Origin of the sequence: Xanthomonas sp. WHRI 10207, from assembly GCF_040202975.1 — a bacterium.
In the GTDB taxonomy this organism is placed as follows: Bacteria; Pseudomonadota; Gammaproteobacteria; order Xanthomonadales; family Xanthomonadaceae; genus Xanthomonas.
This window is the reverse complement of record NZ_JBEGDX010000008.1, coordinates 186,317-287,105: the sequence shown is the minus strand read 5'-3', so window position 1 is coordinate 287,105 and position 100,789 is coordinate 186,317. Positions and strand designations below refer to the sequence as shown.

80 protein-coding genes, 9 tRNA genes, 2 other RNA genes and 1 pseudogene (1 of these 92 only partly in view) are annotated in these 100,789 nt (G+C 63.9%); 35 read left to right on the top strand and 57 right to left on the bottom strand.

Annotation, left to right across the window (positions count from 1 at the left end; genetic code table 11):
* Positions 1-300 precede the first annotated feature (300 nt).
* Positions 301-1,695 carry a hypothetical protein gene (locus ABQU90_RS21590; protein WP_323522764.1) on the bottom strand — a complete coding sequence of 465 codons (1,395 nt, stop codon included), beginning with the start codon at positions 1,693-1,695 and terminating at the stop codon, positions 301-303.
* 524 nt (positions 1,696-2,219) lie between these two features.
* Here ABQU90_RS21590 and ABQU90_RS21585 point away from each other — a divergent pair.
* Positions 2,220-4,046, top strand: a complete 1,827-nt coding sequence (locus tag ABQU90_RS21585) for an HsdR family type I site-specific deoxyribonuclease (RefSeq protein ID WP_323522763.1) — start codon at positions 2,220-2,222, stop codon at positions 4,044-4,046.
* 409 nt (positions 4,047-4,455) lie between these two features.
* Here ABQU90_RS21585 and ABQU90_RS21580 read toward each other — a convergent pair.
* From ABQU90_RS21580 to ABQU90_RS21570, 3 genes and pseudogenes are all read right to left on the bottom strand, one after another.
* Positions 4,456-4,680: pseudogene (locus ABQU90_RS21580) on the bottom strand (TraX family protein); the annotation flags it as partial.
* A gap of 139 nt (positions 4,681-4,819) precedes the next feature.
* Positions 4,820-6,646, bottom strand: a complete 1,827-nt coding sequence (locus tag ABQU90_RS21575; protein ID WP_323522762.1) for a transmembrane repetitive protein — start codon at positions 6,644-6,646, stop codon at positions 4,820-4,822.
* 13 nt (positions 6,647-6,659) lie between these two features.
* On the bottom strand, positions 6,660-7,259 hold the full coding sequence (locus tag ABQU90_RS21570) for an NfuA family Fe-S biogenesis protein (RefSeq protein ID WP_055854241.1): 600 nt from the start codon (positions 7,257-7,259) through the stop codon (positions 6,660-6,662).
* 88 nt (positions 7,260-7,347) lie between these two features.
* Between ABQU90_RS21570 and ABQU90_RS21565 the strand changes: the two genes are divergently transcribed.
* The 4 genes from ABQU90_RS21565 (at position 7,348) to ABQU90_RS21550 (ending at position 11,306) form a co-directional block, all read left to right on the top strand.
* Positions 7,348-7,704, top strand: coding sequence for a 4a-hydroxytetrahydrobiopterin dehydratase (locus tag ABQU90_RS21565; protein ID WP_055854238.1), 357 nt, complete (start codon positions 7,348-7,350; stop codon positions 7,702-7,704).
* The gene (locus ABQU90_RS21560) at positions 7,701-8,123 is read left to right on the top strand and encodes an energy transducer TonB (RefSeq protein WP_323522761.1); all 423 of its coding nucleotides are present in this window, start codon (positions 7,701-7,703) and stop codon (positions 8,121-8,123) included. The genes ABQU90_RS21565 and ABQU90_RS21560 overlap by 4 nt, the downstream gene beginning before the upstream one ends.
* A gap of 240 nt (positions 8,124-8,363) precedes the next feature.
* Positions 8,364-9,182, top strand: a complete 819-nt coding sequence (gene zupT, locus ABQU90_RS21555) for a zinc transporter ZupT (protein WP_055854232.1) — start codon at positions 8,364-8,366, stop codon at positions 9,180-9,182.
* A 315-nt stretch (positions 9,183-9,497) separates the two neighbouring features.
* Positions 9,498-11,306 carry a DUF3300 domain-containing protein gene (locus ABQU90_RS21550; protein ID WP_323522760.1) on the top strand — a complete coding sequence of 603 codons (1,809 nt, stop codon included), beginning with the start codon at positions 9,498-9,500 and terminating at the stop codon, positions 11,304-11,306.
* 160 nt (positions 11,307-11,466) lie between these two features.
* Here the strand turns inward: ABQU90_RS21550 and ABQU90_RS21545 are convergent, their stop codons facing one another.
* A complete protein-coding gene (locus ABQU90_RS21545) occupies positions 11,467-12,453 on the bottom strand; it encodes an RluA family pseudouridine synthase (protein ID WP_323522759.1) in 987 nt (328 codons plus the stop codon).
* Between the two features lie 411 nt (positions 12,454-12,864).
* Between ABQU90_RS21545 and ABQU90_RS21540 the strand changes: the two genes are divergently transcribed.
* Positions 12,865-16,632, top strand: coding sequence for an Rne/Rng family ribonuclease (locus ABQU90_RS21540; protein ID WP_323522771.1), 3,768 nt, complete (start codon positions 12,865-12,867; stop codon positions 16,630-16,632).
* 766 nt (positions 16,633-17,398) lie between these two features.
* Here ABQU90_RS21540 and ABQU90_RS21535 read toward each other — a convergent pair.
* The 3 genes from ABQU90_RS21535 to ABQU90_RS21525 form a co-directional block, all read right to left on the bottom strand.
* The gene (locus ABQU90_RS21535) at positions 17,399-18,046 is read right to left on the bottom strand and encodes a response regulator (RefSeq protein ID WP_055854221.1); all 648 of its coding nucleotides are present in this window, start codon (positions 18,044-18,046) and stop codon (positions 17,399-17,401) included.
* Positions 18,047-18,255: 209 nt separating this feature from the next.
* Positions 18,256-19,017: a sulfurtransferase gene (locus tag ABQU90_RS21530; protein ID WP_323522758.1), complete on the bottom strand. Its 762-nt coding sequence runs from the start codon at positions 19,015-19,017 to the stop codon at positions 18,256-18,258.
* 166 nt (positions 19,018-19,183) lie between these two features.
* Entirely contained in the window at positions 19,184-19,549 is a 366-nt protein-coding gene (locus tag ABQU90_RS21525; protein WP_323522757.1) for a DUF6164 family protein, read from the bottom strand.
* A 59-nt stretch (positions 19,550-19,608) separates the two neighbouring features.
* On the opposite strand from ABQU90_RS21525, the gene ABQU90_RS21520 reads away from it, so the two are divergent.
* Complete coding sequence (locus ABQU90_RS21520) at positions 19,609-20,040, top strand: FKBP-type peptidyl-prolyl cis-trans isomerase (protein ID WP_323522756.1); 432 nt, start codon at positions 19,609-19,611, stop codon at positions 20,038-20,040.
* Positions 20,041-20,051: 11 nt separating this feature from the next.
* Positions 20,052-21,314, top strand: coding sequence for a TIGR03862 family flavoprotein (locus ABQU90_RS21515; protein ID WP_323522755.1), 1,263 nt, complete (start codon positions 20,052-20,054; stop codon positions 21,312-21,314).
* Here the strand turns inward: ABQU90_RS21515 and ABQU90_RS21510 are convergent.
* On the bottom strand, positions 21,298-22,590 hold the full coding sequence (locus ABQU90_RS21510; RefSeq protein WP_323522754.1) for a nucleotide sugar dehydrogenase: 1,293 nt from the start codon (positions 22,588-22,590) through the stop codon (positions 21,298-21,300). The two genes, ABQU90_RS21515 and ABQU90_RS21510, sit on opposite strands and share 17 nt — an antisense overlap.
* 141 nt (positions 22,591-22,731) lie before the next feature.
* On the opposite strand from ABQU90_RS21510, the gene ABQU90_RS21505 reads away from it, so the two are divergent.
* Positions 22,732-22,815 (top strand) — tRNA-Leu (locus tag ABQU90_RS21505).
* A gap of 657 nt (positions 22,816-23,472) precedes the next feature.
* Here ABQU90_RS21505 and ABQU90_RS21500 read toward each other — a convergent pair.
* From ABQU90_RS21500 to kdsB, 8 genes are all read right to left on the bottom strand, one after another.
* A tRNA-Gly gene (locus tag ABQU90_RS21500) sits at positions 23,473-23,548 on the bottom strand.
* A gap of 80 nt (positions 23,549-23,628) precedes the next feature.
* A tRNA-Cys gene (locus ABQU90_RS21495) sits at positions 23,629-23,702 on the bottom strand.
* 68 nt (positions 23,703-23,770) lie between these two features.
* Positions 23,771-23,846: transfer RNA gene (locus tag ABQU90_RS21490), tRNA-Gly, on the bottom strand.
* Between the two features lie 36 nt (positions 23,847-23,882).
* Positions 23,883-24,515: a CDP-diacylglycerol--glycerol-3-phosphate 3-phosphatidyltransferase gene (gene pgsA / locus ABQU90_RS21485; RefSeq protein ID WP_055854204.1), complete on the bottom strand. Its 633-nt coding sequence runs from the start codon at positions 24,513-24,515 to the stop codon at positions 23,883-23,885.
* Entirely contained in the window at positions 24,515-26,371 is a 1,857-nt protein-coding gene (gene uvrC / locus ABQU90_RS21480) for an excinuclease ABC subunit UvrC (protein WP_055854201.1), read from the bottom strand. The genes pgsA and uvrC overlap by 1 nt, the downstream gene beginning before the upstream one ends.
* Entirely contained in the window at positions 26,368-27,786 is a 1,419-nt protein-coding gene (locus ABQU90_RS21475; protein ID WP_323522753.1) for a hypothetical protein, read from the bottom strand. Before ABQU90_RS21475 ends, uvrC begins: the two co-directional genes overlap by 4 nt.
* Positions 27,787-27,809: 23 nt before the next feature.
* Complete coding sequence (locus ABQU90_RS21470; RefSeq protein WP_115513074.1) at positions 27,810-28,274, bottom strand: low molecular weight protein-tyrosine-phosphatase; 465 nt, start codon at positions 28,272-28,274, stop codon at positions 27,810-27,812.
* Positions 28,271-29,050 (bottom strand): 3-deoxy-manno-octulosonate cytidylyltransferase, encoded by a 780-nt coding sequence (gene kdsB, locus ABQU90_RS21465; RefSeq protein WP_323522752.1) that lies wholly within the window; start codon positions 29,048-29,050, stop codon positions 28,271-28,273. The genes ABQU90_RS21470 and kdsB overlap by 4 nt, the downstream gene beginning before the upstream one ends.
* A 264-nt stretch (positions 29,051-29,314) precedes the next feature.
* On the opposite strand from kdsB, the gene ABQU90_RS21460 reads away from it, so the two are divergent.
* Positions 29,315-29,390: non-coding RNA, sX9 sRNA (locus ABQU90_RS21460), on the top strand.
* A 145-nt stretch (positions 29,391-29,535) separates the two neighbouring features.
* Here ABQU90_RS21460 and lpxK read toward each other — a convergent pair.
* Genes lpxK through ABQU90_RS21435 form a run of 5 tightly spaced genes read right to left on the bottom strand, consistent with a single transcriptional unit; the run spans position 29,536 to position 35,900 of the window.
* A complete protein-coding gene (gene lpxK / locus ABQU90_RS21455) occupies positions 29,536-30,573 on the bottom strand; it encodes a tetraacyldisaccharide 4'-kinase (protein WP_055854190.1) in 1,038 nt (345 codons plus the stop codon).
* Positions 30,570-32,339: a lipid A export permease/ATP-binding protein MsbA gene (gene msbA, locus ABQU90_RS21450; RefSeq protein WP_115527847.1), complete on the bottom strand. Its 1,770-nt coding sequence runs from the start codon at positions 32,337-32,339 to the stop codon at positions 30,570-30,572. The genes lpxK and msbA overlap by 4 nt, the downstream gene beginning before the upstream one ends.
* Positions 32,336-32,791 (bottom strand): ExbD/TolR family protein, encoded by a 456-nt coding sequence (locus ABQU90_RS21445; RefSeq protein ID WP_055854186.1) that lies wholly within the window; start codon positions 32,789-32,791, stop codon positions 32,336-32,338. The genes msbA and ABQU90_RS21445 overlap by 4 nt, the downstream gene beginning before the upstream one ends.
* A gap of 3 nt (positions 32,792-32,794) precedes the next feature.
* Positions 32,795-33,424: a MotA/TolQ/ExbB proton channel family protein gene (locus ABQU90_RS21440; protein WP_323522770.1), complete on the bottom strand. Its 630-nt coding sequence runs from the start codon at positions 33,422-33,424 to the stop codon at positions 32,795-32,797.
* Positions 33,312-35,900 (bottom strand): DNA internalization-related competence protein ComEC/Rec2, encoded by a 2,589-nt coding sequence (locus tag ABQU90_RS21435; protein WP_323522751.1) that lies wholly within the window; start codon positions 35,898-35,900, stop codon positions 33,312-33,314. Before ABQU90_RS21435 ends, ABQU90_RS21440 begins: the two co-directional genes overlap by 113 nt.
* A 386-nt stretch (positions 35,901-36,286) precedes the next feature.
* On the opposite strand from ABQU90_RS21435, the gene ABQU90_RS21430 reads away from it, so the two are divergent.
* Both ABQU90_RS21430 and ABQU90_RS21425 read left to right on the top strand, forming a co-directional pair.
* Positions 36,287-37,351, top strand: a complete 1,065-nt coding sequence (locus ABQU90_RS21430) for an SDR family oxidoreductase (protein ID WP_323522750.1) — start codon at positions 36,287-36,289, stop codon at positions 37,349-37,351.
* Between the two features lie 132 nt (positions 37,352-37,483).
* A non-coding RNA gene (locus tag ABQU90_RS21425) (sX9 sRNA) lies at positions 37,484-37,559 on the top strand.
* Between the two features lie 147 nt (positions 37,560-37,706).
* Here ABQU90_RS21425 and lolD read toward each other — a convergent pair.
* The 10 genes from lolD to ABQU90_RS21375 all read right to left on the bottom strand — a co-directional run bounded on the left by lolD (position 37,707) and on the right by ABQU90_RS21375 (position 44,441).
* Positions 37,707-38,441 (bottom strand): lipoprotein-releasing ABC transporter ATP-binding protein LolD, encoded by a 735-nt coding sequence (lolD, locus tag ABQU90_RS21420; protein ID WP_161961624.1) that lies wholly within the window; start codon positions 38,439-38,441, stop codon positions 37,707-37,709.
* Positions 38,434-39,675 (bottom strand): lipoprotein-releasing ABC transporter permease subunit, encoded by a 1,242-nt coding sequence (locus ABQU90_RS21415; protein ID WP_055854177.1) that lies wholly within the window; start codon positions 39,673-39,675, stop codon positions 38,434-38,436. Before ABQU90_RS21415 ends, lolD begins: the two co-directional genes overlap by 8 nt.
* 23 nt (positions 39,676-39,698) lie before the next feature.
* On the bottom strand, positions 39,699-40,151 hold the full coding sequence (locus ABQU90_RS21410) for a hypothetical protein (RefSeq protein WP_311238229.1): 453 nt from the start codon (positions 40,149-40,151) through the stop codon (positions 39,699-39,701).
* Entirely contained in the window at positions 40,102-40,350 is a 249-nt protein-coding gene (locus ABQU90_RS21405; protein ID WP_055854170.1) for an FAD assembly factor SdhE, read from the bottom strand. Before ABQU90_RS21405 ends, ABQU90_RS21410 begins: the two co-directional genes overlap by 50 nt.
* Positions 40,351-40,463: 113 nt before the next feature.
* Positions 40,464-41,246: a succinate dehydrogenase iron-sulfur subunit gene (locus ABQU90_RS21400; RefSeq protein WP_055854167.1), complete on the bottom strand. Its 783-nt coding sequence runs from the start codon at positions 41,244-41,246 to the stop codon at positions 40,464-40,466.
* 16 nt (positions 41,247-41,262) lie between these two features.
* Positions 41,263-41,466 carry a hypothetical protein gene (locus tag ABQU90_RS21395; protein ID WP_311238228.1) on the bottom strand — a complete coding sequence of 68 codons (204 nt, stop codon included), beginning with the start codon at positions 41,464-41,466 and terminating at the stop codon, positions 41,263-41,265.
* A gap of 9 nt (positions 41,467-41,475) precedes the next feature.
* Positions 41,476-43,266 (bottom strand): succinate dehydrogenase flavoprotein subunit, encoded by a 1,791-nt coding sequence (gene sdhA / locus ABQU90_RS21390; RefSeq protein WP_055854164.1) that lies wholly within the window; start codon positions 43,264-43,266, stop codon positions 41,476-41,478.
* Positions 43,267-43,300: 34 nt separating this feature from the next.
* Entirely contained in the window at positions 43,301-43,687 is a 387-nt protein-coding gene (gene sdhD / locus ABQU90_RS21385; RefSeq protein WP_115513083.1) for a succinate dehydrogenase, hydrophobic membrane anchor protein, read from the bottom strand.
* The gene (gene sdhC / locus ABQU90_RS21380) at positions 43,684-44,076 is read right to left on the bottom strand and encodes a succinate dehydrogenase, cytochrome b556 subunit (protein ID WP_323522749.1); all 393 of its coding nucleotides are present in this window, start codon (positions 44,074-44,076) and stop codon (positions 43,684-43,686) included. The genes sdhD and sdhC overlap by 4 nt, the downstream gene beginning before the upstream one ends.
* A gap of 56 nt (positions 44,077-44,132) precedes the next feature.
* Entirely contained in the window at positions 44,133-44,441 is a 309-nt protein-coding gene (locus ABQU90_RS21375; RefSeq protein WP_236699318.1) for a DUF1674 domain-containing protein, read from the bottom strand.
* On the opposite strand from ABQU90_RS21375, the gene ygfZ reads away from it, so the two are divergent.
* Positions 44,343-45,215: a CAF17-like 4Fe-4S cluster assembly/insertion protein YgfZ gene (gene ygfZ, locus ABQU90_RS21370; protein WP_323522748.1), complete on the top strand. Its 873-nt coding sequence runs from the start codon at positions 44,343-44,345 to the stop codon at positions 45,213-45,215. The genes ABQU90_RS21375 and ygfZ overlap by 99 nt on opposite strands.
* On the opposite strand, the gene ABQU90_RS21365 is transcribed toward ygfZ, so the two are convergent.
* The gene (locus ABQU90_RS21365) at positions 45,212-46,300 is read right to left on the bottom strand and encodes an ABC transporter ATP-binding protein (RefSeq protein ID WP_115527856.1); all 1,089 of its coding nucleotides are present in this window, start codon (positions 46,298-46,300) and stop codon (positions 45,212-45,214) included. The two genes, ygfZ and ABQU90_RS21365, sit on opposite strands and share 4 nt — an antisense overlap.
* A 421-nt stretch (positions 46,301-46,721) precedes the next feature.
* Between ABQU90_RS21365 and zwf the strand changes: the two genes are divergently transcribed.
* The 5 genes from zwf to ABQU90_RS21340 all read left to right on the top strand — a co-directional run bounded on the left by zwf (position 46,722) and on the right by ABQU90_RS21340 (position 52,697).
* A complete protein-coding gene (zwf, locus tag ABQU90_RS21360) occupies positions 46,722-48,152 on the top strand; it encodes a glucose-6-phosphate dehydrogenase (protein WP_115513087.1) in 1,431 nt (476 codons plus the stop codon).
* Complete coding sequence (glk, locus tag ABQU90_RS21355; protein WP_055854145.1) at positions 48,149-49,156, top strand: glucokinase; 1,008 nt, start codon at positions 48,149-48,151, stop codon at positions 49,154-49,156. Before zwf ends, glk begins: the two co-directional genes overlap by 4 nt.
* Complete coding sequence (gene pgl / locus ABQU90_RS21350) at positions 49,153-49,872, top strand: 6-phosphogluconolactonase (protein WP_115513088.1); 720 nt, start codon at positions 49,153-49,155, stop codon at positions 49,870-49,872. Before glk ends, pgl begins: the two co-directional genes overlap by 4 nt.
* Before the next feature lie 196 nt (positions 49,873-50,068).
* A complete protein-coding gene (gene edd, locus ABQU90_RS21345) occupies positions 50,069-51,985 on the top strand; it encodes a phosphogluconate dehydratase (RefSeq protein WP_115513089.1) in 1,917 nt (638 codons plus the stop codon).
* A 52-nt stretch (positions 51,986-52,037) separates the two neighbouring features.
* The gene (locus ABQU90_RS21340) at positions 52,038-52,697 is read left to right on the top strand and encodes a bifunctional 4-hydroxy-2-oxoglutarate aldolase/2-dehydro-3-deoxy-phosphogluconate aldolase (RefSeq protein ID WP_039815810.1); all 660 of its coding nucleotides are present in this window, start codon (positions 52,038-52,040) and stop codon (positions 52,695-52,697) included.
* A gap of 1,390 nt (positions 52,698-54,087) precedes the next feature.
* On the opposite strand, the gene ABQU90_RS21335 is transcribed toward ABQU90_RS21340, so the two are convergent.
* The 3 genes from ABQU90_RS21335 to ABQU90_RS21325 are packed head-to-tail and all read right to left on the bottom strand — an operon-like array spanning position 54,088 to position 61,825.
* Positions 54,088-57,174: an efflux RND transporter permease subunit gene (locus ABQU90_RS21335; RefSeq protein WP_323522747.1), complete on the bottom strand. Its 3,087-nt coding sequence runs from the start codon at positions 57,172-57,174 to the stop codon at positions 54,088-54,090.
* On the bottom strand, positions 57,171-60,683 hold the full coding sequence (locus tag ABQU90_RS21330; protein WP_323522746.1) for an efflux RND transporter permease subunit: 3,513 nt from the start codon (positions 60,681-60,683) through the stop codon (positions 57,171-57,173). The genes ABQU90_RS21335 and ABQU90_RS21330 overlap by 4 nt, the downstream gene beginning before the upstream one ends.
* Complete coding sequence (locus ABQU90_RS21325) at positions 60,680-61,825, bottom strand: efflux RND transporter periplasmic adaptor subunit (protein WP_323522745.1); 1,146 nt, start codon at positions 61,823-61,825, stop codon at positions 60,680-60,682. Before ABQU90_RS21325 ends, ABQU90_RS21330 begins: the two co-directional genes overlap by 4 nt.
* 205 nt (positions 61,826-62,030) lie before the next feature.
* Here ABQU90_RS21325 and ABQU90_RS21320 point away from each other — a divergent pair, with 205 nt between their 5' ends.
* The 4 genes from ABQU90_RS21320 (at position 62,031) to ABQU90_RS21305 (ending at position 63,202) form a co-directional block, all read left to right on the top strand.
* Entirely contained in the window at positions 62,031-62,432 is a 402-nt protein-coding gene (locus ABQU90_RS21320) for a c-type cytochrome (RefSeq protein WP_323522744.1), read from the top strand.
* A gap of 8 nt (positions 62,433-62,440) precedes the next feature.
* Positions 62,441-62,902, top strand: coding sequence for a c-type cytochrome (locus tag ABQU90_RS21315; RefSeq protein ID WP_055854122.1), 462 nt, complete (start codon positions 62,441-62,443; stop codon positions 62,900-62,902).
* 101 nt (positions 62,903-63,003) lie between these two features.
* A tRNA-Ala gene (locus ABQU90_RS21310) sits at positions 63,004-63,079 on the top strand.
* A 47-nt stretch (positions 63,080-63,126) separates the two neighbouring features.
* Positions 63,127-63,202: transfer RNA gene (locus ABQU90_RS21305), tRNA-Glu, on the top strand.
* Between the two features lie 262 nt (positions 63,203-63,464).
* Here the strand turns inward: ABQU90_RS21305 and ABQU90_RS21300 are convergent.
* On the bottom strand, positions 63,465-63,650 hold the full coding sequence (locus tag ABQU90_RS21300) for a hypothetical protein (RefSeq protein ID WP_323522743.1): 186 nt from the start codon (positions 63,648-63,650) through the stop codon (positions 63,465-63,467).
* A 248-nt stretch (positions 63,651-63,898) separates the two neighbouring features.
* On the opposite strand from ABQU90_RS21300, the gene ABQU90_RS21295 reads away from it, so the two are divergent.
* Together ABQU90_RS21295 and ABQU90_RS21290 are read left to right on the top strand one after the other, a co-directional pair.
* Positions 63,899-63,974, top strand: a tRNA-Ala gene (locus tag ABQU90_RS21295).
* 47 nt (positions 63,975-64,021) lie between these two features.
* Positions 64,022-64,097 (top strand) — tRNA-Glu (locus tag ABQU90_RS21290).
* A gap of 225 nt (positions 64,098-64,322) precedes the next feature.
* Here the strand turns inward: ABQU90_RS21290 and ABQU90_RS21285 are convergent.
* Together ABQU90_RS21285 and ABQU90_RS21280 are read right to left on the bottom strand one after the other, a co-directional pair.
* Entirely contained in the window at positions 64,323-64,499 is a 177-nt protein-coding gene (locus tag ABQU90_RS21285) for a hypothetical protein (protein ID WP_115553864.1), read from the bottom strand.
* Positions 64,500-64,822: 323 nt separating this feature from the next.
* Positions 64,823-64,909, bottom strand: a tRNA-Leu gene (locus tag ABQU90_RS21280).
* A gap of 139 nt (positions 64,910-65,048) precedes the next feature.
* Between ABQU90_RS21280 and ABQU90_RS21275 the strand changes: the two genes are divergently transcribed.
* Together ABQU90_RS21275 and ABQU90_RS21270 are read left to right on the top strand one after the other, a co-directional pair.
* On the top strand, positions 65,049-65,429 hold the full coding sequence (locus tag ABQU90_RS21275; protein ID WP_055854118.1) for a response regulator: 381 nt from the start codon (positions 65,049-65,051) through the stop codon (positions 65,427-65,429).
* Between the two features lie 98 nt (positions 65,430-65,527).
* Complete coding sequence (locus ABQU90_RS21270) at positions 65,528-69,298, top strand: PAS domain S-box protein (RefSeq protein ID WP_323522742.1); 3,771 nt, start codon at positions 65,528-65,530, stop codon at positions 69,296-69,298.
* 565 nt (positions 69,299-69,863) lie between these two features.
* Here ABQU90_RS21270 and ABQU90_RS21265 read toward each other — a convergent pair.
* Entirely contained in the window at positions 69,864-72,227 is a 2,364-nt protein-coding gene (locus tag ABQU90_RS21265) for a Tex family protein (protein ID WP_323522741.1), read from the bottom strand.
* A gap of 103 nt (positions 72,228-72,330) precedes the next feature.
* The gene (locus ABQU90_RS21260; protein ID WP_323522740.1) at positions 72,331-72,558 is read right to left on the bottom strand and encodes a hypothetical protein; all 228 of its coding nucleotides are present in this window, start codon (positions 72,556-72,558) and stop codon (positions 72,331-72,333) included.
* Positions 72,559-72,748: 190 nt separating this feature from the next.
* Between ABQU90_RS21260 and ABQU90_RS21255 the strand changes: the two genes are divergently transcribed.
* Positions 72,749-73,960, top strand: coding sequence for an NAD(P)/FAD-dependent oxidoreductase (locus ABQU90_RS21255; protein ID WP_323522739.1), 1,212 nt, complete (start codon positions 72,749-72,751; stop codon positions 73,958-73,960).
* Between the two features lie 173 nt (positions 73,961-74,133).
* Here the strand turns inward: ABQU90_RS21255 and ABQU90_RS21250 are convergent, their stop codons facing one another.
* The 5 genes from ABQU90_RS21250 to ABQU90_RS21230 all read right to left on the bottom strand — a co-directional run bounded on the left by ABQU90_RS21250 (position 74,134) and on the right by ABQU90_RS21230 (position 77,898).
* Positions 74,134-74,589: a hypothetical protein gene (locus ABQU90_RS21250; RefSeq protein WP_323522769.1), complete on the bottom strand. Its 456-nt coding sequence runs from the start codon at positions 74,587-74,589 to the stop codon at positions 74,134-74,136.
* A gap of 5 nt (positions 74,590-74,594) precedes the next feature.
* Positions 74,595-74,792, bottom strand: coding sequence for a PspC domain-containing protein (locus ABQU90_RS21245; protein ID WP_115527864.1), 198 nt, complete (start codon positions 74,790-74,792; stop codon positions 74,595-74,597).
* 109 nt (positions 74,793-74,901) lie between these two features.
* Positions 74,902-75,978: a class III poly(R)-hydroxyalkanoic acid synthase subunit PhaC gene (locus ABQU90_RS21240; protein ID WP_323522738.1), complete on the bottom strand. Its 1,077-nt coding sequence runs from the start codon at positions 75,976-75,978 to the stop codon at positions 74,902-74,904.
* Positions 75,975-77,180, bottom strand: a complete 1,206-nt coding sequence (gene phaE / locus ABQU90_RS21235; RefSeq protein ID WP_323522737.1) for a class III poly(R)-hydroxyalkanoic acid synthase subunit PhaE — start codon at positions 77,178-77,180, stop codon at positions 75,975-75,977. Before phaE ends, ABQU90_RS21240 begins: the two co-directional genes overlap by 4 nt.
* A gap of 55 nt (positions 77,181-77,235) precedes the next feature.
* The gene (locus ABQU90_RS21230) at positions 77,236-77,898 is read right to left on the bottom strand and encodes a CDP-alcohol phosphatidyltransferase family protein (RefSeq protein WP_323522736.1); all 663 of its coding nucleotides are present in this window, start codon (positions 77,896-77,898) and stop codon (positions 77,236-77,238) included.
* A gap of 83 nt (positions 77,899-77,981) precedes the next feature.
* Here ABQU90_RS21230 and ABQU90_RS21225 point away from each other — a divergent pair, with 83 nt between their 5' ends.
* Complete coding sequence (locus ABQU90_RS21225; RefSeq protein ID WP_323522735.1) at positions 77,982-78,740, top strand: 3-hydroxybutyrate dehydrogenase; 759 nt, start codon at positions 77,982-77,984, stop codon at positions 78,738-78,740.
* Between the two features lie 237 nt (positions 78,741-78,977).
* Here ABQU90_RS21225 and ABQU90_RS21220 read toward each other — a convergent pair whose 3' ends face one another.
* The 3 genes from ABQU90_RS21220 to ppsR form a co-directional block, all read right to left on the bottom strand.
* Complete coding sequence (locus ABQU90_RS21220; protein WP_323522734.1) at positions 78,978-79,466, bottom strand: NUDIX hydrolase; 489 nt, start codon at positions 79,464-79,466, stop codon at positions 78,978-78,980.
* Between the two features lie 217 nt (positions 79,467-79,683).
* Positions 79,684-80,193, bottom strand: coding sequence for a DUF1249 domain-containing protein (locus ABQU90_RS21215; RefSeq protein ID WP_323522733.1), 510 nt, complete (start codon positions 80,191-80,193; stop codon positions 79,684-79,686).
* 201 nt (positions 80,194-80,394) lie between these two features.
* Positions 80,395-81,216, bottom strand: coding sequence for a posphoenolpyruvate synthetase regulatory kinase/phosphorylase PpsR (gene ppsR / locus ABQU90_RS21210; RefSeq protein WP_323522732.1), 822 nt, complete (start codon positions 81,214-81,216; stop codon positions 80,395-80,397).
* A 142-nt stretch (positions 81,217-81,358) separates the two neighbouring features.
* Between ppsR and ppsA the strand changes: the two genes are divergently transcribed.
* Together ppsA and ABQU90_RS21200 are read left to right on the top strand one after the other, a co-directional pair.
* The gene (gene ppsA, locus ABQU90_RS21205) at positions 81,359-83,737 is read left to right on the top strand and encodes a phosphoenolpyruvate synthase (RefSeq protein ID WP_115513104.1); all 2,379 of its coding nucleotides are present in this window, start codon (positions 81,359-81,361) and stop codon (positions 83,735-83,737) included.
* A complete protein-coding gene (locus tag ABQU90_RS21200; RefSeq protein WP_323522731.1) occupies positions 83,737-84,705 on the top strand; it encodes a mechanosensitive ion channel family protein in 969 nt (322 codons plus the stop codon). Before ppsA ends, ABQU90_RS21200 begins: the two co-directional genes overlap by 1 nt.
* 162 nt (positions 84,706-84,867) lie before the next feature.
* Here the strand turns inward: ABQU90_RS21200 and orn are convergent, their stop codons facing one another.
* The 3 genes from orn to mntR form a co-directional block, all read right to left on the bottom strand.
* On the bottom strand, positions 84,868-85,452 hold the full coding sequence (orn, locus tag ABQU90_RS21195) for an oligoribonuclease (RefSeq protein ID WP_055854059.1): 585 nt from the start codon (positions 85,450-85,452) through the stop codon (positions 84,868-84,870).
* A 71-nt stretch (positions 85,453-85,523) separates the two neighbouring features.
* On the bottom strand, positions 85,524-86,021 hold the full coding sequence (gene tadA / locus ABQU90_RS21190; RefSeq protein WP_323522730.1) for a tRNA adenosine(34) deaminase TadA: 498 nt from the start codon (positions 86,019-86,021) through the stop codon (positions 85,524-85,526).
* Positions 86,022-86,035: 14 nt separating this feature from the next.
* Positions 86,036-86,503, bottom strand: coding sequence for a manganese-binding transcriptional regulator MntR (gene mntR / locus ABQU90_RS21185; RefSeq protein ID WP_055854570.1), 468 nt, complete (start codon positions 86,501-86,503; stop codon positions 86,036-86,038).
* A gap of 145 nt (positions 86,504-86,648) precedes the next feature.
* On the opposite strand from mntR, the gene ABQU90_RS21180 reads away from it, so the two are divergent.
* Both ABQU90_RS21180 and ABQU90_RS21175 read left to right on the top strand, forming a co-directional pair.
* Positions 86,649-87,983 carry an Nramp family divalent metal transporter gene (locus ABQU90_RS21180; protein WP_323522728.1) on the top strand — a complete coding sequence of 445 codons (1,335 nt, stop codon included), beginning with the start codon at positions 86,649-86,651 and terminating at the stop codon, positions 87,981-87,983.
* 568 nt (positions 87,984-88,551) lie between these two features.
* Positions 88,552-89,376, top strand: coding sequence for an alpha/beta fold hydrolase (locus ABQU90_RS21175; protein WP_055854567.1), 825 nt, complete (start codon positions 88,552-88,554; stop codon positions 89,374-89,376).
* 688 nt (positions 89,377-90,064) lie between these two features.
* Here the strand turns inward: ABQU90_RS21175 and ABQU90_RS21165 are convergent.
* The 5 genes from ABQU90_RS21165 to ABQU90_RS21145 all read right to left on the bottom strand — a co-directional run bounded on the left by ABQU90_RS21165 (position 90,065) and on the right by ABQU90_RS21145 (position 95,300).
* The gene (locus tag ABQU90_RS21165; RefSeq protein WP_323522726.1) at positions 90,065-91,693 is read right to left on the bottom strand and encodes an MFS transporter; all 1,629 of its coding nucleotides are present in this window, start codon (positions 91,691-91,693) and stop codon (positions 90,065-90,067) included.
* A gap of 85 nt (positions 91,694-91,778) precedes the next feature.
* The gene (locus tag ABQU90_RS21160) at positions 91,779-93,626 is read right to left on the bottom strand and encodes an amidohydrolase (protein ID WP_323522724.1); all 1,848 of its coding nucleotides are present in this window, start codon (positions 93,624-93,626) and stop codon (positions 91,779-91,781) included.
* A 113-nt stretch (positions 93,627-93,739) separates the two neighbouring features.
* Positions 93,740-94,177, bottom strand: a complete 438-nt coding sequence (locus ABQU90_RS21155) for a DoxX family protein (RefSeq protein WP_115553875.1) — start codon at positions 94,175-94,177, stop codon at positions 93,740-93,742.
* Positions 94,174-94,830 (bottom strand): hydrolase, encoded by a 657-nt coding sequence (locus ABQU90_RS21150; protein WP_115513111.1) that lies wholly within the window; start codon positions 94,828-94,830, stop codon positions 94,174-94,176. The genes ABQU90_RS21155 and ABQU90_RS21150 overlap by 4 nt, the downstream gene beginning before the upstream one ends.
* Positions 94,827-95,300, bottom strand: coding sequence for a helix-turn-helix transcriptional regulator (locus ABQU90_RS21145; RefSeq protein ID WP_407078791.1), 474 nt, complete (start codon positions 95,298-95,300; stop codon positions 94,827-94,829). Before ABQU90_RS21145 ends, ABQU90_RS21150 begins: the two co-directional genes overlap by 4 nt.
* A 479-nt stretch (positions 95,301-95,779) precedes the next feature.
* Between ABQU90_RS21145 and ABQU90_RS21140 the strand changes: the two genes are divergently transcribed.
* The 3 genes from ABQU90_RS21140 to ABQU90_RS21130 all read left to right on the top strand — a co-directional run.
* Entirely contained in the window at positions 95,780-98,872 is a 3,093-nt protein-coding gene (locus tag ABQU90_RS21140; RefSeq protein ID WP_323522723.1) for a sensor histidine kinase, read from the top strand.
* Complete coding sequence (locus ABQU90_RS21135) at positions 98,865-99,506, top strand: response regulator (RefSeq protein ID WP_055854030.1); 642 nt, start codon at positions 98,865-98,867, stop codon at positions 99,504-99,506. Before ABQU90_RS21140 ends, ABQU90_RS21135 begins: the two co-directional genes overlap by 8 nt.
* A 409-nt stretch (positions 99,507-99,915) precedes the next feature.
* On the top strand, positions 99,916-100,789 hold the 5' portion of the coding sequence (locus ABQU90_RS21130) for a Cache 3/Cache 2 fusion domain-containing protein (protein ID WP_323522722.1). Its footprint extends 254 nt past the window's final position; 874 of the gene's 1,128 nt are visible here — the first part of the coding sequence; the start codon lies at positions 99,916-99,918; its stop codon lies beyond the right edge, outside the window.

Sequence of the window (100,789 nt, the reverse complement as noted above, 5' to 3'; positions counted from 1 at the left end):
AACTTCGACTTCTTCATACAGAGCTCCTTGGGATGGAACTCTACTTCCAAGTGGATCGAGTTAACGAGGACGCTTCACTATGATGAAATCTGCCTCGGCTTGTATGTGGACGCTTTGTTTTGGTAGTCCATATCAATCTCCTGCGGGATGGACGGATGCCAGTAGCGAGCCAAGGAGGGCGCGCCGGAGGGAGGAAAATCTCGGAGCAGGCACACGCCTTTAGCGAAATCAGGGGTGTGTTGATCTGGTCGCAATGCTAAAGGGAACCTGTCGTACCAATAGGTTCCGATGCAGATTGGCTCATGGCCATTTTTTCGATTGCTCGATTACAGGTCTCATCAACACGTGGAAATCCTCTTCGAAGTCGCCAACGCTTTCCGCGTCTGCATTTTGGAAGCGATTCTTCAGGTCCGTGAGGAAGTACAGTCCACTGAACTTTGGATTTTTCTCAAGTCCGAACACCTCGACCATCGAGCGATCCTTGAGCGTCGCGCAGGTGTAGATCGCACCTTCAAAGCTGAGCACGCGATATGGCACCTTATCGATCAGATCTACAGGAAGCCCCTTTTTGCTGAGCTGATCGACTACATGATCATGTAGCGTCATCGTGGTTATATCGCTAAACAAGATCCAGTCTTCGAGAGTGATGATGATGTTGAAGTACTGGCAATCCTCTTCCTGCTTAGCCTGCAGCTCACGATGGATGTTGGCGTAGTTCTGAATAACCGCCTCGGCAAGTTTGACGATGTCCTTTTCCAAATCGCTGGCCTGCTCTGCCACACGTCCACCCAAAGACAAGCGCTTTGATTTGCACTCTACGAATGCGCAGTTTCCGGGCGACCTAATGATCCAGTCCGTCCCGTCATATCTAAGCTTTTTAATCTTCTTGGGCCGCACTTCTTCGACTTCATAGCGCGGCTCCAAACTCATGAGTATCCGACCTGTGATGCTCTCGAACGCATCACCGAAGGCTTTGGGAAAACCCTTGGCGTCAACTAAATCGAAGTAAAGACCTTCAAGCAATCGCCGCTCCAATGCTGGTGGCAGTGGACACAGGACACGCTCCGGGTGGTCTGGAAAGAGTGAGATCAACGGATAGAAGTGAAGTGCATTGAAGGTGTACTCCCAGCAATCGTTATGACGCTGTGTATCAATTAGCTTCTTGCGCATCGGCCCCAAGCTACCGCTGATGCGTTCGAAGAAGCGTGTCGACTGCGATCTATCCACCCCGAGAATTTCGTAGTCCGTCATGGTGTTCATCTGTACACGGCTGAGTGCTGATGCGATCACGGCAAACGTCAAGACGAAATATATGTCGACATCGATGCCCAGATGATCTTCGAAGATCGCCCGAAGGGCTGGCGTTCGGTACATCGCCAGGTAGCGACCGATCTTGGCACGTGTCAGTCGGCTGAACAGCGGAAATTGTGCCTGCGCAATTCGGTGCAGCGTCAGCATGATGTCAGTGTATGGATTGTCCTCGTGTACGTCATTGGCGAACGTATCCAACGCACTCTTTACGTTGGCAAAGTCCGGCCAATTCGCCAGAGAATGGCCTGTATGCCTCCCACTCCTATCTGCATGCAAAAGCAGCTCGCGAGCCAGAAGCTCCAACTGATGAGGGTGGAGATACTTCTCGATATCGTGGGAGTAGCCCCGCTCATCCCGGTGCACATAGCTGTCAGGTAGCTTCACCTGACCCGACACGAGCCTTGAGTACTGCCATATGTGGCGAAGCGAACCCTCCAAGGGCATCTTCCGTAGCGCTGATTTGACCTTTCCGTAGTCGGCTGGCACGTCGCGGATTGCCCCTGAACGAAGGTACCAAGATTAGCATCGGCAAGCCTCGCCAATGCTCATAGTGTCGATCTGCGCGACAGTAGCATCGCATGGTTGCCGGAATCTTGGACACGATCCTGTGGTCCGCTTCCGGGAGAACGCAGGTTCCCAGCAGGTCCTCAAGCACCACTGATGATCGCTACACCCACTCGCCGGTTCTCCGAATATGCCAGGGGTTCCTGACCCCAATGGTTCATAGCCCTGATAAACAGAAGATATCGCCTGGTGCTGCATACTTGGCCATAACGCCAAAAAACTAATTTGTATGCGGTTAGGACGGGGTTTCGCATTGGGATCTATCACTTCCAGCAGCGACACATTGTCAACAATGCTTTGTCTTCATACCATAGGGCCAGGAGTTCGCCGGAGGGACGCTCACATTGGCAATCAAACCTTGGGTCCACGGCCCCTTCGACCTACTCCGCCACGGGGAGGAACATCGCCAAGGCTCGCGCGACTTTGATCGACGCATAGCGCTTATCAGCTTCGACAATGCCATCGAGATGGCGGTGGTGACATATCTGGATCTAAACCCTGCGCAGCGAGGCGGGCTTAGCTACCGGCAGGAAGACGTGACGCATTGGAAGCGAAACTTCCACACCAAACTTGAATTCATCGAGCGCTTTACAAATTCGAAGGGCACTTCGATGCTAGTCCAGCGCGACGAGATGATCTACTACCATGGCCTGCGAAATGATTTGTACCATGGTGGTAATGGCACCGTACCGGCGCTACATGCCATTGAAGGTGCACGACGCGCTGCATTATGGATCGTCACGCTGCTATTTGATGTGGATGCGGGAGCCTTGCTAAGCGAGGATGTAGACCTAGCACTCGCTCAGATACAGCCCGCCTCGCCTGAAACTGAATTCCTAGGGCAGTTTCTCGACATCAAGAAGACGCTCGACGAAGTTCTTAACGTCCTCCATGCAACGGTCGCTGCCGACAGCAGCCTTGGCGAACGCATGCGTGTTGTCCCACCCGAAGCCCGACTACAAACGTTGGCGTCACGCGTGACCGCAGAGGCGGAACTGATCAAGCAGCGCCTAGTCGAAGGCCAACCCACAGGCATCAGCGACACTGATCTGCAATCTCTTACAGAGCAACTCGGCTCTTTGTCCTCATACTACCGCGAGCGCTTGCGCGCCTACCAGCTCGACCTGATCGAAGCTGCCTTCGGAGCCACACTGCGAAAACGATCTACGGGTGGCATCGCCGGATTGATTCAGCAGCCGGTAGGGTCAGGCATCACATCGTCCATGATTGGATACTTGGCGCGTTGCCGTGAATCGGGCGAACTCGGTTCAATCCCGCAGATCGTAATTGTGGACCGGCTAGTCTTGGCAGAGCAATTGATCCAGTCGGTCCGGCAGGCGCCAAACGATGGTGAAGCACTGGACGTCGTGCGTGCCGACTCTAGAGAGGAATTGTACAAACTGCTGCTAGATAGCCGCCCGAGGTTAGTTGTGGCCACACAACAGTCGATTTCCATGCTGGAAAAAACGATCCCCCATACGTGTCTGGTTGTCGGTCTATCGTTGGCTTCTATTGAATCGGCCGCACAGGTCTGGCTGCGCATGTTTCCACAAGGCATCTTCATAGCCTTCAGCAGTCACCATGAGCGCCGGACTGGTATGGCATGGGTGCCGTTGATCGCCGAGTACAGCATGCAGCAGGCGACATCCGACGGCCACATGCGCCCCGTGGCCATTGAGCTACGAGACGGGGTTGTTACCGATAGTGTCCGCCTCTTGGATGCCAGTGATGCCATAGTGGCGGCGTACGCACGGCAGATACTTGAAGATTTCGCCGTTCGGGTTGGTTCCGGCATTTTCCTCAAGGGCATCGTAATAACCGACTCAGGAATGGCAACGCACAGACTTTTAAAGACGCTTGCAGCAAACAATGCGGCGACGTCCCTCGCAAACTTACAGGTTCATGCATTGGGACAGACGGACAATCCGAATCATGTTTGGCAGACCTTCCATAATGGCGACGAACCGCAGCTCCTTGTTTCGACGTATCGTCGGCTGGTGGGAGCCGATACGGGCAGCGACACTGCTTATTACGTCACTTGCTTCCTATCCACTTCATTCCAGACGCGCATCACCGCGATGGCTGGGCGCCCGGGTAGAGATGCGAGTGTCCATGGCTTGATCGTCGATCTTGCGGGCAATCATTGGGGCGAGAAGCTTTCCGGGGAATAGCCGAGCATTTCGCTTCGGTGTTGTCCAGCAAGTGGTGGTAAGCCCCTCAGCCCGGGAATAACCTATCCCACCCTCGATAACGCTCCCTAATCAGCGTAATTCCATCTCATTTCTGGCCGAACAGGGAAAGTCCCGAGGGCCTGTTCACTTCCCTCGGAAAACAGCATCGCCAATTGACGATGGCGGGCGGAGTCATGGGCCCCTTGCGAGCTCCAGAGTCTGGGCCGCTCCGTCCCTACCCAGCTCAACAACTTGGCGTAAGCACAGGTGAGACGGCGCAAACGGCGGTGAACACCAACGACACGCTATCTTTCTTGATCGTACGTATTGAAAGCTAGGTGCTCGATGTCGCGGCGTGGAGAGGCATCAGAGCGCCTATCAAGGTCTCGCGACCACGACTGCATTCCCCCGTTGCGATGATGCCCCACAGAAACAAGCGCTTGACCGATTTTTCGATATCGGCGTTAGGTTTAGCAAGGTTGTAGGCCAGAACCAGCGCAAACAACGGAAAGGCCACGCGCCCCAATTCGGCGATGCCCGGGACGTAACCCAGCCCCAGAATCTTCAAGGCGTGATCGCCCGTCATGAAGACGGCAGCCAACCATTTCAAAAACTCACGGCCGCCGCTGGTCATTGAGACCTTTCGCGTTGGTCGCCGCAAACGCCGTGGCACCCACCCACCAGCTGGAGGCGCATTGACGCACGGTGTTGATGCAAGCGCATGCCCCGCTTCGCTCCATCTGGCTGTGCTGGACGCTCATCGCGCAGCACCCTCATTCGCCCTCACGGCGCACCGCCCCCTTGTCCTCCTGCAACTCCCGCTTGAACGGTACATCCGGCGGCGGTCGCGCGGTGGCGGGCTGATCGTTGAGGTTGGGGTCGCTCAGGCCGCAGCCGCCGCCGAATTGCAGCAACGACACGACGCAGCTGATCTTGGTGGTGGTGCCCGGGATCGGGATCTCGATCTTCTTCAGGCCGCGGCGTACCCATTCCTGCAGCAGCGACTGGTTCGGCATCCAGTACTTATCCAGCGAGGTCGGCGTGTAGCCGTACGGCGGGCGCTTGAGCCAGGTGCCGCCTTGGGCGATCTGGTCGCGGGTCCAGGTGTCGGTGTCGCTGCCGGGTGGCCCGCGGTCGCCGGCTCCCTTGCCGGCATCGCCTGCCCCCGCCACGCGCACGCTGCCGTCACTATTGAACATTCCATCGCGCTGGCCGTTGGCACCAGTGGGCTCACCACGACGGTTGCGGTCGGATTTGCTCCAGTCGTCGGCATTGGCAGCGACGTCCCAGCCGCCGCTGCGGTCCGCCGCTGCTGGCCCGGCAGCGGTATTGGTCGCGGGCTTGGTTGACGAAGATGCTGCGGCAGCGCTGTTGCTGGACTGCTCGGATTTGGCCGATGACGCTGTTGCCTGCGGTGCGGACGTAGCGGGTGCCGGTTGAGGAACGGAGGCGTTCGCTGTCGATGTAGGCGGTGCCGACGTCGGTGCGGCAGTTGCCGGTGCGGTTGGCGGCACAGGCGCCGGCGTAGATGCCGGCTCCGGCACGTTGGGCAGTTCCGTGGTGCGCACCGCCACCTCGGGCATGCGCACGGTTGGAGTGACTTCCCTAGGACGCATCGTCGGTGCTGCAACCTGCGGCCGGTCCGGCACTACCACTTCGCGCTCGCGCACGGCAGGTGCATCGGCAGATCGCACGGCCACGGCTGCGGCAGGGCGCTGCAATTCGCGCAGCTGAGGCCGGTCGGTCACGGTCTGGATCTCGCGCTGACGCACCTCCACCTGCGGCGCGGTTGGCGTCATCGCTCGCGGCGCCACGGTAATGCTGGGCGGTGGAGGAACCACAAACTCGTTGGTGGCGACCGCAGTTTCGGTCACCTGCAGCGGTGATTCGATCGTCACTTCCGGCACCTGCACCGTCACTTGCGGCACCTCCGGTGTCGCCGGCTCGCTGGCAGCGGCGGTAACCGGCTCCGGCGCGCTTTCCTGCGCCTGCGCCGCGCTGGTTGCATCGACAGGCTCGGCGGCAGCCTGCGGCGGTACCGATGCAGGCGTCGTCGGTTGTGCAGACTCACCAGGGGCCGCACCCGCACTGGCCTGCTGCGCGGCAGGCGCGTCGGCAGAGGCCGCCTGTGCCGAAGCCGAAGGTTCTGCTTTCCCTCCCCCCTGCTCCGCTGCGCCGTCGCCGATAAAGGTCATGCGCACACGCGACTCTTCGCCCGGTTTGGTTTCGTCCGGCGCCCAACGCACGGTGACCACCCAGATCAGCAGCGCGATGAAGCCGATGTGGATCAACAGACTGCCCAGCAGCGCGAGCCAGTGTTGCCGGCGCTGATCGGTCGGGCGCGGCTCCCAGTGCTGCCACCACAGGCTGCGAAATGCCTGGAACGGCGTCAGCGTCGCAGTAGCATTTGCACCATGGGCGGCGGATGGACGTGCCAACAGCACATCCATCACCTGGTCGTCGTTGAACGGCGCCGCCGCGTCGTCGCGGTTGCGCATCCAGATCGCCCACCCGTATGGCAGGCCGGTGCGCCGATCCAGAATGAGCTTGGCTGGCATGCGCGCGCGCAGCGCCTGCAGCAGATCGGCAGCCGTTGTCACCGGTGACGCGGAATCAGGCCGCGCTGTCGCGCGGAATGTACGGTGCGTCGCCGGTGGCGTGGTCGGTGGCATCGCGCACCGCAATCACGCCGGGTACGCGTCCCATCAAGGTCTTTTCGATGCCCTGCTTCAGCGTGACATCGGCCATGCCGCAGCCGTGGCAACCGCCGCCGAAGCGCAGCAGCACCACGCCGTCGGCCGAGACTTCCTGTACGGCCACACGTCCGCCGTGCGATGCCAGCTGCGGGTTGATCTCGTTTTCCACCACCCAGCGCACGCGCTCCACCATCGAGGCAGAATCCGCTGGTGCTTCGCCCTTGATCTTGGGCGCCTTGATGGTCAACTGCTGGTTGCCGGTGGACTGGGTGACGTAGTCGACCTCGGCACCATCCACCCACGGCACGCTGGCGGCGGCGACATATAACGTGAAGCCGTCGCAGTCGATGGCCCACTCGTCGCCGCTCAGGTCCGCGGGCTCTGCGAACTCAAGCCTGGCATCTGCGCGAGGAGTGCCTGGGTCCACCGCGCTCAGGCGAACGCCCATGCCGGGCACGCCTTCGCGTTCGATGAGCTTGCGGAAATAGGTTTGGGCTTTGTCGGATATCTGGATCATGCGGGTTATTCTACCGCTCAAAGCGCCCTCGCTCATGGAACACCGTGATCCTGGTGGGTGCGCCGTCCGCCACCCCTGCGAGACCGTCATGACTGATCTGATTCCCCTGGAGCAGGCCCATTGCCTTCCGCGCAAGGGTAGCGACCACAAGCTTGGCGAGGCCCGCCTGGCCGAGCTGCTGCCGCAGATACCCGGCTGGGAGCTGGCCGAGGCCGGTATGGCCATCACGCGCACCTTTCGCTTTGCGGACTATTACCGCACCCTCGCCTTCGTGAATGCGCTGGCCTGGATTGCCCATCGCGAAGACCACCACCCCGATCTGGGTGTGCATTACGACCGGGTGGTGGTGCGTTATTCCACCCACGATGTGGGCGGGCTGAGCGAAAACGACTTCATCTGCGCGGCCAAGACCGCGCAACTCTACGATCAGGGAGTCACTGCATGACCATTTCTCGCGCCGCCCTCGCCGGCCTGTGTCTGGCGGCCGGCCTCAGCGGCTGCGGCAAGTCGCCGCAACAGGCTGCCGCGCCTGCGGTGGCCCCCACAGAGCTTGCCGCGCTGAAGACGCCGCCGCCGGAGTACGCACCGGAGCTGGCCTGCGCCGGGGTCGGTGGCACCACCGTGCTCAAGGTCGTCGTCGGTACCGAAGGCACACCGACCGAGGTGGCGGTGACCCAGAGCAGCGGGCAGCCGGTGCTGGACGAGGCTGCACAGAAGCGTGTGCGCGAGTGGAAGTTCAAGGCGGCCACCCGCAATGGCCAGGCCGTGCCGCAGACCATCCAGGTGCCGGTCGCCTTCAAGCCGCCGGTGCCGCGTCCGGACGAATGCTTCGCCATCGAAGAACGCGCGCGCCGCGGCGGTTGAGCGCAGCCGTCAGCCTGCTGCAACGGCTCTGACTAAGCGACGACGGGCAAGACGCTCGACACCGCGATGCATCGCTCATCGACACCGGTCGCCCCGGCCGGTGGTTGCACATGAACGTGCGGCTGTCTTCGGCACCACGCCTTCGTCATCCATGCCTGACCATCCTGCTGCCGCCAGTGGTCGCGTGATTGCGCTGACCACACCAGGATCGCTTCCCACTCCACGAGGTCGTCGCGTCGCATGCTTGAGGTGTCATCACAGAACGTCTGGACCGCGCTGGCGGTCACCTTGGCCGCGGGACTTGCCACCGGCCTCGGCAGCCTCATGGTGGTGTTCGCCAAAAAGCCCAATCCGCGCCTGTTGGCGTTCGGGTTGGCATTTGCCGGTGGCGCGATGGTGTACGTGTCGTTGTCGGAGATCCTCAACAAGTCGATCGCTGCATTTTCCAACGCCTACAACGACAAGCTGGGCTTTACCTTCGGCACGCTGACCTTTCTGGGCGGCATGCTGCTGATCATGGTGATCGACCGCCTGGTGCCCAACCCGCACCAGAGCCTGTCCACCGACGACCCGCAATTTCGCGACGACAACCGCGCCTACATTCGTCGTGTCGGCCTGATGACCGCCATCGCGATCACCGCGCATAACTTTCCGGAAGGGCTGGCGACGTTTTTCGCCACGCTGGAAAGCCCGGCAGTGGGCATGCCGTTGGCATTCGCCATCGCCATCCACAATATTCCCGAAGGCATCGCGATCGCGGTGCCGGTGTATTTCGCCACGCGCAACAAGTTCTATGCCTTCGGTGCCAGCCTGCTGAGCGGCCTGGCCGAACCGATCGGCGCCGGCATCGGCTATCTGGCGCTGTCCAACGTATTGTCCGAAGCGGTGTTCGGCACGGTGTTCGGGCTGATCTCCGGGGTGATGGTATTCCTGGCGCTGGACGAACTGCTGCCGGCGGCCAAGCGCTACGCACAAGGCCACGAAACGGTCTACGGCTTGGTATCGGGTATGGCCACGCTGGCGATCAGTCTGGTGTTGTTCCGCTTCGCGGCGCCGTGAGGCGTGAGGCGTGGCGCGCCGACCGCGAGCAACAACCGGCGGTGCTTGTTGTAAGAGCTGAGGTTTTCCGCATGCAAGCATGGGCCGGGCCGACGCCGCTGCTAGGCAACGTGCGCACGTGCCACCGAATACTGCCCTGACGTTGTGACGCAAAGGTGGTCTTGCGCACGCTCTGCAGCGCTGCGATTCGTCAGCACGCAGTCCTCCTGAACGCTGCCGTGCCAGGCCATTACCGGCACCACGTCAGCAAGCTTCCAGACATCGAATGCGGCGCATCGTACGCGCGTCATCAACGCGCACACAGCGAGGTGCCGTATGCAACGCACATGGTCACAGGGGCGCATTGGCTTGGCGCTGGCAATCGCATCCAGTGGCGCCTTGGCACTGGTCGGCTGCCAACGCACCGTACCTTCGGCAACCGCAGCGGCTCCAGTCGAACCACCCGCCTCCACAGCCCCCGCCTACACGCCGCCGACGGCCGATCAGCTGTATCGGTTGGTCGCTCCGATCGCCCTTTTTCCGGACAAGCTGTTGGCCCAGACCCTGGCGGCTTCGGTCTACCCGGATCAGGTGCTCACCGCGCAGGATTGGCTGCACAGCAATCGCAACTTGGCGGCCACTGCCCGAGCGCAGGCCACGGTGTCGCAGCCGTGGGATCCCAGCATCAAGGCATTGACCGCCTTCCCCGATGTGGTGGACCAGCTGGCCGGCAATCTCGATTGGACCCGCGCGCTCGGCGATGCGTACGCGCATGACCCCAACGATGTCCTCAACGCGGTGCAGATCATGCGCCAGCGCGCTCAAGCCAGCGGCCACCTGCGCAGCACGCCGCAACAGCAGGTCCAGGTTGCGCGGCATGTGGTGGTCACGCCGATCCTGGATGGCGAACGTGTTCCGCCGCCGTCGCAAGTCATCACCATCGAACCCGCGCAGCCAGAGGTGGTCTATGTGCCGCGCTACGACCCGGGTGTGGTCTACGGCACGCCGGTCGATGTCTATCGCGACTATCGCTATCGCCCGGTGCGCTGGTACGACCAGGGCGATGTGGTAACCACCGGAGTGGTGTCGTTTGGCGTCGGTGTATTGGTCGGCAGGGCGCTGGAACACCACCACGGCTGGTTCGGCTGGGCCGCACCGGCACCGGCGTGGCACCACTGGGGCTGGAACAGCTGGAGCGTGGACTGGAACGCACCGCCTGCCGCACCGCATTACGTGGTGTACCAAAACCACGTCTATGCGCCGCGCACCACCATCATCAACAACCGCAACACTTATATCGACGCGCGCTCTTACGTGCGGCAGAACCAGCGGTATGGGCCCAACAGCACTGCGGCATCCGCACTGGCTCCCGGATTGGCGCCGACAGGGCTGCCGGTCAACAGCGCGGCCTTGCCGATCGCCGCGGCAGCAGGTGCGCAGTCGCTCAGAAACCTGCAGCGCCCCAATCGCATAGCGCCCTCGCCCGCCAACGCTCCACGTCCGCCCGACTATGCGCACTTGTCAGCGCCGCATTTTGACCGGCAGATGCTGCAGCCTGGCCGCCCAGTGGCAACGCGTGCTGCAGCGACGATGCCGGCAAATATGCCGTCGCAGGCGCAGACAACGTTACGCGCAACGAATATCCCCGCACCGATGCTCGCCTCTGGCGCGCATTCGGCGGTCCGCATATCCGCGGCACCGGTTGCACAACAGCGCATGGCGCAATTACAGCCGCTGCATCAGGCGAGCAATGCGGCCCGCGTGCCGGCGGTCGAGCAGCCCCGTTCGGCACCTCCAGCACTCACTACACACGCTGCGTTTGCCAGCCGCGACCCACACGATGTCAATCATCGTGCGCCAACAGCGGCGCAATTCCAGTTTCCACAGATGCACGAGCAGCAGCGGACTGCGTCACCTCAGCAAGCTGCCTTGGCGCCACCGCAACGGATGGAACGTGCGCAGTCACTGCCGCCGCGCCAGGAGCCACGGCCGATCCCCCAGGCCCAGCCGCAACAGCACCCGCAGCGCATGGTTTCCTTTGCACCTCCGCGCCCTGCTACCGCCCACCCGGCAGAAATGCATGCGCAACGTCCGCCCGCTCGTGCACAGGCACCGCAGCATCGCGGCCACCATCACGACAGCTAAGCGTGCTGACAGAGCTTCGACGTAGTTGCCGGCTATGAAGGCCGCCGCCCTGGGACTCTCACCAAACCGAGACCGCAGCACCGCCGATGTCCTGCTGAACGATGGGCATCACGTGCCAGGTACGCGAAACGAGAGGCGCGCGCAGCCTGAAATGGCTATGTCAGCGCCCCAGCCGATCCAGCGCCTCGGCCAGCTCCAGAGCAAGCGGCGCGCTCAGCACGTACGGAGTCTTGCCCGCATCCAAGGCGAACTCCAGCGAGGCCGCATGCAGAAATAGCCGCTTCAGACCCAGCTGATCGCGCAGGCGCTTGTTGACCTCGGCCTCGCCATATTTATCGTCGCCGGCGACCGGGTGGCCCAGGTGCTGGGCATGTACGCGGATCTGATGAGTGCGGCCGGTTTCGATGCGCACTTCGCAATACGAGTGCCCGCCGCGCCGTTCCAGCAGTTTGAAGTGGCTGAGCGACGGCTTGCCGATCGCATTGACCTGCACATGCCGCTCGCCGCCCTGACGCAGGCCGATATGCAGCGGCGCGTCGACGGTCATGACGCCGTCCGGCATCCGCCCCACCAGCAAGGTCAGGTAGCGCTTGGTGATGCCGCGCCCTTCGACGCGATCGTCCTCGCGCATCAGCGCCTGCAATTCGGTCAGCGCCGAGCGCTTCTTGGCCACAATCAATAGGCCGGATGTATCGCGATCGAGCCGGTGCACCAGTTCCAGGGTCTGGTTCGGACGGAGCGCGCGCAAGGTCTCGATCGCGCCAAAGCTGATGCCGCTACCGCCATGGCTGGCGACGCCGGTGGGTTTGTTGAGCGCCAGCAGACGCGCGTCCTCGAACACGATCGCCGCCTCCAGCCGCGCCATAAACGAAGACGGCGGCGCTGCCTTGTCGCCTTCCTCGTTGACGCGCACCGGTGGAATGCGCACTTCTTCGCCGCCCTCGAGCTTGCGCTCGGCCTTGGCACGCCCGCCATTCACCCGCACCTGGCCACTGCGGACCAGCTTGTAGATCAGGCTGCGCGGCGCACCCTTGAGCTGGCCGAGCAGAAAATTATCCAGCCGCTGCCCAGCGCGGTCTTCCGGAACTTTGAGAATACGCACGCCCACACGGTCGGCGGGCGGCTTGGGGGGCTGGGGGTCGGTCATCCGGCTCTTTATTCTGTTACACTCGGCGAGCGAGATAAGGGTTTGATTTCGTTGGAAGTTGATAGGCCAGAAGCCTGACTTCCGATGATTCCGGCACAGTGCGCGACCACCGCCCCAGGGGCGGCCATGTTAGCGGCTCACCGGCCTACCCGGCCATCGCCGGCGGTTTTTGACCGTTGCGCTGAACATGTCCCGTGCGCTGCCCCGGTCCGTCCGGACGCGGCTGCCGGCCCTGAAACACCTATAAAACTTAAAGACAAGCGCTCCCGCGGCCTGCCGTGGTGTTGCAGCGCTGGAAACCCTGGTCAGGCCTGTCCGCGCGTTGCGCGAAGGGCCGACAAGCTGTTCCAGAGGCGAAACGTCACGGCGTTCCGCGCGGTAGAGCGCGTGAGGAACGCAACAATGAAGCGAATGCTGATCAACGCAACGCAGGCAGAAGAACTGCGCGTGGCGATTGTGGACGGCCAGACCCTGTACGACATCGACATCGAACAGCCGTCCAAGGAACAAAAGAAGTCCAACATCTACAAGGGCCGTATCACCCGGCTTGAGCCCTCTCTGGAGGCGGCGTTCGTGGACTATGGCGCCGAGCGCCATGGCTTCCTGCCGTTGAAGGAAATCTCCCGCGATTACTTCCAGGCCGGCGTCGACCACAACAAGTCGACCATTCGCGAGCTGTTGCGTGAAGGCCAGGAAATCGTAGTGCAGGTCGACAAGGAAGAGCGTGGCAACAAGGGCGCCGCCCTGACCACGTTCATTTCGCTGGCCGGCCGCTACATGGTGCTGATGCCCAATTCGCCGAGCGCCGGTGGCGTGTCGCGTCGGATCGAAGGCGAAGACCGTGCCGCGCTGAAGGAAGCGCTGGACAAGCTCGATATCCCCGACGACATGGGCGTGATCATCCGCACCGCCGGTGTCGGCCGTGACGCCGAAGAACTGCAATGGGATCTGGATTACCTGCTGCAGACCTGGAAGGCGATCGCCGAGGCTGCGCTGAGCAAGCCGGCCGCGTTCCTGATCTACCAGGAATCGCGCCTGATCATCCGCGCACTGCGCGACTACCTGCGCGCCGACGTCGGCGAAATCCTGGTCGATACGCCGGAGCTGTATGCCGACGCCCAGGAATTCATGAAGCAGGTGATGCCGCAGAGCCTGCGCAAGCTCAAGCACTACACCGACGACATTCCGCTGTTCAACCGCTTCCAGATCGAATCGCAGATCGAAGGCGCCTACGAGCGCAACGTGCGGCTGCCGTCGGGCGGCTCGATCGTGGTCGACCAGACCGAAGCGCTCACCGCCGTCGACGTGAACTCCTCGCGCGCCACCAAGGGCAGCGATATCGAAGAGACCGCATTCCAGACCAACCTGGAAGCGGCCGAAGAAGTCGCACGCCAGCTGCGCCTGCGCGACCTCGGCGGCTTGGTGGTGATCGACTTCATCGACATGGCGTCGACCAAGCACCAGCGCGAAGTCGAAAACAAGCTGCAGAACGCGCTCAAGTACGACCGTGCGCGCGTGCAGCTGGGCCGCATCTCGCGCTTCGGCCTGATGGAAATGAGCCGTCAGCGGCTGCGTCCGAGCCTGGGCGAGTCCAGTCAGATCGTCTGCCCGCTGTGCGATGGCCATGGCCGCATGCGTAGCGTGGAATCGCTGTCGTTGTCGATCATCCGCGTGGCCGAAGAACACGCCATGAAGGAAAACACCGGACAGGTGCTGGTCCAGGCCCCGGTGGAGATCGCCAATTACCTGCTCAACGAGAAGCGCAGCGCGCTGCGTGAGATCGAGCAGCGCCACGATTCGCCGATCATCATCGTCGCCGACGAGCAGTTGCGCACGCCGCACTACGAAGTCACCCGCCTGCGCGAAAACGAGCTCGGCGAAGACAGCGGCAAGCCCAGCTACCAGCGCGGCACTCCGCGCAAGTTGCCGGTGCATGCGCTGACCAAGGCACAGTTGAACATTCCGGCAGCACCTGCGGTGACCTCGATCAAGCCGAGCCAGCCGGCTCCGGTGCGTGAAGAGGCCCCTACCCCGGTCGCACCGACTCCCGCGCCGGCCCCGGTCGTGACCGTGCCGATTCCGGCACCGGTCACCGGTGTGGTTGGCTGGCTGAAGCGCATCTTCGGTGGTGTCGAGCCGGTTGCTCCTGCAGCCGAGTCGAACCAGCGTCCGCGCCAGAACGATGCAGGCCGCAATAATCGAAACGAGCGCGGCGAGCGTGGCGGTCAACGTCGCGATGGTCGCGATGCCCGCAACGGCAACGGTGGCAATCAGCAGCGCGGCAACGGCAACGGTGCTAACAAGGAGCGTCGCGACGAGCGCCGTCAGCCGGCCAATGGCCAGAACGGCCAGACCGCACAAGCTGGCGCCCAGGCCCAGCAGCAGGTGCAGGTACCCAAGCCGCCGCGCAACGAAGCGCAAGCACCGAAGCAGCAGCAACAGCAACCGCAGAAGCCCAAGCAGCAGAACCAGACGCCGCGTCCGCCACGTGCACCTGCACAGCAGGACGGCGTGCCGTCCGAACGGCAGCCGCGCCCGGCGCGTCAGGATGAGGAAGGCACAGCTTCGGCACAGACGCTGACGTCGACCGCAGCAACGGCAACCACCTCGACTGTCGTTGCGGCCATTGCCGACACCGCTGCACCTGCCAACACGCAAACCACCGCGAACGAAGTCAATCAGGCCCACCCGGTCGACGTTGTGGTGAGCGAGTCCACCGCCGATCACGGCGTAGACGCGAGTGCGGATGGCCAGACCCAGGACGCGTCGGGCGACGATGCGGCCAATGGCGAAGGTGGAAGCCGTCGTCGTCGCGGCCGTCGTGGCGGTCGTCGTCGTCGTCGTGGCGCCGGTGCAAATGGTGAAGGCGGCAGCAACGCCGATGGTCTGGAAACGGACGATCTGGACGGTGATTCAGACGGCGATCTTGATGGTGACAACGAAGGCGACGAAGCCGGTACGCAGAACTCGGCATCCGCCGCTCCGCGTGCAGGCCAGCCGGAGTTCGACTTCGACGATGACGCACCGGCCCCGGCCGCCCGTACCAAGCCCGAGACCACTGCAGCGGCAGCGCCGAAACCGCGTCCGGTTCCCAAGGAACGTGCGGAACTGCAATCGGACAGCGACATGACGTCGACCACCGCGCCGGTCTCGAACGCTGCATCGTCGTTCGCACAGCAGGCATCGGCACCGGTTGCCGATGCAGCGGACCGAGCACGTGATGGAGCGACAGTGGCGGCCGCGTCGGCGGCACAGCCGACCGTTGCGACTCCGGCAATTGCACCGTCCCCGGTTGCTCCGACAGCTGCGGCTTTGGCACCTGCCCCGGTCGTCACGCACGCTCAGGTTGCTGACGCGACCTCGGGTGACGCTCCGGCTGCGGTTGCATCGACCGCTGCCGCCCACACGGCAGCGGCTGCGATACCTGCAACTGCAACGCCCAACGCTGAGGCAGCCCACGCTGCACCGGTTGCGGTTACCAAGCCTGTCGAGCCCTCTGCCCCAACCGCGTCGGTGGTCGAAGCGACGGTGGTCACGCCGGCCAAGCCGGTGCCCAACGCATCGGCTGACACTGCGGCTGCGGCACCGTCGGCCGATGCGCAGGCACGTGCTGTTCCAGCTGTCGCTGCAACGCCTGCGGTGCAATCGGAGTCCGTCACGCGTGCGGTGCAGTCCGAGCCCGCGAAGTCGGCACCAGCAACGCCTGTTACCGAGCAACAGACGCCTGCAGCAACGGCAACATCTGCGGCACAGGCCGCCGTGGTCACAGCCGCGGCGCCGCATGCCGAGCCGACCAATGGGAGCAAGCCTTCGGTGGACGTCGCTGTGACTTCCACCGCCACGGTTCCGCAGGCAGCCGCAGTATCGGACGATGCGCAGGCAGCTCCGGTGCGCAAGCCGTATGCCCCGGTGCAGACGACCATGCTGGACGCGCTGGCTCCCAAGGCCGACGCAACACCTGCGTCGTCGGCGGCTGCAACGTCGGTACCGCACAAGGCGCCAGTGCAGTCGACGCCAACAGCACCGCAGGCAGCTGTACAGGTGCAGGAACAGGCGGCCGACAAGCCGAAGCCGACCGTGGTCGTCTCCGAAGCCGCAAAGCCTGCAGCGCCCTCAGCTGACGCCGGCACTGGGTCGGTACAGGAAGACGACACCAACAAGCCGCGCGACGATCACTGATCGTTGCAACGCCTGGTCGATCTGGCCCGAATTGCTCGGGCCAGGTCTGCGTCAAATACGGCGGCCTTCGGGCCGCTTTGTTTTTGTGCGCGATTCGCCAGGACAATACCGATGCAACGCGTCGAACTGGATGCATTCCCGGCTCACGCAAATGTTCAGCGCAGCGTCGATTGCCTGGTGCTCGCAAGGACGTGTTGTCCCCTCGCCCTGAGGACTTGACCAGTCTGCCCCCTAATCAAGTGGGCAAAGACAGGGTTCAAGGGGAACGGCCTCGGCTTTATCCAGCGGTTTCAACGCTGCCTCGCATCAACGCGATCAAGAAATCTGGTAAACCGGCAGAGCAGATGACGACTGCACATGGAGCGTCAATACAGCACCTGCGCAGCAGTAAGACACGCGCGGTCCGTGGTCAGCATCGGACATGCACTGCGTGGCGGACAGGTCGGTGCGCCGCATGTCGATCAAGCGACGCTTGCAACCGCGCAGTTCGGCTGGCTGCAGTAAAGCAGTCGGTCCAGTTAGTTTCCGTCGCCTACGCCGGCCACAGGCTCATCACACTGGCCCGCAGTGAGGCGGCGGATACCGTTCTCACGCTATCCGCCCAGTCGGGGTGCGGATTCACTTGCCTGACAATTGCCCGCTACGGCTAGCTAGTCACATTCACTGCCATGCATAAACAGCGAACAGGCGCATAGGCACTCAGGTCCACCGAATCACTCAACTACGCTCAACCAACGCGCAGAGGCGACTGCAGAGGGTGAAAGCGCTACATCGTGCGAGCAGGATCGGTCAGGCCGTATTGATTCGCAAGGCGTGCGAGAGCGATGTTGTCCTGGATACCGACTTTTTCGAACAAGCGCGCCTTGTGCGTATTGATGGTCTTGGCGCTGAGATTCAGCCGCTTGGCGATGTCTTCCTGCCGCAGACCTTGCGTCAGCAACAAGGCGACTTCCAGCTCGCGCGGCGACAAGGCGTCGAATGGCGAGCTGCCACCCTCCAGATTGGACAGCGCAAGATTCTGCGCAATCGTGTTGCCCAGATAACGCCGCCCCAATGCAACCTCGCGTACCGCGCGCAACAACTCATGCGCGTCGCCACCCTTACCCACATAGCCGGACGCGCCCGCTTCGAGCAGACGCTTCGGCAACGGGCCATCTTCCAGCACCGAGACGATGATCACACGCGTGCCGTAATCGCCCTTGACGATGCGCTCGGTGATTTCCAGGCCACTGACACCGGGCAAATGCAGATCGCACAGCACGATATCCGGCTTGAGCTGACGAACCTGCGGCAATGCCGCTTCGCCGCTCTCTGCCTCACCCACGACATCGACGTCCACTTCCTTGGACAGGATCATCTTCATGCCGGTACGCACGAGTGCATGATCGTCGATCAGAAAAACTCTGATGGTCATCCTTGTTGTCCTCGCTGTGCGGCTGGCTGGTGCAGCCTAGCTCCGTGAATAATTCAGGGCAAGCACGATGCGACGTATTACATTCAAGTTAGAGCGAAAAGTGCGCTCTTTTGCGTGTAACCACACGTGCCTGGTGTGCCATTGCAATGTGTTCGCATGATGCAAGCGCCCGCAGGACCGGCTGCATCGGGCAATACAGCCGCGTCCGGTCAGACTTTTCCCGGTTCTGTGGTCCGCGCATCGTCCACCAGCGGGCGCAATGCAGGATCCAGTGCGACGCGCTCGTCGAACACGAAACAGCGGCCGTCATAGCCTTCGCCACCGACTTCTTCGAAATAGCCAAGAATTCCGCCTTCCAGCTGCAGCACGTTATCCATGCCGTCGGCCTGCATCCATAGCGCAGCCTTCTCGCAACGGATGCCGCCGGTGCAGAAGCTCACCACCGTCGCATCGGCCAATGCGGCACGATGCGACGCGAGTGCTGCGGGCAACTCGGTGAACTTGTCGATCGGCAAGGTCAACGCGCCCTGGAACGTGCCATAGGCCACTTCCTGCGCATTGCGCGTATCCAACAGCACCAACGGGCGCCCCCGGTCATCTCGTCCGTTGCGCATCCACTCGCGCAGCACAGCAGGCGTCACCGTCGGCGCACGGCCCTGCAGCGGCGATGCATCGTCGCGACGGAAGCTGATGATCTCCGGCTTGACCCTGACCTTGAGCCGCGCAAACGGCTGCTGCGTGCTCTGGCTGTACTTGATGCGCATCTGCGCAAACCGTAGGTCGGCCTGCAGCCAGCGATAAAACGCACCGATCCGCTCGGCGTCGCCCGCCAGAAATAGATTGATGCCCTCTTCGGCCACCAGCACAGAGCCCTTCAGCAGTTGCTGCTCGGCGTGTAGCAACACGCTGTCTGCCAGCTGCTGCGGGTCCTGGATGGTGACGAATTGATACGCCGCGGTATTGGTGATCATCCGGGTATTTTAGGGTGCCCGACCCCGGGTAGCGAGCGCTCGTCGAACGATCCATCGCCCTGCAGGCAGCGAGCGCAGACCGTGCTGACTCAATGCGCGTCAGGACAACAGGTGTTCGGATGTGCCCCGCTCCCGCCACCATCGCCGGTCACGGCGCTGACAGCCGTCAGCCGCGCAGCAGCAGAAATGGCAGCAACACCAACGATGCGACGATCAGCATCCCCAGCAACGTGACGATCACGAAGACAGGGCGCTTGCGCAGCAATGCGCCGAACGTTTCTGCGGTGCCCGCAGCAATCGCTTCCTGGCGCTGCGACCGCGCAAGCGCGCCGCGCTGGGCTTGATACGCATCCAGTACCGCCTTGGCGCGCGGGTACTCGGCATCGTCGCTGAGCCAGAGACCGCCAGCGGAAATGCCCCAGTTGCTGGGCCGGGTCTCGTAGATCTGCACAAGGTGTTCGCGCAGCAATGCCCGCACCTCATCGGCCTCGTCGTCGGGAACATTGCGCAGATTGAGCAGCAGCTTGGCCATGGCGCGATGATAACGGGAGCCAGGTGCGATAATGGCGGCCTTCCTTCATGGACCACCCCATGCGCCTTCTGTTGACGCTCTGTGCCGCCTTGTTGCTCGCCAGCTGTGCACCTGCCCTGCCGCCGTCCGGTGGCACGATCGCCAGCTTCGAGCGGATCGACCGCACTGTCGGCACCGGCGCGGAAGCCACTCCGGGCGTGATGGTCACCGTGCACTACACCGGCTGGCTGTACGACGAAAAAGCTGCCGACAAGCATGGCAAGAAATTCGATAGCTCGCTTGATCGCGCAGAACCGTTCCAGTTCGTGCTGGGCGGTCGCCAGGTGATCCGCGGTTGGGACGAGGGCGTTGCCGGCATGCGCGTGGGCGGCAAGCGCACCTTGATGATTCCGCCTGAGTACGGTTACGGCGACAACGGCGCGGGCGGTGTGATCCCGCCGAGCGCATCGCTGGTGTTCGATGTGGAGCTGCTCGGCGTACAGCCGCGCTGAGTGCCTGAGCAATGATGGACGCACACAAACCGCGGCTGGCGGTCATTGGCGGCGGGCCTGCGGGGCTGATGGCGGCAGAAGTCGCGTGCGCTGCCGGGATCGCGGTCGATCTCTATGAAGCCAAGGGTTCGGTAGGACGCAAGTTTCTGATTGCCGGCAAGGGCGGGCTGAATCTCACCCACTCCGACCCGATGCCGCTGTTTGCGCAGCGCTACCGCGAGCGTACGCAGGAAGTGGCATCGTGGCTGCAGGACTTCGATGCGAACGCCTTGCGTACCTGGGCGCGCGATCTGGGTGTGGAAACCTATGTCGGCAGCTCGGGGCGCGTGTTCCCGATCAATCGCAAAGCTGCGCCGCTGCTGCGTGGCTGGGTGCGCCGACTCAAGGACCAGGGCGTCAACTTCCACGTGCAACATCGCTGGTTGGGATGGAGCGACGACGGCGCGCTGCAGTTCGCAACGGCAGCAGGCAACATCGCGTGTCATACCGATGCGGTGGTGCTGGCACTGGGCGGCGGCAGTTGGCCGCAACTTGGCTCGGATGGGCGATGGCAGGCACAGCTGCAGCAGCGCGGCATCGACGTTGCGCCGCTGGTGCCCGCCAACTGCGGTTTCGATATCGACTGGAGCGAGCACTTTGTACAACGGCATGCAGGCGCGCCGCTCAAGCCGGTCGTCGCGCACTGGCGCGATGGCGCCGGCGTGCAGCACGCATTGCAGGGCGAATGCGTTGCGACCGAAAGCGGAATCGAAGGCAGTTTGATCTACGCAATCGCCGCAGAGTTGCGCAACCAGATCGATGCACATGGCGAGGCCGAGCTCGGCCTGGATCTCGTGCCCGGACGGACGTTGGAACGGGTAAGCGCCGAGTTGGCTCTGCCGCGCAAAGGGCGCAGTTTCAGCGAGCATTTGCGTCGCCAGGTCGGCATCGAAGGCGTCAAGGCCGCACTGCTGTACGAGCACCTGGGCAAACAGGCCGGCGACGATCTTGCGCGAGTTGCACGGACGCTCAAGCACCTGCCACTGCGGCTGCTGAGGACGCGCCCGCTGGCCGAGGCAATCAGTTCAGCCGGTGGCGTGCGATTGGAAGCGCTGGACGCGCAGCTGATGGCGCGCGCACAACCGGGCGTGTTCTGTGCCGGCGAAATGCTCGATTGGGAAGCCCCGACTGGCGGCTATCTGCTGACCGCATGTTTTGCCAGCGGACGACGCGCCGCGCTCGGCGCCGCCGACTGGTTGCAACAGCGGCACGAGCGCACTACAGGCGGTCGCTGACGGCCGCACGCGGCCACACCGACTTGACGTCATACACCACCGCGCCTGGCTTGCCGAGCGCTGCGATGCGCTCAACGTCGTAGTCGCGATACTGCGCATGAGCGACTGCCAGCACGATGGCATCGTAGGTCCCCTCGTCCGGCGACTCGCAGAGCTGCACCCCGCCATGCTGTAACGCTTCGGCAGGGTCTGCCCACGGGTCGCAGGTATCGACGTGCACGCCGGCCGCCTGCAGCAACTGCACCAATTCCAGCGCACGGCTATTGCGCAAGTCCGGGCAGTTTTCCTTGAAGGTGGCGCCCAGCACCAACACCCGCGCTTGTGCCAGCGTTACGCCGCGCAGCGCCAACATGCCGCAGACGCGCTCGGCGACATGCCGGCCGACACGGTTATTGACCTGGCGCGCGGTGTGGATCAGGTCCGGGTGGTACCCCACGCTTTCGGATTTGTGCATCAGGTAATACGGATCCACCCCGATGCAGTGGCCGCCGACCAGACCGGGCCGGAACGGCAGAAAATTCCACTTGGTTCCGGCCGCTTCGAGCACATCGAGCGTGTCGATTCCGAGTTTGTCGAAGATCAGCGCCAGCTCGTTGACCAGCGCGATATTGACGTCGCGCTGGATGTTTTCCACCACCTTGGCTGCTTCTGCCACGCGCATCGACGACGCGCGCCAGGTGCCTGCGGTGATGATGCTGGCGTACAGCGCATCGACTGTGTCGGCAGCCTGCGGCGTCGAGCCGGAGGTGATTTTGCGAATATCACGCAGACGCCGCTGACGGTCGCCCGGATTGACGCGCTCGGGGCTATAGCCGCAGAAAAAATCTTGGTTGAAGCGCAAACCGGAGCTAGCTTCGAGCAGCGGTACGCAGACTTCTTCGGTGGTGCCCGGATACACGGTGGATTCGTAGATCACCAGATCGCCGGGCTTGAGCGCGGCGGCGATCAGTGCCGTGGCGCTGCGCAACGGCTCCAGGTCCGGCTGCTCGAAGCTGTCGATCGGGGTCGGCACAGTGACGATGAAGATGCTGCAGCTCGCCAGGTCAGTGGCGGTTGCGCTGTAGCGCAACAGCGTTGCCGCGGCCAACTCGGCGGCGTCCAACTCCAGCGTGGCATCGTGACCGTCGTGCAGTTGCGCGACCCGCTGCGTATCGATGTCGAAGCCCAGGGTGTCGCGGTGCTCGCCGAACGCAACGGCCAACGGCAAGCCCACATAGCCGAGCCCGATGACGGCAATGCGTTCCTGCTGCAGGGGGAGAAGCGTGTTGCCGGACATGCAGTTCCTTGGGATCGTGCGCGGTCGGTTGCCGCGCGGTATTGCGGCGGCAGCATAGCGCACGCGGCATGTCTCGGGCCGTCGGCAGGATCGTCGTTTGGAGATTCACAATCGCCGCGCAATCAGGCACGCTATCGCAATGCCCGGGTGGCGAAATTGGTAGACGCAAGGGACTTAAAATCCCTCAGCTGCAAGGCTATGCGGGTTCGACCCCCGCCCCGGGCACACTCTGACAAGTAAATCTGCTACCAGACGCGATGATATGTCGTCGTCCGATAGGCTCTGTCACGCCGCGATGAGCTGGCTGTTGTGCAGTCAGCCTGTTCCGAGCAACGTCGCCTTCCGCAAGCGCAGCCCCGCGAACAGTTGTTTGGGGTGCGCGAGCATGCGGTGAGACCTGCTTCATGCACTGAAACGTGTCCGCTGCTCCCATCGCGGCGCTTGCCCGCCAAACGCTCTTGCAAGCGTCGCGCTGCCAGCAGTCGGCGTATACGCTCCGAACTTGGCCAGGCCGCTTTCGCGCTTCTAGGGATTCGCAGCCCGTGAGACGTTGACTGTGTGGCGATCAGCTCCCGAGAAGTTGCCGCTGAATGAGACGGTGGCACATCTCCGATCATCTCGATTCACCCGTTCTTGCCAGATAGCGATCGCACGGGCCTCAGCCTGGCACGGGCCTAAGTGTGTATCTGATCGTCTGCGTGCCGACACCGCATGCCGCGCATACGCGTGCGCCTACCACGCAAACGCACAGGTGCTGTGCCGTCCTGAAGACATTTTCTTGGCCGCCAATTCACATGAATGGCAGTTTGATCATTCGAGAACGTTCTTGATGATGCGGCAAATAAAAACCCCGGATATCGTGAGATATCCGGGGTCTGAATTTGGAGCGGGAAACGAGACTCGAACTCGCGACCTCAACCTTGGCAAGGTTGCGCTCTACCAACTGAGCTATTCCCGCATGAAACTAAATTGTACAGCTTGTCACTTCGTTGCGCTAGCCCCATCAATGCTGCCGATAAGAAACATACGCATGCGATGTGGAGGCCTGGGCCGGAATTGAACCGGCGTACGCGGATTTGCAGTCCGCTGCATAACCACTCTACCACCAGGCCGAAACATCAAACTCAAGGCATCCTGCCTTGAAACAACGAGACCTCGGACATGGGGCCTTGTCTAAATCTGGAGCGGGAAACGAGACTCGAACTCGCGACCTCAACCTTGGCAAGGTTGCGCTCTACCAACTGAGCTATTCCCGCTTGGGAGGCGAAATTCTACAGCGAACAGGATAGCTGTCAACTGTTGCTTTCGATTTTTTTCGGCTTGTTGCTGATTGCCGCTTTTTCGTCCGCACGCAGACTTGGCCATGCCGCCTGCAGATACTGAAAACCCGACCACAACGTCAGCAGTGCAGCGATCGCCAATGTCCAGTAGCCGGCGCGGAAGATCAGATTGCCTAGCCAGATTTCATGCGTGGGCATCTGGCCGGGGGTGACCGAATACAGCAAGCAAAGCAGCGCCACCATCTGGGCCGTGGTCTTGACCTTGCCGATCATCGCCACACGCACCTTGGCGCGCTGGCCGATCTCGGCCATCCACTCACGCAATGCGGAGACTGCGATCTCGCGGCCCACGATGACAGCTGCCCAGAACGCCATCCACGGCGTCGGATGTCCCTGCACGATGAGGAACAATGCCACTGCGACCATCAACTTGTCGGCGACCGGATCGAGGAACGCGCCGAACGCGGAATACTGGTGATAGCGCCGCGCGACCCAGCCATCCAGCCAGTCGGTGATGGCGGCGAGCGCGAACACACCGGCGGAAGCGAAGTTCGTCCAGGTGTATGGCAGGTAGAACACCACGACCAACACCGGGATCATCAGGATCCTCAGCAGTGTCAGCCACGTGGGGATGGTCAACTTCATTACGGACTCGACTCGCCTGCCGCATCGGGAAGCGCCAGCCCGTGCAGGTTAGCGTAGATTCGCGCAGCAAGTGCGGCATTGACCCCGTCCACCCGCGCAATCTCAGCTTCGCCGGCCGCCTTGAGACCGACCAGGCCACCGAAATGCTTGAGCAGGCTAGCGCGGCGGCGTGGGCCGATGCCGGGGATATCCTCGAGCTTGCTGGTCATGCGCGCTTTCTGGCGACGCCCGCGATGTCCGGTGATCGCAAAGCGGTGCGCTTCGTCACGGACCTGCTGGATGAATTGCAGTGCCGGCGATGCGGCGCCCGGTCGCAGTTCGCGGCCGTCGGCCATGATCAGTGCCTCGTGCCCTGCCCTGCGTTCCTCGCCCTTGGCCACGCCGACCAGCACGACGTTTTCCACGCCAAGGTCGGCCAACGCGGCCTGCGCCTGCGCCAGCTGGCCGGCACCGCCGTCGATCAGCAGCACATCGGGGAGCACGCCATTTTCTTCCACTGCACGCCGAAACCGCCGTTCGATCGCCTGACGCATCGCCGCGTAATCGTCGCCCGGCGTGATGCCGGAAATATTGAAGCGGCGATACTGTCCACGCACCGGGCCGCTGGCGTCGAACACCACGCACGAAGCCACCGTGGCTTCGCCCATGGTGTGACTGATATCGAAGCACTCGACGCGCTTGACCTGCTCCGGCAGCCCCAGCATCTCGCGCAGGGCCTCGCTGCGTGCGTGCTGCGCACTCTGGCTGGTGAGTTCGGTCACCAGGGTCAGCTGCGCGTTGCGGGTCGCCAGCAGCAGGTAGCCGGCACGCTCGCCGCGCACGTTCCATCGCAGCGCCACCTTGTGCTCGGCGGCAGTGCTGAGCGCGGCCTCGATCAGTTCGGCCTCGGGAATTTCGCGATCCAGCAATATCTCGCGCGGCGGCGAATGTTCGGCGTAGTACTGCGACACGAACGCCGCCAGGATTTCGTCGGCGCTGTCTTCGCCATTGGTCTTGGGAAAAAACGAACGCGTGCCCAGATTGCGGCCGTCGCGGAAGCTCAGCAGCAACACGCAGGCCTGACTGGACTGGGTGGCGCAGGCCAACACATCGAGATCGGCGGCGCGGCCGTCGACGTACTGGCGGTTCTGCATACCGCGCAGCGACGACAGCAGGTCGCGCAGACGCGCGGCACGCTCGAATTCGAGCGCTTCGCTGGCTTGCTGCATCGATTGCATGATCTCTTCGCCGAGCTGATCGCTCTTGCCTTCCAGAAACATGGTGGCGCGGCGTACCGATTCGGCGTAATCGGGCGCGGCCACCAGATCCACGCACGGGCCGCTGCAACGGCCGATCTGGTACTGCAGGCACGGCCGCGAGCGGTTGCGAAACACGCTGTCTTCGCAACTGCGCAGCTTGAACAGCTTGTGCATCAGGCTCAGCGTTTCGCGCACGCCGGTCACGCCGGTGTAGGGGCCGAAATAGCGCCCCTGCACCGCACGCGGGCCGCGGTGCAGCGCGATACGCGGCCAGTCTTCGCGCGTCAGCAGGACGTATGGATAACTCTTGTCGTCGCGCAACGACACGTTGTAGCGCGGCGACAAGGATTTGATCAGCTGGTTTTCCAGCAGCAGCGCTTCGGCCTCGCTGCGGGTCACGGTGACGTCCATCCGCGCGACCTGCGACAGCATCGAGGTCAGCCGCGCATTCTTTGGCGTGCCGTTGAAATAGCTGCCCACACGCTTACGCAACGCACCGGCCTTGCCGACGTACAGCAAGGTGTCGTCGCTCGCATACATGCGGTAAACGCCGGGCGCGGTGCTCAGTTGCGCAGCAAACGCTTTTCCATCGAAGTCGGCTTGGGGCCTTGCGCTCATTCTTCTATCGCAACATCACTCAGTGCGCCGCTTGCAAGGTCGTAACGCAAAACGGCATGGGCATCGGTTTCGGCAATCCAGACTGCGCCGGCGGCGACAGCCAGCCCGGCCGGGCCGTGCAGACGTCGCGGTAGTTCGACCGTTGTGAGTTCGCCGCCGCCCAGACGCAGGCAGCGCAGCCGTCCATTACCGGTGTCGGCAATCCACAGCATCGGCGAATCGGCGCCCAGTGCGATGGCTTGCGGAAATTGCAGGCGCGCGGTGCCGCGGGGGCCGTCTTCATCGCCGAACTGCCAGATGCCCTGCCCGCCCACCAAGGTCTGCACCAGATCTCCGCGCAGCTGCATGGTGCGGATCGAGGAGCCCAACCCATCGCACACGTAGGCAACCTGTTGCACCGCCGCCAACCCTGCCGGTTGCGCGAAGGCCGCCAGATGACCGCTGCCGTCGCGAATTTCAAGGGAGCCGGTGCCGGCACGCGCGCTCAGTGCAGCGCGTCCCAGGTCGTAACTCCAGATGCGGTTGTCGCCGGCCATGGCGATCAACACCTGGTTGTCGGCAATGGCCAGACCTTGCGGATAGTTCAGTGCAGACGCACCGGCAAAGGCCAACGGCCCTTCCACCGGCTCGCCTGAGCGACCGGTGCCGCACAAGGTGTCCACCTGCCCGCTGCGCAGGTTGATCCGACGCAATGCGTGATTGCCGGTGTCGGCGACGTACAGCTGATCGCGCTCCAGCGTCAGACCCTGCGGCCGACGAAAGGCCGCTTCGCCGGTACCGCCATCGATGAGATCGGCATTGCCGTGACCGAATTGCCGCAGCACCCGGCCGCCATGCGTGCATTCCAGCACGCGGTGGTGCCCGGTATCGGCGATATACAGACGGTCTTCGGTGGCAGCCAGGCCGGTCGGAAAGCGCAGCGCCAGCCGCTGTTCGGGGTCGCGTTCTGCAATGCCTTGCAGGTCGGCGTCGGAGGGCGGTTGCTGGCCTTCGCATAATGCGGCCAACGCCTTGTCCAGCTCAGTGGTGACACCCACCAGGCGCTGGCGTTCGCGACCATAGGCATCCAGCAATACCAGCGTGGGCCAGGATTCGATACCGAAGCGGCGCCAGGTTTCCCAGTCCTTGTCGAGCAGGATCGGCGCACTGACGCCGTGCCCGCGCAGTTGCTTGAGCGAGCGTTGTGGCAGGCGTTCGCTATCGAAGCGCGGCACCTGCACCACGATCACCTGCAGCCGCCCGGGGCTACGCGCCTGCCATTGCGCAAGCTCGGCAAGACGCTCGGCGCACCACACCGAGCTGGCGTTGACGAACGCCAGCACGAGCGCGCGGCCGCGATGCTCCTGCAAGGTGGATGGCCTGGCATTGAGCCAGGTGGGAAATTCCGGCAGTTCCTGGGTGAGCTGGGCAGTCATGCGGTAATTATGCCCAAGCGCGATTAGCCGCGGGTGAGTCTGGCGACCGTCTGTCGCGCCGCGGTATCGACCAGTTGCCAGACCTCCTCGAAATCCTTACTGCCGCCGGTGTACGGGTCCGGGATCTCGTCGCGCGCGTCCACGCCGGCCCACGGCAACCACAGTGCGACCTTGTCGCGTTGTGCTGATGGCGCCAGACGCTGCAAATCGCGCAGATTGTTGCCGTCTGCGCACAGCAGCCAATCGAAGTGGTCGAAATCCTCGTCGCGCACCTGACGTGCGCGCAGACCAGAGATGTCCACGCCGTGCCCGCGCGCGCAACGGATAGCGCGCGGGTCGGGCGGATCGCCGGCATGCCAATCGCCGGTGCCGGCCGAGTCGACCTCGATGCGGCGCGACACGCGTGCCTCGTCCAGCCGCGCGCGCAAGGCGCCCTCGCCCATCGGCGAACGACAGATATTGCCTAGGCACACGATCAAGACCTTCATGCCGATGCCACCCGCGCTTGCGCACGTGCCAGATCGTCCGGCGTATCGATGCCCGGCGGAAATTGCTCGGGCGTCAGCGCAACGGCGATGCGGTGACCGGCTTCCATCGCGCGCAGCTGTTCCAGCGATTCGATGCGTTCCAGCAGGCCGGGCGGCATCGCCGCGAACTGCTGCAGAAACCCGGCGCGATAGGCGTAGATGCCGATATGACGCAGCCATTGCCCCTCCTCGGGCAAGCGGTCGCGCTGCCTGGCGAAGCTGTCGCGGTGCCAGGGAATCGGCGCACGGCTGAAATACAGTGCATCCCCGCCCGCGCTGCGCACCAGCTTGACCACATTCGGATCGAACAGATCGTGCGCGCTCTCCACCTGCGCGGCCAGCGTGGCCATCTCCGCGCCGGAACGCAGCAGCAGCTCGGCGACCGCGCGAATGCCGGCAGCCGGCGCAAACGGTTCGTCGCCTTGCAGATTCACCACGCAGGTGTCGGTGTCCCAGCCGGCGATGCGCGCGCATTCGGCCAGGCGATCGGTGCCGGAGACATGGTCGCTTCCGGTCATCGCCACGTGCACACCGGGCACGCCCTCGATCGCGTCTGAAATTCGTACGTCATCGGTCGCGACCCATACCTCGCGTGCGCCTGCCAATAGCGCCCGCTCGGCCACGTGCTGAATCATTGGACGATCGCCGATCAACTGCAGCGGCTTGCCGGGCAGGCGCGTGGACGCGTAGCGCGCCGGAATGGCGACGACGAAATGGGCAGACAGGGTGTTGGTCATGTGGTCGCGCTCTCGGCAGCAAGGATTGTTGGAACGGCGGGACGGTCTAGCATGTATCGCACTCTTGCATCAGCAGCGCCGGCGAAAACTGCAGCGCTGCGACGGCTAGCTACGGTTGCAGCAGTACAGCATGGCGACAGCAGTCGTATAGCCACTGTCGCTGGTGCGGCCGCGCAAGGATGCAGCCCTCGTGCTGGAACAGGAGCGGCGAACACCACGCCTGCGCTCAGCGCCAGGCCAGCGCGTGCCGGTGCCCGGTGCGGCTTGTCCCACGCGTACAGTGCGGTTCTGAGCGTACGGCCCGCCCCACCTGACGATTGCTCGCCATGTGTTGTCAGCCGCTCCAGGCGCGTCGCTGCCTACGCAGTGTCTCAACAGCCAATCGCTGCCCGGTCTGAAGCGGCATTGGCGATCGGGCGAACTCCAAGGGCGACGCGCAACCGCTCCTGCATCCGCAGCGCGCGCCGCACGACACACTGCCAAGATCAAACGCCCTGCCGGCTGGCCAACTTGTCCAACCGATCCAGCAGACTCACCCAGAACGCAGCCGGCAACTCCGCCTTGAGCGGCACGCTATACAGCCACTCGTCGGCGAACGGCCGGCACTTCACCGCATCCTTTTCGGTCATCAACACTGGCAGGCGGCTACCGAAACTGAAATCTGCGGCGCGATACACATGATGATCGGGAAAGGCATGTGGGACGACGCCAATACCGCGGGCGCGCAACATGGCAAAAAAGCGCTCGGGGTGCGCGATACCGGCCACGGCGTGCACGCGCTGGCCAGCGAGCATGCTCAGCGGTTGCGCCCGTTTGCCGTCCATCGGCTGCACGCTGTCGATGCTCAGGCGCATCTGCCATTCGCCGAAACCGGCGTCGTCCATTGTCTGTGGCGCTGTGGTGGCGCTGGCCTGGCCCAGATTGACCACGCGGAAGTCGCAATCGTGCGCGCGCGCGGCCGGTTCGCGTAGCGGTCCGGCTGGTAGCAGGCGGCCATTGCCATAGCGGCGCTGTCCGTCGACTACTTCGATTTCCACGTCACGTGCCAGCCGGTAATGTTGTAACCCGTCATCGCAGACGATGATGTCGCACCCCGCCTCGACCAGTGCGCGCGCAGCGGCGACACGGTCGCTATCCACGCGCACGCGTGCGCCGGTTTTCCAGGCGATCAACACAGGCTCGTCGCCGCCAAGTGCGACTGCCGTGTCCGCATCAACCCACCGGGCAGTGCCGGAATCATCGCGGCCATAGCCGCGGCTGGCCACGCCGGGGGTCCAGCCGGCCTCTTGCAGCTTGGAAACCAAGGCAATGGTCAGCGGAGTCTTGCCGGTGCCACCGGCAGTGACGTTGCCGACCACGATCACCGGCACCGGCACGCCATGCCGCTTGCGCCAACCGCGGCGGTACAGGCCGCGCCGCAGCGCGATGGCGGCGCCGTAGATGGGTGCCAATAGACGCGCCGGTAGCGGTATCGGCGCATTGTCGTACCAATACCCCGGCGTGCGGGTGCCGCGCTTGCTCATGCCTGACGTTCGCGAAACTGCATGCCGTGCAGATGCGAATACAGCCCGCCCTGCGCCAGCAATTCGTTGTGTGTGCCGCGCTCGACGATGCGGCCCTGGTCCATCACCAGCACCTGATCGGCATGCTCGATGGTGGACAGCCGGTGCGCGATCACCAGCGTGGTACGGTCCGGCATCAGTTTGTGCAAGGCATCCTGCACCAGTCGCTCGGACTCGTTGTCCAGTGCCGCAGTGGCTTCGTCCAGGATCAGGATCGGCGCATCCTTGAGCATCGCGCGTGCGATCGCCAGCCGCTGGCGCTGCCCTCCGGACAGCCGCCCGCCCTTGGTGCCGACGTGCGACTGCAAGCCCTCGGGCAGTTGCGCCACGAACTCCATCGCATTGGCGCCAAGGATCGCGCGCTCCAGTTGGCCGGCATCTGCCGTGCGCATTTCGCCATAGGCCACGTTGTCGGCGATGCTGCCGTCGAACAGCATGACCTGCTGGCCGACCAGCGCGATCTGGCGACGCAGATCGGCCAACGAATACGCCTGCACCGGGTGACCGTCGAGCAGGATCTGCCCGGCCTCGGCCTCGTAAAAACGCGGGATCAGTTTGATCAGGCTGGACTTGCCGCTCCCGGAGCGGCCGACGATCGCCGTCACCGTGCCGGGCTGCGCGACGAAGCTGACCTCGGCCAGTGCCGGATTCACCTGCCCCGGATAGCGCGCGGTCACATCGCGAAACTCGATCAAGCCCTTCGCACGCGTCAGCGGCACCGCGCCCTGATCGGGCTCGTCCGGGCTGTCGAGCACCGAGAACAGCCGCTCGGCCGAGGCCAGGCCACGCTGCACCATGTTCTGCACATTGGTGAGCTGCTTGAGGCCCGGGATGATCGTCAGCATCGAGGTCATCAGCACCACGAAGTCGCCAGCGGTCAGACGCCCGGCCAAGGCCTGGGCACCGGCCACGAACAACAGCGCCGACAACCCGATCGCGCCGATCATCTGTACGGTGGCAGTGGAAATGCCGCGGGTGGATTCGACCTTCATCGCCAGACGCAAATTGCGATCGGCCAGCGCGCCATACCGCTCCATCTCGGTTTGCTGGGCGCCGTAAATCTTGACCTCCTGGTGGCTGGACAAGGTCTGGTCGGCGGCCTGCAACAGATGCGCGCCACTTTCCTGGATGCTGTGGCTGATGCGTCGATACCGGCGCGCCACCTTGTCCATCACCCACGCCAGTACCGGTGCGAGCACCAGGATGGTCAGCGTGACCTGCCAGCTATGCCACAGCATTAGCGCCAACGCGCCGATCACCTGCAGCGACTGCTGGATCATCACCTTGACCGCATCCACCGCAGCCTGTGCAACCTGATCCGAGTCCGAGCCCAGGCGGATCAGCATCGACGGGACCGGTTCGGAATCGAAACGCGAGCCTGGCAGGCGCAGATACTTGGCCATTACCTTGATGCGCAGATCGCGCGCAATGCTGCGTGCGGATTTGCCCATCGCCATGTCGGTGATGTAGCCGGCAATGCCACGCACCACAAACAGCAGGATGATCTGCACCGGCAGCCAGCGGCTGACGTCGGCGTTCTTGTAGATGAACGTTTCGTCGGTGATCGGCTTCATCAACGCCAGAAAGCCGGTGGTGCCAGCGGCTTCGACCAGCGCAGCAATCAGCGCAGCGATCAGCAACAGCCGGTACGGCTTGGCGAAGGCCAACAGGCGACGGTACGTGCGCCAGGACGAAACTGGCGCCGGGCGGTCGTTGGAGGTGGTCACTGGCGGGTTCCGTTATTGCGTGTTTTGCCGGCAGTGCCGGTCTGAGGTGCAGTCGCAATGGCGATACGCCGGAAGCCGAGTTGTCCCAACGCATCCTGCGCAGTGACCACGGCCTGATACGGGGTACGCGCATCGGCGCGCATCAGCACCGTCTGCTCGCGGTCGTCGCCGGCGATCTGAGCGATGGTCTGCTTCAGCGAGTCCACATCCGAGCGCAACACTTCCTGGTCGTTGATGAAGTAATGCCCGTCGGCATTGACCAGCACGCTGAGCGAACGCGGCGGCGCGCTGGTGTTCTGGTCACTGGCGGTCGGCAACTGCAGCTGCAGCGTCGAGCGTGCGTCGAAGGTCGTTGTCACCACGAAGAAGATGATGAGGACGAGAATGACGTCAATCAATGGCACCAGGTCGATCTGCGGCTCGTCCTGGCTTCGGTCGCTGCCGATGCGCATCCGTCAGCCCTTTGCCATGACAGGCTTGCTGCCCGCCGCTACCGGCGCTGCGGATGCCGGACCCCCCCGGCCATCCATGGTGTCCAGCAACAGCGTGGCTTCCTGCTCCATCTCGATGATGTAGCCGGCAATGCGCCCCTTGAAGAAGCGATGCGCCATCAGCGCAGGTACCGAGATGATCATGCCGGTGGCGGTGCACACCAGCGCTTTGCCGATACCACCGGCCAGCTGGTTCACATCGCCCACGCCGTGATCGAGGATGCCCAGAAACATCTGGATCATGCCGACCACCGTGCCGAGCAAACCCAGTAACGGGCCGGCCGACGCGATGGTGCCCAGCGCGTTCAGATAGCGCTCCATGCGATGCACCACGTGGCGACCGGTGTCTTCGATGCGTTCACGGACCAGATCGCGCGGACGGCCACGGACATCCAGTGCAGCAGCCAGTAGCGCACCCAGTGGTGAATTGCGCCGTAGCGACTCGATATGGGTGGGATCCAGCTGGCCGCGCGCAGCCCAGTTACGGACCTCTTCGCCCAGCCCGGGCGGCGTCACCTCGTTGCGGCGCAACGTCCACAGACGCTCCAGCACGATCGCCAGGGCGATCACGCCCAGCAACAGCAACGGCACCATCGGCCAACCGCCCGCCTTGACCAGCTCCAACACGATTCGATTCCTCCGGCAACGCGGCCGCCTGTTCGCTGGCCGATAGGATAGCAGTCGACCGCCGCCGTTCCGCAGCATCCCACAGACGTGGTTGCCAACGCCGTCGCTCGCGCACCTGCAGGCCGTCCGCGCCCAGCCATACCCTGATCGCACCGGACTGGGCAGTGTCGAGCAATTCCGCGCCACTGCCCTGCCAGCGCTGAACTACTTGTGTGCGGGGATGGCCAAAACGGTTGCCATGCCCGGAGGACACCAGCGCCAGCCGCGCGCCCGTGGCGGCAATGAAGCCGGCATGCGAGCCATCTGCGCTGCCATGGTGCGGCACCACGACCACGTCGGCACGCAGCCCCACAACCTGCTCGCGCATCAACCGATGCTCGATGAGTTCGTCGATATCGCCCGGCAACAGCGCACTGGCATGCCGCGTCTCGACCCGCAGCACGCAGCTGGACTGATTGCGCAGATACGGAAAATCCGCACCTGGATGCAGAAAGCGAAAGCGCACGCCATCCCACTCCCACTGCTGGCCGGCTTGGCAGCGCGCACTGACGTCCAGCGGTGCCCCCGGGGGCGCAGCCGTCATCGCGACCGGTAGCCCTGCACGCACTGCTGCATAGCCACCGGCATGATCGGCATCGGCATGACTGAGCACGAGTGCATCCAGTTGGCGTACCCCGAGCGCACGCAGGGCGGGCAGCACCACGCGCTCACCGGCGTCGAAACCATCGCGCACTGCGGGGCCGGTATCGAACAGTAGCGCGTGCCGTTGCGTGCGCACCAACACTGCAAGACCCTGCCCCACATCCAGCACCTGCAGATCGGCTTCGCCAGCACCGGGCAAGGCGCGATCCGGCCATAGCAGCGGTAGCCACAGCAGCACCGCCATGGCCTTGCCCGGCGTGCCTCGCGGCAGCAATAGCCAGAACGCCCCCAATAGCGCTGCGATCAGCGCAATGGCATCGGATTCGGGCACCCACCACAACGCCAGCGTGGTCTGCCCAAGCCAGACAAACCCCGGCCAGGTGAGTTCGAAGCACCAGCCCGCCAAGTGCCACGCCCAAACGCCCGCACCGGCATGCAGTGCCTCAAGCGCCGTTCCCAGCAGGCACAGCGGCACCACCACAAAGGTCCACCAGGGAATGGCGACAAGATTGGCCAACGGCCCCACCAGCGATGCTTGTCCAAACAAACTGACCGTCAGCGGCAGCAAGCCGACGGTGGCGACGGTCTGCGCGGACAGGAAGCCGCGCAGAATGCTCCGGTCATCTGCGGGCAGGCACCACACCAGCCAGGCGACACCGGCAAAACTGAGCCAGAAGCCAGCTACCAGCACGCTCAGCGGGTCCCATACCAGCACTGCAAGCAAGGCCAGCGCGAGAATCTGCGCGGTTGTGGCGCGTCGCCGCGCGACCCGCGCCAGTGCGACGACGGCGATCATCAGCACGGTGCGGACCGTGGGCAGCGCCAGCCCTGCCAACACTGCGTACGCAGCCGCGCCGAGCAGCGCGGCGATGGCTGCGGCGTGGACGCGCGGCATCAGCAGGCTCAAACCCGGCCGCCATCGCCACACGCCGGCCACCGCCAATGCAAAGAACGTGGCAACCAGGCCGACATGAAATCCCGAGATGGCGATCAGATGGCTGAGCCCGGTCGCGCGCAGAGTCGCCCATGCCGCGTCGTCCAGACCGCGCGTGTCGCCCAACGCAAGTGCACGCAGGTAAGGCGCGGAAGGCCCGGAAACCTGTTCGGCAATTCGCAGCGACATCCGGTCGCGCCAGGCATCCACGCCACGCGGGGCGGCAACCTCGCGCGCAGCGCCGAGGTCGCTCACGTAACCGGTGGCTGCAAGGCGCTGCGCCAACGCCTGACGCTCCGCATCGAACCCACCCGGATTACGCAGACCGCGCGGTGCGCGAAGCTTGAGCTGCAGTTGCCAGTCCGCCCCGGCACGCAAGGTAGCACGCGGCCCGATCTGATCGGCGCCGAAGGGGTCGTACCACGCCAGTTGCAAGAGTTTGCCGCGCAGGGCCGCCGGCTGCGTTCGATGGTGTTCGACACGCAACTGGAAGCGCGTACGCCGCTGTTCGGCCACCGGCAGCCCGGCAATGCGGCCACGCACGGTAATCTCGCGCGCTTCGTCACGCGGTAGCAGTTGCGACTGCACTACCTGGGCGGCTTGCCAGCCGGTCAACCCGAAGCCCACCGCAGCAGTTGCAAGCACCAGCATCCACACAGATCGCTGCGGGTGCAGCCACAGGGTGAGCGCGATGCCCAGCACGCCCGCGAACAGGCAGGCGACATACAGCGCCTGCGGCAGTAGCGCTGGCGACCATGCACAAATGACCACACCCAGCAGCAACGCCACTGCGACCGGCACTGCCGATGCAAGACGCGGCAGCGGCGCCGCATGTGCCGACACATCCACATCCATAGTGGCGCTCATGCTCCTGATCGTCCTGATCCAGGAAACAACGCTAGGCCAACCCATCGACTGACGGCAGCGGTGATGTGCGCGCAAGACCGTAGGAAGACACCGGATCTGCTGTAGCGCATTGCCGGCATGTCGTTGTTCGGCGCGAATGCCCACCGGTAACGTTCGCGTATCGACAATGCCTGTCACTGCTGCAGTCCATGTATCGGATCGATCGACTACGTACCGGGGCCTGGGCAGCCGTTGGTCGGGGCCAACCCGTCGAACCAGGTAGATCGATCAGATACAGCTGACGCAGCCAACGTCCGATGAGTCCAGCCGGGCACCTAGTGCTGCATTCGCCTCGATTTCATGACCGAAGCGCTATGTTCGACACTGTCTTTGAGGAGTTCCCCCACATGCGTAAAGGCATTGCATTGATTGTCGGCGTGACCGGCATCTCCGGCTATAACCTCGCCAACGTGCTGGTAGCCGACGGTTGGACCGTTTACGGCCTGGCGCGGCGCCCGCTGCCGCACGACGGCGTCATTCCTGTCGCCGCCGATCTACTGGACGCCGACAGCACCAACAACGCGCTGCGCGGTCTGCCGATCACCCACGTCTTTTTCTGTACCTGGACACGTCGCGACACCGAACGCGAGAACGTCGAGGCCAATGGCGCGATGATGCAGCACCTGTGCGATGCGTTGAGCGACGCGCCGCTGCAGCACATGGCGCTGGTCACCGGCACCAAGCACTATCTGGGCGCGTTCGAAAACTACGGCAGCGGCAAGGCCGAAACGCCGTTCCGCGAAAGCGAGCCGCGCCAGCCGGGCGAAAACTTCTACTACACGCTCGAAGACCTGCTGTTTGCGCATGCCGAGCGTCACGGTTTCGGATGGAGCGTGCATCGCTCGCACACCATGATCGGCATGGCCAATGGCAGCAATGCGATGAACATGGGCGTGACGTTGGCGGTCTACGCATCGCTGTGCAAGCACACTGGCCAGCCGTTCGTTTTCCCAGGCTCGCAGGCGCAGTGGAACAGCCTCACCGATCTGACCGACGCCGGCCTGCTCGGCCGTCAGCTGGCCTGGGCAGGTCTCAGCCCGGCGGCGCGCAACCAGGCATTCAATACCGTCAATGGCGATGTGTTCCGCTGGCGCTGGATGTGGGGCGAGATCGCTGCATTTTTCGACCTCGATGCCGCGCCCTGCCCCGACACGCCGCAGCCGTTGGAAGCGCGCTTGACCGAAACCGCGCCGGCGCTGTGGGCCGAACTGGCCGCGCAGCACAATCTGGTCGAGTCGGACGTCAACCGTCTGGCCTCGTGGTGGCACACCGATGCCGACCTGGGTCGCGAGATCGAGTGCGTCAACGATATGACCAAGAGCCGCGAACTGGGCTTTGTTGACTTCTACGACAGCCGCGCCTCGTTCTTCGAGCTATTCACCCGATTGCGGGCACTGCGCATCATTCCTTGAGCGATGCCACCCCATCGCTGCAGGCCGCAATGGCCTGCAGCGATGTGGATAGAGGTGGAGTTCAAGGGTTTGGAGCAGCTAACAAAAGGAATGTGCAGCGGCCAGGCTGGCGTGGCCGGTGCTCGGTGCAGCATGTGCACTCTTACATTCCGGCACCTGCGCACCCTGCCAGACCCTCCTGATAACTGCTCGCTAGGTTTTGTTAGCCGCTTCTAGAGCTGCGCTCTGGAAGTCGCACCAAGTGAGCGACGCACCAAACGAACGCGTTGCGCATCCTGCACGCAGCGACATATCGCAAAAGCTACGCCCACTTTATTGCGCGACACGACCGGCAACCCGATCGCATCGCAAGCACTCACACTGCCGAGGGTGCCAGCTCGCGCAGCTTGCCTTGATGCAGCTCCAGCACGCGATCCAGACGACGCGCCAAGCTGCGGTCGTGGGTGACCAACACCAGGCTGGTGCGCTGCGCGCGGTTGAGTTCCAACATCAGCTCGAACACGGTGCCGGCAGTCTTGTCGTCGAGGTTGCCGGTGGGCTCGTCGCCCAGCACGCATCCCGGCTTGTTCACCAGCGCACGCGCCACCGCACAGCGCTGCCGCTCGCCGCCGGACAGCTCGCTGGGCTTGTGCTCGATGCGATGGCCGAGCCCGACCGATTCCAGCAGCTGCAATGCCTGCCCGCGCGCCACCGCCACCTCCTTGCCGGACAGCAGCACCGGCATCATCACGTTTTCCAGCGCGGTGAATTCCGGAAGCAGATGATGGAACTGGTACACGAAGCCCAGCGCCTGGTTACGCAGCCTGCCGCGCTCGCCATCGGACAGCGCCGACATGCGCCTGCCAGCGACATACACCTCGCCCGACGTCGGAATATCCAGCCCGCCGAGCAGATGCAGCAACGTGCTCTTGCCCGCGCCGGACGCGCCGACGATCGCCACCGTCTCGCCGGTCGCCACCGACAGGTCCAGACCATCAAACACCGGCGTGCGCATCTTGCCTTCGGCGTAGGTCTTGGCCAGTGCCTCGGCGCGGATCACCACATCTGCTGGAGTTGACTTCTGCACGCGCGATTCCAGGATCTCATTCATAACGCAACGCCTCCGCCGGCTGGGTACGCGAGGCGCGCCACGCCGGGTACAAGGTCGCCAGGAAACTCATCACCAAGGCCACCAAGGTGATCACCACCACATCCTGGGTTTGCATGTCGGTGGGCAGGCCGGTGATGTAGTACACATCTTCGGGCAGCAGTTTGACGCTGAAGATCGCCTCGATCAGGCCGAGAATGCGCTCCAGATTGAGCGTCAGCACGATGCCGCCGATCACCCCCATGATCGTGCCCATAAAGCCGATCAACGAGCCCTGCACCATGAACACCTGCATCACTCCGCCAGGCGACAAGCCCAGCGTCCGCAGGATCGCGATGTCGGCCTGCTTGTCGGTGACCAGCATCACTTGCGACGACACCAGATTGAACGCACCCATCGCCACGATCAGCGACAGCAGGATGCCCATCACGGTCTTTTCCATCTTCAACGAGTGATAGAGATTGGCGTTTTCCTGGGTCCAGTCACTCACCCGGTACGGGCCGTGCAACTTCAGCGCCAGATCGCGCGCGACGTTCCAGGCCTGATCCATGTCGTGCAATCGCAGCCGCACGCCGGTGACGCCATCCATGCGCAAGACCCGCCCCAGATCCTGCATGTTGACCACGGCAAGGCCGCGATCGATCTCGTTGTAGCCGGCTTCGAAAATCCCGCTGACGGTGAAGCGTTTGAGCCGCGGCATCGCGCCGAGCGGCGTGGCCTGCGTGTCGCTGAGCAAGACAACGATGCTGTCGCCCACATCCACGCCCAACCACAGCGCCAGCTCCTTGCCGATGACGATGTTGTAGGAACCCGGGGTCAGGCTATCGACCGAACCCTGCTGCATCTTCTTGGCCAGCACCGACACCTTGTTCTCTTCGGCCGGAACGATGCCACGCACGATGGCCGGCTGCTTGCGCGGGCCCTGCAGCAGCGATTCGGTTTCGATATACGGTGCGGCGCCAGCAACACGCGGGTCGGCCATGGCGACCTCGACCGCATGCTGCCAGTCGCGCATCGGCGCACCTTCGGCGCTGACGGTGGCATGCGCGGCCATCTGCAATAGGCGGTCGCGGATTTCCTTCTGAAAACCGCTCATCACTGCCAACGTGGTGATCAGCACGGTGACGCCCAGGGCGATGCCCAGGATCGATGCCATCGAGATAAACGAGATGAAGCCATTGCGCCGCTTGGCACGCAGGTAGCGCAAGCCGATGGCAACCGGGATAGGTTTGAACATGCGGTTCAACCAGAAAAGGGACGCTATGGTGACACTTGCGGACGCCCGGACGAAATCGCGTGTGCCTGGGCGGCCAGACGCAGTTCACGTCGTTGCGGCGCCGGCAAGGTATCCGGCCAGAAATGCAGGCGCTCGCGGCGCGCATCCAGCCGGGTCCATGACACCACCGCAATCGGCCCGCGCCAGGCAACCTGCAGGTTCTGCACCTGGGTGCCGTCAATGCTGGCGGGGCTCTCGCCCCACGGCACCACCAACTGCCGCAGTGGCGAACGCAACAGCAGCCACAGCGATCTTCCGACCGATACCGGTACAACGATGGACGAGATGACAGCCAACCAAGCCGGCACACCGCTACGCCAGACGGCGCACAGTGCCAGCACGGCGAGCAGGCTCAGTGCGCAAACAAGCCCGCGCGAGGGCCGCCATTCAAGCCGGCAAGGCGCGAATATCGGCGATGAGTGCGGCGTTGGCGACATCCGGGCAAGCCTCGTAACCCATGAACCAGCGCCACAACTTATCGTCTTCGCAATCCAGCAGCTGTAGGAAAACCGCGCGTTCCGACTCGGAAGCCTGCGCCCAGCGTTGATCCAGATAGCGCCCGAACAGCTGATCCAGCTCGCGCATGCCACGCCGGCAACGCCACCGCAGCTTTTTCAACAAGGTTTCTTCGTCCATCCCTCTCTCCTCCCTGCCCTGCGGCGGGGACGAAAACAACAGCGGCACCTGACCATCAGGCCGGTGCCGCTGAGAACCACATCCCGCAAACGCGAGACCTCTGTGCCTTGCGATCAGGCGCGACGCGCCATCATCAACTTCTTGATCTCGGCGATCGCCAGCGCAGGATTCAGGCCCTTCGGGCAGGTCCGTGCGCAGTTCATGATGGTATGGCAACGATACAACTTGAACGGGTCTTCCAGATCGTCCAGACGTGCGCCGGTGTCTTCATCGCGCGAGTCGACGATCCAGCGGTACGCCTGCAGCAAGATCGCCGGGCCCAGGTACCGCTCGCCATTCCACCAGTAGCTCGGGCAGCTGGTCGAGCAGCATGCGCACAGGATGCACTCGTACAAGCCGTCGAGCTTCTTGCGGTCTTCCGGCGATTGCAGGCGTTCGCGATCCGGCGGCGCTGGCGTCTGGGTGCGGATCCACGGCTTGATCGACGCGTACTGCGCGTAGAAATGTGTCAGGTCAGGGACCAGATCCTTGATCACATCCATGTGCGGCAGCGGGTAGATCGGCACTTCGGCCTTGCCGCAGGCATCGATCGCCTTGGTGCAGGCCAGCGTATTGGTGCCGTCGATATTCATCGCGCACGAGCCGCAGATGCCCTCGCGGCACGAACGACGGAAAGTGAGGGTCGGGTCGATCTCGTTCTTGATCTTGATCAGTGCGTCCAACACCATCGGGCCGCACTTGTCGAGATCGATCTCGTAGCTGTCGGTGCGCGGGTTGGCGTCGCCATCCGGATCCCAGCGGTAGACCTTGAAGGTGCGCGTGTTCTTGGCGCCCTGCGCAGGGTAATGCTTACCCTTGCCGATCTTTGAATTCTTGGGGAGGGTGAACTCTGCCATAGCTGCTCTCGTTGGCTCAGGCGATGCGCGGTGCGAGCGACAGCCGCACCGTGCGCATGAAGGTAAAAACGATGGATGCCGCCACCGAAGCGGCGGTGCAACGACCGGCGTATTGCCGGCGCTGCCCCTGCGTGATGAAACGCCCCGACCGCTGCAAGTAATTACCGCCACGCCAGGACAACCCGGCGGTTGGCTTCAATGCAGCGAAGGCGCGTTGCATGCGCATCGATCAGTAAACGCGCGGCTTCGGCGGGACGACATCCACGTCCTGACTCAGCGTGTACATGTGCACCGGGCGATATTCGAACTCGCACTTGCCCTTGTCGTCGACGGTGACCAGCGTGTGCTTCTGCCAGTTGACGTCGTCGCGGTCCGGGAAGTCTTCATGAGAATGCGCGCCGCGGCTTTCCTTGCGCTGCTCGGCCGAATTGATCGTCGCCACTGCATTGAGCAGCAGGTTGTTCAATTCGTAGGTCTCGATCAGATCCGAGTTCCACACCAGCGAACGGTCGGACACCTTGACGTCTTCGAAGGTGGCGAAAATCTCGGCCATCTTGTCCACGCCTTCTTTCAACGTTTTGCTGGTGCGGAACACCGCAGCGTCGGACTGCATGGTGCGCTGCATGTTGTCGCGGATCACCGAGGTCGGCGTGGAGCCGTTGGCATAGCGCAACTTGTCCAGCAGGCCCAGCGCCTTGTCGCAAGCATCGGACGGCAACGTCTTATGTGGCTGGTTGGGCTTGACCGTCTCGGCGCAGCGGTTTGCCACCGCACGGCCGAACACCACCAGATCCAGCAACGAGTTGGAACCCAGACGGTTGGCACCGTGCACCGACACGCAAGCGGCTTCGCCGATCGCGTACAGGCCGGGCACCACCGCATCCGGGTCGTCGCCCTGCTTGCGCACGACTTCGCCGTAGAAATTGGTCGGAATGCCGCCCATGTTGTAGTGCACGGTCGGCAGCACCGGGATCGGCTGCTTGGTCACGTCCACACCGGCAAAAATGTGGGCGCTTTCGGCGATGCCGGGCAGCTTTTCGTTGATGACTTCCGGGCCGAGGTGGGTCAGGTCGAGCAGGATGTGATCCTTGTGCTCGCCGACGCCGCGGCCTTCGCGGATTTCCACGGTCATCGAGCGCGACACCACGTCGCGCGAAGCCAGATCCTTGTAATGCGGTGCATAGCGCTCCATGAAGCGCTCGCCGTTGCTGTTGCGCAAAATGCCGCCTTCGCCGCGCACGCCTTCGGTGATCAGGCAGCCAGCACCGTAAATGCCGGTGGGATGGAACTGCACGAACTCCATGTCCTGCACCGGCAGGCCGGCACGCATCACCAGGCCGCCGCCGTCACCGGTACAGGTGTGAGCGGAGGTGGCACTGAAGTAGGCGCGGCCATAGCCGCCAGTGGCCAGCACCACGCCGTGGGCGCGGAACAGATGCAACGAACCTTCGGCCATGTCGAGCGCCAGCACGCCGCGGCAGACACCCTCTTCGTCGAAGATCAGGTCGAGTGCGAAGTACTCGATCATGAAACGCGCGTTGTGGGCGAGCGACTGCTGATACAGGGTATGCAACATGGCGTGGCCGGTACGGTCGGCTGCCGCGCAGGTGCGCTGTGCCGACGGGCCTTCGCCGTACTTGGTGGTCATGCCACCGAACGGGCGCTGATAGATCTTGCCCTCTTCGGTACGCGAGAACGGCACGCCGTAGTGTTCCAGCTCGATGATGGCCGGAATCGCTTCGCGACACATGTACTCGATTGCGTCCTGGTCGCCCAGCCAATCGGAGCCCTTGATGGTGTCGTAGAAGTGGTAGCGCCAATCGTCTTCGCCCATGTTGCCGAGCGCAGCGGAAATACCGCCTTGCGCCGCCACGGTGTGCGACCGGGTCGGGAAGACCTTGGTCAGGCAGACCGTCTGCAGGCCTTTCTGGGCCAAGCCGAACGTGGCACGCAGGCCGGCGCCGCCGGCACCCACCACGACCATGTCGTACTTGTGTTCAGTGATCTTGTAAGCGGACATCTAATCTGGATTCCTGTTCTGTGTGCCCGATGACTCAGGCACCGCCCAGCGCGATGCGCGCCACTGCGAAAATGCTGACGATCGCGCCAAGCACGGCGATGAACTTCACCGTCGTCTGCAACGCCAGCGCCAGCAGCGAGTTGTGAATGTAGTCCTCGAGCACGACCTGCAGGCCAAGCTGCGCGTGCCAGAACATCGCCACCAGGAACCCGACCAGCAACACCGCGTTCCACGGCTTGGACACCGCGGCGACTGCGGTCGTGTAGTCGGAACCGAGCAGGCTCAGCACGAATGCCACGAACCAGATCGCCAGCACGACCAGCGCTGTCGCGGTCAGGCGCTGCATCACGAAATGTTCGGTACCGGTCTTGGCCGCGCCCAGACCACGCACATTTTTTAACGGGGTGCGATAGCGGCTCATGCGGAAGCTCCAGTCAGGACATACGCCCAGATCGCAGCGGTCAGCACCAGGCTGACGATCACCGATGTCCAGCTGCTGCGGATAAAGGCGGGAATGCTGAAGCCGCGGCCGAAGTCTTGGACGATGTGACGGATGCCGTTGGACAGGTGATAGGTAAAAGCCCATGACCAAGCGAACAGGAACAACTGGCCGTACCAGGCGCCCAGATGCTGGGTCAGACAATTCCAGTGGTCCTCACCTAGCATCAGCAAGAGCAACGAGACGGCGATGACCAGCGCGCCTCCGGAAAGGATGACGCCGGTAGCTCGATGCAGGATCGAGGTCGCCATCTGGATCTGCCAGCGGTAGACCTGCAGATGTGGAGAAGTGGGACGTTCGCGGATCGCCATTCGCTGGGCTCGTTTTCTCGGCTGGGCGGCACTAGGCCGCTGTGGCTAAAAGCTGCTCAAAAATCGATGCAGCGTCCATTTTTTTCCCAGTCGCCGTAGCGCGTTGGCTCGGGGCCGTCGCGTCCACCAATCTCCTTCGGCAGTGGCTTCTTCTCGGGAATCTGCTCCTGAGGGGAAGGCTGCGTCTCGGAATCCAGCGCTGGGGTGGGGGTTGGATGGCCTATCATAGTGGTCTCACAACGTTGCGATTTTAGTCCTCCCCCTCCATGGCTGACAACCTGAATCTTATTCCACAGGGTTTTGGCTCCCTGCACGATATGCAATACGTCCGACTGGTCGGGACGGATGCAGTGTCGTTCGCGCATGCCCAATTCGCCAATGACGTCCAGGCGCTGGCGATCGGGCAGTGGCAATGGAATGCGTGGTTGACGGCGAAGGGGCGCGTGATCGCCATCTTCGCACTCCTGCGTGAGGACGACGCGCAGTTGCTGATGGTGTTGCCGGACGGCAACGCGGCCGAAATCGCCGCGCAACTCGGCCGTTTCGTGTTCCGGCGCAAGCTGAAAATCAACGCGGCCGCGCTGCTTGCGTATGGCGGCTTCGCGGCGCCAGAGCATGCGCAAGGCGCACATGCCGAGATCGGAACGCTGCGTATCGCGCTGGATATGGGCGTCGCCGCCCTGCCACGCACGCTTTTGCTTTTCAGCGATGACGCATTGGCCGCGCCTATCGAATTGCCCAGCATCGACGCGCAATGGCGCCGCGCGGATCTGCAACTGGGCCTGGTTCGCCTGCCGGATGCGCAGCGCGAACAATGGACGCCGCAGCAACTGGCACTGGACCGCCTGCAGGCTTTCAGCGTCAAGAAGGGCTGCTACCCGGGTCAGGAGATCGTTGCGCGCACGCATTTTCTGGGCAAGGCCAAGCGTGCGTTGCAACTGTTGGAGACTGAAGGCGCTGCCCAGGCGGGCGATAGCGTCGAACTGGACGGTGCAGCCATCGGCACGGTGGTCAGCGTTGCCGGCGATCTGGCGCTGGCGGTGTTGCCACTGGAATTGACCGTGGACGCCAGCACCACCCTGCAAGCCGGCGCGCACCCGGCGCGCCCGCTTGCCATCTTGTCCGGGCTGGAGCGTTAAGCCGGCTCCAGCCGCTGTCCAGTTGCCGGGTCGAAGAAATGCAGGGCATCGCTGCGCAATGCCAGGCGGAGAGGCTGACCGACCACTGGCAGCGCCTGCGGCGCGACGCGGATCACCAGCGGCTGCCCGCCGCGATCGAGGTTGAGGAAGATCTCGTTGCCGACCGGCTCGATGACCTCTACCTGCGCATCGAAGCCCAACTGCGCATCGCTGGACGGCTGCAGATGCTCGGGGCGCACGCCGACGATCACGTCCTGACCGAACCAGCGGCGATCGACCTGCGCGGCGCCCAGCGGGACCCGCCAGCCATCGGCCATGACGAGATGCAGGCCATCCTGCTCATCCAGCCGTCCCTGCAGCATATTCATCGCCGGGCTGCCTAGGAAACCGGCAACAAACAGGTTGGCCGGACGGTCGTACAGCGCCATCGGGCTGTCGATCTGCTGAATCACGCCGTCCTTGAGCACCACGATGCGCTGGCCGAGGGTCATCGCTTCGACCTGATCGTGGGTGACGTAGATCATGGTGGTGCCGAGCTTGCGATGCAGCTGCGCGATCTCGGTGCGCACGCTGTGGCGCAGTTTGGCATCCAGGTTGGACAGCGGTTCGTCGAGCAGGAACACCGACGATTCGCGCACCATCGCCCGCCCGAGCGCCACACGCTGACGCTGGCCGCCGGACATCGCCTTGGGCAACTTGTCGAGCATCGGGGTCAGACCCAGCAGTTCGGCGGCGTTATTGACGCGCTCGGCGATGACCTGCTTCGGGTGACCACGCAGCTTGAGCCCGAAGGCCAGATTTTCCGCCACGGTCATGTGCGGGTAGAGCGCATAGCTCTGGAACACCATTGCGATGTCGCGGTCCTTCGGCGCCACGTCGTTGACGACGCGTTCGCCGATCTTGAGCGTGCCCGCGCTGATGTCCTCGAGCCCGGCGATCATGCGCAACAGTGTCGACTTGCCGCAGCCGGACGGCCCGACCAGCACCATCAGCTCGCCATCGGCCACCTCGAAGCTTGCGCCCTGCACCGCCACCTGGCCGTTTTCATAGACCTTGCGGACACCTTCCAACTGCACTTTCGCCATCGTTCGGCCTCAACGTTTGTATGCGCCCTGCCCTCGGCCCTCCCGATGGCAATGACGACCGACCCGTTTGCGAGGAAATCTCCTGCAAACGAATGCATTGGTTTATTCTGACATGTAATCGTTTTCACATGGCAACATCGATCTCGGGAGGGACCATGCCGCTACCGACCCACGCCGCCGTTTCCGGCGACGTTACCTGCATTGCGCGAGCGGGCATTCCGCCACGCAGGTGCAGGTATGCCGCCCAGGCGCTAACCGCTGACCACCAGTTGCTGCAACAATCGGGGATTGGGCGTCGCCGTCCATCCCCCGCTGCGCGCACGCAAGTGTCGCTCAGGAACAGACGTACCGACCGCCGGCTGTCCGGCGCCTTTTCGCGAAACTGCTGATAACGATGTCTCCAGAATCTGAAACTCGGTCCATGCACAACACCCTGATCCTGTTCGGCGCTACCGGCGATCTCGCCCAGCGCTATCTCTTTCCGTCCCTGCTGCGCCTGTTCGTCGACGGCCTGCTGCCGGAGGACTTCCGTATCCGTGCGCTGGCATTGTCGCCGCACGATACCGAGGCTTTCCGTGAAGTGTTACGGCCACGCCTGACCGAAGCGCTGCCGATTGCCACCCCGGAGCAGATCCAGACGCTGCTGCAGCGCGTGGATTACCGCTCGGTGGACCTGCGCAATGCCGAATCGGTGGCCGATGCAGTCCGCGAGCTGGCCAGCCGCCAGATCGTGAGCTACCTGGCGATCCCGCCGGGGCTGTACATCAGCACCTGCCAGGGCCTGGCCCTGGGCGGCGCCTTGGCTGCACCGCACCGGCTGATGCTGGAAAAGCCGATCGGCCACGACTCCGATAGCGCTCGCGAGATCCTGCAGTCGATCGGCGCGCTGATCGACGAAGACCGCGTGTTCCGCCTGGACCATTACCTGGGCAAGGCGGCGGTACAGAACCTGATCGCGCTGCGCTTCGGTAATACGCTGCTCGAAGCAGTCTGGAACCGGACCTACATCGAGTCGGTGCAGATCCTGGTCGCCGAAAGCGAGGGCGTGGACGGACGCGATGCGTATTACGCCCGCTCCGGCGCGCTGCGCGACATGGTGCAAAGCCATATCCTGCAGCTGCTGTGTCTGGTGGCGATGGAGCCGCCGGCCTCGCTGGAAGCCGACCGCATCCGCGACGAGAAGGTCAAGGTGCTGCGTGCGCTGCGCCCGATGACCGCCGAACACGCCGCGCACGACAGCGTGCGCGGCCGCTACACCGCCGGCACCATCAACGGCCAGCCGGCGCAGGCCTACCACCCGCCGGAAGGCAGCGACGTGGAAACCTTCGTCGCGGTCACCGCGCATATCGACAACTGGCGCTGGGCCGGCGTGCCGTTCCATCTGTGCACCGGCAAGCGGCTGGCCGAGCGTTCCACCCGCATCGTGGTCACGCTCAAGCCGGTGACGCATTGGTTGTTCGAGCGCCCGGATCGCCAGAACGCGGTGCCCAACCGCCTGACCTTCCAGCTGCAGCCGCAGGAAAACATCGAGCTCGGCCTGATGAGCAGCCTGGCCGGCCCGGAATGGGGCGCGATCGAGCTGCAACCGCTGGAACTGGAATTGTCGGTGCCGACCGGCCTGCACCGTCGCATCGCTTACGAGCGGCTGTTCGTGGATGCCTTCAACGGCAACCCGGCACTGTTCGTGCGCGACGACGAGGTCAAGGCTGCCTGGTCCTGGATCGACAGCGTCAGCGATGCCTGGAAAGACGCAGCCTTGCCGCTGCAGCCCTACCCCGCCGGTAGCTGGGGCCCGGACACTGCCGCACCGTTCCTGCCTCCTGCCACCGACGCACAGGGAAACACCGCATGACCGCTCCTTCCAAACCGGTGCTGGTTGCCGATATCGGCGGAACCAACGCGCGGTTCGCGCTGGCCGATGTCGATGCATCGGTCCCGTTGCTGGATGACACCTCGCGCGAGTTCGCGGTGGTGGAGTTCGCTTCGCTCGGCGAAGCCGCGCGGTACTACCTCGACCAGATCGGCGTGCAGGCCACCCAGGGCGTGTTCGCCGTGGCCGGCCGCGTCGATGGCGACGAAGCGCGCATCACCAATCATCCGTGGGTGATCTCGCGGTCGCGCACCGCTGCCATGCTGGGCTTCAGCACCCTGCACCTGATCAACGACTTTGCAGCGCAGGCCATGGCAATCAGCCTGCTGCGTCCGCAGGATGTGGTGCAGGTAGGCGGTGCCAGCTGGCGGCCGGCACCGATCGATCAACCGCGCAACTATGGCGTGATCGGTCCCGGCACCGGCCTGGGCGTGGGTGGGCTGATCATCCGTAACGGGCGTTGTTTTCCACTGGAAACCGAAGGCGGCCACGTCAGCTTTCCGCCCGGCACGCCGGAAGAAATCCGTGTGCTGGAAATCCTCTCCGAGCAGTTCGGCCGGGTCTCCAACGAGCGGCTGATCTGCGGCCCCGGCCTGGTCAACATCCATCGCGCATTGAGCGAGATTGCCGGCATCGACCCGGGCCCGCTGGAACCCAAGGACATCACCGCACGTGCGGCGGCCGGCGACCCGCGCTCGGCGCGCACCATCGACCTGTTCTGCGCCATCTTCGGTGCGATCGCTGGCGACATGGTGCTGATGCAGGGTGCATGGGATGGCGTGTTCCTGACCGGCGGTCTGGTGCCCAAGGTGCTGGAGTCGCTGCAGCACTCCGGCTTCCGCCAGCGCTTCGAACACAAGGGCCGGTTCTCCGCGATCATGTCGCGCGTGCCTTCGCTGGCGGTCATGCATCCGCATGCCGGCCTGTTGGGCGCCGCAGCGTATGCGGTGGATGCGCAGCGTCAGCATCCGGGGGAGCAGCGATGAACCTGCAGGACAACCCGCGCATCACTCTGGTGCGCTACGAAGATCCCGCCGAGTGGACCGAAGCGGTCGCCGGCGAAATGGCCGATCTGCTGGAACAGGAAATTTCGCGCCGCGGGCAGGCACGCATGCTGCTCTCCGGCGGCACCACACCGGCGCCGGTTTACGAATCGCTGGCGCACCGTCCGCTGGACTGGTCGCGGGTCGAGGTGGGCCTGGTCGATGAGCGTTGGCTCTCGCCGCAGGATCAGGACAGCAACGCGTGGCTGGTCAATCACAGCTTCCTGACTCATGCGCCGGCCGCGACCTTCATCCCGTTGGTGCGTCCCGGGAAGCAATTGCCCGAGTGCGTGCACACCGCCAACCTGCAGGCCACTCATGCCGAGCCGGCCTGTCTGGCGGTGCTGGGAATGGGCGGCGACGGACATACCGCATCGTTGTTCCCCGGTTCGACCGATCTGCCCAAGGCGCTGGCCAGCCCGCAGCCGTATGCATCACTGGATGCGACCGGTTGCCCGGGCGCGAACCAGTGGCCGCTGCGGATCACGCTGACGCCGACCGGCCTTGCCGCGATTCCCACCCGCCTGCTGCTGCTGCGCGGCAAGCAAAAGCTCGATGTGCTGCAAGCCGCACTGGCTGGCGAGGACATCAGCGAGTACCCGATTCGTGTCGCGCTCCAGCAGCCCGGTCCGCGGTTGCGGGTGCATTGGTGCGGTTGAGGGCTGGCGGATGCCGCGAGCCCTTCGCGAAAGTGGATGCGCTGTGAGTACTTCGCAACAGCCAATGCAACGTGCGTCGCTCGCAACCACAGCTTCAATGCGAGTGCCTCGCACCAGTCCGCACATCCAGGTGCGGGTATTTAAACTACGTAACAGCGTGCTTTCTTCTCCCCCCGTTTCTCATAGCCGGTAGCCAATGAGCCTGCATCCGAACATCCAAGCTGTCACCGACCGTATCCGCAAGCGCAGCGCGCCGTCGCGCGCGGCGTATCTGGCCGGCCTCGATGCCGCCCTGCGTGAGGGTCCGTTCCGTAGCCGCCTGAGCTGCGGCAATCTTGCGCACGGCTTTGCGGCGTCCGAACCGACCGACAAATCGCGTCTGCGCGGTGCGGCCACGCCTAACCTGGGCATCATCACCGCCTATAACGACATGCTGTCGGCACACCAGCCGTTCGAGCATTACCCGCAGCTGATTCGCGATGCCGCGCGTGCGCTCGGCGCCACCGCGCAGGTGGCCGGTGGCGTGCCGGCGATGTGCGACGGCGTGACCCAGGGCCGCGCCGGCATGGAGCTGTCGCTGTTTTCGCGCGACAACATCGCGCAAGCCGCAGCGATCGGCCTTAGCCACGACATGTTCGACAGCGTGGTGTACCTGGGCGTGTGCGACAAGATCGTGCCGGGTCTGTTGATCGGTGCGCTGGCCTTCGGTCATCTGCCTGCGCTGTTCATGCCGGCCGGCCCGATGACGCCGGGCATCCCGAACAAGCAAAAAGCCGAAGTGCGCGAGCGCTATGCCGCCGGCGAAGCCACCCGCGCCGAGCTGCTGGAAGCCGAGGCGTCGTCGTATCACTCGCCTGGCACCTGCACCTTTTACGGCACCGCCAATTCCAACCAGGTGCTGCTCGAAGCGATGGGCGTGCAATTGCCCGGCGCCTCGTTCGTCAACCCGGAATTGCCGCTGCGCGATGCACTGACCCGTGAGGGCACCGCACGCGCCTTGGCGATCTCCGCACTGGGCGATGACTTCCGTCCGTTCGGTCGCTTGATCGACGAACGCGCCATCGTCAATGCGGTGGTCACGCTGATGGCGACCGGCGGCTCGACCAACCACACCATCCACTGGATCGCCGTGGCGCGTGCGGCCGGCATCGTGTTGACCTGGGACGACATGGACCTGATCTCGCAGACCGTGCCGTTGCTGACCCGCATCTATCCCAACGGCGAAGCCGACGTGAATCGCTTCCAGGCCGCAGGCGGCACCGCGTTCGTCTTCCGCGAGCTGATGGACGCCGGCTACATGCACGACGATCTGCCCACCGTGGTCGAAGGCGGCATGCGTGCCTACGCCAACGAGCCGCGGTTGCAGGACGGCAAGGTCACTTATGTGCCCGGCACCGCGACCACCGCCGATGACAGCGTGGCGCGCCCGGTCAGCGATGCGTTCGAAGCGCAAGGCGGCCTGCGCCTGCTGCGCGGCAACCTGGGCCGCTCGCTGATCAAGCTGTCGGCGGTCAAGCCGCAGCACCGCAAGATCGAAGCGCCTGCGGTGGTGATCGACACGCCGCAGGTGCTGAACAAGCTGCACGCCGCCGGCGTGCTGCCGCACGACTTCGTGGTGGTGCTGCGGTATCAGGGCCCGCGTGCCAACGGTATGCCGGAGCTGCATTCGATGGCACCGCTGCTCGGCCTGCTGCAGAACCAGGGCCGCCGCGTGGCGTTGGTCACTGACGGCCGTTTGTCGGGTGCCTCGGGCAAGTTCCCCGCCGCGATCCACATGACGCCGGAAGCCGCGCGTGGCGGCCCGATTGGCCGCGTCCGCGAAGGCGACATGGTGCGGCTGGACGGCGAAGCCGGCACGCTGGAAGTGCTGGTCTCGGCCGAAGAATGGGCATCGCGCGAAGTGGCGCCCAATACCGCCGTGGCCGGCAACGACCTGGGCCGCAACCTGTTTGCGATCAACCGCCAGGTCGTCGGCCCGGCCGACCAGGGCGCGATCTCGATTTCCTGCGGCCCGACGCATCCGGACGGTGCACTGTGGAGCTACGACGCCGAGTACGAACTCGGCGCAGATGCTGCCGCAGCCGCCGCGCCGCACGAGTCCAAGGACGCCTGATCCCCTTCCCTCTCAGCGACCGCCCCGGCGGTCGCCGTCTAATGGAGTTGCAATGACGATTGCCCAGACCCAGAACACCGCCGAACAACTGCTGCGCGACGCCGGCATCCTGCCGGTGGTCACTGTCGATACGCTGGACCAGGCGCGCCGCGTGGCCGACGCGCTGCTCGAAGGCGGGTTGCCCGCGATCGAGCTCACTCTGCGCACACCGATCGCGATCGAAGCGCTGGCCATGCTCAAGCGCGAACTGCCCAATATCGTGATCGGCGCTGGCACCGTGCTGAGCGAACTGCAGTTGCGTCAGTCGGTGGATGCCGGTGCGGATTTCCTGGTGACGCCCGGCACGCCTGCCCCGCTCGCGCGCTTGCTGGCCGATGCGCCGATCCCGGCCGTTCCCGGCGCAGCCACCCCGACCGAATTGCTGACCCTGATGGGCCTGGGCTTTCGCGTGTGCAAGCTGTTCCCGGCCACTGCCGTCGGCGGCCTGCAAATGCTCAAGGGCCTCGCCGGCCCGCTGTCCGAGCTCAAGCTCTGTCCCACCGGCGGCATCAGCGAAGCTAACGCAGCAGAGTTTCTGTCGCAGCCGAACGTGCTGTGCATCGGCGGCTCGTGGATGGTGCCCAAGGACTGGTTGGCTCAGGGCCAATGGGACAAGGTCAAGGAAAGCTCGGCCAAGGCCGCGGCGATCGTTCGGCAGGTGCGTGCGGGTTAATTTCTGGGCGCCGCATCCAGAGCGTTGAAAAGCCGGGCTGCGGTGGAAAGCTGATTGGCTGACAAAAACTGGTTGGCTGAGGAAAGCCTGGTTGGCTAGCGCTTTCAAATGATTGAGGAAAGCGCAGTTTGTTGACGCTTTAGGTTTGGCTGAGGAAAGCCTGATTCGCTCGCGCATTTCTCTTGTGCGTGGAGCGGCCCGCGGGCACCGGGGCAGGACACGCCGTGAACCCATCCATGGGGGCTCTTACACGACATTCTTGTCGTGTAAGGTCCTGCCCCGGCGCCCGCAGACCACTCATCGAATGTTCCTGTGTTGGCGGAACGTGGAGCAGCGATTACTGTCGGGCACGCTCCCCCGCCAAGCTTTGAAGAATTGCTTTACCTGATCAAGATCATGATGGCGACTCGCCGAGGCGGCAGCGTGGCCGGGGATTGGCGGAGAGCGGCACAAGGATGTGTCGCGGCGGCGAGTCAGACAGGATGTCTGACCGAGCCGAGTAGCCGATTCCCGGCCGCGCTGCTGCCTCTCACCGAAGCCAGTAACCAACAGCCGCGCACTTGGCAGTACCAGGAAAACCGTACCCTCACCCCAACCCCTCTCCCGGCGGGAGAGGGGCTTCAGGCGGCTCATGACGTTCAAGGCTCTAGCGCTACGTAGCGGTGGCGTTTTCGGCGCACCACGACACCCCAGCAGATCCCTGATCTGCTGCTGTCATCGAAAATCGCGCAGGTCATGGGAAACAGGAAGGAGAATTCGCTTGGCGATGCAGTGACTCGCCGAGGCGACAGCGTGGCCGGGGATTGGCGGAGAGCGGCACAAGGATGTGCCGCGGCGGCGAGTCAGACAGGATGTCTGACCGAGCCGAGTAGCCGATTCCCGGACGCGCTGTCGCCCCTCACCGAATCCAGTAACCAACAGCCGCGCACTTGGCAGTACCAGGAAAACCGTACCCTCACCCCAACCCCTCTCCCGACGGGAGAGGGGCTCCAGGCGGGTCATGACGTTCAAGGCTCTAGCGCTACGTGGCGGTGGCGTTTTCCGCGCACCACGACACCCCAGCAGATCCCTGATCTGCTGCTGTCATCAAAAATCGCGCAGGTCATGGAAAACAGGAAGGAAAATTCGCTTGCCTTGACCAAGGCGTTGCAGTGACTCGCCGAGGCGGCAGCGTGGCCGGGGATTGGCGGAGAGCGGCACAAGGATGTGCCGCGGCGGCGAGTCAGACAGGATGTCTGACCGAGCCGAGTAGCCGATTCCCGGACGCGCTGTCGCCCCTCAACGAAGCCAGTAACCAACAGCCGCGCACTTGGCAGCACCCGGAAAACCGTACCCTCACCCCAACCCCTCTCCCGGCGGGAGAGGGGCTTTGAGACGGATCGTTGGTCGTTCAAGACTCCAGCGAGGCTCTCGCCTGCGTCGTCTTCGGCACACCCCGCGCACGTCGTACCAGCGCCGCTGCGCCGTTGCTCATGTCATCGAGAATCGCGTAGATCGTCGGCAGGAACAGCAGGCTCACCACGGTGGAAAACGCCAGGCCGCCGGCGATGGCGCGGGCCATCGGGAAGTACGGCGGGCCGTCGCTGAACATCGTGGTGCTGGTCAGCGAGATCGGCACCATCGCCAGGATCGCGGTGCCCATCGTCATCATGATCGGCCGCAACCGCTCGCGTGAGCCCTCGACCAGCGCCTGCGTCCGGCCCATGCCGCGTCGGCGCAAATTGTTGATGTGCTCGATCATCACGATGCCGTTGTTCACCACCACACCCATCAGCACCAGGATGCCGATGAAGGACATGATGCCGAACGAGGTGCCGGTGATCCAGAACAGCCAGAACACACCGAAGATCGAAAACAGCACGCCGCTCATGATCGCGGCCGGGAACAGCAGCGATTCGAACACCGCCGCCATCACCACATAAATCATCACCAACGCGATCACCAGGTTGAACAGCATCTGGCCCATCGCTTCACCGTCGTTCTGATAGTTGCCGCCATCGAAGGTGTAGCTGTAACCGGCAGGAAAATTCATTGCCTTGAGCGGCTTTTCCATCGCCGCGCGTGCTTCCGGCACGGTGATTTTTTCGGCCAGATTGGCCTTGATGGTCAACGTGGTCTGGCGATTGGTGCGCCCGATCTGCGTGGCCGCCGGGCGGATCTGCACATCGACCAGACTCAGCAGCGGCACGCTGCGGCCATCCTTGGTGCGTACGCTGAAGCCGGCCAGATCTTCCGGCTTGCTTTGCTCGGCGCCAGCAAAACGCACCCACACCGGCACTTCATTGTCGCCACGACGGAACTCGCGCAGCGGCGTGCCGCGCAGTGCCAGCCCCACGAAACTGGCCACCTGCTCCGCACTGAAACCGAACGCGGCAGCACGCTCGCGATCGACGCGGATCGCCAGCTCGCTGGTGCGATCGCCGGTATCCACATGCACGTCGCGTAACTCCTTGCGTTGCGCCAGCAGCGGCACCACCTCATCGGCCAGCGACTTGAGCGCCTCGGTGGAGTCGCCAACCAATTGCACCTGCACGCCCTGGTTGCCGCTATCACCATCGCCCTGATTGCCGATGCTGTAGTCGGCACGCGCAGACCGCGGCAACGCCTTACGGATCTGCTCCAGCAATGGCGGCAGGTCTTTGACCTTGCTCGCATCGAAGGTCACCGTCGTGCTGCTGCCTTCCACCTCGCTGAACCACGAATAGACCTGGGCGATGTGGTACTTCTCGCGATTGGCTTCCAGGTAATTCTCGACTCGCCCGACCTCTTCCCCCAGCTGCTCATGCGTGTACGAGCCCTTCCACTGATATTGGATGAAGGCCTCGTTGCCGCCATCGCCGCCGAACATGTCGACCTTGGTCAGTTTCATCGGCACCAAGCTGATGGCGCTCACCAGGATGATCCCGGCCACGCTCCAGCCGCGATGGGCCAGCGTCCATGCAAGTACCCGCGCATAGCGCTGTTGCAGTCTTGCGATCACGCCATGATCGGAGGTCACCATCGGTGGCGTCTTCATGCGTGCCGACAGCATCGGGATCAGGCTGATCGCCACCAACCACGACGCCAACAACGACACCGAAATGGTGATCGCGATCTGCGCCATGAAGATGGAGATGTTGTTGGTTTCGCCGAACAGATTCGGCACGAACACGATGCAATGGCACAGCGTACCTGCGCTCAGCGCAATCGCCACGCTGCGGGTGCCGAGCAATGCCGCGAGCTGCGGCTGCCCGGGCATGCGCTCGCGCTCCTGGTAGATGCTTTCCACCACCACCACGGCGTTGTCCACCAGCATGCCCACCGCGAGCAGCAAGCCCATCATCGTCAGGATGTTGAGCGTGACGCCGACGAAATACATGAAGCCCAACGTGATCGCAAAGCAGATCGGGATCGCCAGGGTCACCATCAAGGTCGATGGCCAATGCCGCAGAAAAAAGAACAGCACGGTGATCGACAACAACAGGCCCACCGCCCCGGCTTCGGCGAGTTCGGCCAGCGACGAGGTCACGGCCTTGCCCTGGTTGTCGATGACCTTGATCTGCACATCGCGCATCGCGGGCTCGGCGCGAATGTCTTCCACCTCTTTCAGCGCGGCCTTGGACACTTCCACCAGATTGGCGCTGCGCTCCTTGAAGACATCCAGACCGATCGCCGGGCGCCCATCCAGCCGCCGCCCGTAGTTCATGCGCGTGGGCTTGAGGCGCACCTCGGCGATATCGCCAAGACGCAACCCCTTGGCATTGAGGACCAGATCACGCAGTTCCTGCAGGTCGCGCAACTCGCCGATGGGCTGCACCCGAATGCGCTGTCCGTTGTCGTCGATCTGCCCGGCGGACACCGAGAAATTGAGCTTGCCCAGCCGCTCGCTCAGGTCGTTGAGGCTGAGGTCGTGCGCGGTGAGGCGATCCGGCGCGATGGCGATCTCCACCTCGTTGGGCGGAGCACCGGAAATTTCGACCTTCGCCACGCCGGGAATGCGTTCGATGCGCCGCTTGAACTCGCGGTCGAGCATGTCGTACGCGCCGGTCAGATCGGTCTGGCTGGCCAGGCGCACCTTGAGCACCGGCTCGTCGCTGCTGGACCATTTGAAGATATGGAAACGCTGCAGATCGTCGGGAAATTCGTCGCGAATCGCATCCAGCCGCTCGCGCGCATCCGATGCCGCGATGGCGATATCGCGGTCCCAATCGGAGAACTCGATAAAGATGTTGGCGCCATCGGCAGTGGCGGTGGAGCGCATGCGCTTGATGCCGGTCATCGTGGCCAAGGCTTCTTCGGCCGGCCGCACCAGATTGCGCTCCACCTCGTCCGGCGTGGAGCCGGTGTACGGCAGTTGCACGAACAAAAACGGCGCCGAGATGTCCGGCAATGCCTCCAACGGCAATCGGAAGGCGGCGATCAAGCCCACCACCACCAACGACACAAAACACATGATGGTGGTGACCGGGCGACGAATGCTGAAGGCCGCAACGCTCATAGCGCCTCCAGTCCGTCGGTGTTTTCACGCGTCTGCGCCTGCTGCCGCGCCATGCGCCGGCCGCGCTCCAGGTAGTACGCGTCCGCACGGCGATCCAGCAAGTCGTACACCACCGGAATCACCAGCAGGGTCAACAGCGTGGACACCAGCAGGCCACCAATCACGGTGATCGCCATCGGTGCGCGCACTTCCGCGCCCTCGCCCATCGCCACCGCCAGCGGCAGGAAGCCGAACAAGGTGCACAGCGTGGTCATGACGATCGGCCGCAGACGCGAGCGTGCGCCTTCAATCAGTGCCTCACGCTTGGGCACGCCTTCTTCGCGCAACTGGTTGACCTTGTCGATCAGGATGATCGCGTTCTTGGTCACCAGGCCCACCAGCAGGATCAGCCCGATGAACACCACCACCGAGACCGGCTTGCCGGTCATCAGCAGCGCCAGCACCGCGCCCACCATCGCCAGCGGGATGGTGAACAGGATGACGAACGGGTGCAGCAGCGATTCGAACTGCGACGCCATCACCAGATAGACCAGAAAGATCGCCAGCCCGAACGCAAACAACAACGATTTGACCGACTGCGCCAGCTCCTCGCCCTGCCCGCCGATATGCATGCCGACGCCGGCAGCCAACGGATCCTTTCGCACCAGCGTTTCCACTTCGCGCACCGCACCGCCCAGGTCGATGTCCTTCAGGCTGGCCGACACGATCGCCACGCGGGTCTGATCGGCACGATGGATCTCGCTCGGGCCGGTCGTCGCCAGCACCTCGGCCACGGCGGCCAGGCGCACGGGGCGACTGCTGCCCGGATTGACGATCAGCTGGCGGATCGCATCCACGCTGGCACGGTCGCTGTGTTGCGCACGCACCAGCACATCGATCTTGCGGTCGCGAAAGCTGTAGCGCGTGGCCACATCGCCACGCACCTTTTTGACGATGACATCGGCGATCTGCCGCGTGGTCAAGCCCAGTGCACCGGCACGCTCTTGATCGAAGCGGATCTGGATCTCCGGAAAGCCCTCTTCCACCGTCGATTTGACGTCGGCATAGTGACCATTGGCGCGCAGCATCGCGGCCAGTTTTTGCCCGGCCCGCTCCAGCTCGCCCAGATCCTGACCGCGCAATTCCACTTCCAGCGGAGTCGAGAAACTAAACAGCGCCGGCCGCGCGAAATCCACCTGCGCACCGGGGTGCCCGACCATGCTGCTGCGCAGACGCTGCGTCGCCGCCGCTTCCACTTCGGGGCTGCCGCCGCCGGCCATCACCACGGTGAGCTTGCCGATGTTCTCCCCGCTTTCGGTGGGGTTGGCATCCAGCCGCGTGCCGCTGCCGCTCACGCCATACAACGATGCAATGCCGGGGTCTTTGTCGTGCGCGAGTTGCAGCTCGCGCACCAGTGCATCGGTCTGCGCAAGCGGCGTGCCGGACGGCAGTTTCACGGTCATCTCGAAACGATCCTGCGCCAGCTGCGGGATCAGGTCCGCCCCCAGCATCGGCACCAACAGCACGGTGCCGACAAACGCGGCCGCGGCCAATCCCAGCACCAGACCGGGCCGACGCAACGCTGCCGGCAACATCGCCAGATAGCCACGCTCGGCACGGCCGTACGGCGCCATCGCAATGTCGCTGGCCTTGCGCATCACTGGCGACACCACCCGTGAGATGCCGCGCCACAATTTGACCACCGCCCACGCCCCGCCGAAGAACGCATAGCGCACGCTGGCCCCCGCCCCGCGACGGCCGGCAGCCACTGGCTTGAGCCAGCGCTGTTCGGGCGTCCAATCCGGGTGGTCCGGCTCATCCGGAAATGCCATCGGTGGCGCACCCTTCAGTGAGCTCAGCATCGGAATCAGCGTCATCGAGACGACCAACGAGATCGCAATGGCGATCGCCACCGTCAGCGCCTGATCGCGGAACAACTGCCCGGCGATGCCTTCGACGAACACCAGCGGCAGGAACACCGCAATGGTGGTCAACGTGGACGCCATCACTGCCATGCTCACTTCGCGGGTACCGGCAATAGCCGCATCCAGCACGCTCAAGCCACGTTCGCGCGCCTTGGCGATGCTCTCCAGCACCACGATCGAATCGTCCACCACCAGGCCGGTAGCCAGTGCCAGCCCGCCCAGCGACATTACGTTGAGGCTCAAGCCAAGCTGGCCCATGAAGAAGAACGTGGTGATGATCGACACCGGCAACGACAGGCTGATCACGAACGTGCTCCAGCCGTCGCGCAGGAACAGGAAGATGATCAGGATCGCCAGCACACCGCCGATCACCGCATCTTTTTTGACATCGCTGATCGCGTGTTCGATGAAGTGCGACTGGTCTTCGATGGTGGTGATCTGCACATCGCCCGGCACGGTTGCCTTGAGCTGCTCCAGTCGCGCGCGCAGTGCGGCCGCCGTGGATACGGTGTTGGCATCGCCTTCCTTGTAGATCGCCAGCTCCACCGCTTCCTTGCCGCCAAGACGGATGATCGCCTCGCGCTCCTTGTAGCCTTGGCGCACGTCGGCCACATCTTTCAGCCGCACCGGCATGCCGCCGGCGATGCTGCTGCTGGACGCCGACGACGTGCTCTGCACTTCCGCCGCTGCCGCCAGCGCCGCCTGCGAGCCGGTGGACGCGGCAATCGCATACATCTGCTGCATCGCTGCATCGGCGGCGCTGCTACTGCTGCTCTGCGCGGTGACCAGCATGTTGCGGATCTCGTCCAGATCCACAAACTGGTTCACCGTGCGCACCAGATACCGCTGCGAGCCTTCTTCCAGCCGGCCGCCGGAGATGTTGACGTTCTCCTCCTTGAGCCGGGTGATCACGTTGTCGATGGGCAGATTGAGCTGCGCCAGTTTCTGCTGATCGATATCGACCTGGATCTCGTCTTCCAGCCCGCCGCCGACCTTGACTGCGGCCACACCGGCCACCGGTTCGAGCTTCTTTTTCAGGTCTTCGTCGGCATAGCGGCGAAGACCGGTGAGCTGACGGATCGCATCGGCGTCCGACGCCGGGGCCTGCTTGGGCGACAACGCCAGCCGCATGATCGGTTCGGTGGATGGATTGAAGCGCAGCAGCACCGGCGGCTTGGTTTCCAGCGGCAGCGACAGCGCTTCCATCTTGTCGCGCACTTCCAGGCCGGCCTGGTCCATGTTGGTGCCCCAGGCGAATTCCATCACCACATCGCTCTGCCCGGTGCGCGAAATCGACTTGAGCTTGCGCAGGTTCTTGACCACGCCGACGGCTTCTTCCACCGGTTCGGTCACCAACGTTTCGATTTCCGCCGGCGCCGCGCCGGTGTATTCGGTGCGCACGGTGAGCGTGGGGTAGCTCAGGTCGGGCAGCAGATTGACCTTGAGGCTACGCAGCGCGATCAGGCCGAACAACAGCATGGTCACGGTGATCATGGCGATGGTCACGCGCCGCCGCGTGGCGAAGGCCACCAATCCACCGCCGCCGCCATGCAGAGGCGCGTGCGGGTCGTGCACGGGTCCGTGCGCGTTGCCGTGATCGCTCATGAGCGCGTCTCATCGCTGCCGGTCTTGTCGCCGGCCGCCGGTATCGCAGCAGCAACTGGTTTGCGTTCTGGCTGGCCAATCACCTGCACGGCAGTGCCATCGCGCAGCGCCACCTTGCCGGCAGTCACCACCTGATCGCCTTCCTTCAAACCCTGCCGCACTTCCAGCCACGGGCCTTCGGCGTAACCAAGCTTCACCGGGACCCGGCTGGCCTTGCCATTGCGCACCACAAACACCGCAGGCTCACCATCATCGAGCAGCGCCAGGCGCGGAATCACCAATGCATCCTTGCGCTGGTCATAGTCGATACGGATGCGCCCGAACATGCCCGGCTGCAGCGACTCGGCGCCCTTGCCGAAGGCGCACACCACACGGAACGTGCCGCTGCCCGAATCCACCACCGGCGCAATGCGATCCACCTTGCCGACGAACTGCTGGCCCGGCAGCGCATCGGCCAGCAAGGTCACCGGCTGGCCCGACTTCAACGTCGCCAGTTCGCGCTCGGGCACGTTGAGCGTGGCTTCCAGCTGCGAGTCGTCGACGATGCGGAAGATCGGCGTGTTGATCTGCACGAAGTTGCCGGTCTTGATCGAACGCGAAGCGATCACGCCGGAAATCGGCGCCTGCACCGTGGTGTAGGACAGCTCCAGCGATGCCAGCCGGTGCTGCGCGCGGCTGTTTTCCACATCGAACTTCAGCTGATCCACATCGGCTGCACTCACCAGCTGCTGACCGACCAATTGCGTGGCGCGGCGGTAGCTGTTTTCCAGCTTGCGTAGTTGCGCTTCGCTTTGCGCAACGGCCAGATGCGCGCGATCCGGATCCAGTCGCACCAGCGCCTGGCCGGCCGACACTTTCTGACCCTCTTCCACCATCACCGCCAATGCCACGCCGGAGGTCTTGGCGACCACCTGCGCTTCCGCACGCGGCTCCAGTGCTGCGGTACCGGTATAGCTGGCAGCCACCGCGCGACGCGCCGCCTTGGCGATTTCCACCGGCACGGTATCGACGGCCTTTTTTTCTTCCGAGGCCTTGGCTTCCCCATCGCCGGTCTTGCAGCCGCCCAACAACAGACTGGTGGAGATCAATACTGCGGCGGCGCAAATTCCGCTGCGGCCGGGCAAGAAGGAAAGTGGCGACATCGTCGTGTCCTAGTGGATGCGTGAACAGGTGTTGTAGGCAAGTAAACCACCCGAACATGCATGTCGCCAATGCGCCAAAGGTCATGGTCTGTTCAACTTCGCGTATTCACCCCGTTTGCTCCACGCCAATTCGCAGGCATACTCGGTCCGGTTCCGTCACGCCCCCACCGTGCGGACGCTCAATCAGTCTTCCGGATACGAAACCATGCGCCCGCAGCCGCTCGCCGCTTGTCTCGCTCTGGTCGTCTTCCTGCCGTTTGGGGGCGCATCAGCGACACCGTCAGTCACGCCAGCAGTACCGGCCACGCCGGCGCCTGCCGCCGCCGCACCTGCTGCCGCCGCGCCCGCAGCGCCGACCGGCAATCCCTCCAATGGCCGCCTGCTGGCGTATACCTGCCAGGGCTGCCACGGCTTGACCGGCTACAAGAACGCCTATCCCAGTTACCGCGTGCCCAAGATCGGTGGCCAGTCCAGTCAGTATCTGACACAGGCGCTGACCGAATACCGCAAGGGCAAGCGCAAACACCCGACCATGCAGGCGCAGGCGCAGAGTTTCTCCGAGCAGGACATCGCCGACATCTCCGCCTTCCTGTCCACCCTCAAATAAGCGCCCACATGCCGAACGCCCTGCACGCTCCGCGTCTAGCCATCGTCCTGGTCGCTGCCCTGATGATGGCGGCCTGCTCTCAATCCCAGGTCGAATCCACCGATCACTCCGCCGGCGATGCCGGCCATGCCAGCGGCGAGCACGGCTCTGGCTCCTCTGCCGGCTTGCCCACCGGTCGCGCCGAGGCTGGCGACAAACTTGCGCATACCAAAGGCAAGGCCACCGGCCAGAGCTGCGTGGATTGCCACGGTGCCGATGGCAATGCGCCGATCGACCCCAGCTATCCCAAGCTTGGCGGCCAGTACGGCGACTATCTTGCGCACGCGCTGCAGGCCTATCGCAGTGGCGACCGCCAGCACCCGTTGATGACTGCGCAGGCCACTGCATTGAGCGATCAGGACATCGCCGACCTCGCCGCGTATTTCGGTGCCCGGCCGACGCAGCTGCGCGATCTTCACGGCGTCAAGTGAGTTTCAGGCAGCGCTGCCGAGCGCACGCGCTGTCTCAATCGGAATGAAAAAGCGCTTGCGCGAACATTAACGGGTCGCTATCATTTCGTTCTCAGTTTCGTGGGGCCATAGCTCAGCTGGGAGAGCGCCTGCATGGCATGCAGGAGGTCGGCGGTTCGATCCCGCCTGGCTCCACCATCTCAGACATTAGGCCGTCTGACTTGACAACTCAGGTTTTGATCTGCGTCCCCATCGTCTAGAGGCCTAGGACACCACCCTTTCACGGTGGACACCGGGGTTCGAATCCCCGTGGGGACGCCAATCATCCAAAAGCCCTGGCTCTGCCGGGGCTTTTTTTTGCCTGTTTTTTTGCAGTGATGAGCGCTCTTGCTGTGTCTCGGTAGCAGCCTCGCTGCCGCCCTGGATGTGTCAAAAAATTCGAGCGTCGTTGCGTTGCGCACGGCCTGGAATGTACATCGACACCATCGGCGACCTGCCGAACGAGGGCTCACTGGAACCGGCCTGCGCGAGTGTGGCGCAGACGTCCTGCGCAAGCAGTCGCGTCGATCACGCGCTCGCATCGTCAGCGGCGACCCAAGCGCGGCATCGAGTGCCACGTGCGGTTGCGCAACGAACGCCGCGCACAACGTGGACGTCGAGCATTGGTCGCTAACGTCGACTTCGCCGTCTGTTGCGAATGCGGGCGCTGGATGCTGCCACTGATCACGATGTTGATGATTGACGGCAGCGCGTCGATGCTGCGGTCCATGCGCCAATGCGAGACGACATCCGCAACTCTTACCTACTCCGCAACGCCGACGACGACGACGAACCATCCAGGCCATCGGATTGATCGCAAGAACCTTCGCGAGAAGAGACGTATTGATTGGCTGCATACGCAACTTCGTGCTGATCACGCAATCCAGTTGGACGCGCCGAAGCGCCGGAGATCTTTTTTGCACAGACCGCTTCCCAAAGCCTTCTTCAGTCGGTATGATTGCCGGCTCGCAGCAACGCGGGGCCATAGCTCAGCTGGGAGAGCGCCTGCATGGCATGCAGGAGGTCGGCGGTTCGATCCCGCCTGGCTCCACCACTTCAGACATTAGGCCGTCTGGAATGGACAACGAGGTTTTGATATGCGTCCCCATCGTCTAGAGGCCTAGGACACCACCCTTTCACGGTGGACACCGGGGTTCGAATCCCCGTGGGGACGCCAATCATCCAAAAGCCCCGGCTCTGCCGGGGCTTTTTTTATGCATGTTTGCAGTGCTCAGCAGTGATGCCGAAGACCGCCCGGTTGAAGCGAAGTCTTCGATCTCTGCAAGCGTTGGATTACCACGCAAATGCAACCCGCGTGTGGCGCGCCCGGCCATCAGGTTGCGATGTCGATCGAGCTATCACAGGCACACACGCATCGCCACACAACACTTGCATGACAAGATCAGGCCTGTCCGTCGTCCAGCGCCTTGCGACCCTCGTGGGTCAGATCGATATCGCCGTCTTCGGCTTGCGCGGCATACCCTGCACGCACCGCCCAATTTGCTTCCTCGTCGGACACCGGCTTGGTGTCGTGGATGTCGCGAAGAATGCGCAACTGCTGCGAAGCATCGAAATCCATGGTGGCTACCTGTTTGAAGGAGAACTCCACGGTACCGACCGGGCGTGATGGTTGCGTGCCTGCAACGCCAACCGAGACCCCAGTTGCGTAGGGAACAAACGCATCTTTAGCCAAGCATGGCCAAGGCGATCGCACGATGCGCGAAACCGACGGCGATGACCTGAGAACAAGCGCACGACGCCTGCTGCGCGCAAACGCTCCGCGATCACGCGCATCGGACGTCGCGCTGGCGCCAATCCGTAGCACTGCCGCAGCACAAGAGCACATAGCAAAAAGCCCCTCCGGATTGCGCCGGAAGGGCTTTCGCTGTTACTGCAACATCTTGGTGCCGAAGGTGGGACTCGAACCCACACGCTTTTAAGGGCGGCGGATTTTGAGTCCGCTGCGTCTACCGATTCCGCCACTTCGGCGTGGCCGCGCAGTATAGCGGCTTGCGAATGAAACGAACAGTGTCAGGATGCTCCTGACGAATTCAGCTGCAAACGGTGTCGGCAACACCGTGGTCGACCAGCCTCGATATACTGGCCGACTTAAGTGAAGGAGTAAGCAATGTCGGTGCTGCGTGGAGTTCGGGTACTCGTAGTCGAAAACGATGACATGAATGCCATGCTGCTCGAGTTGCAGCTCGTCCACGCGGGTGCGGCTGTGGTCGGCCCTGTCGGCGAGGTGCAGGATGCCCTGCAGTTGATCCAAGCCGATGCGCCGGATATCGCCGTGCTGGACTATCGCCTGGGCAATGGTCAGACAAGCGAGCCGGTTGCCCGTCTGCTCTCGCAGCGCGGCATTCCGTTTGTGCTGGCCACCGGCGTTGCCAGCGGCAGCATTCCCACCGGCTTCGAACGCGGTGTCATTCTGACCAAGCCTTATCTCTCCGAAGAATTGGTCGGCGCCTTGTCGCGTGCCCGGCAGATGAGCAGTGCCAGCAGCTGATGCCATGGCTCGCCACCTGACCGGTTGTCGGCGGTTTGGTTGCCACCTGAGCGCTTGTCACTAGAATCAAGCATCCAAGATCTGCAGGTGGTTGCTGGATGGAAAGTGCCGTGTCGCCGTTTGCCGGCCTGTTGCCGGAGACGAGCGAAACTGCAGCATTGGTACTGGCGTCCGCATGCGTCGCCGACCCGCTGCTCTGCGCCAGTCAGGCGCTGCATACCGCGCTGTCGGTGTGCCTGCACGCACAACACCCGATGCTAGTGGTCTGGGGCGAGCACGCATGCTGCATCTACAACGACGCCTGCATCGCGTCATTGGGCGAAAGGCACCCTGCTGCATTCGGCCAGCCGCTTGCCGAGCTGACGCGCGCCGACCTGGCTAGCGGTCTGCCGGACGATGCGAACACTGCAATCGATCTGGCGACCTGGTCGTGCAGTCCGATCCTGGACGCCGGCAAGCAGGTGGGCGCGTTGTATGTGGCTGCTGCGCCCGCACGTGATGCGCGCGAACAGCGTAGCGATGCCATGTCGCTTGCGGCGCCGCCCGCGCTCGACCAGTCGCCGGCCTTCATGGCCGTGCTGCGTGGGCCCGACTACATCATCGAGAGCGTCAACCAACGCTTCCACGATCTTGTCGGCGAGCGTCCACTGCTGGGCCGTCCCTTGCTGGAGGCGATGCCGGAGATCGCCGATCAAGGCTATCTCGGCCTGCTCGACGAGGTCCGTCGTAGCGGCCAGCCGTTCATCGGCGAATCGATGACCGCCTATCTGCAGCGCACACCCGGCAGCACGCTCGACGAAACCTTCGTCGACTTTCTGTACCAGCCGATGCGCGACAGCGATGGTCGCGTCGATGCAATTCTGGTGCACGGGTTCGATGTCACTGCGCAGCGACGCGTCGAGACTCGCGACAGTTTTCTGCTGATGCTCGAAGACGCCTTGCAGCATGTCTCCGATCCCCGTCACGTCATCGACACCAGCGTACGCTTGCTCGGCGAACACCTGCAGGCCAATCGCTGTGCGTTCGGACTGGCCGCCGCAGATGGCAGCATCATGCATGTGATCAGCGACCATGTGCAGGACATGCCGAGCCTGCAAGGCGACTTCCCGATGGAAGTGGCCCAAGGCCTGCGCGATGCACTGCTGGCCAACCGGCCCTGGTTCACCGCCGATGCGATGGCACCGGGTGCGCCGGACTATGTGGCCGAGCAGTATCGCCACTCCGGCCTGCGTGCGTCGTTGGCGATACCGCTGCATAAACATGGCCGGTTGGTCGCGGCAATCGGCGTGCACCAACGCGCACCGCGGCGCTGGTTGTCGACCGAGATCGAGCTGGTGCGGCTGGTGGCAGCGCGCTGTTGGGAGTCGATGCAGCGAGCCAAGGCGCAGCAGCAACTGGCCGCCAGCGAAGCGCGTCTGCGCCGGCTTGCCGACACCTTGCCGCAGATCATCTTCATCGCCGGTCCCGATGGCCAGCTGCACTATTTCAATCAACGCTGGTACGAATACACCGGGCTGGATCCGGGCAACAACGAAGGCGCCGCGTGGCATCGGGCCCATACCGCCGATGGCCTGCAGCTATCCGTGCAGGCATGGCAGGACGCATTGCTCGACGAGCGCGCTTACGAGATCGAATGCGAATTGCTGCGCCACGACGGCCAGGCGCGTTGGCATCTGGCACGCGCCCTGCCCGTCCGCGGTGACGACGGCTGCATCAGCGAATGGATCGGCACATATACCGACATCCATGATCGCCGCACCTTCGAGCACCGTTTGCGCGAGAGCGAAATCCGTTTCCGTGCGCTGTGCGAGACGGTCCCTGCAATGATCTGGATGTCCGACGCGCAAGGCGATTGCGTGTACTGGAACCCACGCTGGTACGACTTCACCGGACAAGCCGAAGATCAGGCGCTGGATCAGGGCTGGTGGGATGTGATGCATCCGGACGATGCCGGCCGCGTGCGGTTGGCCTTCGAACAGGCGCTGGAACGACGCGGCGAATTTTTAGCCGAATACCGGGTGCGTCGCCACGACGGCCAGTACCGTTGGTGTATTGATAACGCCTCGCCGCATTTCGCCAGCGATGGACGTTTTCTTGGGCATATCGGCTCGCTCACCGATATCTCCGAACGCAAGCACATCGAAGATGCCACCGCGTCCGACCGCGCGATCCTGAGCCTGATCACCACCGGCGCACCGTTGCCGGTGGTGCTGGATGCGATCGCATTGAGCGTGGAGGCGCGCGGTGAGATTGGGCTGTATTGCTCGGTGATGGTGCTGGACGAGGTGCGGCATACCTTGAGCTTCGGCTCGGCGCCGCACTTCCCGCTTGCGTATCACGGCAACTTCGAGCCGGCGCCGATCGGTCCGGATGGGCCGCCTTGTTCGCGCGCCGCACATCTTGGCCGGCAGGTCATCTGTGCCGATCTCCAGGCCGATCCAAGCTTCGGCCCTCATCATGCCGTTTCGGCGCTGCTCGGAATCGCGGCGTGTTGCGTGACGCCGATCTTGTCCAGCGACGGCCAGGTGCTGGGCACGCTCAACATCTACTACGACCGCCCGTATCTGCCCTCGCTGCGCGAACAAGCGATGGCGCGCTCTGCATCCCACCTGGCCGGTATCGTGATCGAGCGGACGCGCGTGGATGCCAAGCTCACGTTGTCGCTGCAGGCGGAAACCACTGCGCGCGGTCAGGCCGAACACGCCAGCCGGGTCAAGGACGAATTTTTGGCCACGCTCAGCCACGAATTGCGCACGCCGCTCAATGCGATCCTGGGCTGGTCGCGACTGATGCAAGCGCAGACTTTCGCGCCGGAGAATCTGGGTAAAGGCCTGGTCATCATCGAGCGCAGTGCGCGTGCGCAGACGCAGATCATCGACGACCTGCTGGATATGAGCGCGATCCTGTCCGGCAAGATCCGTCTGCAGGCCGAACATTTCGACATTGCCGGGCTGGCGCGCAGCACGCTGGAGCTGATGCAGCCGGCCGCGCTGGCGCGCGAGATCGCCCTGGAACTGGACGCGCCGGCGGGCAGCGAATTGTGGTTTTTCGGCGATGCCGGGCGCTTGCAGCAGGTGCTCACCAACCTGCTCAGCAACGCGCTCAAGTTCAGCGCGCCGGGCGGCAGCGTACGGGTGGGATTGGACGTTGAGGAAGGACGTCTGCGGCTATGCGTGCAGGACAGCGGGATCGGCATCGCGCCGGAGTTTCTGCCGCACGTCTTCGATCGGTTTCGGCAGGCAGATGCCGGCACCACGCGGCGTGTTGGCGGGCTGGGGCTGGGCTTGTCGATCTCGCGTCAGCTGGTGGATCTGCATGGCGGCAGCCTTGGGGCCTCCAGCGCCGGCGAAGGCCTGGGTTCGGTGTTTACCATCGTGCTGCCGTTCCAGCACGGGGTCAGTGGTCTGCGCCCGTCATCGGAGGATTCGAGCCAACCTGGGCGACTTCCGGCCGATTGCAATGGGCGGCTGGACGGCGTGCGTGTGCTGTTGGTCGACGACGATCAGGATTCGCGCGAAGCGGTGATGCAGTTCCTGATGCTTGCCGGCGCGCAGGTGCAGGCGGCAGGTTCGGTGGATGCAGCCGAGCACTATCTGGCTACTGCGGCGTTCGATGTGCTGGTCAGCGATATCGCGATGCCGCTGCGCGATGGCTACGATCTGATCCGCACCGTGCGCACCGGTCGCGTCGATCTGCCACGGCATATCCCGGCAATCGCGCTCACTGCCTATGTGCACGAAGAGGACCGTGACCGTGCCGTGGCGGCCGGCTTCGATGCGCATATGGGCAAGCCGGTGGAGCCGCCCGGGCTGGTTGATCTGATCGAACGCTTGGTGGTGCCGATGCGCGCGGTGCCGGGAGCGGCGTGAGATCGCCCGAGAGCGGCCGATAAAAGCAATGCAGGCAAGGAGCAGGAAGAATCCCAACGCCCCGATCGCGAATGCAGACTTCTTGCAGGAGCGCAGCGTCTGACACCCCGGCACGTTTCAAATGCCGCCCGACTGCATTCCAGACTGCATCCGCACAACGGGATTCGAGTCGTCGCGTCGCTTGTGAGATGCAGTCAAAAGCTCAGGTCGTCGAGGGCGCGGTGCCCTCGCCGATTGCGGGACACGCGGTGAATCCATCCATGGAGGCCCCGTGGCGGCAGGGATGCCGCCACAGGGTCCCGCAAGCGACGAGGACACCGCACCAACCTGTGAGTCGGCTGCGTTGTTGAAGACATGCACACCGACCATTTCGACTGGTCATTGCCCGCCTACCGTCGCGGACCCTTACGCGGCATGGATGCCGCATAAGAGCAGACAAGGACGTGCTTGCGGCGTGTCCCGCGATGGTGGGCGGGCAAGGGCCCTGCTGTAACGTTGCAAAGCAACCGCTCTGCAACGTTGCTATCAATCAATCAGACACAGTCGCCACGCCAGGCAGCATGACTCAGCTGCGCTTGGCGCGCGCGAACGCCGCGGCCAGTGCGTTATCGGCCGGTGGCGCAGTGGTCCGCGGCTTGCTGTTGCCGGATGCCGGCCCACGTCCGCCGCCGTCGCGACGGCCCTGCCCCGGCCCGCCATTGCCGCGCGCATCGCGCGACTGCGCAGTGCCATCTGCCGCCGGCGGCGTGTCGGACAGGCGGCAGGTCAGTGCGATGCGCTTACGCGGCACGTCCACTTCCAGCACCTTGACCTTGACGATATCGCCGGCCTTGACCACATCGCGCGGATCCTTGACGAAGGTGTCCGACAACGCGGAGATGTGCACCAACCCATCCTGATGCACGCCGATATCGACGAAGGCGCCGAACGCGGCCACATTGCTGACCACGCCTTCCAGCACCATGCCCGGCTTGAGGTGCTTGATGTCCTCGATGCCCTCGGCAAACTGCGCAGCCTTGAACTCCGGACGCGGGTCGCGGCCGGGTTTTTCCATCTCTTTCAGGATGTCGCGCACGGTCGGCACACCGAACTGCGCATCGGTGAACAGCTCCGGCTTCAAGCCGCGCAGGAAGCTGCCATCACCCAGCAACGCCTTGATCGGCTTGCCGGTGTTGGCGACGATGCGCTCGACCACCGGATAGGCTTCCGGGTGCACGGCCGACACATCCAGCGGCTCGTCGCCATCGGCAATGCGCAAAAACCCAGCGCATTGTTCGAAGGTCTTGTCGCCCAGGCGCGGCACCTTGAGCAGATCCTTGCGACGCTTGAACGGGCCGTTGTCATCGCGATGGCGCACGATGTTTTCCGCCACCGTGCCGGACAGGCCCGACACGCGCGACAGCAGCGCGGCCGAGGCGGTGTTGACGTAGACGCCAACGGCGTTGACGCAGTCCTCCACGCGCGCCTCCAGTGCTTTGGCCAGGCGGTACTGGTCGACGTCGTGCTGGTACTGGCCCACGCCGATTGCCTTGGGCTCGATCTTGACCAACTCGGCCAGCGGGTCCTGCAAGCGCCGTGCGATCGACACCGCGCCGCGTAGCGAGACATCCAGCTCCGGGAATTCCTTGGCGGCAAACTCGGACGCCGAATACACCGACGCCCCCGCTTCGCTGACCACGACCTTCTGCAACTTGGTCGCCCCGCACAGCGCGATCGCCTCACCGGCCAGCTTGTCGGTTTCGCGGCTGGCGGTGCCGTTGCCGATCGCGATCAGCTCCACGTTGTGCTGCATGCACAATTTCTTGATCGTTTGCAGCGACTGGTCCCATTGCCGCTTGGGTTCGTGCGGGTAAATGGTCTCGGTGGCTACCAGCTTGCCGGTGGCATCGACCACGGCGATCTTGCAACCGGTGCGGATGCCCGGGTCCAGCCCCAGCACCACGCGCGGGCCGGCTGGCGCGGCCAGCATCAGGTCTTTGAGGTTGTCGCCGAACACCGCAATCGCTTCGGCCTCGGCCTTCTCGCGGGCCTGGTTGAACAGGTCCAGCAGCAGGTGCATGTGCAACTTGGCGCGCCAGGTCAGCCGGCACGCGTCCAGCAACCAGCGGTCTGCCGGGCGGCCCTGGTTGGAAATACCGGCACTGCGCGCCACCCGGCCTTCGGCGTACTGATGCCCGGCTTCGGCATCGCTGCCTGGGTCGAGATCGAGATACAGAAATTCTTCGCGGCGCGCGCGGAACAGCGCCAGCAAGCGGTGCGACGGAATTTTCGCCAGCGCTTCGGCGTGGTCGAAGTAATCGCGGTATTTGGCACCGGCCTCTTCCTTGCCCTCGGCGACGCGTGCGCGGATCACGCCGTTATCGTTGAGCCAGCTGCGCAACTCGCCCACCAGCGCGGCATCTTCGCCCCAGCGCTCCATCAGGATGGCGCGGGCGCCTTCCAGCGCGGCCTTGATGTCGGCAACACCCTTCTCGGCGTCGATGAAGGCGGCGGCGGCCACCTCCGGCGCCTGCGTCGGGTCGGCCAGTAAGCCCTCGGCCAATGGCTCCAGCCCGGCTTCGCGCGCGATCTGCGCACGCGTGCGGCGCTTGGGCTTGTAAGGCAGATACAGATCTTCCAGCCGCGACTTGGTGTCGGCAGCGGCAATCTCGTTGCGCAGTTCGTCGCTGAGTTTGCCCTGCTCGCCAATGCTGGACAGGATCGCCGCGCGGCGGTCTTCCAGCTCGCGCAGATAGGTCAGACGCGTTTCAAGGTTACGCAGCTGGGTATCGTCCAGGCCGCCAGTCACCTCTTTTCGGTAGCGGGCGATGAACGGCACGCTGGCGCCTTCGTCGAGAAGCGCGATGGCGGCGCGCGCCTGGGCGGGTTGGGCACCGATCTCGTCGGCGATGGTGCGAGCGATCTGCTGGGCAAGCTGGCTATCGTGCATGGCGGCGCGGAATAAACCGCTTCACTGAAAAAAAGCATTTTCGCAGTGTGGGCGCGCGACGGAAACCCGTTGACAGCGCCGCCGTAAACCTATGCCGCCGCGCTCAGCTGGCGCGGTGCGCGTAATGGGTGGCGGCGCGCTCGACCAGAATGCTTTCGTGCATGGATTCCAGTGCCATGACACGGATCTTGCCGACGTTCTTCAGCGGCACCATGCGTTCCACATAGATCTCCGGGCCGGCGTCGGTCATTGCCCGCGACTTGCTGAACCCGTAAGGCACAACGCCCTTGTCGCCATCTTTGCTGCCACCGAGGTACAGGACAATCGACATGCCACACCCTTTTGCTGCTGTTGTTGCGTTGGAGGCGCGAGCATAACGAGCGCGTCGTGAGGAGCTTTCCACGCACGTTAACGCCGGCTGTTTGCGGTTTGGTGACGGCCTCAAGACCTGACGCACCTCACGAGTGCTTCACCCTGCTTGGTCGTCCAATCTCGGTCCACCCGCTTTCTCACGACATCGCATGGACCTCAAAAGTGGCTACCCGTTCTGGTCGATCCGTAATGGATTGATGCGCGCCTATCCACGCCTGGAGCAAGACACCCAGGCCGAGGTCGTCATCGTGGGCGGCGGCGTGACTGCCGCGCTGATCGCGCACGAATTGCTGCGCAATGGCCATGAGGTGGTGGTGGTCGAACAACGCGAGATCGGCTGGGGCAGTACCTCGGCCAGCACTGCACTGCTGCAATACGAAATCGATACGCCAATGGTCGATCTGGCCAAACAACACGGCATGCCGGCAGCCGCGCTCGCTTACGGCGCCTGTGCGCAGGCCATCGTCGACCTGCAGGACCTGTGCGACAGCCTGGGTGGCTGCGACTTCACCCGCCAGGACAGCCTCTACTACGCCAGCCGTGCGCGCGATCTGAAAGATCTGCGGCGCGAGCTCGACGCACGCCAGACCCATCAGCTGCCGGTGGAATGGGTCGACCGCGAGCCGCTCTGGCACGACTACGGCGTGCGCTCCGACGGCGCCATCCTCAGCCGCCTGGCCGCCAGCGTCGACCCGTATCGGCTGTGCTATCGCCTATTCGCCGAATGCGAGCAGTACGGCGGACGCATCTTCGATCGCACTACGATCGCTAGCATTGTCCCGCACGATCAGCACGTGGAATTACGTACTCACGAAGACGTCGTCGTGCGCGCCAAGCACGTGATCATGGCCGCAGGCTATGGCAACCAGCAGTGGCTATCGCAGCGTGTGGCACGTAATCGCAGCAGCTATGCGTTCGTGACCGACCCGCTGCACGACAGCGAGATCGGTGCGCTCAAGCACACCATGATGTGGGAGACCGCACGCCCGTATCTGTACCTACGCAGCACACCCGATGGCCGTGTGGTGGCCGGCGGTGAGGACGACAACGTGGACATCCCGGCGCGCCGCGATGCGCGCGTGGAAAGCAAATTGAAGACGCTGCTGAAGAAGATCGGCAAGACCATGCCGGACGTACATCTGCGCCCGGTGTTTTCGTGGGGCGGCACGTTTGCCGAAACCGCCGACGGCCTGCCGTTCTTCGGCACGCATGCCGAGCAAGGCCCGCGCGTCTTGTTTGCAATGGCGTACGGCGGCAACGGCATCACCTATAGCGCGATCGGTGCCGGGCTGCTGCGTGCGCAATTGGAAGGTAAGCCGCACCCGCTGTCGGACCTGTTCGGGTTCTCGCGCCTGGATTGAGGGCGATTGCGTCTTGCGATGCAGCCGCCGAGCAGGCGCTGCTGCCACTAAGCGCGGCTGAGAACACATAACGAGCGGTCTTCAGACGGGCGTGGACTGCGCCATCACAAACGGGGTATGCGCGTACACCGAGCACCGGATGCGTCAGCCCCGCAGTGAGCGCAGGAACGTTGTTAGCCGCTCCAAGTCGATGGCCACCACGGCCACCAGCCATGGCCCTGCATCGCGTACGTATCGGCCGCCCGCTCCAGCGGGTTGCGCACATGGATGCCGCCGCACACCAGATACACCGGCAGGAACAGTGGCCCGAGCAGCATGTATTGATACACATGTGCGCGCTCGTGATCGCCCAGACGCACCGGCGGATGCTCGCAGCGGCCGGCCGCGTGTGCATAGGTGCTGCATTGCAGATCCAACGATGCGCCCTTGAGCAGGATCACATTACCCAAGGTCATCGCCCCGCCCGGCCCCCAGGGCCAGGCATGAAAGACGAGCGCGAGCTCGTGGCGGGACCAGCGCGGGCGGGCGCCAAAACAACTGCCGATGGCGCCGATCAACAGGCCAAGCGCGGTATTGGGCAGCGTCCACAACGCGCCAAGCACCAACACTGCCGATGGCGCGCGCCGCAACGGGCTCAATCGGCCTGCGTGGGGATCAGCAGCCACAGGATCAGATAGACCAGGATGCCGGGAAACGCGGCCGAGGCGATCGAGACGATCACGAACAGAACGCGCAGCAAGGTGGAGCTCCATCCGAAACGACGCGCAATTCCGCCGACGACACCGGCGATCATGCGGTCATTGAGAGAACGGGACAGTGCAGTGGTGGCCATGAGAACGCTCCTTCAAACGTAGCAAGCAGTCTAAAAAGCCGGGCGACAGCAGGCCGTGATGGGCGGCGGTAGGCGGTCGCACGCAGTCTGCGTACTTGCACGCGACACATCAGGCGACGCCGTCGCGCTCCTGCAGCCAGCGATGGATCGCCACCGGCACCTCGCGCTGGGCACGTCCGGACACGTAGATCCCGATATGTCCGCCGCGAAAACTCAGCTCGCTGTAATCCTTGCTGCCCACCAGCCCACGCAAGGCGCGCGAGGCATCCGGTGGCACCAGATGATCGTGTTCGGCATAGATATTGAGCACCGGCATATCGACTTCCTGCAGATCCACCGCCTGCCCGCCGATGCTCACCTGGCCGGTGACCAGCCCATTGCGTTGGTAGAACAAGGTCACGAATTCACGGAACGCCTCGCCCGCCAGATCCGGCGAATCGAAGATCCACTTTTCCATGCGCAAGAAGTCTTCCAGCGCCTGCTTGTCGTCGAGGATGTCCAGCAAGCCAACGTACTTCTGCAAATTAAGCCGGAACGGCTTGAGCATCAGGTAACTGGCGTTCATCAGATCCGCCGGCACGTTGCCCATGGTGTCCACGAACAGATCCACATCGACCATGCGCGCCCAGTTGGACAGCATGTTGTCGGGGGTGTGGAAATCCACTGGCGTGACCATGGTGATGAGGTTGCGCACCTTGTGCCGTTGCAGCGCGGCGTAGCACAACGAAAAGGTGCCGCCCTGGCAGATGCCGAGCACGTCCACCGCCTCCAGCCCCGATTGGGCACGCAAGTAATCCACCGCGCCATCGATGTAGCGCAGCAGATAGTCTTCGAGCGTGAGATAGCGCTCGGAGCGGTCCGGGTAGCCCCAGTCCAGCACGTAGACATCCTGGCCGTGACTCAACAGGCCCTTGACCAGCGAACGGTCGGCCTGCAGGTCCACCATGTACGGACGATTGACCAACGCATACACGATCAGCAGCGGCGTCTTGGCCACCGGCGCCTGCTCGCCGACAAAGCGATACAGCACCACCTTGCCGTCGCGCCAGATTTCTTCGCGTTCGGTGACGCCATAGTCGACGTCTTCCACACCGGGCAGCAGTTTCAGGCCTTCGCGCAGCTTGCGTTGCAGCGACAGGGTTTCCTGCATCAGGTCTTCGGCACTGAATCCCAACGGCCCTTTCATGCCTTGGCTCCACGTGGGGTGCGTGCGACCGGCTTACTGCCGGACGCTTTGCCGGACGACGGTTTCGATGCGGCTTTCGCTGTGGCGGTCTTTTTCACCGCAGGTGTTGCAGGTGCGGTCTTCTTGGGCGCAGATTTTTTGGCCGCGGTCTTTTTTACTGCAGCGGTTGCCGCGGCCGGCTTGCGCGCAGCGGCGGCGTTGGGCGGCGCTGCACGTTTGGGCGGAGACGACGCCTGCGGATCAGCGGTGGTGTCTTCGGCCGGCTTGCCAGCCGCCTTGGTGCTGGTGCCGGCAGCGGTGCGCAACATCCGGCGCACCGCGCGCTCCAGTTCTGCGATACGGCGATGCGCGGCATCCATCTCCGAACGCGTCGGCATCCCGAAACGTTCGCTGAGCTGTTCGACCTCCTCCTGCAACGCCGCGCGCAAGCGCATGTGCGCGTTGGCGAACCCGCCGTACACGTCGCGAAACCGATCCGACAACGCCACATCGGCATAGGACTCTTCGGCCGCCTCGATCCACAGATCGAACAAGGCGCGCGCGCTGGTCAGCTGGCTGCCGCTGCTTTCGTGCTCGCTCAACTTGGTGGTGAAACGGGTGAAGGCCTGCTCGATCGCTGCCTTGAGTTGCTCGCCGTAGGCCTGCGATTGCGCCTGATAATCCTGTTGCGCGCGCGCCAGTTTCTGCAGGCGCGCCTGATGATTGCGGTTCAAGCCGAAGGCCGGCATGTCCAACCACGGCGCGTTTTCTTCGCGCCATTTACCCAGGGCCTGCGCCGCCTGCTGCAGCCACGGGTCGAAGCCGCCGGGGCTGCCGCCGCGCAGCGAACCCAGCGTCCACTGCATCAGTTGCTCGCCCTGCCCCTGCACGGCGCGGCGCCAGGCATCGGAGACTTCGTTGGCGGAGGTGTCGCGGCCGGCGAACTGCCCGGCCACCTGCTGCATGGTGCCGAACCAGCCGCCAGCCTGGGTGCGGAAGCGGTCGATGGCTTCCTGCGCCTGCGGCGCGGCCTGGGTGGGCAGCAGCTGCGACCACCAGTCCACTGCCTTTCTCCAGTCCTGCGGGGCATCGCCGCCGGACGCCGGCGGTGGCTGCGCAGCGGAGCCAGACTGGCCGTGGCGCATGGCGTCTCCCCAGGCCGCCCAATACTGGCGTGCCTTGTCCTCGACGTTGCCGTTGTCCGAACCGCTGCTTGCCATCATTCCCTCCTGTGACGATCCACCGAGCCATCCTACCGCGTGTAACCAGGCGTGCCGCTCAGGGCTTGGGGATCCGCAACGTCTTGCTGATCATCAGCGAGCCGGAGACGGCAAACAGCAGCACCAGCGGGTGGAACTGCCACGGCCCGAGCTGCCACTGGCCCCACCACAGGGCGTCGCCGATATGCCCGCTGCTGGCGGCGACTGCGAGCAGGATCACCAGCACCAGGCTGGTCGGAATCGGGGTGCCTTCGAAGTACGGCACTTTGTCGGCCTCGCCAGCGATCTCTTCGGCCGTCACGTTGTACCGCGCCAGCCGGCTCACGCCGCAGCAGACGAAATAGCTCAGGACCAGCCAGTCCCAGCCGCCACGCATGCCGCAGGCATAACCCAGCGCCGCCGGCGCCACGCCGAATGAGATTACGTCGGCCAGCGAATCCAGCTCGCGGCCCAGGGTGGAAGACGCCTTACGCCACCGCGCGACGTGCCCGTCCAGCGCATCGAACACGAACGCCAAGGGGATCAGCGCCATACCCAGCAACAGGTCCCCACTGTGACCCTCCTGCAAGAACCGCATCGCTGCGAATACTGCGCCGGTGCCGCAGAAAGCATTGGCCAGCGTGAACCAGTCCGCAAGTTGGAAATCGCGCAGCATCGAAAAATGGCGTTTCATGCGGAACCTGATCAGAGCGAGGCGCAAAGGGTAACGCGCGCACGCCATGCAGGCGACCGTTTGCCCGTCCTCCGCTAGGCTGGCGATCAGCGTGGCCGCTCCCGGCCGCGCATCACAGTGAAGGACACCCGATGCGCAGCATCCTGATCACCGGCGCGGGCAGCGGCATTGGCGCCGGCATCGCCAGCCATCTGGCAACCGACGGCCACCATCTGCTGGTCAGCGACATGGACCAGGCCGCCGCCGAGCACACGGCCAAGCGCGTGCGCGACGCTGGCGGCTCGGCCGAAGCACTGGTGCTGGATGTCACAGACGACGACAGCATTGCGCACGCGCTGGCCGGCGCCTCGCAGCCGCCGCAGGTGCTGGTGAACAATGCCGGCCTGCAGCAGGTCGCCGCGCTGGAAGATTTCCCGATGCAGCGCTGGGCCCTGCTGGTCGACGTCATGCTGACCGGCGCAGCGCGACTCAGCCGTGCCGTGCTGCCGGGCATGCGCGCGGCAGGCTATGGACGCATCGTCAATATCGGCAGCATCCATTCGTTGGTCGCCAGCCCCTACAAGAGCGCGTATGTGGCCGCCAAACATGGCCTGGTCGGCCTGGCCAAGGTGATCGCACTGGAAACTGCAGACTGCGACATCACCGTCAACACGCTGTGCCCCAGCTATGTGCGCACGCCATTGGTAGAGCGCCAGATCGCCGACCAGGCGCGCACGCGCGGCATTGCCGAAGAAGCGGTGGTCCGCGATGTGATGCTCAAGCCGATGCCCAAGGGCGCCTTCATCGAGTACGACGAGCTGGCCGGCACGGTGGCGTTCCTGATGTCGCATGCGGCACGCAACATCACCGGGCAATCCATCGCCATCGATGGTGGCTGGACCGCCCAATAATCGCACTGGCGAAATTTTGACCAACCGGTGCGAGCGCGTTGCGCCGCAGGCGGCTTGCGGACTTGTCCACAGACTTGCGCAGCGTCCATCCACAGGGGATGTGGAAAACTGTGCGGGTAATCTCGCTTGACTGATTGCGGAGATGGCCGACGCCACGAGTGAGCCGGACAAGTACGACTTGGCATGCCGGCGGACCGGAGCACGGCGCCGGCGCAAGGCGACCCGCACGCCAGCCGATCAGACCCGCGAATAGCTCCACGATTGCATGCGCCCGTCGCGATACGGCATCACCCCATGGAAGGGGCGCGGGTCGCCATCGAACACCAACGGCAGGAAGTTGCGGTCGCCCTCCCACATCGGCACCTGATCCATCTGCGCGAGAGGCACCCACTCCAGCGTGCCTTCGGGATTGGATGTATGCGGTGTGCCATCGAAGCTGCGGATCAGGAACACGAAGCCCAACCAGTCCTCGCCCTGCTTGCCGAAACCGGGCCAGCTGATGGTGCCGCGCAATTGCATGTCGCCGCACGCGACGCCGGCTTCTTCGCGGATCTCGCGGCGCATGCAGGCCAGCACGTCTTCGTCCGGCTCCACCTTGCCACCGAGCCCGTTGTACTTGCCCAGATGTTGATCGCCGGGACGGGCATTGCGGTGGATCATCAGCACATGCGTGCCGTCGGGCGACAACAGATAGCCAAGCGTGGCGACAATCGGGGTATAGGGCATGGCGCGCGATCTGCAACGAAGCGCATCAGTATGACCGATGACATGCGTCTGCCGTGGTGACAAACGGTGATTGGGCGCTATGCGGTCGTGCCTTGAACGACTCCGGTGGACGGTGCGCCAAGCCATCGGCAAGTTCCATCCGCATGCCGGTCACTGGCCATTTCCGTCTAACAGCAGCGCTCGCTAACGATGCGCACGCGACATCTGCCTACTGCACTTAACCAACAACCACCTGCGAACTGGGCCGAGGCGGCGCAACGTAGTCGGTGTCCAGCCGCAGAGTGGCAACCCCATGGCCGCGTTCGGCCAGGTACTCCAGCCACTTGCCCAGGAAGGTGTTCATGCGCATGCGGTGACTGATCAGCTCGGCCGGCGGCGGGAACATCCCCATCACGTCCTGCCAGCGACGGCCCACATAGCAATGCGTGGTCTCGGCCTGACGTGCATCGCGGTACAGACGCACATACGCAGACGGATCCGGCTCACCGGTCACCGGGTCGCACAGGTCGTAGGTCAGGCGCAGTTCGACGGTGTAGCGATGGCATTCGATCACGTCCAGCCGCAGGTTCAGCCCATCGCTGATCGACGACACATACGAGCCAGGCGCCAGATCGGCCGGCGCGAACAGCCGGGTGAGATGCTGGAAGTTTTCTGCGTACAACCCCATCAGCCAACCGAACCGGCTCAGACGGGGGATGATCTCGAGTTTGCTCAATGCTTGGGCCATGCACCGATCCTACACGCTGCGCTGCCGCACGGGCAGCATTGACGAGGGCCCAATGGCAGGCCTACCTTGGCGGAGCCCTGCCCCGCCCGCTTGATTTTTCTTGGGCTGCCGGCACGCCGTCAGCCGCGTCGCGGCAGCCCCCGAATTGTGGACGCACCGCCTGCTTGCCCGATCCCGCATCCCGCCCCACCAATCCCGGCCTCAAAACATTTCGCGCTGCAGTCCCAGGGTCGACAACACCTTGCTGGAGATTTCTTCGATCGAGGTGTTGGTGGTGCTCAGCGTGGGAATGCGCTCCAACTGGAACATGCGCTCGGCGGTTGCGACTTCGCGTCGGCAGGTTTCTGCCGCGCTGTAGCGCGAGTTGGCGCGACGCTCCTGACGAATCTGCTGCAACCGTTCCGGGTCGATGGTCAGGCCGAACAATTTGTTGCGATAGTTGCGCAACCGTGGCGGCAGTCGTTCGCTTTCCAGATCTTCTTCGGTCAACGGATAGTTGGCGGCGCGGATGCCGTAATGCAAGGCCAGGTAGATGCAGGTGGGCGTCTTGCCCGCGCGCGATACCGCCACCAGGATCACATCGGCCTCGTCATAGTTGAGCGCAATGCCGTCGTCGTGACTCAGCGCGAAGTTCATCGCATTGATGCGGCGGTGATAGGTCTCGAAATCGACCATGCCGTGCGCGCGGCCCACGCGCGAGTGGCGCGGCGCGTTGAGCTCGCGCTCCAGCGGTTCGATGAAGGGCGCGAACACATCCAGCATCAAGGCACCGCTTTCGGCCAGGATCATGCTCAGCTTTGGATCGACGCATGAATTGACCACCACCGGGCGCACCTGGTAACGCTCGCCGGCAGCGCGCACCCGCATCGCGGCATCGCGCGCTTTTTCTGCATCATCAATGAACGACATGCGGTCGGTGACGAAGTTGAACCCGCTGAACTGGGTGAGCAGGCTATGCCCAATCGTTTCAGCGGTGATACCGGTTCCATCGGAGACGTAAAACACCGGCCGGATTGTTGACATCAAGACCACCTCTTTGAACTAGTGTCCAAAACTTACGGGTTCATGCTTGTGCAGGTTCCGCTGTGCACTGCATCATAGCGGCTTCTTCCTACGGTCGCGGCCATTCAGCCCGCTCGGGCGATGGCCTTACGGAGCATCGCGCTTGAACGAGAATATCCTGTGGTTGCATGAGCTACGCCTGGTCGATCTGGCCCGCGTAGGCGGTAAAAATTCCTCGCTCGGCGAGATGATCGGCAACTTGGCCGGGTTGGGCGTTTCGGTTCCGGGTGGATATGCGACCACTTCAGAAGCGTTCAAGGACTTCATCGCACACAACGATTTGTCCAAGCGGATTTTCGACAAGCTCGCAACGCTGGACGTCGAAGACGTCACCGCGCTCACTGTAGCCGGCAAGGAAATTCGCGGCTGGGTGATCGATGCCCCGCTGCAGCCGGAACTGGACCGCGACATCCGCACCGCCTACGAACAGCTGTGCGCAGAAAACGGCGGCGGCGAAGTGGCCGTGGCGGTGCGCTCTTCTGCAACGGCGGAAGACCTACCGGACGCCTCCTTCGCAGGCCAGCAGGAAACCTTCCTCAACGTGACCGGCGCCGACGATGTCGTGCACAAGGTCAAGGAAGTGTTCGCCAGCCTCTACAACGACCGCGCGATTGCGTACCGCGTGCACCATGGCTTCAAGCACGAAGACGTGTTCCTGTCGGCGGGCGTGCAGCTGATGGTGCGCTCAGGCGTCGGCGCGGCCGGCGTGTTGTTCACGCTGGACACCGAGTCCGGCTTCCGCGATGTGGTGTTCGTCACCTCCAGCTTCGGCCTGGGCGAAATGGTCGTGCAGGGCGCGGTCAATCCCGACGAGTTCTACGTCTACAAGCCCACGCTCACGGCAGGCAAGCCGGCGATCCTGCGTCGCTCGCTCGGCAGCAAGGCGATCCGCATGGTGTATTCGGATGTGCCCGGCGAGCGCGTGCGCACCGAAGACACCCCGGTGGAACTGCGCAACACCTTCTCGATCAGCGACGAAGATGTGCAGGAGCTTTCCAAGCAGGCGCTGGTGATCGAAAAGCATTACGGCCGCCCGATGGACATCGAGTGGGCCAAGGACGGCGTGAGCGGCAAGCTGTTCATCGTGCAGGCGCGCCCGGAAACGGTGAAGTCGCGCAGCCACGCCACCCAGATCGAGCGGTTCTCGCTGGACGCCAAGGGCGCCAAGATCCTGGTCGAAGGCCGCGCGGTCGGCGCCAAGATCGGCAGCGGCGTCGCGCGCGTGGTGCGCTCGCTGGAGGACATGAACCGCGTGCAGGCGGGCGACGTGTTGATCGCTGACATGACCGACCCCGATTGGGAGCCGGTGATGAAGCGTGCATCGGCGATCGTCACCAACCGTGGCGGCCGTACCTGCCATGCGGCGATCATCGCGCGCGAGCTCGGGGTGCCGGCCGTGGTCGGCTCGGGCAACGCCACCGACATGATCAGCGACGGCCAGGAAGTGACGGTCAGCTGCGCCGAAGGCGATACCGGCTTTATCTACGACGGCCTGCTGCCGTTCGAGCGCACCACCACCGACCTGGGCAACATGCCGCCGGCCCCGCTCAAGATCATGATGAACGTGGCCAACCCGGAGCGCGCCTTCGACTTCGGCCAGCTGCCCAATGCAGGTATCGGCCTGGCGCGCCTGGAGATGATCATCGCCGCGCACATCGGCATCCATCCGAACGCGCTGCTGGAATACGACAAGCAGGACGCCGACGTCCGCAAGAAGATCGACGCCAAGATTGCCGGCTACGGCGATCCGGTGAGCTTCTACATCAACCGTCTGGCCGAAGGCATCGCCACGCTGACCGCCTCGGTGGCGCCGCACACGGTGATCGTGCGGTTGTCGGACTTCAAGTCCAACGAGTACGCCAACCTGATCGGCGGCTCGCGTTACGAACCGCATGAAGAGAACCCGATGATCGGCTTCCGCGGCGCCAGCCGGTATGTCGACCCGTCCTTCACCAAGGCGTTCTCGCTGGAGTGCAAGGCGGTGTTGAAGGTGCGCAACGAGATGGGCCTGGATAATCTCTGGGTGATGATCCCGTTCGTGCGGACGTTGGAAGAAGGCCGCAAGGTGATCGAAGTACTTGAGCAGAACGGACTCAAGCAGGGCGAGAACGGGCTGAAGATCATCATGATGTGCGAGCTGCCGTCCAACGCGCTGCTGGCCGATGAATTCCTGGAGATCTTCGACGGCTTCTCGATCGGCTCCAACGATCTGACCCAGCTGACCCTGGGCCTGGACCGCGATTCGTCGATCGTGGCGCATCTGTTCGACGAGCGGAACCCGGCGGTCAAGAAGCTGCTGTCGATGGCGATCAAGTCGGCGCGCGCCAAGGGCAAGTACGTGGGCATCTGCGGCCAGGGGCCGTCGGATCACCCGGAACTGGCCGAATGGTTGATGCAGGAAGGCATCGAGTCGGTGTCGTTGAATCCTGACACCGTGGTCGATACCTGGCTGCGTCTGGCCAAGCTCAAGAGCGAGAGCTGATGGGACTGTTGGGTGCAGTGATGGCGGCAGCTGCGGGAGCAGCTGCTGCAACCACCAAAACGGTAGCCACTGTCCCGAAGCAGCCGACGGGCTGGGACAAGGTCGACTGGGCGCAAATCTTGCTGAACTGGGGAGTTGCGCTCGTCATTCTGGTTGTGGGCATGTGGCTGGCAAAGCAGCTTAGTCAGTGGCTGCACCGTGCTTTGACCCGTGCACGCATTGAAATCACGCTGACCAATTTCCTGCGCAATGTGGTCTATGCATTGCTGCTGGTATTGGTGTTCGTCAGTGCACTGAGCAAGATCGGCGTACCGCCGACCTCGTTGATTGCGGTGCTCGGTGCCGCCGGCCTTGCAGTCGGTCTGGCGTTGAAGGACTCGCTGTCCAACATCGCCGCCGGCGTCATGCTGATCGTGTTGCGGCCGATGCGCGATGGCGACCATGTGGTGATCGCGGGCCAGGAAGGCATTGTCGATGAGATCCGGATCTTTCAGACCCGGCTGCGCGCGTTCGACGAACGCATGATCACCCTGCCCAACAGCACCATCACCACGGCGCCCATCATCAACTACAGCACCCTGCCCAACCGCCGCCTGGAAGTGACAGTGGGCGTGGGTTACCAGGATGATTTGAAAAAAGCGCAGCAGTTGTTGCTGCAGATCGCCAAGGACAATCCGAACGTCCTGGATTCACCCGCACCGTTCGTGCAGGTGACCAACCTTGGCGAAAGCACGGTCGATCTGATGCTGTTTGCTTACGCCACCAATGGCAATTTTGGTGCGGCCAAGAGCAGTACGCTGGAGCAAATCCGCAACCAGCTGCTGGAAAACGGGCTCAACATTCCGTACCCGCAGCGCGACCTGCATGTGTATCACCACGATGCCGATGGCAAGCCGATCTCGGATCTGTTGCGCAAAGGCATTGCCGATGACGGCGACCTGACCAAGGGGCCACCGTTGGCGCGCTGAACATCTGCGTCATCTTTCAAAAGCAAAAGGCCGCATCGAAAGATGCGGCCTTTTATGTTTTATCACTGCCTGCTGCGATTTTACTGCGATTGCGGCCAGTTGCCCTGGCGTTAGCGCGCTCGACGCGCAGCGCGCCAAAACGCATGCCGCCCATCCGCCAGATCAGCCCTGCGTGCCAGCCTCGGTATCACCGCCGAGCGCCCCCATGAACTGCCGATAGTGGCGCAGTTCGTCGATGGAATCGCGCACATCGCTGAGCGCAGTGTGTGCCGAGTTCTTGGCAAATCCGTTGGCCACCGTCGGTGCCCAGCGGCGCGCCAGTTCCTTGATGGTGGATACGTCGAGGTTGCGGTAGTGGAAATAACGTTCCAGACGCGACATCTGGCGGTGCAGGAAGCGGCGATCCTGGCAGATCGAGTTGCCGCACATCGGCGAGGCGCCGGCACGGATCCATTCGCCCAAAAACGCTACCGTCTGCGCTTCGGCCTGTGCGTGGGTGACCTGGCTGTCGAGCACACGCTGCCACAGGCCCGAACGACGGTGCTGGTTGCGGTTCCACTCGTCCATCGCTTCCAGCGTTGCCAGCGGATGGGCGATGGCTAGTTCCGGTCCTTCGGCCAGCACATTCAACTGCGCATCGGTCACGATGGTGGCGATCTCGATGATCGAATCGCGATCGGTATCCAGGCCGGTCATTTCCAGATCGATCCAGATCAGTCGGTCGTTGCCCGCAACGTTGTCTGCCATATCACCGTCCTGTGGAGGCCGTTGCCGGCCGGGGTACTGAAAGGGCGCGCATCATACCGCGGCCATGCCGCTCAGGGTACGAGCGGCGGCTTGCCACGCTTGGCGCGAAAGTAATTGGTCAGCCGCAGGCTTGACTCTGCCGCCAGCACGCCGCCTGCCACCTGCACGCGATGGTTGTGACGCGGGTCGGCCAACAGGTCGAAGACACTGCCACAGGCGCCGGTCTTGGGGTCGCTGGCAGCGAACACCACGCGTGCGATGCGCGCGTGGATCATGGCCATGGCGCACATCGCGCACGGCTCCAGGGTGACGTACAGGGTGCAACCGATCAGGCGGTGATTGGCCAGACGGCGTCCGCCTTCGCGCATGGCCATGATCTCGGCATGCGCGCTGGGATCGTGACTGGCGATGTTGTAGTTCCAGCCCTCGCCCAGCACGTTGCCGTCGGCATCGATCAATACGGCACCAACCGGGATTTCGTCATAGTCGCGCTCGGCACGCTCGGCCAGACGCAGCGCATGCTGCATCCACTGCGCATCGATGACCGCCTGCGGTGAATCGATCGACATCGCGGCCGGCACACTCACTTCGCCTTGCCGCCCTGGCGGTCGAGAAATGCGGCGAATGCGGCAACGGTCGCCTCGCTGACATGGTGTTCGATGCCTTCCGCATCGCGGCGTGCGGTGGCTTCGTCGATGCCGAGTGCGAGCAGGAAGCGCTCGACGATCTGATGCCGCTGCCGGCTGGAAGCCGCCAACGCCTCCCCGGCCGGGGTCAGGAACACACCGCGGTAAGGGCGCTGTACGACCCAGCCGTCGCGGACCAGGCGCTTGAGCATCTTGGCCACGGTGGGCTGAGCCACGCCCAGGCGCGCAGCGATATCGACCTGCCGCGCTTCGCCGCCGTCGACCAATAGATCGGAGATCAGCTCCACATAGTCCTCGACCAGCTCGGCACGGCGCGCTTCGCGCACCTGGCGGAAGCTCTCCATATGCACCTGCGCATCGATCAGGGACGGCGTGGCCGCCTCCAGCTTTTCGCTCTTGCCCACCCGCATCCTCGTCGTCGCGTCCGGCGTCGGTGCCGGGGTGCGTAGTGTGAAGCACGCAGCCGATCAATACGATTGAGTTTGCCAATGCTCAATAGCATAGCACTTGCTATATCATCCATCCGACGCCTCCAACCCGCCGCCCTGCATGTCCGTCGACACCGTTCCCTCCGCACGTTCGCCCGCCTCCACCAATGGTGGGCTGGGCGATCATCACGCCAGCGTTGCCGTGCCCAAGAACGGCCATTGGTGGTTCCGGCTGCTGGCCTTTCTGGGCCCGGGCTACATGGTGTCGGTGGGCTACATGGACCCGGGCAACTGGGCCACCGATCTGGCCGGCGGCTCGCAGTTCGGCTACCTGCTGCTGTCGGTGATCCTGCTGTCCAACGTCATGGCGATCGTGTTGCAGAGCCTGTCGGCGCGTCTGGGTATCGCCACCGGGCTGGATCTGGCACAGGCCTGCCGTGCACGCTACCCACGTGGCGTGAACCTGGCGCTGTGGGGACTGTGCGAGCTGGCGATCATCGCCTGCGATCTTGCCGAAGTGATCGGCACCGCGATCGCATTGAAGTTGTTGTTCGGCATTCCGCTCACCGTGGGCGCGATCATCACCGCGATCGATGTGGTGCTGGTGCTGTTGCTGATGAATCGCGGCTTCCGGGCGCTGGAAGCATTTGTGATGGCGTTGCTGCTGATCATCTTCGTGTGCTTCGGTATCCAGATCGCCTTGGCGGCACCGCCGATCGCCGCAGTGCTGGGCGGGTTCATTCCGCGTGCGCAAGTGATCACCGACCCGCAGGCGCTGTATCTGGCCATCGGCATCATCGGCGCCACCGTGATGCCGCATAACCTGTATTTGCATTCGTCGATCGTGCAGACGCGCGCCTACCCGCGCGATGACGCGGGACGCCGCTCGGCACTGCGCTGGGCAGTCACCGACAGCACGGTGGCGCTGATGTTCGCGTTGTTTATCAACGCCTCGATCCTGATCCTGGCCGCAGCGGTGTTTCATGCGCAGGGCCGCACCGATGTACAGGAAATCGAACAGGCGCATGCCTTGCTCGCGCCGATGCTCGGCGTGGGGTTGGCCTCGACCCTGTTTGCGGTCGCCCTGCTTGCCTCGGGCGTCAACTCGACGGTCACCGCGACGTTGGCCGGGCAGATTGTGATGGAAGGCTTCCTGCAATTGCGCTTGTCGCCGTGGCTGCGCCGCTTGCTCACCCGCGGCATCGCCATCGTGCCCGTCGTCGTGGTGACCTGGCTGTACGGCGAGGCCGGCACCGCGCGGCTGTTGGTGCTGAGCCAGGTAGTGCTGTCGATGCAACTGCCGTTTGCGGTGATCCCGTTGGTGCGCTTTGTCTCGGACCGAACATTGATGGGCGCGCTGGTGGCACCGGCCTGGCTGGTGCGCACGGCCTGGGTGATTGCGGCGGTGATCGTTGTATTGAACGGCAAGCTGCTGTGGGACACCGCGCTGCATTGAGCCTCGGGCGCAACACGCCCGCTCGATGGGATGCCGGCCTGTCGCACGTTGCAGAGCCGGACGTCGATGCGCTGCGGCGTCATCGTGCGTTGCAGAGCCCGATATCGATGCACGCGGACGCGTCGCGCAGCGCCGCGATTCGCCAAAATTGCGCTTGTAGTGCGGGCAGATCCACAACGTTGGATCGGCTACAACAAACAATCTGATCCGCAGCGTTGCCGATAACTTTTGTAGAGCGCACGCAGATGCAATCTGCACTGCGACGCAGGCGGTCTACTGCTCGCATGCACCGGCGCGCCCGTGGCCTGCCTCGCGCTGCGCGGCGCGGCCACGCGCCAGCATGATGCGCACCGCATCGTGCGACCGCCGGGCTGCATGCCCCTCGCCCACAGGAGGTTCCATGGATCCGTTCGAGGCGCATCCGGCCGACGCCGGACGCCGCAGCTTTCTCATCACCGGCACGGTCGCCGTGGCAGCGTTGTCGTTGCCCGCGTTCGCCACCGCCGCAGCTCCCGCACGCGCCCCCGCTGCCACCCCGCCCCACTCGTCCACTCACGGAGTCAACCCGATGTCCAATTTCGTCAAACGCCCCGACGGCGCCAACATTTTCTACAAGGATTGGGGCAAGGGCCAGCCAGTCGTCTTCGCACATGGCTGGCCGCTCAGCGCCGATGCGTGGGATCCGCAGATGCTGTTCATGGGTCAGCACGGGTATCGCGTGATCGCGCACGACCGCCGCAGCCATGGCCGCTCGTCGCAGACCTGGGACGGTAACGACATGGACACCTACGCCGACGATCTGGCCGCCGTGATCGACGCGCTGGATCTGAAAGACGCGATCCTGGTTGGCCATTCCACCGGCGGTGGCGAAGTGGCGCATTACGTTGGCCGCCATGGCAGCAAGCGCGTGGCCAAGGTGGTGTTGGTCGGTGCGGTGCCGCCGCAGATGGTCAAGAGCCCGACAAATCCCGGTGGCCTGCCGATGAGCGTGTTCGACGGCATCCGCGACGGCGTTGCCAAGGACCGCTCGCAGTTCTATCAGGACCTGACCACGCCGTTCTTCGGTGCCAACCGTGATGGCAACAAGGTCACCCAAGGCATGCGCGATTCGTTCTGGCTACAGGGCATGCTGGGCGGCCACAAGGGCCAGTACGACTGCATCAAGGAATTCTCCGAGGTCGATTACACCGCCGACCTGAAGAAGATCGATGTGCCGGCGCTGGTGGTGCATGGCGACGACGACCAGATCGTGCCGATCGATGCGTCGGGCAAATTGTCGGCCAAGATCATCAAAAATGCCGAACTGAAGATCTACGCCGGCGCGCCGCACGGGTTGACCATCACCCACGCCGATCAGTTCAACAAGGATCTGCTGGCCTTCGCCAAGAGCTGATTCTTGTTTCAATGCTTAAGACAAAGGCCGGCTCGTGAGAGTCGGCCTTTTGTTTTGGTACGCATGGGTGCGTGGTGATGAGGGTAGCAGCGTTTGTGTCGATAGGCCTGTTGCCATTCTCTAGGGAGTGCATGGCAACACCGCGCATTGTGGATGGATCGCAGGCGAGCCGAGGACCTGTGCTGCGCTCGAAAAGATGTCGAGCTAGCAAGCGAGGTGGCAACGCGTCACCTTCCCACCGTGAGCACAACAAAGGCCAACCGACCACGCTTATGCGTAGACGCGCAAGTCACGATTTGGCGCAACACCCAGCTGGACAGAATGAAACCGCCAATCACCGCAACCACCAGCAACGCGCCAGTCGGCGTTGCAGTGCCGGCAACCGTAGGTCAAGCAATCTGCATCCAATGCTGATCAGCAGCGCAAGCGATACGTCGACCAGTGCAAGACTTTTGCATCGCCCTGCCTTATCCGACCTTGCTGCAAATCGGGCCGTTGCAAGGAATGAGATTGCATGTAATCCACTTGGCCAGAAAATGCTCCAGCAATGCGTAGTCTCAGTTTATTGCCAGTACCAGCAAGGTGCCAACAAACGCGATGGCTGCGGGCGACGGAATTCCCGCCGCTCGCAGCCCAAATCACTGGCCATGTCAGTGCCAGACCGATCATGCGTGTCGCGTTGAAGTGCTCAGATATCCGAATGCGCATGCGGCGGTAACGCGACACCGCCGCCGCCGACGAAGTGACGGACCAAGGGTGCGCGTTCGCCTTGATGCAGTGCGCGGATCTGCTCCTGCAACTGGCGGTCGTCGCCGGTGACGCGCTCGTGCTGGCGCAGATGTTCCAGCCACGAGGCGACGATGAAGTATTCCAGTTGCACGCCGGGCGTGGCGGCGTCTTCAGCAATGCCCCAGACCACCGCGCCATCACGACGCCGTGCGTTGCCCAGTTGCGTCATCAACTGCAAGAAGGTGACACGTGCTTCGGCAGCGATGCGGTATTCGACCGTCACCAGCACCGGGCCGCGATCGTGCTCGACCGCATCCGATTGCGCCGGTGCAGGCCAATGCCCGCCGGGAGCAAGGTCCAGCTGCTCGGTGCCGGCAATGCGCGCACGCTTGACCAGCAACGCCGCGATCACCGCACCAACGGCAGCGATCTGCAGGGCGGTCGCGATCGAAGTGCGCTGCGCCAACGCGCCCCAGACCAGCGAACCCGACGCCATGCCCGCAGAAAACACCACGATGTACAGCGACAATGCACGTGCGCGCACCCAGGCAGGCACAGCCGTTTGCGCGGCGATCTGCAAGGACGACAGCACCGTGATCCAGGCCAGGCCGTTGACCACCATCACCACGCACAGCACACCGATCTGACGCGACAACGCCAGCCCCAGTAACGACGCCGCACACACCAGGGTGGCCACAAACACCAGCAGGTCACGGTCGTAGCGTGCACGCAGGCGTGGCAGCAGCAAGGCACCACTGATCGCACCGATGCCGATGCAGCCCAACAACACGCCATAACTGCCGGCACCCAGCTGCATGTCGCGACGGACCACCAACGGCAGCAATGCGGTCAACGCGCTGGCGAACAGGAAGAACCCGGCGGCCTTGATCAGTACCGCCTGCAGGCGCCCGGCGCGCGCGGCATAGCGCAGGCCGGCACGCAGGCCCGCGCCGAAGCTCTCCGGTGGCAATGCAGAGGCATGCGCGTCGCGGCGCCAACGCCACAACACCAGCAGCATCAATCCGAAGGTCACGCCATTGAGCAGAAATGCCCACGGCGGCCCGAATTGCGCCACGATCAGGCCACCCACCGCCGGGCCGATCGAGCGGGCGATGTTCATGCCGATCGAATTGAGCGCCACCGCAGAGGCCAGCATCGGCCGCGGCACCAGCTCCGACACGATCGCTGCCTGCGCAGGCATTGCCATCGCTGCGCCCATGCCCATCGCAAAGGTCAATGCCACCAACACCCACGGGGTGAGCAACTGCAGATGCGACAGCAAGGCCAAGACGCCGGCCACCAGCAACATCCAGCCCTGGGTGAACATCAGGTAGCGACGGCGGTCGACGATGTCGGCCAACGTGCCCGCCACCAGCGCGAACAACACCACCGGCAAGGTGGTGGCCGATTGCACGGCCGCCACCATCAATGGCGAGCCGGTCTGTTCGGCCATCACCCAGGACGCGGCGACATCGTTGATCCAGGTGCCGATGTTGCTGCCTAAAATGGCCAGCCATAACGCACGAAAGATCGGCTCGCGCAGCGGCGCCCAGGCACCGCCATCGGCGGGTGCGGCAGAAGAAGTCATCGCGGCAAAGCTCCAGTTGACGGGGTGAAACAAACAAGGTGACGGTATGAGATGCGCCGGCAGGAGCATCGAGACAGTGCCGATTTCAGAACGCGAAACACGCGCAACCCAATGCGCCCCAGAAGCCGCGCAGATCATCGCTGGGCGCAGCATGCTGCGCTGCATGGCCATGCGGCCCGTGCGCGCGACACCCGTGGCCGTGCGTGTGCACATGCGCGGCACTGGCAAGGCCGCTGACCGCACCGCCCACGTGATAGCCACCGAACCGATTGACCGGCGACCAGTCCGGCATGGCCGGCGGCAAGGTCGGCGCCAGCGCGGCAAAGTCGCCATCGCCATGCACCACGCGCCCACCCAACACAGTCAGCACGCTGGTGATGTCGGCAATGGCGGCATCATCCACACGGAAGTAGTCGTCCGACAGCACGATGAAATCGGCCAGCTGCCCCGCCGCCAGCGTGCCCTTGTTGCTCTCGTCGCCAGAGAACCATGCGCTGCCCTGCGTCCACAGCCGTAATGCCTGCTCACGGTCGAGCAGATTCTCTTCGCTGTACAGGGCCAGGCCGCCCACCGTGCGTCCGGTGACCAACCACGACAACGCCACCCACGGGTTGTAACTGGCCACACGCGTCGCATCGGTGCCAGCGCCCACCGGAACGCCGGCGGCCAGCATGCGACGCACCGGCGGTGTGTGCCGCGCAGCCTGCACGCCATAGCGCTCGACAAACGCTTCGCCCTGATACGCCATGCGATGTTGCACGGCGATGCCGCCGTTCAATGCACGAATGCGATCGATATTGCGTGGCGTGATGGTTTCGGCGTGGTCGATAAACCAATGCAGGCCATCGAACGGAATGTCGGCGTTGACCTTTTCGTAGACATCGAGAATGCGTTCGATGCTTTCGTCATAAGTGGCATGGATACGGAACGGCCAGCGTTTTTCGACCAGCAACCGCACCACCTGCTCCAGTTCGGGCTCCAACTCCGGCGGCAGCTCCGGGCGCGGCTCGCTGAACTGCTCGAAATCCGCCGCGGAAAACACCAGCATTTCGCCGGCGCCGTTGTGCCGCAGCAGATCGTCGCCCTTGCGCACCGGCAGCATCTCGGTCCAGCCGCGGAAGTCGTCGACTTCCTTACCCTTGTTCTGGGTGAACAAGTTATAGGCAATGCGCACGCTCAATTGGTCGGCCGCATGTAGCTGCTCGATGACCTGGTAGTCCTCCGGATAATTCTGGAAACCACCGCCGGCATCGATCACCGAAGTGATGCCCAGCCGGTTGAGTTCGCGCATGAAATGACGCGTGGAATTGGCCTGGTACTCCAGCGGCAGGCGCGGGCCCTTGGCCAGGCTGGCGTAGAGAATCAGGGCATTGGGTTTTGCCAGCAGCAAGCCGGTGGGATTGCCCAACTTGTCGCGCTCGATGCGCCCGCCTGGCGGATCGGGAGTAGCCTTGTCGTAGCCGCAGGCGCGCAAGGCCGCGCGGTTGAGCAAGGCGCGGTCGTAGAGATGCAGCAAAAACACCGGCGTATCCGGTGCGATGGCGTTGATTTCGTCCAGGGTGGGCAGGCGCTTTTCGACGAACTGATGCGCGGTGAAGCCACCGACCACGCGCACCCATTGCGGCGCTGGCGTGCGGTCGACCTGCGCCTTCAACATCGCCATGGCATCGGCAAGCGAACGGACGCCATCCCAGCGCAGTTCCAGGTTGTAGTTGAGTCCGCCGCGGATCAGATGGGTGTGGCTGTCATTGAGTCCGGGCAGCAGGCGTCGGCCTTGTGCGTCGATGCTGCGGGCACCGTTTGCAAGCGCCATGATCTGCGCGTCGTCGCCCACCGCCACGATGCGCCCATCGGCCATTGCAATGGCAGTGGCGCTGGGCTGACGAGGATCCAGCGTGGTGATGCGCGCATTGCGAACGACAAGATCGACCATCGGAGATTTCCTTGAAGCAGACGAAGTGCCGGGCAAGGCGCCCAACGCAAGACCGGCCGCAGCGCCCTGCATCCACAGGCGCCGCCCGGCATCGTGATCATTGGGTGCGCCACTCATGCGGCACCACGCTTGCGCAGCCCATCCAGCGACCACGCGCCACCGCCGGCAGCGACCAGGGCCAGCAATACCAGCAACCACATCAGCGGGTACTCCATGCCACCGTGCATCCAGAACCAGCCCTTGGGCACGGCCACCACGACGGTTGTAGCGATGAACACCGCTGCCAACGCAGCACTGGCACGCGTCCACAGACCCAGCAACACCGCCAGCCCGGAGAGCGTCTGCACCAAGGCCAGCAGCAACGGCAACGGCGCTGCAGACGGAAAGCCGAATTGCTGCAATTCAGCGGCAAAACCGGGCAGCCCCGGACCACCGAACCATCCCAGCAACTTGCCCAGGCCATGCGGCAGCAGGAAGCCGCCGCCGGCAATGCGCAGCATCAGCAACGCCGACGCAAGGCCGGCGTTGCCGCGTGGTGCCGATGCGTTCAATGCCCGCCTTCCTGTGCGCCGAACATGGTCTTGGCGTATTGAATGCCGATGCCGTAGCCGCCTGCATGCGCACGTGCGATGCCGGTGGTGAGGTCGTAGGTGTCGCTACGCGCCCAATCGCGCTGCAATTCCAGCAGGTACTGCACGCTGGTGATGGGCGCAGCGCCGGCCTGCACCATGCGCGTCACTGCACGCTCGTGCGCTTCGTCGCTGACATCGCCGCAGGCGTCGGTGATGACGTACACCTCAAACCCCTGCTCGATCGCCGACAGCGTCGGGCCGACGATGCACACGCTGGTCCACAGCCCGGCAATCACCAGACGCTGCTTGCCGATGGCGTTGATGCGATCGATCACGCCCTGGTCTTCCCAGGCATTCATGCTGGTGCGGTCGAACACCGGCTCGCCGGCAAAGATCTCCGGCAACTCGGGAAACAGCGGACCGGAGAACGACTTTTCTGCAACGGTGGTCAGAATCACCGGCACCTTGAAGCCTTTGGCGCCCTTGGCAATCAACGACACGTTGTTGCGCAGCGCCGAGATGTCGATGGTGTGCGTGGCGAACGCCATCTGCGATTGATGGTCGATCAGGATCAGCGCGTGGTCGGCGGGCGACAACAGGGATTTACCGGGGACGGCAGTGGCAGTGGTCATGCGTGATGCTCCATGGGTGTTGAGAAGGATTGAGCGTTGTGCCGATGTGCACGCGGTACGGGTGTCGCGGTGCAGTTAACGTTCGCCACTTGCGCGGCAAAGCGTGCCGGCGTGCACCCTGTGGCGTTGCGGAAGCTGCGCACGAAATGGCTTTGATCGAAGAAGCACAGATCGGTGGCGATCTGGCTGATGGTGTGGCGGCCTTCGCGGAGCATCGCCTGTGCGCGTTCGAGCCGACGACGCCGCAGATACTCCATCGGACTGGCGCCAATCGCGTCGCGAAACACGCGTGCGAAATGGAAACGGCTCATGCAGGCGGCGCCGGCCAGTTGGGTCACGCCGATGGGCTCGTACAGATGTGTGTCGATGTACTGCAGCGCTCTTGCAACAGCACGTACGCGTGGGGCATGCAGTGCGCGCACGTTGCCTGCCTGCAGATCGGGGCGACCAGCGGCAATCAGACTTGCCATGTGGCGTCTCCGGCGGGGAATGTCGCCATGGTGCGGCGAACATCCGTATCGCCCCACCCCTGATGGTGAGGCGGATCGCTCACTCTTTAGGGTGAGTCACATGCCGCTGCGACAACCTGGCACCGGATCTCACGCCTGCATCGATGCAACATGCACCACGCGTGCATGCCGGCACACCGGCGATAGCGCGCATCCCTTCTGCTGTGTGCGTTGCAGTGTCCAGGTCAGCGTCACCAGCACAGCGGGCCAAGCGAACCCCACCGCGCAACACCACGCCGTGCACAAGCAACGTTCCTGCGCCGATCGAATGCTGCCACCAACATTGGGGACGCCACGCAGCGCACACCGCGTCGCGACGGCACGCGCCCGACGCGATGCGCCAGTCCTTGCGTACTCCAGCCTTACCCGATTTTCTGTCCCACGTCCCTCCCCCGAAAGAGGTGGTGGTGCTTCCCCCGATCTCGCCCGACAATGCTGCGATGCCGCATGAGCCCGTCATCCGATCCCCCCTGCTGTTTCGCCTGTGCGCGGCGGTGATCGTCGTGATGTGCAGTTGCTGGTGGGTATGCCCGCCCGTGCGCGCCGAAGGCATCGCCGCCACGCGTGCGGGGCTGCTGCAATTCCACCACACCGCCTGGAGCACCGAACGCGGCGCACCGGCCGACATCTGGGATATCCAGCAAGCCGACGCCGGGCCGTTGTGGTTGGCGACCGGCTTCGGTCTGTTTCAGTTCGATGGCGACCACTTCGCGCGGCAGGCGCCGCCGGATGGCGAGGCCTACGCGTCGCACAACATGACCGCGCTGGCGCTGGCGCCGGACGACACCGCCTGGATCGGCTACTTCAACGCCGGCATCGATCGCCTCGCGGACGGTCACCTCACGCACTTCCGCCCGGGCAAGGACGTGCCCGACGGCATGGTGTTCCGCATTGAGCACGATGGCAGTGGACGCTGGTGGGCGGCCATCGATGGCGGTTTGTGCTGGTTCGATGGCCAGCGTTGGCAGCGTGCCGGTGCCGAATGGGGGTACACCGCCGAACGCGCGCATTGGTTGCTGCGCGATGTGCGCGGCACGCTATGGGTCAGCGACGGTACGCAGATTCTGTCGTTGCGGTCTGGTGCCAAGCGGTTTGAACCCAGCGGTCAGCAGGTGGGTGTCTACGTCACCATGGCCGAGAGCCCGGACGGTGCGATCTGGGTCGCAGACCCGTACCGCGGCGTGTTTGCGTTGACCGATGCGCAAGGCAGCGTGCTGCCCGCAGCGGCGCGTGCCCGGCCGCAGTTTCCCGGGTTATTCGCGCGGCGCATCCGCTTCATGCGCGATGGCGCGCTGTGGGGCAGCGACTATGCGGCGCATGGTCTGTTCCGGATTGCCTTGCCCACATCGTCCACGCCGGTGCTGGAACGCTTCGGACCGGTGCAGGGGCTGACCTCGGCCACCGCCGGCCCGTTGCTCGAAGATCGCGAAGGCAATTTGTGGGCCGGCACCAATCTGGGCCTCAACCGCTTCCGGCATCGCGCGTTGCTGCCGCTGGCGCCGTTGCTGCCGGGCCAGGCAATGGCCGTGGCGACCTTTAACCCCGCACCCGGCACGTCTGCACGCCCGCTCCTGGCCAGCCTGCGCGATGGCCGGCTGCTGGCGCTGAGCCGCGATCGCGTCGCAGGCCTGCAGCATGGTGCGTCCACCCACATCCTGGATGTGCCAGCGACCACCAACGGCTGGGTGCTTGGCGAGCACGCCCTGCTGCGTCTGCAGGCCGGCCGCGCGCAGCCCGTGACGCTGCCGCTCGGCCTGTCCACCGGCGCCATCCGCGCCTTCGTCGTCGACAGCCGCAACCATCCCTGGGTCTGCCCCGATGCGAGCGGCCCCTACGCATTCGATGGCAGCGCCTGGCAGCCGCTGGCCAATCTGCAGGACACCCCATGCACGGTGCTCGCCAACACGCAGGATGGCGGCATGTGGGTGGGCACCATCAAGGGCGATGTGCGCTTGCTGCGGAGCAGGCAGTTGACGCACTACAGCGCCGAAGATGGCCTGTCGGTGGGGCCGATCACCGCCATCTGGCAACGCCCGTCGCTCACCCTGGTCGCCGGCGAAACCGGGCTGGCAGCGCTGGGCGCCGATGGCCGTTTCCGGCAGGTGCCCGATCAGACCAATCCGCTCCTGCAAGGCATCACCGGCATCGTGCAGGACCGCCACGGCACCTTGTGGTTGAACGGCAACCGCGGCGTGGTGCAGATCAGTCAACGCGCGTTGCTGAGCAGCGTGCAATCGGGCGTGGCCAGCCCGGTCCTGCGCCTGTACGACATCATGGACGGGCTACCCGGTGTCGCCCAGCAGGCCACGCCGGTCCCCACGGCCATCGCTGCCGACGACGGCCTGCTGTGGTTCACCACCAATCAGGGCCTGGCCTGGCTGGATCCCGAACAGACCTACCGCAACCCCACCGCGCCGGAGGTCTTCATCACCGAAGTGGTTGCCAACGACCGCCCCTATCCGCGCACGGCTGGACTGCGGCTGCCCCAATGGACCCACCGCCTGCGCATCGGCTACGACGCGGTCAGCCTCACCCGCCCCGAGCGCGTGCGCTTTCGCTACCGGCTGGAAGGCGTGGACGCGCAATGGCAGGACGCCGGCAATCGTAACGAGGCGTTCTATACCAACCTCACGCCCGGCCGTTACCGCTTCCGCATTGCCGCCGCCAACAACGATGGGGTGTGGAACGAGCGCGGAGACACGCTGGACTTCGTGATCGAAGCGGCCTTTGTGCAGACCTGGCAGTTCAAGGTGTGCGTCGCGCTGGCTTTGCTGCTGACGCTCGCGATCAGCTGGCGCATGCGCACCCGGCACGTTGCCGGACGCCTGCGCGCGCGGCTGGAAGAGCGTTACCGCGAACGCGAACGCATCGCCCGCGAGTTGCACGACACCTTGTTACAGGGCACCCAGGGGCTGATCCTGCGGCTGCATGCCGCCAGTCGCTCGTTGCCCGGCAACGACCCGCGCCGGCTGGAACTGGAGCAGGCGGTCGATCTGGCCGAAAACGCACTGGTCGAAGGCCGCGACCGCGTCAACGGCCTGCGCGACAGTTACTCGCTGCGCCAGGATCTGGCCGCCGCATTGCAGCGCTCGCGCGATGCCACCATGCCCCCGCCTGCGGCCAAGCTGCAGATCTCGGTGGAGGGTCGCCCGGTGGCGCTGCGCCCGATGGTGGCCGACGAACTGTTCCAGCTTGGCCGCGAAGCATTGGCCAATGCCGATCGCCACGCCGACGCCGCGCAGATCACGCTGGAACTGCGTTACGGTTCACGTGACTTCGTGCTGCGCATCCGCGACGATGGCTGCGGCCTGGACCCGGACGTGCTGCATGGTCATGCGCGCACCGGGCACTGGGGGCTGACCGGCATGCAGGAACGCGCGCAACGCATCGGCGCCAAGATGCAGTTGTGGTCGCGTCCGGGCAGCGGCACCGAAATCCAGATCATGCTTCCCGCCCGTACCGCCTATGCAACGCCACCGCGCTGGTGGTGGCCATTTCGACCTGCACAATCCACGGAGAGCTCCAATGGCTGAGATGGTCAAACCGACCGACGTACTGGTGGTAGACGATCATCCGCTGCTGCGCGACGGTCTCAGCGCCATGCTGACCGCCGAACACGACATGCGCGTGGTCGGCGAAGCCGAAGACGGCGAACAGGCAGTGGCCTGCTACGCCAGCCTGCGCCCGGACGTGGTGCTGATGGATCTGCAGATGCCGCGCGTGGATGGCGTCGAAGCCATCCAGCGCATCCGCCGCGTCGACCCCACCGCCAAGGTCATCGTGCTGACCACCTATACCGGCGATGTGCGTGCGGTGCGCGCATTGCAGGCCGGCGCCTGCGGCTACCTGCTCAAGAGCGCACTGCGCCGCGAGCTGGTCGACACCATCCGCGACGTGCGGCGTGGTCAGCGCCGGCATGTTCCGGCGTCGGTGGCCGAAAACATCGCCGCCCACGTGCTCGACGACGCGCTGTCCGCCCGCGAGACCGAAGTGCTGAGTCTGGTCGCGACCGGGTGTTCCAACAAACAGATCGGCAACGCCCTGAGTATTTCCGAAGAGACGGTCAAGGCACACATGAAGAACATCCTGGCCAAGCTCGGCGTGCGCGATCGCACCCATGCGGTCACCGTTGCCTTGCGCCGCGGGATCCTGTCGCTGGAAACCTGAGTGGCTGACAGCTGACCGCTGGCCATGCCATGGCCAGGCGGATGGCGCATCCGGGTGGTCGCTCCCCAAACTGCGCGTCCTCCGGCTGCCACGGCTCGGTAACAGCGGCAACCGGGCCCTGCAAAGACGCATCCATGGTCGATTGCCCCAAGGACAGCCACCTCAAACCGCCCAGCGCACCCACCAGCAGCCGCATTGCAACCCAGTGCACCATTCTTGAACGCAAGGCGCACGACGCGATCGACGCGCACTCTCAAATCGATCGGCTTGAGCTATCTTATGCACCGCCAAGCGGCATGGGGGCCGCTTCAGCATCTTGTCTGGCAGCCGATAACGGCTAGGTCCGACCGCTGCACTGCGCTGCGGCGGCACTCGATTCAATCATTTAAACGCGTTCAGGGGAATTGCGATGCTTCGTCACTCTTTGCGGGTGCGCCTGCTGTTGCCGGTGCTGGCCTTGGTGCTGGTTGTGGTGGTGGCACTCACGGTCATTCTGGCCATTACCGAAGCGAACCGGGTCAAGTTCGAAGCCGGCGACGCGATCGAGCGCCAGTCGGTGTCCTTGCAGACCTTGTTCGCCATCACCCGCTCGATGATGCTCGACCGCGTCAATTCCTCGATGCGCCAGCTGCGCAAGGAAGCCAATGCGCAGGGCGCCCCGAGCATGGGCAGCGACATCCGCGTTGCCGACCGCAGCGCCAGCGACCTGCTGCTGGGCCAGCGTCCGCAGGCGAACTCCTTCACCATGCTGGACGAGGTCACCGCGATCCACGAAGGCACCGCGACGCTGTTCTCGCGCACCGGCGATGAGTTCGTGCGTATCTCCACCAACGTCAAGAAGGAAGACGGCAGCCGCGCCATCGGCACCGTGCTCGATCCCAATGGCCAGGCCGCGGCCAAGCTGCGCAACGGCGAAAGCTTCTACGGCGTGGTCGACATCCTCGGCAACCCGTACGTCACCGGCTACGAGCCGATCTTTGCCGGCAACGACAAGCGCGTCATCGGCGCCTGGTACGTCGGCTACAAGGCCGACACCCAGGCCCTGGAAAACGTGGTCAGCAGCCGTCGCGTGCTCGATTCCGGCTTCATCGCCGTGTTCGACAGCAAGAACAAACTGCGCTTTCAGTCCACCACCGGTGCCACCACCGACACCGCCACCATCGAGCGCATCGTCAAGGAAAGCCCGGACGACTGGGTCGTGACCAAGCAGGAAGTGCCGGATTGGGGCTTCACCCTGGTCTCGGCGTATCCCAAGAGCGACGTCAATGGCGTGATCGTGCGTC

Excerpts from the sequence above, each read along its gene's own strand:
- ABQU90_RS21570 (WP_055854241.1), bottom strand. The coding sequence starts at position 7,259 with ATGATCCAGATATCCGACAAAGCCCAAACCTATTTCCGCAAGCTCATC.
- ABQU90_RS21565 (WP_055854238.1), top strand. The coding sequence starts at position 7,348 with ATGACTGATCTGATTCCCCTGGAGCAGGCCCATTGCCTTCCGCGCAAG.
- ABQU90_RS21560 (WP_323522761.1), top strand. The coding sequence starts at position 7,701 with ATGACCATTTCTCGCGCCGCCCTCGCCGGCCTGTGTCTGGCGGCCGGC.
- zupT (WP_055854232.1), top strand. The coding sequence starts at position 8,364 with ATGCTTGAGGTGTCATCACAGAACGTCTGGACCGCGCTGGCGGTCACC.
- ABQU90_RS21550 (WP_323522760.1), top strand. The coding sequence starts at position 9,498 with ATGCAACGCACATGGTCACAGGGGCGCATTGGCTTGGCGCTGGCAATC.
- ABQU90_RS21545 (WP_323522759.1), bottom strand. The coding sequence starts at position 12,453 with ATGACCGACCCCCAGCCCCCCAAGCCGCCCGCCGACCGTGTGGGCGTG.
- ABQU90_RS21540 (WP_323522771.1), top strand. The coding sequence starts at position 12,865 with ATGCTGATCAACGCAACGCAGGCAGAAGAACTGCGCGTGGCGATTGTG.
- ABQU90_RS21535 (WP_055854221.1), bottom strand. The coding sequence starts at position 18,046 with ATGACCATCAGAGTTTTTCTGATCGACGATCATGCACTCGTGCGTACC.
- ABQU90_RS21530 (WP_323522758.1), bottom strand. The coding sequence starts at position 19,017 with ATGATCACCAATACCGCGGCGTATCAATTCGTCACCATCCAGGACCCG.
- ABQU90_RS21525 (WP_323522757.1), bottom strand. The coding sequence starts at position 19,549 with ATGGCCAAGCTGCTGCTCAATCTGCGCAATGTTCCCGACGACGAGGCC.
- ABQU90_RS21520 (WP_323522756.1), top strand. The coding sequence starts at position 19,609 with ATGCGCCTTCTGTTGACGCTCTGTGCCGCCTTGTTGCTCGCCAGCTGT.
- ABQU90_RS21515 (WP_323522755.1), top strand. The coding sequence starts at position 20,052 with ATGATGGACGCACACAAACCGCGGCTGGCGGTCATTGGCGGCGGGCCT.
- ABQU90_RS21510 (WP_323522754.1), bottom strand. The coding sequence starts at position 22,590 with ATGTCCGGCAACACGCTTCTCCCCCTGCAGCAGGAACGCATTGCCGTC.
- pgsA (WP_055854204.1), bottom strand. The coding sequence starts at position 24,515 with ATGAAGTTGACCATCCCCACGTGGCTGACACTGCTGAGGATCCTGATG.
- uvrC (WP_055854201.1), bottom strand. The coding sequence starts at position 26,371 with ATGAGCGCAAGGCCCCAAGCCGACTTCGATGGAAAAGCGTTTGCTGCG.
- ABQU90_RS21475 (WP_323522753.1), bottom strand. The coding sequence starts at position 27,786 with ATGACTGCCCAGCTCACCCAGGAACTGCCGGAATTTCCCACCTGGCTC.
- ABQU90_RS21470 (WP_115513074.1), bottom strand. The coding sequence starts at position 28,274 with ATGAAGGTCTTGATCGTGTGCCTAGGCAATATCTGTCGTTCGCCGATG.
- kdsB (WP_323522752.1), bottom strand. The coding sequence starts at position 29,050 with ATGACCAACACCCTGTCTGCCCATTTCGTCGTCGCCATTCCGGCGCGC.
- lpxK (WP_055854190.1), bottom strand. The coding sequence starts at position 30,573 with ATGAGCAAGCGCGGCACCCGCACGCCGGGGTATTGGTACGACAATGCG.
- ABQU90_RS21445 (WP_055854186.1), bottom strand. The coding sequence starts at position 32,791 with ATGCGCATCGGCAGCGACCGAAGCCAGGACGAGCCGCAGATCGACCTG.
- ABQU90_RS21440 (WP_323522770.1), bottom strand. The coding sequence starts at position 33,424 with ATGGTGCCGTTGCTGTTGCTGGGCGTGATCGCCCTGGCGATCGTGCTG.
- ABQU90_RS21435 (WP_323522751.1), bottom strand. The coding sequence starts at position 35,900 with ATGAGCGCCACTATGGATGTGGATGTGTCGGCACATGCGGCGCCGCTG.
- ABQU90_RS21430 (WP_323522750.1), top strand. The coding sequence starts at position 36,287 with ATGCGTAAAGGCATTGCATTGATTGTCGGCGTGACCGGCATCTCCGGC.
- lolD (WP_161961624.1), bottom strand. The coding sequence starts at position 38,441 with ATGAATGAGATCCTGGAATCGCGCGTGCAGAAGTCAACTCCAGCAGAT.
- ABQU90_RS21415 (WP_055854177.1), bottom strand. The coding sequence starts at position 39,675 with ATGTTCAAACCTATCCCGGTTGCCATCGGCTTGCGCTACCTGCGTGCC.
- ABQU90_RS21410 (WP_311238229.1), bottom strand. The coding sequence starts at position 40,151 with ATGTCGCCAACGCCGCACTCATCGCCGATATTCGCGCCTTGCCGGCTT.
- ABQU90_RS21405 (WP_055854170.1), bottom strand. The coding sequence starts at position 40,350 with ATGGACGAAGAAACCTTGTTGAAAAAGCTGCGGTGGCGTTGCCGGCGT.
- ABQU90_RS21400 (WP_055854167.1), bottom strand. The coding sequence starts at position 41,246 with ATGGCAGAGTTCACCCTCCCCAAGAATTCAAAGATCGGCAAGGGTAAG.
- ABQU90_RS21395 (WP_311238228.1), bottom strand. The coding sequence starts at position 41,466 with ATGCAACGCGCCTTCGCTGCATTGAAGCCAACCGCCGGGTTGTCCTGG.
- sdhA (WP_055854164.1), bottom strand. The coding sequence starts at position 43,266 with ATGTCCGCTTACAAGATCACTGAACACAAGTACGACATGGTCGTGGTG.
- sdhD (WP_115513083.1), bottom strand. The coding sequence starts at position 43,687 with ATGAGCCGCTATCGCACCCCGTTAAAAAATGTGCGTGGTCTGGGCGCG.
- sdhC (WP_323522749.1), bottom strand. The coding sequence starts at position 44,076 with ATGGCGATCCGCGAACGTCCCACTTCTCCACATCTGCAGGTCTACCGC.
- ygfZ (WP_323522748.1), top strand. The coding sequence starts at position 44,343 with ATGGCTGACAACCTGAATCTTATTCCACAGGGTTTTGGCTCCCTGCAC.
- ABQU90_RS21375 (WP_236699318.1), bottom strand. The coding sequence starts at position 44,441 with ATGCGCGAACGACACTGCATCCGTCCCGACCAGTCGGACGTATTGCAT.
- ABQU90_RS21365 (WP_115527856.1), bottom strand. The coding sequence starts at position 46,300 with ATGGCGAAAGTGCAGTTGGAAGGTGTCCGCAAGGTCTATGAAAACGGC.
- zwf (WP_115513087.1), top strand. The coding sequence starts at position 46,722 with ATGCACAACACCCTGATCCTGTTCGGCGCTACCGGCGATCTCGCCCAG.
- glk (WP_055854145.1), top strand. The coding sequence starts at position 48,149 with ATGACCGCTCCTTCCAAACCGGTGCTGGTTGCCGATATCGGCGGAACC.
- pgl (WP_115513088.1), top strand. The coding sequence starts at position 49,153 with ATGAACCTGCAGGACAACCCGCGCATCACTCTGGTGCGCTACGAAGAT.
- edd (WP_115513089.1), top strand. The coding sequence starts at position 50,069 with ATGAGCCTGCATCCGAACATCCAAGCTGTCACCGACCGTATCCGCAAG.
- ABQU90_RS21340 (WP_039815810.1), top strand. The coding sequence starts at position 52,038 with ATGACGATTGCCCAGACCCAGAACACCGCCGAACAACTGCTGCGCGAC.
- ABQU90_RS21335 (WP_323522747.1), bottom strand. The coding sequence starts at position 57,174 with ATGAGCGTTGCGGCCTTCAGCATTCGTCGCCCGGTCACCACCATCATG.
- ABQU90_RS21330 (WP_323522746.1), bottom strand. The coding sequence starts at position 60,683 with ATGAGCGATCACGGCAACGCGCACGGACCCGTGCACGACCCGCACGCG.
- ABQU90_RS21325 (WP_323522745.1), bottom strand. The coding sequence starts at position 61,825 with ATGTCGCCACTTTCCTTCTTGCCCGGCCGCAGCGGAATTTGCGCCGCC.
- ABQU90_RS21320 (WP_323522744.1), top strand. The coding sequence starts at position 62,031 with ATGCGCCCGCAGCCGCTCGCCGCTTGTCTCGCTCTGGTCGTCTTCCTG.
- ABQU90_RS21315 (WP_055854122.1), top strand. The coding sequence starts at position 62,441 with ATGCCGAACGCCCTGCACGCTCCGCGTCTAGCCATCGTCCTGGTCGCT.
- ABQU90_RS21300 (WP_323522743.1), bottom strand. The coding sequence starts at position 63,650 with ATGGACCGCAGCATCGACGCGCTGCCGTCAATCATCAACATCGTGATC.
- ABQU90_RS21285 (WP_115553864.1), bottom strand. The coding sequence starts at position 64,499 with ATGGATTTCGATGCTTCGCAGCAGTTGCGCATTCTTCGCGACATCCAC.
- ABQU90_RS21275 (WP_055854118.1), top strand. The coding sequence starts at position 65,049 with ATGTCGGTGCTGCGTGGAGTTCGGGTACTCGTAGTCGAAAACGATGAC.
- ABQU90_RS21270 (WP_323522742.1), top strand. The coding sequence starts at position 65,528 with ATGGAAAGTGCCGTGTCGCCGTTTGCCGGCCTGTTGCCGGAGACGAGC.
- ABQU90_RS21265 (WP_323522741.1), bottom strand. The coding sequence starts at position 72,227 with ATGCACGATAGCCAGCTTGCCCAGCAGATCGCTCGCACCATCGCCGAC.
- ABQU90_RS21260 (WP_323522740.1), bottom strand. The coding sequence starts at position 72,558 with ATGTCGATTGTCCTGTACCTCGGTGGCAGCAAAGATGGCGACAAGGGC.
- ABQU90_RS21255 (WP_323522739.1), top strand. The coding sequence starts at position 72,749 with ATGGACCTCAAAAGTGGCTACCCGTTCTGGTCGATCCGTAATGGATTG.
- ABQU90_RS21245 (WP_115527864.1), bottom strand. The coding sequence starts at position 74,792 with ATGGCCACCACTGCACTGTCCCGTTCTCTCAATGACCGCATGATCGCC.
- ABQU90_RS21240 (WP_323522738.1), bottom strand. The coding sequence starts at position 75,978 with ATGAAAGGGCCGTTGGGATTCAGTGCCGAAGACCTGATGCAGGAAACC.
- phaE (WP_323522737.1), bottom strand. The coding sequence starts at position 77,180 with ATGATGGCAAGCAGCGGTTCGGACAACGGCAACGTCGAGGACAAGGCA.
- ABQU90_RS21230 (WP_323522736.1), bottom strand. The coding sequence starts at position 77,898 with ATGGCGTGCGCGCGTTACCCTTTGCGCCTCGCTCTGATCAGGTTCCGC.
- ABQU90_RS21225 (WP_323522735.1), top strand. The coding sequence starts at position 77,982 with ATGCGCAGCATCCTGATCACCGGCGCGGGCAGCGGCATTGGCGCCGGC.
- ABQU90_RS21220 (WP_323522734.1), bottom strand. The coding sequence starts at position 79,466 with ATGCCCTATACCCCGATTGTCGCCACGCTTGGCTATCTGTTGTCGCCC.
- ABQU90_RS21215 (WP_323522733.1), bottom strand. The coding sequence starts at position 80,193 with ATGGCCCAAGCATTGAGCAAACTCGAGATCATCCCCCGTCTGAGCCGG.
- ppsR (WP_323522732.1), bottom strand. The coding sequence starts at position 81,216 with ATGTCAACAATCCGGCCGGTGTTTTACGTCTCCGATGGAACCGGTATC.
- ABQU90_RS21200 (WP_323522731.1), top strand. The coding sequence starts at position 83,737 with ATGGGACTGTTGGGTGCAGTGATGGCGGCAGCTGCGGGAGCAGCTGCT.
- orn (WP_055854059.1), bottom strand. The coding sequence starts at position 85,452 with ATGGCAGACAACGTTGCGGGCAACGACCGACTGATCTGGATCGATCTG.
- tadA (WP_323522730.1), bottom strand. The coding sequence starts at position 86,021 with ATGTCGATCGATTCACCGCAGGCGGTCATCGATGCGCAGTGGATGCAG.
- ABQU90_RS21180 (WP_323522728.1), top strand. The coding sequence starts at position 86,649 with ATGTCCGTCGACACCGTTCCCTCCGCACGTTCGCCCGCCTCCACCAAT.
- ABQU90_RS21175 (WP_055854567.1), top strand. The coding sequence starts at position 88,552 with ATGTCCAATTTCGTCAAACGCCCCGACGGCGCCAACATTTTCTACAAG.
- ABQU90_RS21165 (WP_323522726.1), bottom strand. The coding sequence starts at position 91,693 with ATGACTTCTTCTGCCGCACCCGCCGATGGCGGTGCCTGGGCGCCGCTG.
- ABQU90_RS21160 (WP_323522724.1), bottom strand. The coding sequence starts at position 93,626 with ATGGTCGATCTTGTCGTTCGCAATGCGCGCATCACCACGCTGGATCCT.
- ABQU90_RS21150 (WP_115513111.1), bottom strand. The coding sequence starts at position 94,830 with ATGACCACTGCCACTGCCGTCCCCGGTAAATCCCTGTTGTCGCCCGCC.
- ABQU90_RS21145 (WP_407078791.1), bottom strand. The coding sequence starts at position 95,300 with ATGGCAAGTCTGATTGCCGCTGGTCGCCCCGATCTGCAGGCAGGCAAC.
- ABQU90_RS21140 (WP_323522723.1), top strand. The coding sequence starts at position 95,780 with ATGCCGCATGAGCCCGTCATCCGATCCCCCCTGCTGTTTCGCCTGTGC.
- ABQU90_RS21135 (WP_055854030.1), top strand. The coding sequence starts at position 98,865 with ATGGCTGAGATGGTCAAACCGACCGACGTACTGGTGGTAGACGATCAT.